This is a genomic window from Pseudomonas sp. BNK-7 (genome assembly GCF_048072025.1).
GTDB classification, from domain to species: Bacteria; Pseudomonadota; Gammaproteobacteria; order Pseudomonadales; family Pseudomonadaceae; genus Aquipseudomonas; species Aquipseudomonas danubii.
This window is the reverse complement of the sequence record NZ_CP182252.1, coordinates 1591495-1706837: the sequence shown is the minus strand read 5'-3', so window position 1 is coordinate 1706837 and position 115343 is coordinate 1591495. Positions and strand designations below refer to the sequence as shown.

Here is a 115343-nt window from a genome sequence, read left to right as displayed (position 1 = left end):
GGTCGTGGAAGTTCGAGTCTTCTTCTGGGCACCAATTCAAGAGCTTGAGATTAGATCAATTTCAAGACTCAAACAAAAACCCGCGAAAGCGGGTTTTTGCATTCTAAGTGTTTGATTTAATAAAACCAAAACAGGGGTTTACAGATCAAAACACGGTCCGTATAGTGCGCTCCATCGACACGGCGACGACGTCGATACTGCCCAGATGGTGAAATTGGTAGACACGCCAGCTTCAGGTGCTGGTGACCGCAAGGTCGTGGAAGTTCGAGTCTTCTTCTGGGCACCAATTCAAACTTGAGAGCATCGCTTTCAAGTATCCCAAAAACCCGCGAAAGCGGGTTTTTGCGTTTATGCCTCCAGGCATTCCCTCGCCTCATCGCCCCGCCGTCGTACCCGTAAAGCGCACATGAGAAACGATATCGTTTATGATTGTTACAAGTTTTTGCGGCACTACAGTGAGGAAACCTGCGAATGATGTTCAGAAATACCCTCCTTCCAACATCCCTTCTGCGTGGCTTGACCATCACTTTGCTGGGATTGACCCTGGCATCTCCACTCACCCAAGCAGCCGATCCAGTTTCCCTGACCCTGTATAACGGCCAGCACAAGGAAGTCGGCGATGCCGTTGCCAAGGCCTTCGAAGCCAAGACCGGCATCCACGTCAACGTGCGCAAGGGCAGCAGCAATCAGTTGGCCAGCCAGGTCGTCGAAGAAGGCGATCGCTCCCCCGCTGATGTGATCTACACCGAAGAGTCGCCGCCCCTGAACAAACTGGGCGAACAAGGCCTGCTTGCCCAGACCGATGCCGCGACCCTGGCCGTCCTGCCCAAGGAATACGTAGCCAGCAACGGCACCTGGATCGGCATCACCGCTCGAGTGCGAGTGGTGGCTTTCAACCCGAAACTGATCAATGAGAAAGACCTGCCCAAGTCGGTGATGGAGTTCTCCCAGCCACAATGGCAAGGCAAGGTCGGTTTCGTACCGACCAGCGGCGCCTTCCAGGAACAAGCCGTGGCCATCATCAAATTGCACGGCATGGATGCAGCAGAAGAGTGGCTGACCGGCCTGCGGGCATTCGGCAAGGTCTATAGCAATAACATGGTAGCCCTCAAGGCCGTGGAAAACGGTGAAGTGGCCACCGTCCTGGTGAACAACTACTACTGGTTCGCACTGCAACGGGAAAAAGGTCAACTGGACTCGAAGCTGCACTATTTCACCGGCGGCGATGTTGGCGGCCTGATCACGGTCTCCAGCGCCGCAGTGCTCAAGTCCAGCAAACACCCGAATGAAGCTCAACAGCTCCTTGCCTATATGGCCAGCGAAGAGGGTCAGCGGGTGATCACCCAGACCACCGCCGAGTACCCACTGCATAAAGGCATGGAGTCGGATCGCGGCCTCAAGCCATTCAGTGAACTGCAGGCTCCGAAAGTAACCCCGGCCGACCTCGGAAATGCCGAGGAAGCACTGGACCTGGAACGCGACGTCGGCCTGAACTGATGAGTCCACCACTCTGCGCCCCCGTCTCGCGCACGCCTTACGTGCCGAGGCGCAAGCGACCATCGATCTGGCTGCTGCTGCCGGTATTGCTACTGGTTTGCCTGAGCCTGCTGCCTCTGCTGTATGTCGGGCTCAAGGCCTGGCAAGCCGGCTGGGCCGAAGCGCTGCACCTGCTGTGGCGCCCTTATGTATTCCGCCTGCTAAGCAACACCTTGCTACTGATGCTGGGAGTCACCATCGCCTGCGCAATGATCGGCCTATCCCTGGCTTGGCTGCTGGAGCGCAGCGATCTGCCAGGACGACGGATCTGGGGCGTAGTGCTGTGCCTGCCCTTCGCCGTACCGGCCTTCATCAGCAGCTTCACCTGGGTGTCCCTGAGCGCCGGATTCGAAGGACTGGGCGGTGCGATCCTGGTGATGACCCTGTCCAAATACCCCCTAGTGTTCCTGCCAGTGGCAGCCACCCTACGCAATCTTGACCCCTCCCTCGAGGAGTCCGCACGCACCCTTGGGCAAAATCGCTGGGGCGTGTTCTTCAAGATCACCCTGCCCCTGCTCTGGCCATCGTTACTGGCAGGAGCCCTGTTGATTGCCCTGCACATGCTGGTGGAATTCGGCGCCCTGTCGATCATCGGCCTGCAAACCTTCACCACGGCGATCTATCAGCAATTCGAGCTGGAGTTCAGCAACGCCAACGCAGCCATGCTCTCGGCGGTACTGCTGGTGCTGTGCCTGATACTGCTGGGTCTAGAGCTGCGGGTTCGTGGCAAGGGGCGTCACGTACGCACCGGCCAAGGTGCAGCGCGACATGCAGAACAGGTACGCCTGGGACGCTGGTCCGCAGGCGGACAAATCTACTGTCTGCTACTGGCCTTGATTGGCAGCGGCGTTCCCCTGGGCATGCTTGCCTACTGGCTGGCCGTGGGTTCATCGGCCGCTTTCCCGGTGGCAGCCATCGGCGAAGCACTGCTTTCCTCCCTGGCGCTGTCCCTGGGCGGTGCCGCCCTGTGCCTGGCGCTGGCGGTTCCTGTGGGATTGCTAGTGGTGCGTCACAAGGGACGACTGGCCATCTGGGCCGAGCGTCTGCCCTACCTGTTGCATGCCCTGCCCGGCCTGGTGATCGCCCTGACGCTGGTGTACTTCGCCCTGCACTATGTGCCGGTGCTGTATCAAACCTCGGCGCTGTTACTGATCGCCTATGCCCTGCTGTTCCTGCCCCTGGCACAGGCGCCCATCCGCACCGCCCTGAACAAGGCCGCGCCGCAACTGGAAGAAGCGGCAAGAACCCTGGGAGCATCGCCATTCAGTGCTTTTTGCCGGGTAACGTTGCCGATCATCTTTCCAGCACTGGGCGCGGCCTTCGCCCTGGTGTTTCTGGATGCGATGAAAGAGCTGACTGCAACCTTGCTGCTCAGCCCGACCGGGCTGAATACCCTGGCCACAGAGGTCTGGGCCCATACCGCGAATGTGGAGTTTGCGGCCGCGGCACCTTATGCAGCACTGCTGATTCTGGTGTCTGGGCTGCCGGTGTACCTGCTGACGACGCAGATGTATCTGAGCCGTTGAGAAGTGCTTCGCCGGCACGCCGGCTCCTACAAAGTGACGCAGGAGCCAGCCGGCCAGCGAAAGATCAAGCGCGGAACTGCCCCAGACTGGCCTTGAGCTGCGCCGCCAGGCTGTCCAGTACCTTGCCGCTGGCGGTGGTCTCCACCACAGCCTGAGCCGCTCGCTCGGCCTGGGCATGAATGGTTTCCACCCGCCCCCGCACCGCTTGCGCGCCCTGAGCCTGATGCGCCGCAGCCTGGGTAGCCAAGCCAATCGCGGCATGCACTTGTTCGACCGAAGACTGCACCGTCTGCTGCAGGCGGACACTGTCACGCAGCACCAGCAAACCCTCACTGGCCTGACGGCCGGCCTGGCCAATAGCCGCCACCGCCTCCCGCGCGCCCTGTTGCAACGCGCCGATATGGGCCTGGATATCGCCCGTGGAACTCTGGGTCTTGCTGGCCAGGGCTCGCACCTCATCCGCCACCACGGCAAACCCGCGCCCGGTTTCACCGGCGCGCGCTGCTTCGATCGCCGCATTCAGCGCCAGCAGGTTGGTCTGTTCGGCAATGCCATGAATCACCGTCAGCACCACCTCGATCTGCTCGCTCTGCTGAGCCAGGCGCTCGATCACCTTGGCCCCGGTATCCACCTGCCCGGCCAGGGCTTCGATCAGACTGCCAACCTGCTCCGAAGTGCGGGTGTTCTCGTCAGTGGCCTGACGGATCTCCACCACCTGCTGCAGCGCCGCCTGCATCGCCTGGCTTTCCGCCTGGGCCTCATCAGCCATCTGCGATAGCGCCCGCAAGCTTTCGGCCACTTCGTCACGCTGCGCCTCAGCCGCTGCATCCGCCCCAGCATTGCGCAGGCTCATAGCCCCAATCTCCACACCGGTACGCTGCGCCACATCGCCCGCTTCGCGCACAATGGGCTGCAACTTATCCACAAAGCGATTCACCGCCGAGGCCATATCACCGATCTCATCATTGCTGTTGAGAGGCACGCGCTTGGTCAGATCCCCTTCGCCTGCTGCCAGATCGTTGAGAGCCGTGATCAACAGATGCAGTTTGTTCACCACTCGCCGCCCCAACACTACCGCCAGCAACAGCAGCAGGGCCAAACCCACCAGCGCCAGGCCAACACCGATCTGCCAGCGCAAGGTGGCCGCAGCCTCCTGCACCGTGCTTGCGGTATTGGCCTGCATCTGCGCGGCAGTGGCCTGAGCCGATTGCAAGCGCGAGCGCATGGCCGCCGAACTGTCGGCGGAGGCTCCCTTGAGACTGTCGCCAACCAACTGGTCACTGCTGGCGATCAATGCCCCGAAGCGCTGATCCAGGGCGGCGATATCTGCCTCTACCGAGGCTGTGGACACCCCCATCAGCACCTTGCCGATTTCCACTCCATTAGGATTGATCGACGCCTCAAGGTAGTAGACAGAAGGATCGTTCTTGGCGGCATCCAGAACCTTGTCCAAGGCCCGATCGCCCTTGCCCTTTTCCAGCAGGGCCTTGTTGATCGGATTCTCACGATTCAGATAGCGAGTCAGATGCTCACCTGCAGCATCGTCATAGACCACGAACAGTACGTTGGGGTTACGCTGGGCACGCCGTGCGAACTCGGACAGAGTCGGCACATCACTGTCCCACATGGCACGAGGCGCCACAGAGGCCAGCAACTGGGCCATATCATTGGCGGAGTCCTTAAGATCCTTCTCCAGCGCTGCGCGCAGTTGGACCTGCTCCTCCTTTAGACGCGAAGACAGCCCCGCCGTCAGACGCTGACGCGTACTGCTGGACAGGCTTTCCAGACTGGAAGTGACTTCCTTGCCCGCCTGCTCGAGTTCGCCAGACAACTTCTGACTATCAACACCCAAACGCGCAGCCAGATCGGCCTCCAGGGCAGTTACCGTGCTCCGAGTCAGTGCAACGGCGAGTACTACCTGCACCAAAAGGGCGATACCGAGAGTAACGAACACAGGCCGCAGTAAACGGCTTTGTAACAGTGAGAGAACGGCCGACACAGGAAATCCCTCTACTTTTGGCGCCATTATTCTGATGGCACTCTAGAAGCGAGTTTCACAGCAAGGGTCGTGCCGCACGACAGACAGAAACGACAAAGGGCCCGATCAAGGGCCCTTTGGTTTTTACATCAACAACTTATCAAGCGAACGGATGACGCAGAACGATGGTTTCGTTGCGGTCCGGGCCCGTCGAAATAATGTCGATCGGCGCGCCGACCAACTCTTCGATGCGCTTGATGTAGGCCTGAGCAGCGGCAGGCAGCTCTTCCAGGGTCTTGGCACCCAGGGTCGATTCGCTCCAGCCCGGCATCTGCTCGTACACCGGCTCCAGGCCGATGTAGCTGTCGGCGTCGGTAGGCGCGTCGATGACTGCACCATCCTGGTTCTTGTAGCCAACACAGATATTGATGGTTTCCAGGCCGTCCAGTACGTCCAGCTTGGTCAGGCACAGGCCCGAGATGCTGTTGACGTCGATGGCGCGACGCAGGATCACGGCATCGAACCAGCCGCAACGACGGGCACGACCGGTAGTCGCACCGAACTCGTGGCCACGCTTGGCCAGGAAAGCGCCGACGTCATCGAACAGCTCAGTCGGGAACGGACCCGAACCCACACGAGTGGTGTAGGCCTTGGTGATGCCCAGGATGTAGTCCAGGTACATCGGGCCCACGCCCGAACCGGTGGCGATGCCGCCAGCGGTGGTGTTGGAGCTGGTGACATACGGATAGGTGCCGTGGTCGATGTCCAGCAGCGAACCCTGGGCACCTTCGAACATAATGTCCTTGCCGGCGCGACGCAGCTGGTGCAGCTCGGCGGTGACGTCGAGCATCATCGGCTTGAGCAGCTCGGCGTACTCCATGCACTCGTCCAGCGTCTTCTGGAAGTCGATGGCAGGCTCTTTGTAGTAATTGACCAGCACGAAGTTGTGGTAGTCCAGCAACTCGCCCAGCTTGGCGGCGAAACGCTCGCGGTGGAACAGATCACCGATGCGCAGCCCGCGACGGGCAACCTTGTCTTCGTAAGCCGGGCCGATGCCGCGACCGGTAGTACCGATCTTCTGCTCGCCACGAGCCTTCTCGCGGGCCTGGTCCAGGGCTACGTGATAGGACAGGATCAGCGGGCAGGAAGGGCTGATGCGCAGACGCTCACGCACCGGCACGCCTTTCTCTTCCAGCTTGACGATTTCACGCATCAAGGCATCCGGTGCTACCACCACGCCGTTACCGATCAGGCACTGCACGCCTTCGCGCAGCACGCCGGACGGAATCAGGTGCAGCACGGTCTTCTCACCGTCGATCACCAGGGTGTGGCCAGCGTTGTGGCCACCTTGGTAGCGCACTACGGCGGCGGCATGTTCGGTCAGCAGATCAACGATCTTGCCTTTGCCCTCATCACCCCACTGGGTGCCCAGGACTACGACATTCTTACCCATAACACTTGTCCTCATTCGCGCAAACTTGGTGCCGGCAGCCGCCGGCAGGAAAACTCAAGAAGCCAGCGGCAATACTTGCCAAAGCCCATTCTGCTGAATCAATTGCCGGTCGCAGTCCGCTTCACGGGCGGCGGCCAAAGGTTGCCCAGGCAACGCCTGAACGACACGCTGACCCTCACTGCGCAACTGGCAGACGGTCTGCCAGAGTGCCGCGTCAGTGCTGTCAGGCATCCAGATACCACCAGACGGCAGCTCGACCTCAGCACGCCCCAGGGTCACCAGGGTTTTCAAATCGGTAGAAAAACCGGTGGCTGGACGGGCACGCCCAAAATCCGCGCCGATGTCATCGTAGCGACCGCCCTGAGCGATGGATTGACCCACGCCCGGTACAAACACCGCGAACACCACACCCGTGTGGTAGTGATAGCCCCGCAGCTCGCCCAGATCGAAATACAACGGTAAGTCAGGGAAACGCACCGACAAGCGCTCGGCGATCGTCAGCAATTCATCCAGGGCCAGCAGCACCGAGGTCGGCGCACCCGCCAGGCGACGGCGAGCATCGCCCAATACTTCGCGGCCACCACACAACTCCACCAGGGAGCGCAGCATGTCGGCCAGATCGGCAGGCAGGCCCTGGGTCAGGCTGATGACTTCATCGATCGCCTTGCGCTGCAGGGCATCGAACAATTGTTGCTCCACGGCACCGGACAGGCCGGCAGCCTGGGCCAGGCCGCGGTAGATGCCCACATGCCCCAGATCCATGTGCACATCCGGCACATCGGCCAACTGCAGCATGGCCAACATCAGACTGATGACCTCAACGTCGCTGCTCGGGCTGGCGTCGCCGTACAACTCGGCGCCCAACTGGATCGGACTGCGCGAGGACGACAAGGCCCGCGGCTGAGCATGCAGCACGCTGCCGGCATAGCACAGGCGGCTCGGCCCTTCGCGACGCAGGGTGTGGGCATCGATGCGCGCCACTTGAGGCGTAATGTCGGCACGGAACCCCATCTGCCGACCCGACTGCGGGTCGATGACCTTGAAGGTACGCAGGTCCAGGTCCTGGCCGGCACCTGTCAGCAGGGATTCCAGGTATTCGATATGGGGAGTCACGACAAACTCGTAACCCCAACTCTGAAACAGATCCAACACCTGACGACGCGCCACTTCAATGCGCGCCGCTTCCGGCGGCAATACTTCTTCGATGCCATCTGGCAGCAGCCAGCGGTCTACCGTTGCCATTACGCCATTCCCCTATGGTCCGGGCGGCAAGCCTGGGGCCAGCCTTAGAGTGAAGCAGAAAACAGTCGCATCCGACGCGAGCTCAGCCGGACAGGCAGCCAGAAATCAGCTGTACAGACTATTTTCCTCGAAAAATCTTGCCGAGCTCTTGAACGAGCCACGGCCAATCAAAGATGCAGACGCAAAAAAGCCGGGAATTTCCCGGCTGCCGCATCATACACCCGTTTTCCCAAAGGATCACCCCGCGAGGCATTTTAGCCGCCCGGCGGGGTGCCCAAGGATCAGGGCCTGATCAAGGCTTGGACTTTTCCAGGTAGTGGAAGAAGTCGCTGCTTGGGTCCAGAACCATGACGTCGGATTTGTTTGCAAAGCTTTCACGGTAGGCACGCAGGCTACGGTAGAACGCATAGAACTCCTGGTCCTGGCCGTAGGCCTTGGCGTAGATCGCCGCCGCCTGAGCATCACCATCACCGCGCGCCTCTTCAGACTCGCGATAGGCTTCAGCCAGCAGCACGCGACGCTGACGATCAGCGTCAGCACGAATACCTTCGGCCAACTCGTTACCCTTGGCACGGTGCTCGCGAGCCTCACGCTCACGCTCGGTGCTCATGCGCTCGAACACGCTGCGGTTCACTTCCTTCGGTAGATCGATGGCCTTGACCCGGACATCGACCACTTCGATACCCAGCTCCTTTTCCGCCATCCTGTTCAGCGAAGCCGTGATATCCGCCATCAGCGCATCACGCTCACCGGAAACCACTTCATGCAGGGTGCGCTTACCAAACTGGTCACGCAGGCCCGATTCCAGACGACGGGAAAGACGCTCGTCGGCAATTTGCTTGAGACCGGAAGTCGCGGTGTAGAAGCGCTCGGCATCCTTCACTCGCCACTTGGCGTAGGCATCCACCATGACGGCTTTCTTTTCCAGGGTCAGGAAGCGCTGTGTCGGTGCATCCAGGGTCATCAGGCGCGCATCAAACTTACGCACCTGGTTCACGTAGGGCACTTTCACATGCAGGCCAGGCTGGACATCAGCCTGGACCACACGACCGAACTGCAGCAACACCGCGCGCTCGGTCTGAGCGACGATGTAGAAGCTGTTCCAGGCAACCACCGCCACGACAACGCCCACGATCAGGGCGATCAGCGATTTATTGCTCATCAGCGACTCTCCCTAGAACGCGTCTGCTGCTGTTGCTGCATGTGCTCCGCAGCGGCGCGCGCATTCGCTTCATTGCTGGTCGCAGACGCTGATCCCGTTGCCGGAACACCGCCACTACGACCACTGTCGATCATCTTGTCCAGCGGCAGGTAGAGCAGGTTGTTCTGCCCGCCTTTGCTGCCGGTTACCAGAACTTTGCTGGTATTGCTGAAGACTTCCTGCATGGTGTCCAGGTACAGGCGCTGACGAGTCACTTCAGGAGCCTTGCGGTACTCGGCAACCAGCTTGGTAAAGCGATCAGCCTCACCCTTGGCCCGCGATACCACTTCGTCGCGATAACCATTGGCATCTTCGAGGATGCGCTGAGCCTGACCACGAGCCTCCGGCACAACACCGTTGGCGTAGGTTTCAGCCTGGTTGCGCGAACGCTGTTCGTCTTCACGAGCTCGGATCACGTCATCGAAGGCTTCCTGCACTTCACGCGGTGCAGCTGCGCTCTGTACGTTCACCTGAGTCACGGTGATACCGGTGCGGTAGTTGTCGAGGAAGCGTTGCAACCGCTCCTTGATTTCACTGGCCATCAATTCACGACCTTCAGTCAACACTTGATCCATGGCGGTGGAACCCACCACATGGCGCAGGGCGCTGTCGGTTGCATGCTGCAGACTGATTTCCGGCTGATCAACGTTCAACACGAAGTCCTGCAGATTGCTGATCTTGTACTGCACGGTCAGCGGCACTTCGACGATGTTCTCGTCCTCGGTGAGCATCTGCCCCTGCTTGGTGTAGGCACGCTCACGCGTGACGTTTTCCATGTACTTGCGATCGATCGGCGGGAAGTAGATGTTCAGACCCGGGCCGACGGTTTCGTAGTATTTGCCGAAGCGCAGCACCACGGCCTGCTCCTGCTCATCGACTACATAAACCGCGCTGTACAGCCACACGGCCGCCAGCACGACAAGACCAATACCCAGCAAGCCGAAACCACCGCCCTTGCCGGAGCTACCGCCGTCATCACCACGTTTCTTACCACCACCGAACAACCCATTCAGGCTTTCCTGCAGCTTACGGAAGGCCTCGTCGAGATCTGGTGGCCCCTTGCGATCGCCATTATTGCGGCGCTTACCACCCCAAGGGTCCTGATTATTCGAGTTGCCACCCGGCTCATTCCAAGCCATAGCGCTCTCCATCTGATAAAGCAAAGACGCACCCACGGCGCGCCGACCAATGCTACAGAATGCCTGCTACAGCGGCACAACCGCATGCCCAGGCTTTTATTGCAAAGTGTGTTGCTCGATGAATTCCGACGGTTGCAGACCTTCGCGACTGACCAGCCGGTTCAACTCGGCCCGCGGCAGGCGAACGGCCAGCAAACTGACCCCTTCGTCGTCGTGATCTTCTTTCTGCACAGCGTTCAACTGGAAAAACTGTGCTCGCAGTCGAGCAAAACGCTGAGGCAAGCGCAAGGTGCCTACGAACAAATCTTCACTCAGCAGCTCCGCAATGGCCTGCTTGAGCAGATCAAGTCCCTGGCCATCACGGGCCGACAACCAGACACGCTGCGGCTTGCCATCGGGATCGCGCTGAATCTGCGGCTCCACACCCTCGAGCAAATCGAGTTTGTTATAGACCTCCAGGATCGGCAAGTCTTGAGCCCCGATCTCACCCAGTACCACCATCACCTGCTCGATCTGGGCCATGCGCTCGGGCTCGTGAGCATCGATCACATGAAGCAGCAAGTCGGAGTTGCTGGACTCTTCGAGGGTAGCCCGAAACGCCTCCACCAGCTTGTGCGGCAGGTGGCGAATGAAACCGACGGTATCAGCCAGCACAATCGGCCCCAGATCATCCAGCTCCAAGCGGCGCAAGGTCGGATCGAGGGTAGCGAACAGCTGGTCGGCGGCGAAAACATCGGACGCGGTGACAGCATTGAACAACGTGGACTTGCCAGCGTTGGTGTAGCCCACCAGCGAAACTGAAGGAATGTCGGCACGCTTACGGCCTCGACGAGCCTGCTCGCGCTGGCTGCGAACCTTTTCCAGACGCGCCTTGATCTGCCGCAGACGCACTCGCAGCAGGCGCCGGTCGGTTTCCAACTGAGTCTCACCCGGACCACGCAGACCAATACCGCCTTTCTGCCGTTCAAGGTGAGTCCAGCCACGAACCAATCGCGTGCTCATGTGCTCAAGCTGTGCCAGTTCTACCTGGAGCTTGCCCTCATGAGTGCGTGCGCGCTGAGCGAAGATATCGAGAATCAGACCCGTGCGATCAATCACGCGACACTCGAATACACGTTCGAGGTTACGTTCCTGACTGGGCGTGAGGATGTGATTGAAAATCACCAGGTCTACCTGTTCGGCTTTGACCAGATCGCGCAATTCCTCGACCTTGCCGCTGCCAACCAGGTATTTGGCGGTTGGCCGATGACGCGGCACGCTAACAAACGCGACGGTCTCGGCGCCGGCCGATAATGCCAGCTCCTGAAACTCCTGCGGATCTTCGCGCGCCTCAGGGTCCTGACCATCCAAGTGAACGAGAATGGCCCGTTCACCACCACCGTGGCGCTCAAAGAACAAAGGAGACTCCTATTAGGCGTTACCTGGCTCAGCGTCACCCTGTTCGGATTCGGATGCGCTAGGCAGACGAATTGGGCGAACTGGAACCACTGTAGAGATAGCGTGCTTGTAAACCATTTGGCTGACGGTGTTTTTCAGCAGGATAACGAACTGGTCGAAGGACTCGATCGTGCCTTGCAGTTTGATCCCGTTAACCAGATAGATGGAAACCCCAACTTTCTCTTTACGCAATGTATTCAAGTAAGGGTCTTGTAGCGAATGCCCTTTTGACATGTGCCGCACTCCTTTAAGGATCAATAATAAAAATCGGAAAACAGATAGCTCAAACCGTCACACCCCCAAGGATAGACGGCAATTGCAAGGACTCAGCTCAATATGGAGATCGTCCCTAGGTATTTCAAGGCGCGTGGCAGATTGTCGCAATCCAGGCTGTCCAACCATTGCAGGTCAGCCCAACTGCGTAACCAGGTGAACTGCCGTTTCGCCAATTGGCGCGTGGCAATGATGCCCCGCTCCTGCATTTCGGCTGACGTCAGCTTGCCATCCAGATGATCCCAGACTTGGCGGTAACCCACTGCACGTATAGACGGCAACCCGGCATGCAGGTCACTTCTTGAGCGCAGAGCTACGACCTCGTCAATGAATCCCTGTTCCAACATTTGTGTGAATCTTTGTGCAATACGCTGGTGCAGTACCTGACGATTCGCCGGAGCGATGGCCAGATTGGCGACAGTATAGGGCAATTGACCGCGTCCCGATGCGCCTGCCTCAGCACTTTGCGCCAATTGACGCTGACGATGAGCGGTCATTGTCAGACCGCTGACCCGATAGACTTCCAGCGCTCGGGTCAGGCGTTGAGGATCATTGGGATGAATCCTCGCCGCAGACTCGGGGTCCACAGCCGCCAGTTGATCATGCAGAGCCTGCCAACCAAGGCGTTGAGCCTCGTCTTCGAGTTCGGCGCGGACCTGCGGGTCTGCTGGCGGCATATCCGCCAGGCCTTCAAGCAGCGCCTTGTAATACAGCATGGTGCCCCCCACCAGCAGCGGAATTTTGCCCCGAGCGGTGATATCGGCCATGGCCGCGAGGGCATCGGTGCGAAAATCTGCCGCCGAGTAGCTTTCGGCAGGGTCGAGAATATCGATCAGGCGATGGGGAAACTGCGCCAATAACTCCTTGGAGGGCTTGGCGGTGCCAATATCCATGCCGCGATACACCAGCGCCGAATCGACACTGATCAACTCGCAAGGCAGCACCTTGGTCAGCTCGATGGCCAGGTCGGTCTTGCCCGCAGCGGTCGGGCCCATCAGGAAAATCGCTGGAGGAAGCTGAGTCATCAACGGCCGCGCAAAAAGAGTTTGTCCAGATCGTCCAGACCCAATTGGGTCCAGGTCGGTCGACCGTGGTTGCACTGGCCGCTGCGCTCGGTGTTTTCCATATCCCGCAACAGGCCATTCATTTCCGCCAGGGCCAGGCGCCGGTTGGCGCGAATCGCGCCGTGGCAGGCCATGGTGCCGAGCAGCTCATTGAGATGAGCCTGAATTCGGTCGCTGGTGCCGTATTCCATCAAATCAGCAAGCACATCATGCACCAGTCGATTGGCTTCAGCCTGCTTCAACAGCGCCGGAATCTGCCGAATCGCCAGAGACTCAGGTCCCAGGCGCTGCAACTCGAAGCCCAGACGCTGGAACCAGGCGACATGCTCTTCCGCGCAATCGGCTTCACGCTGGCTGACGGCAATCGATTCCGGCACCAGCAACGGCTGGCCACTCAAGCCTTCGCTGGCCATGGCCACCTTCAAACGCTCGTACATGATCCGCTCATGAGCAGCGTGCATATCCACCAGCACCAGGCCCAGAGCGTTTTCCGCAAGGATATAGATGCCCTTGAGCTGTGCCAGGGCATAGCCCAAAGGCGGAATATCCTCCTGCCCCTCCGGCAGGGCTGTGGCCGCAGCCCCAGGCAAGGGAGCAAAGAACTCGCGATAGACTCCCTGGGACTCCGCAGCCGGCAGCACTGGCTGGGGCCGTGGTGTGTACTGATACTGATAGCCACTACCAGCACCGGTGCCCGGCGCATTGAAGCTCGGCTGGGACTGCGGCTGCTCCAGGGCCAGGTTCGCGGCCAGACGCATTTCACCCTGGGGTCCGAACTCACCGGCTTCGATACCGCTTGGCCGCACAATCCCTGCTACCGCCGCCGGCGCCGCCAACTGGTCCTCGGGGCGCACGTCGCCCAAAGCCCTGTGCAAGGTGCCATAAAGGAAGTCATGCACCATGCGCCCATCACGGAAGCGCACTTCATGCTTGGTCGGGTGCACATTGACGTCGACCACCGAGGGATCGACCTCGAAAAACAGCACAAAAGTCGGATGCCGGCCGTTGAACAGCACATCGCGATAGGCCTGACGCACCGCGTGAGCCACCAGCTTGTCCCGTACCGCACGACCGTTGACATAGAAATACTGCAAGTCCGCCTGGCTGCGGGAGAAGGTTGGCAAGCCCACCCAGCCCCAAAGATGGAGACCGTTGCGCTCGACCTCAATGGGCAGCGCCTGCTCCAAAAAGCCCGAGCCACAGACCGCCGCCACGCGCCGGGCGCGAGCTGCATCATCCTTGGCTTCATGCAGACTGAGGATGCTCTTGCCGTTGTGGCGCAAATGGAAGGCCACGTCGAAACGCGCCAGAGCCAAACGCTTGATCACCTCCTGCAGGTGATCGAATTCGGTTTTCTCCGCCTTGAGAAACTTGCGTCGGGCTGGAGTATTGAAGAACAAGTCACGCACTTCCACCGAGGTGCCTACCGGGTGGGCCGCCGGCTGCACTCGCGGCGCCATGTCGCGACCTTCGGTTTCGACCTGCCAGGCCTGATCGGCATCACGGGTACGGGAGGTCAGGGTCAAGCGCGCCACGGAACTGATGGAGGCCAGGGCTTCACCGCGAAACCCCAGGCTCATCACCCGCTCGAGGTCTTCCAGGTCGCGGATCTTGCTGGTGGCGTGCCGCGCCAGCGCCAGAGGCAGATCGTCGGAGGAAATGCCACTGCCATCATCACGGACCCGCAGCAGCTTGACTCCAGCCTGCTCGACATCCACATCAATGCGCTTGGCGCCAGAGTCCAGGCTGTTTTCCAGCAGCTCCTTGATCACCGAAGCCGGGCGCTCAACCACCTCACCCGCGGCAATCTGGTTAGCCAGGCGCGGACTGAGCAGCTCGATGCGCGCGCCACTGATTACCGAGTCACTCATTCCTTGGCCGCCAATTCAGTGCCGGGGATGGTCAGAACCTGCCCCACTTTCAATTCATCGCTTTTCAGATTGTTGGCACTGCGCAGGGCAGGCGCCGATACCTGGTAGCGCACCGCGATCATCGCCAGGGTTTCCCCCGGGTTGACCCGGTGATCGCGAGGCCCCTGGGCAATCTTCCCGGAATCTCGCAGCCAGGCGATATAGGTGCCCGGTGGCGGGTTCTGCTGGAAGAACTGCCGCACGCCGCTGCTGATGGAGCGAGCCAAGGCCTGCTGATGGCTGACAGTAGCCAGCTTCGAGGCTTCGTTGGAGTTGGAGATAAAGCCTGTTTCCACCAGGATGGATGGAATATCAGGGGACTTGAGCACCATGAACCCAGCCTGTTCCACACGCTGCTTGTGCAGCGGTGTGACCCGGCCGATGTTGTTCAGGACTTTCTGCCCGACATTGAGGCTGGAGGTCAGGGATGCGGTCATCGACAGATCCAGCAGCACCCCGGCCAGCATCCGGTCCTTGTCATCCAGGCTGACGTTGCCGGCACCACCGATCAGGTCAGAGCGGTTTTCACTGTCCGCCAGCCAGCGGGCAGTTTCCGATGTGGCGCCGCGCTCGGACAGGGCGAATACCGAGGCGCCAAAGGCTGCGGTCGAAGGCGCGGCATCGGCGTGGATCGAAACGAACAGGTCAGCGCCCTTCTTCCGAGCGATCTCGGTACGACCGCGCAACGGAATGAAGTAGTCGCCAGTACGGGTCAACTCGGCGCGGAACCCCTTGATGCCATTAATCTGGCGCTGCAGTTCACGGGCGATGGCCAGCACCACATCTTTCTCATGCTGGCCACGGGAGCCGGAGGCACCCGGGTCTTCACCGCCGTGACCGGCGTCGATCACCACGATGATGTCGCGCTTGCCCGCCGGGGCCGGCGGCAGCTTGATCGCGGGCTCCGCAGGCGTGACTGGCACGGCGGGAACGGTGGCCACAGCAGGCGGCGGAGCAGCAGGCGGTGCGGCATCAGCAGGGTTGTCGAACAGGTCGACTACCAGGCGATTGCCGTACTGGGCGTTGGGCGCCAGGGTAAAACTCTTGGGGGTGACGGCCTTTTTCAGGTCGATGACCACTCGCAGGTCACTGGGGGTACGCTGCGCCGAGCGCATGGCGGTGATCGGCGTATTGGCCGTGGCGACATTCAGTGGACCGCCGAGGGTTGCGCCATTGATATCGATCACCAGACGATCCGGGGCCGTCAGGGTAAAGACGCTGTGCTGAACCGGACCGGACAGGTCGAAGACCAGTCGCGTGTTATCCGGTGCCCGCCACAGGCGGACGCTGCGAACCTGTGTAGCGGCCACAGCATCAACGGCCAATGCCGTAAGCAACAGTCCTACGACAGCAACCAACGCGCGAATGCGCATACCTAACCCCATCAATTATTTGAATTCCAACGCCAAAGCGGCACACCAGGACTCGCCTCGCGAGCCTTGAGACAATAGATGCACAGAACGCCCATTGTTATGCGGGGTAATGGTAATGGTCAGGTCGGGCTTTGGCAAAAAGCCTGCACCACGCTGGGGCCACTCCAACAGACACAGTGCATCACCTTCGAAGTAGTCGCGAATCCCCAGAAACTCCAGCTCCTCCGGGTCCACAAGACGATACAAGTCGAAGTGAAAAGCCCGCACCGAACCTATCTCGTAGGGCTCCACCAGGGTAAAGGTCGGACTTTTTACCGCTCCGTCATGCCCGAGGCCACGGATGATCCCCCGGGACAGGGTGGTTTTGCCCGCCCCCAGATCGCCCTCAAGAAAAATCACCCCCACGCCCTGAGTGACGCGAGCAATGCGTGCACCAAATTCCACCATGGCCTGCTCGTCGGCCAGATAAAGGGTTAACTCAGACACGGTGATTGCTCCTCCAACAACTGACGAATGGCTGGAATCAGATCACTGGCCGCCAGCCCTCGGCCCAATTTGCCTTGCTGCTCGCCAGCGCGGGCGTGTACCCAGACCGCCAGGCAAGCCGCATCGAATGTCGACAGTCCCTGCGCCAGCAACGCACCGATCAATCCTGCGAGCACGTCCCCCAGCCCCGCCGTGGCCATCGCCGGATGCCCACCATCACAGCGGGCCACTTGCCCCTCGGGGCTGGCGATCAGGCTGCCAGCCCCCTTGAGCACGGCAACTGCCGAGTATTTTGCGCTCAAGGCTCGGGCCGCCGCCGGACGATCACCCTGAACCTCGGCGATGGAGATCCCCAGCAGACGAGCCGCCTCCCCGGGATGGGGGGTGATCACGCTGGCCGCCGGCAGTTGTAGACCGCCCAAGGCCAGGAGATTCAAGGCATCGGCATCCCATACCTGAGGCAAAGGCGCGTTGGCCGCTGCCGACAACAGGCTGCGCCCCCAGGCGCCCTGCCCCAGTCCGGGACCAACCACCAGTACCGTGGCCCGCGCCAACAGCCCCATCAGTTGATTGGCCGAATGGGTGCCCTGGGTCATGACTTCCGGCAGCCGCGCAGCGGCCGCCGCGACGTGCTCATTGCGAGTTGCCAGGGACACCAGCCCCGCACCACTGCGCAAGGCACTTTCCGCACTCAATAACGCGGCGCCAGCAAAGCCGCGGTCGCCACCGATCAGCAACAAATGACCGAATTGCCCCTTATGAGCGTCCAGAGGACGAGCTTCCAATCGCGGCAAATGAGCGTCAGTCAGCAGCTGAACGTCGAGTAAAGGGTGTTTTGTCTGCGGCATGCGTCTTCGGGCTCCGATGTCTGGCAGAATTATACGCACCTCAGCTCCGGTTTCTCTCGCCTCATGCCCGCTATTACCCAGGATCTCCCCGCTCTCGCCCAATCGATCAAGGACTGGGGCCGCGAACTGGGCTTTCAACAAGTCGGTATCAGCGGCCTGGACCTGGCCGAGCATGAGCAGCATCTGGAGCGCTGGCTCGCCGCCGGCTACCACGGCGAAATGGAATACATGGGCGCCCATGGCAGCAAACGCTCCCATCCCGATCAGTTGGTGCCCGGCACGCTACGGGTGGTATCGCTGCGCATGGACTACCTGCCCGGCGACACCCAGATGGCCCAGCGCCTGGCCGAACCGTCCAAGGCTTATGTCTCGCGCTACGCCTTGGGCCGCGACTATCACAAGCTCATCCGCAAACGTGTGCAGCAGTTGGCCGAACGCATCCAGCAAGCCATTGGCCCCTTTGGCTACCGCGCGTTCGTCGACAGCGCACCGGTACTTGAAAAAGCCATCGCCGAGCAGGCCGGGCTCGGCTGGATCGGCAAGAACACCCTGGTGCTCAACCGCAAGGCCGGCAGCTACTTCTTCCTCAGCGAGCTGTTCGTCGACCTGCCGCTGCCCGTGGACGAACCCCACGCCACCGAACATTGCGGACGCTGCACCGCCTGCCTGGACATCTGCCCGACCAATGCCTTCGTCGGCCCCTATGTACTGGATGCCCGGCGCTGTATTTCCTACCTGACCATCGAGCTGAAAAACGCCATTCCCGAAGACCTGCGCCCACTGATCGGCAATCGGGTATTCGGCTGCGATGACTGCCAGATCGTCTGCCCCTGGAACCGCTTCGCCCGCCCCTCGGCAGAAGGCGACTTCAACCCCCGGCACAACCTGGACAATGCCGAACTGGCGGAACTGTTCATGTGGGACGAGGACAAGTTCCTCAGCAGCACCGAAGGCTCGCCCCTGCGCCGTGCCGGCTATGAGCGCTGGCTGCGCAACCTGGCGGTGGGCCTGGGCAACGCGCCCTCAAGCATTCCGGTGCTGGAAGCGCTCAAGGCCCGCCAGGACTATCCCTCGGAACTGGTCCGCGAACACGTGGAATGGGCCCTGGCGCAGCACGCCAACCGTCAATGCTCGTCGTTGTAGACGAACTTGGGCATTTCCCAGTGAAAACGGATCGCCAGCAGGCGCAATAGAAAGCCACCGAACAGGGTGACCAGGATCGATTGCTCGCTGGGCAACTGCAAATAGATGCACAGCATGTAGCACCAGGCCGCGGCGAAGGACACGCTGGCGTACAGCTCACGGCGGAAGATCAGGGGAATGTCGTTGCAGAAAATATCCCGGAGGATGCCGCCAAAGACCCCGGTGATCACCCCGCTGACCGACGCCACCAGCATGCCGTGGCCCATTTCCAGGGCGGTCATGCAGCCGATCAGGGTAAAGGCCACCAGACCCACGGCGTCGAGCACCAGAAACAGCGAACGCAGGTGACGCATCAGGGGCGCGATAAAGATCGTCACCAACGCCGCCACCGAGGTCAGTACCAGGTATTCCGGGTGCTTGACCCAGGTCAGCGGGTAATGCCCCAACAGCACATCACGCACCGAACCACCGCCAAGCGCAGTGACACAGGCGATCAGCACCACGCCAAACCAGTCCATGCCACGCCGTCCGGCAGACAGGGCGCCGGTCATGGCTTCGGCGGTAATGGCGATCAGATAAAGCATCAACAGCATGATGGCGGTCCTTACAGGAAGGCGCGCAGTCTACTCAGTTGAGGCGAGCACCAAAAGAGGGCGGGTACGGGCGCCACTTGCAGCGCGCGCCCGTTCGCCGGCAAGCCGGCTCCTGCAGGTCAGAATTTGATGAAGTGCTTGCGATAGTGCTGCAGCTCGGCGATGGACTCGCGGATGTCGTCCAGGGCCAGATGGGTGCTGCCTTTCTTGAAGCTGTCGCGCACGTCAGGAGCCCAGCGGGCGGCCAGCTCCTTGAGGGTCGAAACGTCCAGGTTGCGGTAATGGAAGTAGCTTTCCAGAGCCTTCATGTGGCGATAGAGGAAGCGCCGATCCTGGCAGATGCTGTTGCCACAGATGGGCGACTTGCCCTTGGGTACCCACTGCTCCAGAAAGGCAATGGTCTGGGCTTCGGCTTCGGCCATGCTGATGCGGCTTTCGCGAACCCGCTGGGTCAGGCCGGAACCACCGTGCTGGCGAGTGTTCCACTCGTCCATGCCGGCAAGGATCTCGTCGCTCTGGTGGATAGCGATGACCGGCCCTTCAGCCAAGGTGTTCAGATTGCTGTCAGTGACAATGGTCGCCATCTCGATGATGACGTCGGTGTCGGGGTTCAGACCGGTCATTTCCAGATCGATCCAAATCAGGTTCTGTGGGTTTTGCATGGGGGGCTCCTCGGCGTAGTTGCGCAGTTTAGCCTAGAGGGCCTGCCCGGCGTGCTAAACTCGCCGCCGTTTTACCTATCCGCCGTAATTATCAACACGGAACACCAATGGCCAAACGCCAGCTCAATCGTCGCCAAAACTGGCGCATCGAAAAGATTCAGGGTGAGCGCGCTGCCCGCGCCGCCAAACGCGAGTCCTCCGCCGTAGAGGCGCTGGAGGGTGGCGACCTTGGCCCGGAACAGACCGGCCTGGTCATTGCTCACTTCGGCGTGCAGGTCGAGGTCGAAGCCCGGGAAGGTGAGCTGGCCGGCCAGGTGTTCCGCTGCTACCTGCGAGCCAACCTGCCAGCGCTGGTGACCGGCGATCAGGTGGTCTGGCGCGCCGGCAATCAGGGCATCGGGGTGATCGTCGCGCAATTGCCGCGCAGCACCGAGCTGTGCCGACCGGACAGCCGTGGCCAGCTCAAGCCGGTGGCCGCCAACGTCGACATGATCGTGATCGTGTTTGCCCCCATGCCCGAACCCCACGCCAATCTTATCGACCGCTACCTGGTTGCCGCCGAGCACGCCGGGATTCGGCCGCTGCTGCTGCTGAACAAGGCCGACCTGATCGACGAGCAGAACGCTCCGGCACTCAATGCCTTGCTGGCGGTCTATCGCCAACTGGGCTATCCGCTGCTGGAAGTCTCGGCCCACCACGGCGACGGCATGGAGCAACTGCAAGGCTTGCTGGACGGACGCATCAGCGTATTCGTGGGGCAATCGGGGGTGGGCAAGTCATCCTTGGTGAACAGCCTGCTGCCAGAAGTCGAAACCCGAGTCGGCCCGCTGTCGGAGTACTCCGGACAGGGCACCCACACCACCACGACAGCGCGACTGTTCCACTTCCCGGGCGGCGGTGAACTGATCGACTCCCCCGGCATCCGCGAATTCGGCCTGGGGCATGTCAGCCGCGCCGATGTCGAAGCTGGCTTCATCGAGTTCAACGACTTGCTGGGTACCTGCCGCTTCCGTGACTGCAAGCATGATCGCGAGCCGGGCTGTGCATTGCTCAAGGCTTTGGAAGACGGGCGCATCCAGCAGCAACGGATGAACAGCTACCGCTCGATCCTCGCCAGCCTGCCAGACAGCGGCTACTGAGCCGAGCACCGTAGAAACAACAAGGCCGCGATCTTCGCGGCCTTGTTGTTTGTCACCTGACGGTTCCCGACTTGGGAGCCGGCGCCTGGCCGGCCGATCCCTGCTCATCCATCTTCAATACGCCATCCTCGAAGATGTTCATGCGCTGGCGCACTTCATGAGCGGGCAACGGCTCACTACCCGGCGGCAAGGCATTCGGGTCCGCCGCCGCACCCGGCACTTCACCTGGTGCCCCAGTGCCCTGGTTGGGCGCAGGAGCGTTTGGATCGGTCTGCTCGCCTTCGATTGCGCGCTGGGCCTTCTTGGTCAGCACCACAATATCGATCCGCCGGTTGACCGGGTTGAGCGGATTCTTGCGGTCGAACAGCGCAGAGGAGGCAAAGCCCACCACCCGCGCCACTTGCGGATCGGGATAACCGCCAGCCACCAGAGCCCGACGCGCAGCGTTGGCACGGTTGGCGGACAGTTCCCAGTTGCCGAACTCACCACTGCCGGCATATGGCGTGGCATCGGTATGACCGCTGATGCTGATCTTGTTCGGCACCGCCTTGATGGTGTCGGCCATGGCCAGCAGGATGTCTTCGAAATACGGCTTCAGACGTGCGCTGCCAGAGTCGAACATCGGCCGGTTCTCGGCATCCATGATCTGGATCCGCAAGCCGTCCGGAGTGATTTCGAAGAGGATCTGGTCCTTGAACTTCTGCAGTTGGGGATTCTCTTCAACCTTGTTCTGCAACTCTTGTAGCAGCAGTTCGAGACGCTCGCGCTCCACCTGCTCGGCCATGCCCTCCACCTGATCGGCATCCACCGTGACCTTGTCCGGTTGCGGCTGGGACTTGATCTCGGGGTTTAGGGTGTTATCCGGCGCCAGTTCGGGAGAGCCACCCAGATCAATGATGTAGGGTGTGCCGCTTTCCGAGAAGCCGATCGGGTCCTTGAAGTAACCGGCGATGGCGATCTTCTGTTCCGGGGTTGCGGTGGACAAGAGCCACAGCACCAGGAAGAACGCCATCATCGCCGTGGCGAAGTCGGCGAAGGCGATTTTCCAAGCGCCCCCGTGATGCCCGCCAGCGAAGCGCTTGACGCGCTTGATGATAATCGGCTGATTATTTTCCATGACTTAGCGACCGCGAACCGCTTGTTCCAGCTCGGCGAAGCTAGGACGGTGCGCTGGATACAGAACCTTGCGCCCGAACTCCACCGCCAGCGAAGGCGGCATGCCGGAAGCCGAAGCGACCAGGGACGCCTTGATGGCTTCGTAGACGTTCAGCTCTTCCTTCGCATCGTGCGCCAGGGAAGTGGCCAACGGACCAAAGAAACCATAGGCCGCGAGGATACCGAAGAAGGTCCCGACCAAGGCCGCACCTACGTGCAAGCCAATGGACGCCTGGTCGCCATCCCCCAGGGACGCCATGGTCACCACGATCCCCAATACCGCCGCCACGATACCGAAACCGGGCATGCCATCGGCGATCCCGGTAACTGCATGGGAGGGATGCTCAAGGTCTTCCTTGAGACTGAACAGTTCCATGTCGAACAACCCTTCCAGCTCGTGAGGAGCCATGTTGCCGGAGGACATGATGCGCAGGTAGTCACAGACAAATGCGGTCATGCGCTCATCTTTGAGCACTGCAGGATACTTGGCGAAAATCGGACTGGCCGCAGCGTCCTCGATGTCACCCTCGATGGCCATCATGCCTTCGCGACGACTTTTGTTGAGGATCTCGTAGATCAGCCCCAGCACTTCCAGATAGAAGGTGTGAGTGAAGCGCGAACCGAACATACCCAGCGACTTTTTGATGACATGCATCGTCATATAGCCTGGGTTGGCCTGGAGGAATGCGCCAAAGGCAGCACCACCAATGATCAAAACCTCGAAAGGCTGGATCAGTGCCGCGATTTTGCCGTGTGAAAGCACGTATCCGCCGAGCACGCTCGCGAATACGACGATGATGCCGATAATTTTAGCCATAGGTAGGAGAGTACTTACTGAGTCGGGTTCAAGGTCATATTCGGAAGTTCTTAAAACTCTTCTTCTACTTATCGGCAAAACTGCGCCAGACTATAGCCAGTTAAGGCGAAAAGCCAGTTTGGCCCGCTCTGGGCGTGTTCACAGCAGACGATGATTGCGCCCGACCATGTCTAATGAAACCAACGTCCCACATTCCCCGCCCGCCTCTCTCGACGCTTGGGTAAAGCTCCTCAATGGCGTGCGCTTGCCCGTGCCGCAAGCCAGCCATGATCGAGTGTGCAAAGCCATCGCCAACAATCGCAGTTCGCTGCGGGACATTGCCGAACTGATGCAAAACAGCCCGGCGCTGGCCCTGAGCGTGATCCGCGAAGCCAACCGGCACTCCCACGGCAGCATGAGCGAACCGGCAGAAAACCTGGAGGTCGCGGTCAACCGCCTGGGACTCAAGCGCACCGAAGAACTGCTCGAACAACTGCCCACCCTGCCAGAGGAACAGATTCCGCAGGCTCTGCGTCAGTTGCAACTGATCAGCCAGCACGCCACCCAGCAAGCCAACGGGTTTTTCGCCGGGCGCCTGGCCCGACTGTGGCAGGACATTCACTGGGGCAGCCTGCTGTTCCTCTCGCCACTGTGGGCCATGGCCCTGGTCTACCCCAAGCTCGTGGAAGAATGGGAACTGCGAGTCATCTATAAGCACGAGTCGGCTCGTCAGGTAGAAATGCAACTGTTCGGCGTTCGGCTGATGGAATTGTGCCAGGCCCTGGTCCATGCCTGGCACCTGCCAATCTGGGTGCGGCAGGGTTATCGCCTGCTGACCCAGGAGCAGCGTCAACTGGCCAAGGTCATGCTGATCGCCCGCGACAGCGAACATCCGCTGCGCCAGCAACAGCGCCTGGATGCCGATCCGGACCTGCAGCGCTGGCTGAACCAGCCAGCCAACTGCGTCCTGCTGGCCAACGGCCTGGCCTTGGCGGCGCAGCACTCCTGGAACAACGCTCATGGCCGACGCTGGCAAAACCTTACCGGCCTGTATCTACAAATGCCGGTCGCCCAGGTCCAGCAACAGCTACACCAGCAGGCCGTAACCAGCGCTCGCAATGACAGCCAACCCGATCTCTGGCACCCGGCCCAGGCCCTGATCTGGCCCTGGGATGTCCGGCGCCTGCACAACGGTGAACAGCCGGTACCGGCTCCGACAGCCGAGGAGTTGGCCAAATGGCGCAAGCTCTGCAGCGAACTTCTACTGGAACCCAGCCCCTTCACCAATGCCGTGCACCTCACCAGCTTTGCCCGAGATGCCCTGGTGGCCTGCGGCATGCGTCGAGTGCTGTTACTGATGGTGGACCGCAGCCAGAGCCACCTGCGGGTACAGCAACTCTATGGTCTGCCCAAGGAAACAGCAGGGCTGACACTGCAGGCCAAACAGAGCACGGTCCTGCAACGCCTGCTGGAAAAATCTGCCCAGGTGCGCCTGACGCCGGCCAACAATGGGCAGTTCTCCGCCCACCTGCCAATCTCCTTGCGCCAGTTGTTTCGGGGCGAGCACCTGCTGATGCGTTCCCTGTCGTGCAACGGCCGGGTACTGATGCTGGCCGTGGCCGATCAGGGCGGCGTTCCGTTCTCGGAAATCAGCGTCCAGGCGTTCGGCAAGACCGCTCAGTGCATCGAAAAAGCCTTGCATAGCTTTACCAACCGCAGCCAATGACGCTTGCGCTACAATCCTTCCCTTTGCGCCCTGGGGACCTGACATGTCTGACTTCTCTGGCTTGCCGCTGGTCATCGAACCGAGCGACTTGCTCGCCCGCCTCGACGCCCGCGAACTGATCCTGGTCGACCTGACCAGCGCTGCCCGCTATGCAACCGGGCATATTCCCGGGGCGCGCTTCGTCGACCCCAAGCGCACCCAGCTCGGCCAGCCCCCCGCTCCCGGACTGCTACCGCCACAGAACGCACTTGAAGCGCTCTTCGGCGAGCTCGGGCACAACCCGGACGCGGTCTACGTGGTCTATGACGACGAAGGCGGAGGCTGGGCCGGCCGCTTCATCTGGCTGTTGGACGTGATCGGCCACAGTCGCTACCACTATCTGGACGGCGGCCTCACGGCCTGGCTGGCACAAAGCCTGCCAGTGACCACCGAAGTCCCGGCCCCGGCAGGCGGCCCAGTGCCCCTGATCCTGCATGACGAACCCACCGCCACCCGCGAATACCTGCAAAGCCGTCTCGGTGCAGCTGACCTGGCCATCTGGGACGCTCGCGGCCCGCTGGAATATTCCGGGGAGAAAGTCCTGGCCGCCAAGGGCGGACACATTCCCGGTGCGGTGAACTTCGAGTGGACCGCCGGCATGGACCAGGCGCGCCATCTGCGCATCCGCCGCGACATGCCGCAGATCCTCGCGGACCTGGGCATCAGCAAAGACAAAGAAGTGATCACCCACTGCCAGACCCACCACCGCTCGGGCTTCACCTATCTGGTGGCCAAGGCGCTGGGCTACCCACGGGTCAAGGGCTACGCCGGCTCCTGGGGCGAATGGGGCAATCATCCCGATACGCCCGTAGAGATTTAAGGTTTTTAAGGACACCCAATGAAAAAGCGTTTGTTCATCCTCAGTCAGTACCTGCTACCTCATCACCTGCTGTCACGCCTGGCCGGCTGCATTGCCGAGTGCCGTGTGCGCTGGTTCAAGAATGCATTCACCAGCTGGTTCGCCAAGCAGTACCAAGTGAACATGTCCGAAGCCCAAGTGGAGGATGTGACGGCCTACGAACATTTCAATGCCTTCTTCACCCGCGCCCTGAAAGAGGGCGCACGCCCGCTGGACCCAACCCCAGGCGCAATCCTCAGCCCCGCCGACGGTGCCATCAGTCAACTGGGGCCGATCGAACACGGCCGGGTATTCCAGGCCAAGGGCCACAGCTACAGCGTGCTGGAACTGCTGGGTGGCGATCCGGCCCTGGCCGCGCCTTTCATGGGCGGCGACTTCGCCACCGTCTACCTGTCGCCCAAGGACTATCACCGAGTGCACATGCCCCTGGCCGGCACCCTACGGGAAATGGTCTACGTGCCCGGGCGGATCTTCTCGGTCAACCAGACCACCGCCGAGAATGTCCCGGAATTGTTCGCCCGCAACGAACGCGTGGTGTGCATTTTCGACACCGAGCGCGGCCCGATGGCGCTGGTACTGGTCGGCGCAATGATCGTCGCTTCGATTGAAACCGTCTGGGCCGGTCTGGTAACGCCACCCAAACGCGAGCTCAAGACCGTGCGCTACGACGAAGCAGCCCGCGCGCCCATCCATCTGGAAAAAGGCGCAGAGATGGGGCGCTTCAAACTGGGCTCCACGGCCATCGTGCTGTTTGGCCCGGATCAGGTGCAGTGGGCTGAAGAACTGGCCGCCGGCTCGCCAGTACGGATGGGCCAGGGTATGGGTCTGCCCAAGGCTTGAGACCTGAATGCCGGACACAAAAAACGCCGCTGATCAGCGGCGTTTTTTATGGGCGGGGATTTTTCCCGGGACTCAGAGCTGCCCGTCGCGGTCGCGGAAACCCAGCAGATACAGCACGCCGTCCAGACCCAGGGTCGAGATCGCCTGCTTGGCCGATTGCTTGACCAGCGGCTTGGCACGGAACGCCACGCCCAAGCCGGCAATTCCCAGCATCGGCAAATCGTTGGCGCCATCACCCACAGCGATGGTCTGCTCCAGGCGCAGGCCTTCCTTGTGGGCCAGCTCGCGCAGCAGATCGGCCTTGCGCTGAGCGTCGACAATCGGCTCGATGGCGACGCCGGTGACCTTGCCGTCCACCACCTCCAGCTCGTTGGCGAACACGTAATCGATACCCAGCTTGGCCTGCAACTGCTTGGCAAAGTAGGTGAAGCCGCCGGAGAGAATCGCGGTCTTGTAGCCCAGGCGCTTGAGCTCGGCAAACAGGGTTTCGGCGCCCTCGGTCAGGCGCAGGGACGCGCCGATGGAATCCAGCACGCTGACGTCCAGCCCCTTGAGCAACGCCAGGCGCTCCTTGAAACTGGCACGAAAATCCAGCTCGCCGGCCATGGCCCGCTCGGTGATTTCTGCCACCCGCTCACCCACGCCTGCCGCCTTGGCCAGCTCGTCGATGACCTCGGCCTCGATCAGCGTCGAGTCCATGTCAAACACCGCCAGGCGGCGGTTGCGGCGGAACAGCGAATCTTCCTGGAAGGCGATGTCGACGTTCAGCTCCTGGGCCACGCTGAGGAATTCGGCTCGCAGGGCTTGCGGATCGGCGGCTTCGCCACGCACCGAAAACTCGATGCAGCCTTTGCCCTGATCGGCTGGCATATCCAGGGGCATGCGCCCGGACAGGCGATCGATGTGATCGATGTTCAGACCATACTTGGCAGTGATCGAACTCACACGCTGCAACTGCTCGGCGGTGACCTTGCGCGTCAGCAGGGTGACGATGTGGCGTTGCTTGCCCTGCCCGTCGACCCACTGCTGGTAGTCCTCCTCGGACACCGGTGTGAAACGCACCTGCTGATCGAGCTTGTAGGCGGTGAACAGAATGTCCTTGAGCACCGACGAACTCTGCTCGTTGCTGGGAATTTCAACCAGGATGCCGAACGACAAGGTGTCGTGGATCACCGCCTGACCGATGTCGAGAATGTTCACACCACCCTGGGCCAGAACACCCGTAATGGCCGCAGTCAGACCGGGACGATCTTCGCCGGTGATGTTTATCAGGACAATTTCGCGCAAGGCGCACCCCCGAGGTGGAAAAAAAGCGCATTCTACCCACTTTCGGTGACCATCGGGCACAGCCAGCGCTTTGCCGGTCTAGGGCCTGTCGCTATACTGCGCGTCAACTTCACGGACAAAAGAGCCGAGCTCAGTGAACCGGCCCACGCCAGTTAAAACCGATAACTTCTTCCTGCTGATCTTCCGTGCACTGCGCCACCGCCGTGTGCCGATTGCATTGCGCATTGCCAGCCATAACGTGATCCTGGTCGCCCTGGCCCTGGTGATCTATGCCGGTGTGATGGGCCTGCAGTTCAAGCAAGCCATGCACGAACAAGCCGACGCCCTGGGTCAGAGCCTGACCACCCAGACCGCCACTTCGGCCACCGAGCTGCTGGTGTCCAATGACATCCTCAGCCTCAACGTCCTGCTCAACAACCTGACCAAGAACCCGCTGGTGGCCCATGCGGCGATCTACAGCGTCGACAACCGCATCCTCGCCGAAGCCGGGCAACGCCCCAAGAGCAGCCTGCTGGGTGAAACCGAGGGCGTCTACCAGACCAAGATCACCTTCCAGGACGTGACCGCCGGCAACCTGCGGATCAGCCTGGACATGGCGCAGTTCCAGCAGCCGATGACCATCAGCCTGCAGAGCATGGGCATTCTCAGCGCCATCCTGCTGGCCCTGGCTCTGGCCCTGAGCCTGCGCCTGGGTCGCCACATCTCCACCCCGCTGCTGCAACTGCGGGTCTGGCTGCGGGACCTGGATGAGCACACCCCGGCGACCCAGCGCCAGGACGAAATTGGTGATCTGGCGCGCCAACTGCACGCTCGCCTGGTACCGGAAAAGCCCGAGCCAGAGCCGCAGCCAGAGCTCGAAGAGCAGGATGACGAGGAACACGAAGCCGCATTCGAAGTGCGTAACCTGCGTGACCCAAGCTTTGATGAAAGCACCCCGCTCGCCGGTCTGAAGCCTGCGCCACGGCATCTGGTCAGCGCCGAGGAGGACGAACTGGACGAAGAAGATCCGTTCGCCGACCTGCGTGATCACTCGTCGACTCCCGCCCCCAAACCTGCGCTGCAACCCCAGGTCCCGGCACAGCCTCAGCACAGCGCAGTACTCGCAGTGCAGTTGGGAGCCCAGGAGCAACTGCGCCGCCTGCCCCGCGCGCGGCTGATGGAACTGCTGGAGCGCTATCGCGATTGCCTCGACCAGGCGGCCTCGCTGTACCAGAGCGAACTGCACACCCTGAACGATGGCAGCACGCTGATGCTGTTCCATAGCGAAGACAGCGGCGACGACTACCTCACCAACGCCATTTGCTGCGGCGAGCTGTTGCGTGCTCTGGGCCATGCCCTGCAGATCGAAGTGGCGGACAGCGGCATCACCCTGCAACTGCAATTGGGCCTGACGCTGGGCGAAGGACTGTTCGGCCTGAGCCAGATCGACCTGCTGCTGACCGAAACCGCCCAGGACGCCCTGGCGCTATCCCAGCACAGCCGCAATCTGCTGCTGGTGGAGCGCCAGATCAATGACGACGCGCTGATCCGTCAGCGCGCGCGTATCCGCCCTATCGCCAGCCCGGAAGGAGCTTGCTGTGTCGAACGGCTGATGGAGCCCTATCCGTCAATGCTGGAACGGCAATTGGCGCGCATGCATGAGACACGGGCCAAGCTGTAAGGCTGGCACCGTGCAAGAAACAGCCCGCCAAGTGCGGGCTTTTTTGTGGCCTTCGTGTAGCCACTGACGCAGCTTGCGACAAGCCCCGAAGGAGCTTCAGCGCGAGGCATGACTGCGGCCTGCTCGCAGACCACAAGGATGGTGCCGGCCATATGAAACACCTGCCACAGCCAGTAACGAAAAGGCCCGCGGATTAGGCGGGCCTTGTCTTGCAGCGGCTCAACTCAGAATCTGAACACTTCCATATCCGTACGGATTGGCGTGGCCATTGGGATCTTCGGCTGCTTCTCATGCTCGGCAGGCTTGGGCGCAGGTGCCGGCGGCGCCTTGCGTGGCACTTCTGCCACCGCTGGCTGATTGGCCAGGGGTTTGAGGGCGACCGACAATTGCTCGGCCAGACGCTGCAACAACACGCCCTGGGCCTGGACCTGAGACGCCGTGGTACCCGCATGCTGCTCCTGCAGGTGAACAATGCGGTTGTCCCGCACCTGACCACGACGATCGATCAGGCGCCACTGAGCATCCAGTACCGCCGGTTGCGACTTGCCGGAATCCAGGCGAGTGATCGACAGCAGTACCTGGACATCCGGAGTGAAGCCGCTGGTGGCCGGCGCCAGAACCACGCGCTGGCTATCCAGGTTGCCGGCCACCTGGCGCAGCAGCAACTGGTCGATGTCCGAAGACAAGCTACCGGCCCAACGGCCATCGGTGGAGGCTTGCAGGCTGCCATCGTCCTGGCGTTGCAGGAGGGTTTCCCGTTGCAGGTAGTCAGCGATCAACACCGGCCCCAACAATACCGACATGCCGGCACTGGCCGGCTGGGCTGGACTTCCGCTGTCCAGCTGATACAGCGACACCGGCTGGTGTACGCTGCAACCCGCCAGGCCAAAAACGCCCGCGAGCAAGAAAACAAGAGGAAGGCGCAGAGCAGTCATCATCCCATCCAAGTGGCGGCCACAAGGCTGGCCACAGTGTAAATACTCAAAAAAATTGAATAACGCCCGGCCACGCCAGCGTTTGAAACGCGCATATCATCCGTGAATATGCGCCATGACTCCAGTGTTCTAGCGTTGATCTGGCGCTTAAGTCCAAGATCGAACGCTCTAGCCCGCCCTTAACTGAGCGGCTCTACCAACAACGCATCGACCCGCTGGAAACCGCGAGGCAGTTTGTTGCCACGACGCCCGCGCTCGCCCTTGTAGTGTTCAAGGTCATCGGCCTTCAACGACAAGGTGCGCTTGCCCGCCTGCAACACCAGGGTCGCGCCATCGGGCAGTACCGCGATGTCGGTGACGTACTCTTCGCGGCTGGCCACGCGCTCACCGGGAATGCCGATGATCTTGTTGCCCTTGCCTTTGCCCAACTGCGGCAGGTCGCTGATCTTGAACACCAGCAGACGCCCCTCGGTGGTCACCGAGGCCAGCCAGTTCTGCTCGCGGTCGGCCACCGGCCGCGGCGCCAGGACCTTGGCGTTGTTCGGCAGGCTCAACAGCGCCTTGCCCGCCTTGTTCTTGGCCTGCAGATCTTCGCCCTTGACCACGAAGCCATAGCCCGCGTCGGAAGCGATCACATACAAGGCATCGTCATCGGGCAACAGTACGCACTCGAACGTCGCACCCGGTGGCGGCGTCAGACGACCGGTCAACGGCTCGCCCTGACCACGGGCCGATGGCAGCGTGTGGGCCGCCACCGAGTAACTGCGGCCGGTGGAGTCGATGAACACCGCGAACTGGTTGGAACGCCCCGCAGCAGCAGTCTTGTAACCGTCACCGGCCTTGTAGGACAAACCAGTGGCGTCAATATCATGCCCCTTGGCACAGCGAACCCAGCCTTTTTCCGACAGAACGATGGTCACCGGCTCGGTGGGCATCAGCTCGTTTTCCGACAGTGCCTTGGCTTCCGCACGGGCGACGATCGGGGAACGCCGGTCGTCGCCGTAGGTTTGTGCGTCTTGCAGCAATTCGGTACGTACCAGCTTCTTCAGCTTGCTCTCGCTGTTGAGCAGGGCTTGCAGCTTGGCCTGTTCCTTGAGCAACTCATCCTGCTCGGCCCGCAGCTTCATCTCTTCCAGACGCGCCAACTGCCGCAGGCGGGTATCGAGGATATAGTCGGCCTGGATTTCACTGAGGGCGAAACGCTCGATCAGCTTGGCCCGCGGATGCTCCTCGGTACGGATGATGTGAATCACCTCATCCAGGTTGAGGTAAGCGATCAGCAAACCGTCCAACAGATGCAGGCGACGCTCGACCTTGTCCAGGCGGAACTGCAGGCGCCGGCGCACGGTGGCCACCCGGAACTCCAGCCATTCCACCAGCAACGCCCGCAGGTTCTTCAACTGCGGCTTGCCGTCCAGACCGATGATGTTGATGTTGACCCGGTAGGTCGATTCCAGCTCGGTGGTGGCGAACAGGTGCTGCATCAGCTCATCGGGATCGACCCGGTTGGAGCGCGGGATGATCACGATGCGGCAGGGGTTCTCATGGTCCGACTCGTCCCGCAGATCGGCCACCATCGGCAATTTCTTGGCCTGCATCTGCGCGGCAATCTGCTCCAGCACCTTGGCCCCGGAGACCTGGTGCGGCAGCGCGGTGACAATAATGTCGCCATCCTCGATCCGATACACGGCGCGCATGCGCACCGAGCCACGGCCGGTTTCATAGATCTTCAGCAGGTCGGCGCGCGGGGTGATGATTTCCGCTTCGGTGGGGTAATCCGGCCCCTGGATATGCTCGCAGAGCTGCTCCACCGTGGCCTTGGGTTCGTCCAGCAGACGCACGCAGGCCGAAGCCACTTCCCGCAGGTTGTGCGGCGGCACGTCGGTGGCCATGCCCACGGCGATACCGGTGGTGCCGTTGAGCAGGATATTCGGCAGACGCGCCGGCAATACCAGAGGTTCCTGCAAGGTGCCGTCGAAGTTCGGCCCCCAGTCCGCAGTGCCCTGGCCCAGCTCGCTGAGCAGCACTTCGGAATAGCGCGACAGACGCGCCTCGGTGTAACGCATGGCCGCAAAGGACTTGGGATCGTCCGGCGCACCCCAGTTGCCCTGGCCGTCCACCAGCGTGTAGCGATAGCTGAAGGGCTGTGCCATCAGCACCATGGCTTCGTAGCAGGCGGAATCCCCGTGAGGGTGGAACTTACCGAGCACATCACCCACGGTACGCGCGGATTTCTTGTGCTTGGAATCGGCATCCAGCCCCAGCTCACTCATGGCGTAGACGATACGCCGCTGTACCGGTTTCAGGCCGTCGCCGATATGCGGCAAAGCACGGTCCATGATCACGTACATGGAGTAGTTGAGGTAGGCACTTTCGGTGAAGTCAGCCAGTGACCGGCGTTCTACGCCATCCAGGCTGAGATCAAGGGAGTCGCTCATGCGGGCCTCATTGGTTCGTTGTCTGGCGCAGCAGCATAGTGCCGCCGCGCTGAGTAAATTCAAGTTTCTTCAAAGCGCTCATGCCCAGCAAAATCTGGTCGCCGTCGAGCCCCGGGGCCACCAGGGCCCTGACGTCCTGGAGAACGATATCCCCCAGTTGCAAACGCTCTATACGGGTCCGATAACCCTCGCTGCGCCCGTTGGCCGTGCTCAGGGTGACCGGCACCCCGCGCTCCAGGCCCAGGCGCTCGGCCAGCCCGGAAGGAATCGACACCTCAGTGGCGCCGGTATCGAGCATGAATTGCACCGGCTGCCCGTTGATATGGCCGCTGGCGACGAAATGCCCCTGGCCGTTGCCGACCAGTTTCACTTCGATATAACCCTCATGTTGTTGCGAACTGACGACCGTGTTCGGGTTCTCCTGACGGGCCTCCCAATCAGCGAAGAACCGCGTGGCCAGAAACAGCGCAGCAGCCCAGGCCATGATCAGCATCACGCGCCCGGCACTCTTGCCCGGTTGCTGGCTCATGACTTGCTACTCCAGCCACCTTCAGGCGCCGCAAAACGCCAGACGATGGGACGGGCCTCGCCATCGGCGCGGGCTCCATTGTTGTTGTCCACACCGATCCAGGCCCCCTTGGCATCCACCACCAAGGCTTCCGCCAGCCCATAGGGCTGTGGATAACGTCGATGCTCCACCAGCGCCTCGGCGGCATAGGACCAGCACTGCTCGACCTTCGCGGTCTGCGCATCCCGGCGACAGATCTGATAGGCGTTACGCTCCAGGGTGAACAACTTGCCGTCGAACAGCGACACGTCGGCAAAATCCCGGGACACCGCCTTGGCATTGGGCACCTGCTCCGGCTGCATTTCCGAGCCTGCCTCACTGAGCAGCACGCAACCACCATCACAGTCCCAAGTGGTCTGCCCGCGCTTGACAAGCAACAGCCCGCGCCGCTCACGCTCCGCCGCCAACCAGATCCGGTCGCCGGCAGGGTTCACCGCCAGGCCTTCGAACAAGGCGTTGAAATGCAGGAGCATGCCACTGGCCCGCGCTTCACGGACCATGATCGGGGAGATCTTCAACCAGGCCGGCTCGCCTTGCGCCGGCACTTGTAGCACCGCGGCATGAGCCTCGCTGATCACATACTTGTTGCCGGCGGCGTCGCAGGAGATGCCTTCGAAATCCAGGTCGCCACCACGCACGAAGGACGCCGCCCAGGTCCGTGACTTCAAGCCCCAGGGCAAGCCGGTATCGGGTACTGCAGGCACCTCCAGCTTGACGGCATCGGCCTGCCAGGCACTGTCGCGGGTATCGAGCTTGTAGATCTGATCGTCATCGCGGTCGGAAACCGTCCACAAATCCTGGCCACAGAGTGCCAGCCCGGACAGATTGCCGCCGCGCATGCCTTCCACAGGATGCTCGGACAACAAGGTCAGTTCGGGCACTGGCGCGGCCACCACCGAGGTTGCCAATAGCGCTAGGGCCAGGGCAAAACCTCTGTGCATCAGGCCAGCACCTCGGCCAGGTTGCCCTTGGACTCCAGCCAGGACTTGCGATCACCGGCGCGCTTCTTCGCCAGCAGCATGTCCATGATTTCTGCGGTGGCCTCGACGTCGTCCAGGGTCAACTGCACCAGGCGCCGAGTGTTCGGGTCCATGGTGGTTTCACGCAGTTGCGGCGGGTTCATCTCACCCAGCCCCTTGAATCGGGTGACCTGGGGCTTGCCACGCTTCTTCTCGGCCACCAGGCGATCGAGAATGCCGTCGCGCTCGGCATCATCGAGGGCGTAGAAGATGTCCTTGCCCAGGTCGATGCGGTACAGCGGCGGCATGGCCACATAGACGTGACCGGCATTCACCAACGGGCGGAAATGCTGGACGAACAAGGCACAGAGCAAGGTGGCGATGTGCAAACCATCGGAGTCGGCGTCGGCGAGGATGCAGATCTTGCCGTAGCGCAGTTGGCTCATGTCCTCGGCGCCGGGATCGACGCCGATGGCCACGGCAATGTTGTGCACTTCCTGGCTGGCCAGGACTTCGCTGCCGTCCACTTCCCAGGTGTTGAGGATCTTGCCGCGCAACGGCAGGATCGCCTGGAATTCCTTGTCCCGTGCCTGCTTGGCCGAACCACCCGCGGAATCACCCTCCACCAGGAACAGCTCGGAACGCATCGGGTCCTGGCCAGCGCAGTCCGCCAGCTTGCCGGGCAGCGCCGGGCCCTGGGTAATGCGCTTGCGTTCGACCTTCTTGCTGGCCTTCAAGCGGCGACCGGCGTTGCTGATGGCCAACTCCGCCAGTTGCATGCCCAGCTCGGGATTGGCATTGAGCCACAGGCTGAAGGCGTCCTTGACCACACCGGAAACGAAAGCCGCCGCCTCACGGGACGACAAACGCTCTTTGGTCTGGCCGGAGAACTGGGCGTCTTGCATCTTCATCGACAGGACGAAGGCGATCCGTTCCCAGACGTCTTCCGGAGCCAGCTTCAGGCCACGGGGCAGCAGGTTGCGGAATTCGCAGAACTCGCGCATGGCATCCAGCAGGCCCTGGCGCAGGCCGTTGACGTGGGTACCGCCCTGGGCCGTGGGGATCAGGTTGACGTAGCTTTCCTGAACACTGTCGCCACCTTCCGGTAGCCACAGCAGGGCCCAGTCCACCGCTTCCTTGTTACCGGCCAGGCTGCCGCAGAACGGCTCGCTGGGCAGGCGTTCGAATTCGCTGACCGCATCCACCAGATAGGAGCGCAAGCCGTCTTCGTAATGCCACTCCACCTTCTCACCGCTGGACTTGTCCTCGAAGCTCACCAGCAGCCCCGGGCACAGTACCGCCTTGGCCTTGAGCACATGCTTGAGGCGGCTGACGGAGAATTTCGGCGAATCGAAGTATTTCGGGTCCGGGGCAAAGTACACACTGGTACCAGTGTTGCGCTTGCCCACGGTGCCGACCACTTCCAGCTCGGTGGCCTTGTAGCCGTCGGCGAAGGTCATCTGGTATTCGTTGCCGTCGCGCTTGACCCGCACCCGCACCTGGTGCGACAGGGCGTTGACCACGGAAATACCCACCCCGTGCAGACCGCCGGAGAACTGGTAGTTCTTGTTGGAAAACTTGCCGCCGGCATGGAGCTTGGTGAGGATCAGCTCGATCCCGGACACGCCCTCTTCCGGGTGGATGTCCACGGGCATGCCGCGGCCGTCGTCGCAGACTTCCAGGGAATGGTCGGCGTGCAGGATGACCTGTATCGACTTCGCATGGCCGGCCAGGGCTTCGTCGACACTGTTGTCGATGACTTCCTGGGCCAAATGGTTGGGCCGCGTGGTGTCGGTGTACATGCCCGGGCGTTTGCGCACCGGGTCGAGTCCCGAGAGGACTTCGATGGCGTCTGCGTTATAAGAGCTAGCGCTGGGAGTGGCCATGGGTTCTCGTCGTTAGTCGTTCAATGAATATGGGGCGAGGCCTTCACAGTGCCGTGAAGTCGATCGCCTGGTACTGATCGGCAGTGATGCCGGCAAAATTCAACATCGCCGGCAATTGTCCGGCAAAACCTTGGAAACCATGATCGCCGCCGGCCTGAATGCGCAAGGCGCAGGCACGGTAATAGCGCTCGGCGCTGCGATAGTCCAGCGTCTCGTCCCCAGTCTGCAACCACACCTGATAACGCTGTGGGTCCTGAGGCGGCGCGACTTCCAGCGCTGCCAGGGCCGCCACATGGTCATGGGTCAGCTCCCAGGTTTCATCGGTATACAGGTTTTTCTGCGTGCCCAGATAACCGTCGAACATCCGGTGCGGGCTGACAGCAGGGTTGATCAGCAGGGCTTTGAGCCCGTAGCGCTCGGCAAGGTGAGTCGCATAGTAGCCGCCGAGCGAGCTGCCGACCAGCAATGGTCGACCGAGCTCGGCAATCGCCTGCTCCAGCTGGCCAATGGCCTGTCGCGGATGATGATGCAGGGCCGGTACCCGCAATTGTTCAGCCAGCCCCAGCTGCTCCATGACACGCCGCAACTGAGAGGCCTTGGTCGACGCGGGAGCACTGTTGAAGCCGTGGATATAAAGGATCGAACCGGACATGCGAACTCCCTGTGCACCTGGGCAAAAGCCACAGTTTACAGGGATGACGACAGGTTACGAAGCCGCTTCAGTAGCCGTTGCTACCGTAGTCGATGGTGAATTCGTAGCCCAGGACCCGTTCCACACCGGTTTCCAACCGTCCATCGGGCCACAACCGCAGCCAGCGATAGCCAGGCACCTGCTCCTCGACCTTGAAGTCGTCGCTGCCGGGCTCGAACTGGATGCAGGTCGAGGGTGAGGCCAATAGCCGCATGGCGCCGCGCTGGCGATCGATTTCCTGATGCACATGCCCCCAGAGCAAGGCACGGACCTGAGGGAAAGCATCGAGCACGGCGAACAGCGCCTCGGCGTTGCGCAGGCCAATGGGCTCCATCCAGGTACAGTCAATGGATACCGGGTGATGGTGCAGGCAGATCAGGTGATGGCGCTCAGGCGCCTCGCTCAGGGAGTGAGCCAGCAATTGCAGTTGGTCGTCCTGCAGGTAACCCGGCACCGAGCCGGGCACCGCCGAGTCCAGCAAGGTGATGCGCCAGTTGCCGATATCCATTACCGGCTCCAGCAAGTCACTGTCCTGCGTCGCCAGTTGCATGACCTGCGGCTCGTCATGGTTGCCCGGCAGCCAGCGGCCCGGTGCCGGAATCTGTCGGGTCAACTGACGAAAGCGCTGATAGGACTCCAGGGAACCGTCCTGGGACAGATCACCGGTGGCCAGCATCAGGTCGATCCGCGGCTGCTGCGCCAGCACCTGCTCGATGACTCGCTGCAGACTGTCGGCGGTGTTCATGCCCAGCAAGGTGCCATCAGCGTCGGCAAACAGGTGGCTGTCAGTTAGTTGCACCAGCAGTACGGAATCGTCGGCAGTCAGTGCGGATACGCTTGGCACGGCGTTCTCCCGGAGCAAGGGCACAAAGCATGATGAAGGCGGCAATTATGCTGGGGGAAATGCAAAAGAGGAAACCTGGGAAACGGACCCAGTTCACATCTATCGCACGGCTTCGAACTCGTGGCCACAGGCCAGGCAATGACTCAGCCACTCCCCAAGAAAGACATTCAACTGAGCCTTTTCATCCGGCTGATGCATGAAGGCATTGGGATAGGGATAGATGCTACGAAAACGCCGGGCATGCTCGGCACTGATGACCTCCGCCATCCGCGCATCGTGATAGACCTGCACTTCCAGTTGCGGCACGGGCAGCCACGGCAAGCTATGCTCCTGACGCACCTGCAAGGTGGTGGTGTAGGGGCAGGCCAGCACCACTTCCAGGGCCAGTACGCCGAGCATCTGGTCGCCCTGGGTCACGGCAATGCGCCGTGCCACAGGCTGATTGCGCATGTCAGGCAACAGGCGCATCAGCCGAGCGTAGTTGGCCTCGCAGGACGCTTGCAGCCCCGCGAGATCAACCCGATAGCGGTCGCGTACCTTGTTTACGACCATAACCCCCTCACTTCAGCGCGATTGAGCGCCAGCCACTGCAAGGCAATGATGCTGGCGGCATTGCAGATCCGCCCGTCACGCATGGCCTGCAACGCATCCTCATAAGCCATCACCGAAACCCGGATGTCTTCCGCCTCTTCTTCCAGCCCATGCAGCCCGCCGGCAGCGCTGCTGTCGCAACGGCCCAGGAACAGGTGGACGAACTCGGTGCTGCCCCCCGGCGACGGAAAATACTGGGTCATCGGCCACAGCGCAGAGATGTCCAGGCCAGCTTCCTCCTGTGCCTCACGCCGAGCAACCTGTTCCGGTTGCTCGTCCTTGTCGATCAGCCCGGCCACCAGTTCCACCAGCCAGGGCGTAGCGGTCTTGCCCATGGCGCCAACGCGGAACTGTTCGATCAGCACCACTTCATCGCGTTGCGGATCGTACGGCAGTACGCAGACCGCATCGTGACGGACAAAGACTTCACGATTGATTTCCCGCCCCATGCCACCGGCGAACAACTCGTGGCGCAATTGCAAGCGATCGAGCCGGTAGAACCCCTGGAAGCAGTTTTCACGCCGGATGATCTCAACGGCACTTGGCGTGGAGTTGGCAAAGTCAGTCATAACAATCCTCGTGTACAGCGTATTCGACCCGAGGATCCCCCTCGACTTCGCGCCATCCTAACGCGCCCGCGGCTGCCGATGCAGCCCCTTTACCCTCAGCGGGATAGACGGCGAGGGGCTAAACCTACTCTAATTGCTTCTATTGAGCTTAGTGGCGAACCGACTGCCTCGCAGACAGTCGAAGCCGGTAACTTTTGCCTCCCCCCTGGTTTATGAAGGACGCCCATGTCGCTTGTCAAAATCGCCTCCGTGGCCTGTATCGCCCTGACCCTGGGCGCCTGCCAAAGCCTGTTTCAGCCAAGCTACAACACCCCACTGGAAACCAAGCGCGAGAAATCCGAACAACTCAAGCCCGGCTGCAGTGGCGCCGACTGCCCACTGGTCAACCTTGACACCGTGCACTTTCCCGCCGAGCCGCAACTGGACGCCATCGTCGAAAAGCGCTTGCTGCAAATGACCCGCACCAGCCCCGACGCCCCACTGCCGGCCAGCCTCAGCGCCTACCGCGAACAGTTCCTGCGCAGCGCAGCAGACCGCCACGGCATGTACCTGCAATCCAAGGTACGCGAGCAGCATGACGGACTGGTGATCATCGAACTGGCCAGCTACCTGGACACCGGCGCCGCCAATGGCACCCCGGGACGGGGCTTCGTCAATTACTCGCGCCAGCAACACAAGGCCCTGAACCTGGCAGACATGCTCCTGCCCGGCCAGGAGGACATGTTCTGGAAGGCTGCGCGGGTTGCCCACAACAACTGGCTGATCAGCACCCACCTGGATCGCGAAGCCGAATTCGTCAAGACCTGGCCGTTCCAGAAAACCCCGAACGTGGCCCTGACCCAGAAAGCCGTGACCCTCAAGTACGACGTCACCACCATCGCGCCCTCGGTTCTGGGTCATATCGAATTGCAGATTCCCTACGACCGCCTCAAGGGCGTGCTCAAGCCCGAGCTGTTTCCCGAGAACTGAACGCCCGCCCCAACAGCCACTGCAACAGCCCTGCCAGTACCAGTGACGGCAGGGTTGCACCGACATCCGGATACAAATTGGCCAGCAGGTGACAGGTGCTCACCCCACCCAACCAGGCCGGCAGCGCCGTCCAGCGCAGGGCTGAGTGCGGGATCTGCCCGCTGCGGCGACGCAGGATGAAGTGATCCACCAGCACAACGCCAAACAACAGCGCAAATGCCGAGCCGATCAACAGCAGGAAGTTCTGGTACCGGGCCAATGGCGCCAAACACGCGCTGGTCGGCCGGCTCCGGGAGATCGGGATAGCAGGTACTTGCCCTGCTCAAGGGATCTATCTCAGAAAGAACAGGAGCAAGCTGCAAGCCTCAAGCATCAAGAAAAAGCACTTCGGCCTTTGCTTTCCGCTTTCCGCTTGCAGCCTGCAGCTCGTGGCTTAGACCTTCTTGTACAGCTGGCTGCCTTCCTGCTTGAAGCGCGCGGCCTGCTCGGCCAGTCCCTTGGCGACATCCACATCCACCGCTTCGATGCGCTGGTTGGCCGCGTATTCGCGCACTTCCTGGGTGATCTTCATCGAGCAGAACTTCGGCCCGCACATGGAACAGAAATGTGCCACCTTGGCCGAATCCTTAGGCAGGGTTTCGTCGTGGTAGGAACGTGCGGTGTCCGGGTCCAGGCCCAGATTGAACTGGTCTTCCCAACGGAACTCGAAACGCGCCTTGGACAGGGCGTTGTCGCGGATCTGCGCGCCAGGGTGACCTTTGGCCAGGTCGGCAGCATGGGCCGCGATCTTGTAGGTGATGATCCCGGTCTTCACGTCATCCTTGTTCGGCAGGCCCAGGTGCTCCTTGGGCGTGACGTAGCAGAGCATGGCGCAGCCGAACCAGCCGATCATCGCCGCGCCGATACCAGAAGTGATGTGGTCGTAGCCCGGAGCGATGTCGGTGGTCAGCGGGCCCAGGGTGTAGAACGGTGCCTCATCGCAGCACTCCAGCTGCTTGTCCATGTTCTCCTTGATCAACTGCATCGGCACGTGGCCCGGGCCTTCGATCATGCACTGCACGTCGTGCTTCCAGGCGATCTTGGTCAGCTCGCCGAGGGTTTCCAGCTCACCGAACTGGGCTTCGTCGTTGGCGTCGGCAATCGACCCCGGACGCAGACCATCTCCCAGGGAGAAGCTGACGTCGTAGGCCTTCATGATTTCGCAGATTTCGTCGAAATGGGTGTAGAGGAAGTTCTCTTTATGGTGCGCCAGGCACCACTTGGCCATGATCGAACCGCCCCGGGAGACGATGCCGGTGACGCGCTTGGCGGTCAGCGGTACATAGCGCAGCAACACGCCGGCGTGGATGGTGAAGTAGTCCACGCCCTGCTCGGCCTGCTCGATCAGGGTGTCGCGGAACAGCTCCCAGGTCAGGTCCTCGGCCACGCCGTTGACCTTTTCCAGGGCCTGGTAGATCGGCACGGTACCGATCGGCACCGGCGAGTTGCGGATGATCCACTCGCGGGTTTCATGGATGTGCTTGCCGGTGGACAGGTCCATCACCGTGTCCGAACCCCAGCGGATGCCCCAGGTCAGTTTCGCCACTTCTTCCTCGATGGAAGAACCCAGGGCGCTGTTGCCGATATTGCCGTTGATCTTCACCAGGAAGTTGCGGCCGATGATCATCGGCTCCAGCTCAACGTGGTTGATGTTGGCCGGGATGATGGCGCGGCCGCGGGCGATTTCCTCGCGGACGAACTCTGGGGTGATTTCTTTCGGAATGCTGGCGCCGAAGCTGTGGCCGGCGTGTTGCTGCTTCAGCAGGCCGGCGGCGCGGGCCTCCTGCAGCTTCATGTTTTCGCGGATGGCGACGTATTCCATCTCGGCGGTGATGATGCCTTTGCGCGCGTAGTGCATCTGGCTGACGTTGGCCCCGGCCTTGGCTCGGCGCGGGTTATTGACGTGGGCAAAACGCAGCTTGGTCAATTCCGGGTCCGCCAGACGCTGCTGACCGAAGTTGGAGCTCAGGCCCGCCAGGCGCTCGGTGTCGCCACGGTCTTCGATCCACGCCGAACGTACATCGCCCAGGCCCTTGCGCACATCGATCACCACGTTCGGATCGGTGTAAGGACCGGAGGTGTCGTACACAGTGACCGGCGCGTTGATCTCGCCGCCGAAATCGGTGGGGGTCACGTCCAGGGTAATTTCGCGCATGGGCACGCGGATGTCCGGGCGGGAACCCTGGACATAGACTTTTTGCGAGCGGGTAAAGGGCTGCACCGATTGTTGGTCGACTTGGGCCGACTCACTGAGGTTGCTAGCGTTTTTTAGTTTTGTCGTCATCACGGGCTCTCCAGACAGCATCCAGGCAGTGGGATTTTGTCGGAGCGAACCTGTAGCGGACGGACGCACCCTGTCTAAGCAACTAGTGAGTGCAGTGCTTGGTACTCGAGGGGTGTTCGATTGTCGAACAACATCCCGGACGAAGCACAAGAGGACTCGCCGGGTGACGAGAAATCTTGTTCCCTACGCAGGCGCTAACCTGATCAGGTTCAACGGGATCCGGATTATCCGATCTCAGCCTCATAGCAAGGCACCCCGACAAGAACCGGGCCAGTCTAGACAAAGCCGGGACAGAACGCCAACCCCCGTGCAATAAGCAGGATGAATGGCGTAATTAGCGGATTGTTGCGACCTGCCAGCGGCTCTACACTCCTTGCCCTGTGTCGAACCTTGACGCTCTATGGGTCGCGCCTTAGCCTTGGCGCCTGGATTATCTCCGTAATATCAACTCTAGGGATCGCCGAATGCTGCGCAAACTCTCACTGGCTGTTGCCGTGTCTTGTGCGTCCAATGGAATGGCCTGGGCAGCAGAAGCGCCTTTGACCACCAAGACCGACCTGGTCAGCGTCTACCAGGAAGCGGTGGACAACAATGCCGATCTGGCCGCTGCACGCGCCCAGTACGGCGCCCAGAAGGAAGTGGTGCCCCAGGCTCGCGCCGGGCTTTTGCCCAACCTCTCTGCCGGCGCGGACATGAGCAATACCCGCACCAGGTTCGATGAGCCTTCCATGACCTCGACCCGCAGCGGCAACGTCTACCAGGCGACCCTGGCCCAGCCGCTGTTCCGCGCCGATCGCTGGTTCCAGTTGCAAGCCGCCAAGGACATCAACGAACAGGCCTCGCTGCAACTTTCGGCCACCGAACAGAACCTGATCCTGCAAAGCGCGGAGAACTACTTCGCGGTGCTGCGCGCCCAGGACAACCTGGCCTCGACCAAGGCCGAGGAAGCCGCCTTCAAACGCCAGCTGGATCAGTCCAACGAACGCTTCGATGTGGGCCTGTCGGACAAGACCGACGTACTGCAATCCCAGGCCAGTTACGACACCGCCCGGGCCAACCGCATCCTTGCCCAGCGCCAGGTGGACGACGCCTTCGAGGCCCTGATCACCCTGACCAACCGCGAGTACAACGCGATCCAGGGCATCGTCCATACCCTGCCGGTGCTGGCGCCGACCCCCAACGATGCCAAGGCTTGGGTCGACACCGCCGCCAAGCAGAACCTCAACCTGCTGGCCAGCAACTACGCGGTCAGCGCCGCCGAGGAAACCCTCAAGCAGCGCAAGGCCGGGCACGCCCCGACCCTGGACGCCGTGGCGCAGTACAAGAAAGGCGACAACGACGCCCTGGGCTTCAGCAACCCCAATCCGTTGACGCGCTACGGCAGCGATGTCGAACAGCGTTCCATCGGCCTGCAGTTGAACATCCCGATCTACAGCGGCGGGCTGACCAGCTCCCAGGTTCGCGAGTCCTATTCGCGCCTGAGCCAGACCGAACAGCAGCGTGAATCCCTGCGCCGCCAGGTGGTGGAGAACACCCGCAACCTGCACCGCGCTGTGAATACCGATGTCGAGCAGGTCCAGGCCCGACGCCAGTCGATCATCTCCAACCAGAGCGCGGTGGAAGCCACGGAAATCGGCTATCAGGTGGGGACGCGCAATATCGTCGACGTGCTCGATGCCCAGCGCCAGCTGTACACCTCGGTGCGCAACTACAACAACAGCCGCTACGACTACATCCTCGACAACCTGCGCCTGAAGCAGGCCGCCGGCACCCTCAACCCCGGTGATCTGCAAGACCTGTCGCGCTACCTCAAGGCCGACTACAACCCGGACCGTGACTTCCTGCCGCCCGACCTGGCCAAGGCCGCACAAGAGCAACTCAAGGCTCGTCCCTGAAGCTTGAAGCCATGAAAAAGGCCACCTTGGCGGGTGGCCTTTTTTTGCGGCCGCTACGCAGCCGAACGCAGCCTGCGGCAGCGGCTACAGACGGACGATCAGTGCCTGTTCAATAGACGATCAAGGCCATCCAATAACCGCTGCAAGGCCCCCTGGTTGGCCTTGAGCACCTTGAGCCCGGCCTCGGCCATCTTCTGTGCATCCCGGGGCAACTCGAACAGGCGCTGCACCGCCACCGCCAGTCCCTCAGCGTCATCCACCTCCTGCAAGGCACCGGCCTCGCGCAGCATCGCGGCGATTTCCAGGAAGTTGAACAGGTGCGGCCCGCTGATCACCGGTTTGGCCAGGGCCGCCGGCTCCAGCAGGTTGTGCCCGCCATTGGCGACCAGACTGCCGCCGACAAAAGCGCTGTCGGCCAGGGCGTAGAGGAACAGCAACTCGCCCATGGTGTCCCCCAGCAACACCGAGGTGGTGGCGCCCACCGGTTCCCCAGCGGAGCGGCGAACCGTCGCGAATCCCTGTTGCTGGCACAACTCGAACACCGAGTTGAAGCGCTCCGGGTGCCGTGGCACCAGGATCAGCAGGGCATTCGGGTAACTGGCCAGCAGTTGCCGATGGGCGTCGAGCACCACGGCATCTTCACCTTCGTGGGTACTGGCGGCGATCCACACCGGGCGCTCCATGGCCTGCCATTGCTGGCGCAGATCCCGGGCACGCTCCAGCAGTTGCGGGTCAATGCTCAGGTCGAACTTGATCGAGCCTGTGACTTCCACCGTCTCGGGACGTGCACCCAATTGACGGAAACGCTCGGCTTCGGCTTCGGTCTGCACCGCGAACAGGCTCATTTGCCCCAGCATGGGCGCGGTCAGGCGGGCAAAACGCCCATAGCCCTTGGCCGAGCGCTCGGACAACCGGGCATTGGCCAGGGCCACCGGAATCCCGCGCCGGGCGCACTGGTCAATGTGATTGGGCCACAGCTCGGTCTCCATGATCACCGCCAGCTTGGGCTGCACCCGATCCAGAAACCGCGCCGCGGCGCAGGGCAGATCGTAAGGCAGGTAGCAATGCTGGATTCGTGGCTCATTGGCGAACAACGCCTGGATACGCTCGGAGCCGGTGGGCGTCATGCAGGTCACGGTGATCGGCAACTGGGGATAACGGGCCAACAGGGCACGAATCATCGGCGCGGCGGCGATGCTCTCGCCCACAGACACCGCATGCACCCAAATGCCGCCAGTCTGCATGGCCGGCAAGCCAAGGGAGAAACGCTCGCCAATGCGTTTGGCATAAGCCGGAGCCTTGCGCGAACGCAGCCACAGGCGAATCGCTACCAATGGCAGCCCCAGGTAAAACAGTGCGGTATAGAGAGTTCTATTCATGGCGGCGGAGTTTATCGGTTTTTTAGCCGATCGCCTTCAGGTGCACGGCAAAACGTTCCGCCAGCCAACGCGCCGCCGGCCCCAGAGGTTCGTCGCGGCGCCAGGCCAACTCCACCACCAGCGCCGGCGGGGTCCATTCGCTGACCAATTCGACCATCTGGTGCTGGTAAGCCGGGTACTGCACCACATGCCGCGGCAGCCAGGCCCAGCCCAGGCCGCGCATCAGCCATTCAGCCATGACGTAAAAGCTGTCAGCCCGCCAGACCTGGGGGCTGACCTGCTCGCCACCAGGATAACCGCTGAGTTGAGGAGCGATCAGCAACTGCCGGTGCCGGGCCAGAAGCTGACGATTGACCCGTTTCTCATGGGCCAGCGGATGCCCCACGGCGCAGACAGTGACCATCTCGACGCTGCCCAGGGCTTGGCGCTCCAGGGTTTCCGGCATCTGCTCATGGTGAAACAGCAGCCCCAAGTCAGCCCGACGCTCCACCAGTTTTCGCGCCACGTCCCCCTGAGCACCGCTGGCCAGTTGCACTTCCAGGCTGGGAAAGCGCTCGGCCAGTGCCTCCAGGCTGTCGAGCACCGGCTGATAGGGCATCGCCTCATCCTGGGCCAGGCGCAACCGCGCCTCCTGGCCCCGCATCAAAGCCAGCGCCCGGCCATTGAGGCGATCACACTGGCGGAGGATTTCCCGGGCCTCCTGCAACAAGGCACTGCCGGCTTCGGTGAGCTTTGGCTGACGGCCGCTGCTGCGCTCGAACAGGCTCACTCCCAGATCCTCTTCCAGCAGGGCAATGGCACTGCTGATGGCGGACTGAGCCTTGCGTTGCTGGCGGGCTACTGCAGAAAACGAGCGCAGCTCGGCAACACTGACAAACAGCCGCAACTGCTCCAGGTTCCATTGCATGTTCATAGAGCAACCTATCTCCATAACAGATAGGTAATGACTTTACCCCATCTGAACACTCTCTAGAATGCCGACCTCAGAAAAGCAGTCCCAGACACGAGGAACCCTCCCATGAACGCTTACTACTACCTGGCCATCGCCATCTGCGCGGAAGTAATTGCCACTGTTTCAATGAAAGCGGTCAAGGGCTTGAGTACACCACTGCCCCTGGCGCTGATCATCGTCGGCTACGGCGTGGCGTTCTGGATGCTGACCCTGGTAGTGCGCACCGTCCCGGTAGGCGTGGCCTATGCAGTGTGGGCAGGCATGGGCATCGTCATGGTCAGCATCGCCGCCCTGTTTCTCTACGGCCAGAAGTTGGATATCCCGGCCATGCTGGGCATGGCGCTGATCGTCCTCGGCGTGGTGGTGATCCAGCTGTTCTCTAAAACCGCCGGGCACTGACCCTCTGCCCATGCAGGAGCCGGCTTGCCGGCGAGCAGCCCACCCCGTGACAACCTGTCACGGGGTTCGCCTGGCCGCTCCTACAGATTCACGAGCCTGTATACTGCGCCTCTCGTTTTGAACACTGAGGTCGCTGCATGCCATCCGCTATTTCTACCGATGTGCTGATTGTCGGCGCAGGCGTCGCCGGTCTCTGGCTCAACGCCCGTCTGCGGCGCCAGGGCTATTCCACTGTACTGGTGGAAAGCGCCAGCCTCGGTGGCGGACAGAGCGTGAAATCCCAGGGGATCATCCACGGCGGCGCCAAATACGCCCTGCACGGCGCCCTCACCGGTGCCTCGGAAGCCATCGCCGACATGCCGCGGCGCTGGCGCGAAGTCCTGGCCGGCACCGGCGAGCTGGACCTGTCCGGCGTGCGCCTGCTGTCCGACGCCCATTACCTCTGGTCTCCCGGCACCCTGGCCGGCAACCTCACCAGCTTCTTTGCCAGTAAGGCCGTGCGCGGCCGGGTCGATCAGGTCAAGGGCGAACAATTGCCCCCGGCCCTGCAAGACAAACGCTTCAAAGGCAAGGTCTATCGCCTGGCCGAGCTGGTGGTGGATGTGCCTAGCGTCATCCAGCGTCTGGCAGACCTCGGCGGCGATAGCCTGCTGGCCGGACAGAAGATCGAACCCCTACTGGAGAATGATCATCTGGTGGGCCTGCGGATCGATGGACGCGAGATCCGCGCGCAACGCATCGTCCTCAGCGCCGGTGCCGGCAATGCCGACCTGCTCAAGGCCATCGGCCTGAGCCAGCCGGCCATGCAGCAACGTCCGCTGCACATGGTGCTGGTCAAGGGGCCAACCCTTAAACCCCTGTACGCCCATTGCCTGGGCGGCGGCCCCAAACCCCGGATCACCGTCACCACTCACCCGGCTGCCGACGGCCAATGGGTCTGGTACCTGGGAGGCGATCTCGCCGAAGCCGAAGGCGTGGCCCGGGAACCGGCGGCGCAGATCGCCGCTGCCCAGAAGGAACTGGGGCAACTGCTGCCTTGGGTCGACCTGAGCCAGGCGCAGTGGGCCACCTTGCGAGTGGATCGGGCCGAGCCGGCGCAATCGGGCCTGACCCGGCCGGATAACGCCTTCCTCGCCGAGCAGGATCGCCTGCTGGTGGGTTGGCCGACCAAACTGGCCCTGGCGCCGGACTTCGCCGACCGCGTTCTCGCGGCTCTGGAGCGCGACGGCATTCGTCCAGGCCACAGTGATCCACTTCCCGCCCTGCCCAAGCCGCCCCTGGCACAACCGGCCTGGGAGCAACTGCTGCCATGAGCCAGCCGACCCTGCATAACCTGCATCGCCCCATCGGCAGCACCGGCCTGATGGTTTCGCCTCTGGGCCTGGGCACGGTCAAGCTGGGCCGTGATCAAGGGGTGAAGTACCCCAGTGGCTTCCAGATCCCAGATGACCAGGAAGCCCGCATGCTGCTCAAGCTGACCCGCGACCTGGGCATCAACCTGATTGACACCGCCCCCGCCTACGGCCGCAGCGAAGAGCGCCTGGGCCCCCTATTGCGCGGCCAGCGCCAGGAATGGGTGATCGTCAGCAAGGTCGGCGAAGAGTTTGCCGACGGCGTGTCCCGCCACGACTTCAGTGCCGCTCACACCCGACTGTCCGTGGAGCGCAGCCTGCAACGCCTGGAAACCGACTTCATCGACCTGGTGCTGGTGCATTCCGACGGCAACGATCTGGCGATCCTTGAGCAGTACGAGGTCTACCAGACCCTCGCGCAGCTCAAGCAGGAGGGCAAGATCCGTGGCTTCGGCTTCTCCGGCAAGACCGTCGACGGCGGTCTGAAGGCTCTGGAGCAAGGCGATTGCGCCATGGTTACCTACAATCTGAACGAACAGGCCGAGCGGGCGGTCATTGACTATGCCGCCGACCACCACAAGGGCATCCTGGTGAAAAAGGCCCTGGCCAGCGGCCATGTCTGCCTGAGTCCGGGCATCGACCCGGTGCGGGCCAGCTTCGAACTGCTGTTTGAGCGGCCCGGCGTTGCCAGTGCTATCGTCGGGACCATCAACCCGTTGCACCTGGCCCATAACGTGGCGACCGTGGCACAGGTTCTAGGGTCTGTTCCCGCTTGGTGACAGGCCGCGACGGCGGCTCACTGGGCACAGGGCAAGGCGCGAGGAGCGCTGTTTGGTTGTTCCAAATAAGCTCCGAGCAACGCCGCCCTGTGCCCAGTGAGCCCCGTCCCTTCGGGTTGCATGCCAAACGGGAACAGACCCTAGCTACCAACTGATGCCGCCGACGCGGCCGACCCCGACGCAAGAAGGAGCCGAGATGTCGCGACCGCTCATTAGAAAGAACCCCAGCAACTTCAAGACCCTGCCGCTGTTCGTCGAGGCGACTCCCGAAGGCCTCTGCTACCAGAGCGTCGGGAGGCCGCTGAACTTCGCTCAGACCCTGCAGCGCCGACGCGCGGTGACGGTGGCAGACCACGAAAGGTTTGCCTTGGAACTGGCCAACCTCGGGGTTTCTGTACGCCTGACCCTGCACTGGCAGAACCGTGACTACTGGGTGCTGGTGCGCCAGCGACGCCAGGACCGCGGCGACGTGGTGCTCAAGCTGATCTCCGGCTACGTACCCGCCCATGAACTGAACCTGCCGCTGCACACGGCCATCCAGGAAATCGCCGAGGAATGCCTGCTGGAAACCCCGGAAGGCTGGCTCGGCGGACGCTTCAACGACACTTGGCTACCTGCCCCTTACGCCGGGGCCCTGCATTATCGCGAGGCCCTGCCCTTTCGCCTGACTCCACTGTCCGGAGCCGCGCGACCGGTACGCTGCGCCAACCTGCAATTGCTGGAGCGACCCCGAGCCTACGTGCACCTGCCCACCGCCTCGTTGCAACTGATCTATGACCTGCGCCTGGACGTCCCCAAGGAAGCCAAGTCGCTGAGCCTGTTCCACGTCGACGAGCGCCTGGAAGGCGACCAGTTGGTGGCGCGCCTGGACCGCAAGCGGCCGGATCTGTACCTGATGCCCCTGGACAATGGCCAGCCCTGTGCCGAGCTGTACACCTTGAAGAAGGATCAACTGCACCCGGCCAGCACCCGCGGCCTGTACCTGGCCGAAAGCTTCGCCCAGCAGGAAGGCTGGGTGGTGCGTGAGGAGCGGATTCGCTGGAAGGACTGGCTCAGGCAACGAGGCCTGAGCGAACCGGAAAAGGACTCGAAGCTTTCGCGCCTGACCGGCAAGGCCCGGCAGATCCTGCGCAAGATGGTTCCCGCCAAGGCCAGGCGCCAAGGCTGAGGCAAAAAAAAGGCGCCTGGAGCAGGCGCCGTTTTTTCAGACTGCAACCGTTACTGGGCCTTGTCGGTCTTGCGGATCTTCTCGACGATGGCGGTGGTCGAGCTGTTCTCCACCAATCCCAGCACCTTCACCGTGCCGCCATACGCCGTGACGATATCGGCGCCCACCACCTGATCGATGCCGTAGTCGCCACCCTTGACCAGCACGTCCGGGCGGACCTGGGACAGCAGGTTTTCCGGAGTGCCTTCAGAAAAGCTGATCACCCAGTCCACGGCCCCCAGCCCCGCCAGCACCGCCATGCGCCGGTCGACACTGTTGATCGGACGTCCAGGCCCCTTGAGGCGGCTGACCGAAGCATCGTCGTTGATCGCCACGATCAATCGGTCCCCTTGAGCCCGGGCCTGTTCAAGGTAGGTCACATGCCCAGCGTGAAGGATGTCGAAGCAGCCATTGGTGAACACGATCTTCTCGTTGTGCGCCCGGGCATCATCGATGGCCAGCAACAGCTGATCGAGGCTCAGAACACCGCGCTCGGAACCTTCCTCGCGCTGGATCGCCCGACGCAGCTCCGGTGCACTGATGGCCGCCGTCCCCAGCTTGCCGACCACAATGCCCGCGGCCAGATTGGCCAGGCCCACCGCGTGGGGCAGCTCTTCACCGGCGGCAATCGCTGCCGCCAGGGTCGAAATCACGGTATCACCGGCCCCAGTGACGTCGAACACTTCACGGGCACGGGCCGGCAGATGCAGGGCCGGATGATCCGGACGCAACAGGGTCATGCCGTGCTCGCCACGGGTCACCAGCAGCGCCCCCAGCTCCAGATCGTGCATGAGCTTGGCGCCCTTGCTCACCAGTTCGTGCTCGTCGGCGCAGCCGCCGACTATGGTTTCGAACTCGCTGAGGTTCGGCGTGATCAGGCTGGCACCACGGTAGATGGAGAAATCCTTGCCCTTGGGGTCCGCCAGCACCGGAATGCCACGGGCCCGCGCGGCCGCGATCAGCACCTGATGGTTGCGCAGAGCACCTTTGCCATAGTCGGACAGCACCAGCACCTTGATGCCGTCGAGCAAAGCGTCGACCTCGGCCGCCAGGGCCAGGGCGTCGGTGGCAAAGGGTTCTTCAAAGTCGATGCGCAGCAGCTGTTGGTGACGGCTCATGACCCGCAGCTTGACGATGGTCGGCTGGTGGGCAATGCGCTGGAACAGTGCACGTACGCCCGCACCTTGCAGGCTGTTGGCCAGGCTGTCGGCAGCCTCATCGTCACCGGTCACCCCGACCAGGGAGGCGGGCGCACCGAGGGCGGCGATGTTCAGGGCAACGTTGGCGGCACCACCCGGGCGGTCCTCGATCTGCTCGACCTTGACCACCGGCACCGGCGCCTCAGGGGAAATCCGTGAGGTACCACCATGCCAGTAACGGTCGAGCATGACATCGCCGACCACCAAGACAGGGGCTTGATCGAATCGCGGCATGGACAACTTCATGGAGCATCCCACATACAAAATGAACAGGGGCGCGATATTAACACAGGGTTGGCGCCGCCTAGTTCTATGCCTTGAGTGAGGCCGGCGAAGATTTTCTACGATTCATTTGCACGCCAGCAGTTGCAGCAGCCGGCGGATCGCCTCCGGCAACTCCACGCAGGACGTATCGATCTCGCAATCGGCTTGCAAAGGCGCTTCATACGGACTGTCGAGCCCGGTGAAATCCTTGATACGGCCCTCCAGGGCCGCCTGATACAGGCCCTTGGGGTCACGCTGGGCACAGGCCTGGAACGGCGTGCTGATGTACACCTCGATAAACTGTCCAGCCCCGAACAGCGCCCGGGCAGCATCACGATCGGCGCGAAACGGTGAAATCGCCGACACGATCACCAACAGCCCAGCCTCCACCATCAGCCGCGCCACCTCGGCCATGCGGCGGATATTTTCCTTGCGTGCCTCGGCCCCCATTCCCAGGTCACGGCACAGCCCACTGCGCACATTGTCGCCATCAAGGACGAAGGTATGCATGCCCAACTCGTTGAGGCGCAGTTCCAGCAGGTTGGCCAGGGTCGACTTACCGGCCCCCGACAGGCCCGTCAGCCATAGACAACAGGGCTTCTGCCGCTTGAGGGCGGCCCGGGCCTCGATGGACAGCGACAGGCTGTAGGGGCGGATCTGCAGTTGCTCCAAAGGCGCACAAGCGAGCTTATTCATAACCCAGCATCTCGTAGTCGCGTTGATAGACACGGCGCACCAGGCGACGGGTGCGTACCGAGCAGAATTCCCTGACAGGGGTAGTGCGGCGTTGAGCAGTGCCGTTGACATGGGGCAGTTGGGCATCGACCCCCAACTGCTGGCACAGCAGCTGGAAGTCACGTTGCAGGTATTCCTGATAGCCGATGAAGTCCAGGGCCAGGCGCCCCAGGGAGTCGGTGAGGAAGTCGCTCTGGGGCGCGAAATGCATCTGCCTGTGGATATTCTCCGAGTGCAGCCAGCGGCCGACAAAGTCGTCGAAGTCCCGGTAGTGCGTCACCAGGCTCTGGGCCGCCTGATCCCGTCGCCCCAGGCGGTTGCCCCGCAAAAAGGCATAGGCCGAATAGGCGCGTTCCAGGGGATCGCGGACGAAGGCGAACTTGAAGCTGCTGGAAAACGCCCGGGGAAACTGTTGCTCATACCAGTACAACGGCAGGTGCCCCGGCATCCACCCGTCGAACAGGGCCGAACAGACGCTGCTGCCGGCACACTTGGGAACATGGATAAACAGACAGGAATGACGGGCAAAAGCATCGGGGAACCGCACATTGGCGGACATGGACTTGTTCACCACCTGACGATCCACCACCGACAGGCGACCCAACAGGAAATGACGCTGGGTCTTGGGTAATAACTTCCACACAAAACGTTGCAGCATTGCGGTACCCACGCGAGAAGGATGGCCCTCTCGATCCATTCGAAGATTCAGGCGGGAACCATAACAAGCGTGAAACGCAGAATTATTTAGCCTTGGTCAAGACTGTAAGACGGGCCATACAAATGATGCCAAGGTGCCTTGCACACCCTGGAGGCTCCGGGGAACGAGCGGGCTCGCTCCCCGGAAAGACTCAGGCGATCCCGGTGGGTGCGGGCTCTTCCAGCCCCATGGCATGCAACCGCGAGTAGTAGCCATTCTGGGCCAGCAACTGGGCATGAGTGCCGCGCTCGACAATCCGTCCCTGATCCATGACCAGGATCATGTCCGCCTTCTCGATAGTGGACAGACGGTGCGCAATCACCAGGGTGGTACGTCCCTTCATGACCTTGTCCAGGGCAGCCTGGATATGCCGCTCGGACTCGGTGTCCAGGGCCGAGGTGGCCTCGTCGAGAATCAGCAGCGGAGCGTTCTTCAGCAAGGCCCTGGCAATCGCCAGGCGCTGACGCTGGCCACCCGAAAGCAGCACGCCGTTCTCCCCCACCTGAGTGTCGAGGCCTTCTGGCAACTGGGCGATGAAGTCCATGGCGTAGGCGTCGGCCGCGGCCTTTTCGATGTCAGCCCGCGGTGCCCCGGCCAGGTCGCCATAGGCAATGTTGTTGGCCACGGTGTCGCTGAACAGGGTGACGTGCTGGGTAACCTGGGCGATATGCCGACGCAGGTTCAGCAGGCGGTAATCTTCAACCTCGGTGCCGTCCAGAAGGATCTGGCCCTTGTCATGGTGATAGAAGCGCGGGATCAGGTTGGCCAGGGTCGACTTGCCGCTGCCGGAACGCCCCACCAGGGCGACCATTTTTCCGGGCTCGACGCTGAAGCTGATGTCGTCCAGCACCTGACGCTCGGTACCTGGATAGGTGAAGCTCAGGTTACGCACTTCCAGGTGTCCGCTGATGCTGGCGTGTTCCACCGTGCCATGATCGACCTCGGGCTCGACGTCCAACTGTTCGAAGATGCTTTCCGCGCCGGCCACGCCTTTCTGGATGGTGGAGCTGACTTCCGACAGCTGACGAATGGGCTTGGGCAGCAACCCGGCCATGGTGATGTAGGCCACCATTTCCCCCGCCGACGCATCGCCACGCAGGTACAGGACCAGGAACATCAGCACCGCCATGGCGCTGTAGATCACCAGTTGCAGCAGCGGCGTGTAGATCGCGCCGGTGCGGGTCATGCGCAGTTGCTTGTCGGTGTTGCCCTGGCTGGCCGCTAGAAAGCGCTGCTGCTCATAGGTCTCGCCGCCAAAGCTGCGCACCACGCGATAGCCCTGGATGGTTTCCGAGGCAACGTGAGTCACGTCGCCCATGGCCACCTGGATCTTCTTGCTTTGCTTGCGGAATTTCTTGCTGGCGGTACGCACCATGATCGCAATCAGCGGCAGGATGGCAATCATCACCAGGGTCAGGCGCCAGTTCATCCACAACAACGAGGCAAACAGGAAGATCACCGTCATGCCTTCGCGGATCACCACCTTGATCGCATCGGTCGCGGCCCCCGTCACCATGGTCACGTTGAACGTGATGCGCGAGATCAGGTGTCCCGAGTTGTGCTTGTCGAAGTAGCGGTTGGGCAAGGTCAACAGGTTGTTGAACAACTGCACCCGCAGGTCATGCACCAAGCCCAGGGAAACCTTGGCCAGGAAGTAGTTGCCCAGGTAGGAACCCAGGCCCTGCCAGGCAGCGATCAGCACGATCAACAGTGGCACCGCCTGCAGCAGCCGCATGTCTCGCAGGTAGGGCACAGTGGGAAACAGCGCAGCCTCGGGATTGGACAGGCCATCGACGAAATACTTGAGGATGTAGCCGAGCATGGGCTGGGTCGAAGCGAAGATCAGGAACCCGACGATGCTGATGAGAAACAGACCAATATAGGGCCGCACATAGCCAAGCAGACGGAAGTAGATTTTCAAGCTCGAAGGGCTTGCGCTGGGACTGGAGTCGGTCATATCACGGGAATGTCGTCAAAAAGGAGGCTGACTTTAGCACAGCTTGTTCGAGGTACCGGCACTCCCAAGGGACCGAGATTGTTCAGCTGACCAACGACACCACTCGGTATTAATCGCTATGATTGCCGGCTTAACTTCCGGGATGAACGTCTAAGCATGCAACCCAACGCTCTTCGCAACACGTCGAATCGAGTATTCGATTTCATTTGCCTGTGGATTCTGCCGCTAGGGTATCTATTGCTGCTATGCGCGCTGTTTTTCCTCCCCGGCCGCAGTCAGTTGCACAAGCTGTACTACGGCCTGTTCAGCATCCCGACGCTGATTGCCCTGTGTGCACGCCCCAGCGAACTGAAAGGACTGCTGCGCGAACCTATCTTCATCGCCATGCTGCTGTTCTGTACCTGGGCCATCGTCAGTCTGGCCTGGAGCCCGGCTGTCGACAGCGTGATGGGAGAGATCAAGACCCCTTTGCATACGCTGATGCTGTTCGCCGGCTGTACCCTGCTGGTGCGCTATCGCAATGACATAGTGCAGCCACTGATCTTCTGCGCGGCGATCGTTGCCCTGCTCGCCTCGATCTTCAATCTGTACGTCTTCGTTCGCTACCACACCCCCGATCTGCGCATGGTGGGTGCCGGAGCCTTTGACAATCCGCTGCTGAGCTCCCACGTCTTCGGTTTCTTCTGCGTCTACTGGCTGAGCCTGAGCATGACCTGTCGCCGCTACCAGATGCTCTGGCTGAGCATTCCGGCAATGGCCATCATGTTTGCCGCACTGATTGCCACCGGCTCCAGGACGCCCTTGGTGGCGCTGACCCTGGCCGCTCTCTGGCTGAGCCTCATCAGCTGGAACCGCCGCTCGTTGATGTTGCTTGCGGGCATGGCAGTAGGCGGCGCGGCGGTCCTGCTCCTGTTCTCGCAGATGCTTCTGGAGCGTGGCAGCTCTTCACGCTTCGACCTCTGGCGCCTGGCGCTGGAGCAGATCGTCAATCATCCCTGGATCGGTCATGGCTATAACGCCAGCCTGTCCCTGGACCCGGGTATCGGCTTCCTCCTGGAAGAGCCACACAACTTCGCCCTGGGGGTTCTCTACTATGTGGGCATCTTCGGCCTGCTGCCGTGGCTGTTCATGCAGGTCTGGGCCCTGCTCAAGAGCTGGCAGCTTCGCACCACACCCTTGCTGATCCTGGCTTCCAGCTGGTTGGTCTTTGGCATTGGCGCCGGCCTGACAGAAGGCGGCGGGATTCTTTCGCGTCCAAAGGAGCACTGGTTCCTGCTGTGGATCCCCCTGGCCATGATCGCCGCCCTGTGCATTCACCAGCGCGCCAGACGTTCGCCGCCCCTGCAGGTAGCCTCGCTGACCCCGGCCGCAGCCGAACAACTGCTCGCCAATGCCCAGGTCATCGAAGCCGATGGCCTGGGGCCCAAGGTCCTGCGTCTGGAGGATGGCAGTTTCTTCAAGCTGTTCCGCCCTCGTCGCTGGTACACCTCGGGAGGGTTCAACCCCTACTCCGAGCGCTTTGCCGCAAACAGCGAGCAACTGCGTGATCTGGGCATTACCACCCCGGTCATCCTGGGCCTGTACCGACTTGCCGACGGCAGCAACGCCGTGCGCTACCAGCCACTGCCTGGGCAGACCCTACGCCAGCGCCTGCAATTGGCAGGCTCGGCAGAAGAGCGTGCCCAACTGATCAAGGACTTCGGTACGTTCATGGCTCGACTGCATGAACAGGGGGTGTACTTTCGCTCGCTTCACCTGGCCAATGTGCTGGTCCTGGAGAACGGCGAATTCGGCCTGATCGATCTTGCCGATCTGCGGGTCTACCCCTCCTCGCTGAGAACTTCACTGCGCCAGCGCAATCTGCGGCACATGCAGCGCTATAGCGAAGACAGTAACTGGCTGTTCCAGGAGCACCTGAATGCACTACAGGCGGGGTATGCGCTGCCTACCTCGATGTCCCGTGCAACCGGCCTGCTGAAGCAACTGCCTGCGAGCGACGAGCGCCAAGGCGCTCACTGAAACCCTGCACCCACATCTGCACCCTGACAGTCGCACAAGGCTGTCAGGGAATCAGGTCACAGGGAATTGAGCCGCTGAACGTCAGGCCTGACGCTGCCGGGCATAAGCCAGGAAGCCTTCGATATCATCACTGCACAGCTTGTCGGCAAGCCCGTGCAACTCGGCTTCCGGCCAGTCCCACCAGGCACTCTGCAACAACTGCTGGCGCTGTTCTTCGGGGAAGCGCCACCGCAGGAAACGCGCCGGATTGCCACCGACCACCGCATAGGGCTCCACATCCTTGGTGACCAGAGCCCCCGCCGCGACAATCGCGCCATGGCCGATGGTCACACCGGACAACAGTGTGCTGTTGGAGCACAGCCATACATCACTGCCCACCCGCACATCGCCATTGGTGCCGGCGTAACCGCTGATATGCGCGGCCTGGGGCAGCATTGCGGGAAAGGGGTAGGTGCTGACCCAATCCGCACGGTGGTGACCACCAAGAAAAATCTGCACGCCTTCGGCGATCGAGCAGTAAGCACCGATGCTCAGGGTCGAACCTTCCTGCCAGTCATGCACCTCAGGCAAGCCATAACTGCCGCGGCCAATGCTGTACCCCGGATAACGCTGTTGGAAGCGCACCACGCCGCGTTCGATTTTCGGCAGTTTGCGGATCGCACGCTTGGCGCGCTTTTCAAGAAAGCGTTGAATCCAGCCCATGCTCCGGCGCCCCTTTCAGTCTTTTTCCAGCGGCGAAAAATACAAGCGGCCCAGCCCACGCCAGGTTTTCTTGTTCCAGGCCTTGAACGGAATCTGTGCCAACAATTCGCGAGCCAGTTTCCGATCGCGATTGGACACCTTGAGGAACATCGAACTGAGGAACTTGTAGCGAACCTCCTCGTACAGCGGATGCTCACTGAACAGAGCGTAGGTGCGCAGGATGTTGTCGATCATGAAGCGGTTGTTCTTGTAGGAGTTGGTGGCGTGCTTGCGATAACGCGCCATCACTACGTTCAAGCCGTCGATAAAGTAGCCCGCATGGGTGATCTTCAGCTCGATCAGCAAGTCCTCAAGGCGGATATTCGGGTCGAAACCACCGACCTTCTCCAGTGCCTCGCGGCGAATCATCAACGTCGGCGCAGGCGGGTAAGGCTTGCGCTCAAGGAACATGTCATCGAAATCCAGACGCCGGAACGGTACATCACGGCGCTGGCGATTTTCGGGAAACGGGTTGCCATCGCTGTCGATCAACTCGATATTGCCGGCGCAGATCCCGACCTCCGGCTTGCCGTCCAGGTAGGCCACCTGAGTCGCGATACGTTCGGGCAGCATAATGTCGTCGGAACCGAAGGGCACGATCAGGCTGCCCTTGGCCCGAGCGATGGCGCCATTGAGGGTATTGGTCAGCCCCTGATTCTGCTGGACGCGGAAGTCGAAACCATGCAAAGCCTGCAAACGCCGGATGCGCTCGACGCTGTCATCGCTGGAACCGTCATCCACCACCAGCAGTTCGATGTTCGAATAGGTCTGGTTGAGCACGCTGAGAATGCTCTGCTCGATATAGGGTGCGTGGTTGTAGGAGGCGATGATTACCGTCACCACAGGTTGCTGGTCTGTCATTGCTGCCTCTTGCCCGCCTGACTCAATCCCGAGTCGATCAATTGCCGGTATTCCTCGCGGAACACCTCGATATCATGTTCTTTTTGTAGATAGCGATACGCTTGCTGGCCCTTGTCGGCCAACGCCTCATCGGAGAGCCCCAGGTAATTGTCCAGTGCCGCCGTCAGCGCCGGCACATTGGCCGGCTCAACCGCCAGGCCACCGGCCCCTTCAATCAGCGGCAGCATGGCCGGTACATTGGAAGCGATCACCGGCAACTGCCCGCTCATGCCTTCCAGCAACGCCAGGCCCAAGCCTTCGGCCAATGACGGCATGGTCCAGATATCGAAGGCACGCACATACTGCAGTGCGTTCTCCTTGAAGCCCAGCAGGTGGGCCCGGCCCTGCAGGCCCAGACGCTCGATCTCGGCGCGCAGATTGGCCTCTTCGCGCCCGGCGCCAATGATCGCCAACTGAGTCTGTGGGTACTTGTCCTTGAGCTGAGCAAATGCCTGCAGCAGGTAAGTGTGGCCCTTGACCGGCACCAGGCGCCCCAGAGCACCGATCAGGCGCACGGAAGGGTCCAGCCCCAACAACTCACGAGAGCGCTCGCGGGAGTGCTGCAAGGCTTCGGCCTGTTCGATATCGATGGCGTTGGTGATCGCCCAGGTGTTCTGGTCGGTGAAACCACACCGGCAATCCAGCAGGTACTGCTTGACCGCGGGCGATACACCGACAAAACGCCAGTGCCGGTCGATCAGGCGCTGGGTCTGGCGCCGCCGGTAAAGCCGGTCGTACTCACCGAAACCATGGGAGATGCCAATGCACAGGGGGACCTTCAACCAACGGTTGAGGGTCAGCATCATGTTCACCGGCTTGAAGCGATTGCAGATCACCACATCGAACTTTTCCTTGCGGCAGAATTGATACAACCGCCACATGGCCCGCAGACGCATGCCTTTCAGGGCCTTGTCGGAAAACTCGAAATACACCGAATGATCGGCCCGGCTGACCGGATCAGCCGGCCCGGGTCGCCCACGCAGGAAGGCCGCCGTCATCTCGTACCGGTCAGCCGGCAAGGCCTTGACGATCTGCTCCGCCAGGTCGGCGAAGTCGTGGGATTTGACGTTGTAGTCCGGCTGCAATTGCAGGACCTTGAAGCGCTGACTCATAACTCTCCCCGGTGGAAGCCTGTGGCATCGATGACCCAGGAAGACTCGCTGGCCAGGGCCTGGACCACCTTGGCATCCTGCTCAGGCAAATCCGACCACTCATTGCGCTTCCAACACACAAAGTGGAAATACGGAAAACTGCGGTCGCCGTCGCGGTCATTGGTCAGATGCCCCTCCTTCCAGTACCAGCGCGTTGGAAAATCACGACTGCCGTCATGCCAGTCGATCACTCCGCCCGGCGTGCTGAACGCCTCAGTGAACTCGCTGCGACGACGCCATGGATTGAACTTGCCCACCAGCTTGAACAGCGGCTTCGGAAAATTCTTGCGCCAGAGAAAAATTCGACTGAACGCCCCTTCATCCAGTGCATGATGCTGCTGGTCGGTAAAGCGCGTCTGCCAATCCTTGATCTGCCTGAACAATTCAAGCTGGCGGGCGCTGTTGCGTATCAGGCACAAGTGCCCAGCGACGCGACGCTCGTGGGTGGAGAACAGGTCATACTTCGCCAGACGATCTGCGGTGAAGTAGGCCCGCAGGTCACCGTAGACCAGATCGATATCGCCGAAAGCCCAAAAGTCGTAGCCCTGCAGCCGATCAATATGGATATAACCCATTGCAGGCCTGATATCACAGAGCTTGTAAGCTGCATTGGGCGCAAAATCGATGTTCAGGCGCTGCGACACCAAGGCGCAATAATCAGCAAAGCTGATGCTTTCAAACTGGACGTTCGGCGGCAGATTCTCCGGAATCCCACAATCGCTGAAAAACAACCAGTCGATGTCCGGATTGCGTCGGCAGCTTTCGAGAAAAAACGGCAGCCAGAATGGCCAGCGCCCGAAATAGGGCATGAGAAACAGGATTCGCGGGCGTGGATTGATCACAAAAGACTCGCTGTCAGGTTAGGGGCACAACAGATTCCTGTGTTTATGCCGGTTTTATCGCTGCCGCAACAGCCAGAACAGTTCGTGCCGCCGCACTGCCTTGCGAAAGAACTCATTCTCTCCCAGGGTCGAAGGCACTCTACTAGCCAGAAGCCATTGTATCGACCTGCGCAGACGCCGCTTGAACGGCATTCTCGGCTGCAGGTCATGCATCATGCCCAAGGCCATGGCCTTGTCATATTGCTCTACCTGGGACAGTGGCAAACACCAGGGACGCAACTCTGTCGTCGAATCGAACACCGGCGGCAAAGCAATGCCCGCCCCCGAATCACCCATTGGCCAGCGGTCGTTGTCATGCAGGTGATTGGCATAGCCAAGCACGGTGGTCGGCTGCCAGTCCAACCCCTCCAGCGCCTGCATCACCGCCGCCTGGGCACAGATATGGTCAGGATGAGGGTCCAGTGACGGATGGGGCAGCACCAGCACTTCGGGCCGCGCCTTGAGCAGCAGCTCGCGCAGATCAGCCAACAGGTTGTCCCAGGTCGGCAGCCCATCCCGATCGGCTGGTAGCGGGAACGGATTGAACTGGCGGAACAGGCGGATATCGCTCAACTGCGCCTCACGCGAGGCCACCGGCTGTTGCGGCGCGGCCTGCATGGCAGGCAGTTGCAGACAGAAGTACCCCAGCTGTACGCAGTGCGCTTCAGGCACTCCCGCCCAACGCGGCACAGCGATACTGTCCCAGGCTCGCAAACGGCCCTTGATTCGTGCTGCCTCGGCAGCGTTCATACCCATGGCCTGATAATGCTCAGCCTCGATTTCCCCCGCTGTCAGGGTCACGATCCAGGCTTCGTCGGCCTGGCTGTACAAGCCAAAGGCTGCCAGTTCAGCATCGTCGGCATGGGGCGCAATCACCATCACTCGCTGGCGTCGGTAGTCGGGGTCGCGCCAGGCCATCAACTGCGGCTGGACCTGAATCCGACAGAATCGCCCACGCAGTTGCAGCTCGCCGCCGAGCAGCGGGCCAGTCAGGCCGCTAAGGTTGAGATAACGCAGGCCATCGACGCCCCGCTCGAACGCCTGGCGGTCGAGCGTCGGGCCGCCCAGCACCTCAATGGCCGGATCGAGAAAACGTCCGATCCAGGAACTCTTGACCTGCACCCCAAGAATCAGTGTCTCGTCCGCCGCCAGTTCCGGCACCGAGTCCAGCAGCAGGCGCCCCGCCTCCAGGCGCACTGCGAGCTGCCGAACATCGCTGCCAAAGTCATAGCAGTAGTCGTCCTTGGGCGAGTAGAACAGGTGATCGGCAAACCAGGCTTCATGGGCCAGCCAGCCAAGAACGGCCAACAGCAGCGGCAACCACCAGGCCACCAGCACGCCAATCAGCAGCAACAGCACCAGCCCCACCAACAGGGCGATTCGTTTATTGCGCCGGTGGCGCTTGAGCAGTTGCTGTTTGCGACTCATGGACGGCCTCACACCTGAAAAACCGGCACCGGATTGCACCAACGGTCCTTGTACTCACGGTCGGCGCGGCCAAAGGAAAAACGCAGCGGTTTGTCCAGGGCCCGAGCCTGTTCCCAGGCACTCTGGGTGTTGAGGAAGCTCAGCACGCTCCCCGGACTGAACTCACGCGTCTGTGGGTCAACACCACCGTTTACATACTCCACGCTGATCCACTGCGGCGCTTCGACCCGGTAGATCAACTGCACGGCAATCGGCGCATCGTTGAGGAAAATCACCGAGCCGATCAGCAGCTCGCGCAAGCGTTCCAACACCTCGGCCATGCGCTCGGCGCCAGTGGCCGCAAAGCCCCAGCGGCGCTGGAACAGGTCACAGTAGATGGCCGCCAGTTCAGCGCTGGTGAAATCACTGACCGCACGCACCACCCCGCCCGCCTCCTCCAGCAGACGCAGTTCACGGCGCTGGTTGTAGCGAAACTTCTTCGACAACTCTTCGGGGGTACGGGCCATGGCCAATTGTTCGGCCTGAGGCTTGAGGGTGCTGAAGCGCCCTTCGTTAAGCGCAGACAGGTAGCGCCCACGATGACGCAGTGGCACCTGAGCATCGGCCGCTGCCGGAAGGATCAACTCGGCATTGCCGATATCAAACAGGCCCTTCTTGCCGGCTCGCTTGAGCACGTCCTTGGACAGCGCCAGGTCCCGCCCCCAGGTGGCAATGGCCGCCTGCAGATGGCCGTCCTGTTCCCAGGCCAGATAACGCACGGGAATCTGCGCCAGGTCCGCCAGTTGCTCCACCACCAACGGATGGGTCGCCACACTGCCACCAAAGCGCTGCCAGGCATCGGCATAGGTCGACGCGTCAATGACTGACCAGCCACGTTCGCGCCAGCCTTGAAATCGATTGAGCATCAGCCCCTCGCGGTCAGATCGGTGACTTGCGGCAAACGCCAGAATACGTCCCGTACAGCACGGTCGGAGAAACGCTCGCGCAAGCGATCGAGCATCAACTCGGCACAGACCCGGCGCTGATGGTCATCCATCGCGGCCAGGTGCTGCAGGCCTTGAGCCATGTGCTCGGCGTCTCCCAGGGGGAACAGAATGCCCACACCCTCTACCACTTCCTTTGCACCGCCGCAGGCGGTGGCCAGCAAGGGCACACCGGCCGCCATGGCTTCCAGCAGGACCATGCCAAAGGGTTCGTGATCGGAGCTCAAGGCAAATACGTCGAACGCACGGAAATAGCGCCGAGCGTCCGGCACCTGACCGAGGAACAGCACGCGATCAGCCACGCCCAGTTCACGGGCCAGGGATTTCAGATCCTTCTCCAGGCGCCCGGTCCCCAGGATCGCCAGTTGACTCTGCTGCGGCAATTGCGGCACGGCGGCGGCAAAGCCCCGCAGCAAAGTGGCCTGATCCTTGTCCGGGTGCAGGCGTCCGACGTTGCCGACAATCCAGGCATCCGCGGACAGGCCCAGCTCGCTGCGGGCCTGGGCTGCGTCCAGCTGGCTGGCCTGCAAGGCTTCCAGGTCGATGCGGTTGTACAGGGTCTGGATACGCGCCGCAGGCCATTTGGGCAGGCAGGCACGCATGTCGTCGCGCACCGCATCAGAGACCCCCAACAGGCTCAGGCGCTTGCGAAACAGTCCAGCGAAGATCTGCCGGCTACGACGCTTGTAGTCGGAAAAGGCGTGATGGACACCCACTACCGGCAAGCGGGTGCCCAACAAAGCGATGTAGATCGGCTTGAAGCGGTGAGCGATGCAAAAGCTGAAATTGCGCGAGGCGGCAATCTTGCGCAGGTCACGAATGGCACCCAGCTTGAGGCCACGAATGGCCTTGGAGCTGTATTCCATGAACAGCACTTCATCGGACGCACAACCGGCAGCCACTTCGGCATCGGCGGCCCCGGTGAGAAACACCGTGGTCACCCGATAGCCGCTGCCCGCGAACAAGTTGGCGTATTGCCGGGCGCAGTCCAGGAACGGCCCGTCATAGCCGTGGCAAAACTGCAGCACATGGCGTTCAGCCGAGCGTGTCATAAGGGTCCACGCCGTCTTTGACCACCAGAATGTCTTCCATGATCAGGTACTGCAGATCGGAACCGTAGAACATGTTCAGGGCGTCGGTCGGCGAGCAGATCATCGGCTCGCCCCGGCGGTTCAACGAGGTGTTCAGCGACACGCCGTTACCGGTCAGGACTTCCAGGGCCTTCATCATGTCGTAGTAGCGCGGGTTGTATTCGCGCTTGAGCACCTGGGCCCGGGATGTACCGTCTTCGTGAACCACTTCCGGCACCCGGGTCTTCCACTCTTCAGCCACTTCGAAGGTGAAGGTCATGAACGGCGCCGGGTGGTCGACCTTGATCATCTGCGGACCGACGGTGTCGAGCATCGACGGGCAGAAAGGCCTCCAGCGCTCGCGAAACTTGATCTGCTCGTTGATCCGGTCGGCAACGCCCACGGCGCTCGGGCAACCGATGATCGAACGACCGCCCAAGGCCCGTGGACCGAACTCCATGCGGCCTTGGAACCAGGCCACCGGGTTGCCATCGACCATGATCTTGGCGATGCGTTCCGGGGTGTTGTCGATCTGCCGCCAGGCCGGTTTGTTCGGGTGACGGGCACAGGCGGCGATCACGTCTTCGTTGCTGTAGGACGGGCCGAGATAGACGTGCTCCATCTTCTCTACCGGCACCCCACGGGCATGGGAAACGTACGCAGCAGCGCCCACGGCGGTGCCGGCGTCGCCGGAAGCCGGCTGCACGAACAGCTCTTTGACTTCAGGACGGGCAATGATCTTCTGGTTCAGCTTGACGTTCAGCGCGCAGCCGCCGGCGAAAGCCAGCTTGCCGGTTTCCTTGAGGACGTCGCCCAGGTAGTGGTCGATCATCTGCAGGGCCAGTTTCTCGAACAGCGCCTGCATGCTCGCGGCGTAGTGGATGTAAGGCTCGTCGGCGATGTCGCCTTCGCGCTTGGGACCCAGCCACTCGATGAGTTTTGGCGAGAAGTAGAAACCCTTGCCCTTCTCTTTGTAGCGACGCAGGCCAATGACGTTGGCGTAGTCGGTGTTGATCACCAGTTCGCCGTTTTCAAAGCTGGCCAGGCGCGAGAAATCGTACTTGCTGGCGTCGCCATAAGGCGCCATGCCCATGACCTTGAACTCGCCGTCGAGCATTTCGAAGCCGAGAAACTCGGTGATCGCGCCATAGAGGCCGCCCAGGGAGTCCGGATCGAAGAACTCCTTGATCTTGTGGATCTTGCCGTTTTCGCCGTAGCCGAAGAAGGTAGTGGCGTATTCGCCCTTGCCGTCGATCCCGAGAATCGCGGTCTTCTCCTTGAAGCCCGAGCAGTGGTAGGCACTGGAGGCGTGGGCCAGGTGGTGCTCCACCGGCTCGATCTTGACCTTTTTCGGGTCAAAACCCAGTTGCTCCAGGCACCAGACGATCTTCTTGCGATAGCGCTTGTAGCGACGGTTGCCCATCAGGATCGCGTCCAGAGCGCGGTCCGGGGCATACCAGTAGCGCTTGGCGTAATGCCAGCGAGCCTTGCCGAACAGGCTGATCGGGGCAAACGGAATCGCTACCACGTCAACGTCGGAAGGCTTGATCCCGGCCTGTTCCAGGCAGAACTTCGCCGACTCGTAGGGCATGCGGTTCTTTGCATGCTTGTCGCGCACGAAACGCTCTTCTTCAGCGGCGGCAATCAGTTTGCCGTCGATATACAGGGCTGCTGAAGGATCATGGCTAAGGGCGCCGGACAGGCCAAGAATCGTCAATGCCACAGGGGTCTAGCCTCGTTTAGTCTGCATGCGGGCGCAGTGCGCCTTGAAAATAAAGTGTGCTCGCAAAGGGGCGAGAAACAACGAAAGGGCGGGATTATAACGTAAAAGCAGGAGCAAGCCTCTAGCGGCAAGCGCCAAGCCCGGGCGCCGCATACGCCACGGCCCGCAGCCGCTGCCAGCTGCAGCGGCCATAGGTCGCAGGTCAGGCCTCGGCGCTCTGGACGGTCTTGGGCAGCCGCCGATCAATCACTTGATACAAATTGCTGCTTTCGGGCCAGTTGCGCATGAAACGTGCGCGATCCCGGGCAAATGCCGGAGCAAAGCTGCTCTGACTGGAGTGCTGACACATGGAATCCAGATCGATCAGGGCCCAGCGATCTTCCTGCCAGAACAGATTGTGGCCCTTGAAGTCGCCATGACTGATGCGCTCCCTGATCAACTGGGCAAACAGCCGATCCAGCGCCAGCAACTCCGACTCAGGCGCCTCGCCACTGTCCACGAACGGCGCAAAACGCTCAATGATGTCAGGCCCAGGCAAGTACTCGGTCACCAGGTAGGCGCGATGGCGCAACCAGAGAAAACGCTGCTCCAGTACCGCCAGGGGCCTGGGCGTGGCAATCCCCAGGAACTCCAGGCGATTGCCTTCACGCCAGGAGTGCCAGGCCCGGCTCGGGCGCCAGAAACGCTTGAGCCAATGAGCCAAGCCCTTGATGTTGTAGCGCTTGACCACCAGGGTCCGCCCCGCGGCCTCAACCCGGCCGACACTGGCGGCGCCACCGGTCTTGTACAGATGCCCCTTATCCAACAGGGCATCGGCCTGCGCCAACACTGGCAGCATCGCGGCCTCTTCCTCACGGCGAATCGCACGCAAGGCGAAAGGTCCACGCTGCACGCTGAACAGCGTGCACTCACGGCCAACCTTGTTGAGAAAGTCCCGCAGGCGCCAGCCACGCACCTTGTTCACCTGCTTCTCCAGGGCCTCCAGAGGCAAGGCGTGCTCGGCATTGCTCAGCAGGTAATGCACCAGCAACTCTTCAGTGAAGGGTTCCAGGCTCTTGGGTAGCTGGGCGAAGAACACTCCCAGGTTTTCCAGGACCTTTTGCCGGGACAGGGGCTTGCCAGCCTCTTCGACACAGATCCCCGCGCCATCGATCAGGTGCAGCTTGCCGTCATGGCGCAGCAGGTTGTCCAGGTGCAGGTCTTCCTGCCACAGGCCCTTGGCGTGCAACTGGGCAATAGCCCCGAGGGCCTCAGCCAACACCGCGGTCTGCTCATCGGCCAGCACCGGCAGCTTTTCCACCTGCTTCCAGGCGTCGCCGAGGCTTTGCGCCCCTTCCAGGAACTCGAAGAGCAACCAGCCGCCCTCGCCTTCCTGCAAGCCGTCCGCCAGCAGCAACGGCGTGGTCAGCCCCTGCTCCGCCAGCAGGCGCACACCCTGCAATTCCCGCTGAAAATGCCGCGCTGCCTTGGGCCCCACCAGCAACTTGGCCAGCACCGGACGCCCACGCCAGACACCGGCACCGACATAGCGCTGCCCCGGCAGCACGCGCAACAGGGTCAGCAACTGCAACTGCGCCGGGCCGGCAGCGTCCGCCAGCTCCAGGCTCAGGGGCAGGGTCGGGCTGCGCCCGCTGTTTTTCAGCTCGGACAAACGCATCAGCGAGATTCCTTATGACTGCTGCGAGCACTGAGACGAGCGGCCCAGGCGCCCACCAGGGAACTGTCCAGGGGCTGGTCCAGATAGGCCGCCAACAGGCCACGCACTTCGTCGGCATTCCACACCGAAGCCCGGCGCAGTAAAGGTTCCAGATCCTTGACCCGGTCGCGCTGACCGAACAGCAAGGGCCGAGTTTTCTCCAGGTCGATCAACTGCGCCCGGTAACCCTCGCCATGGCCTTGCAGGAAAATATGCTTGGGATAGAAGCAGCCATGGACCTGACGCAAGCGGTGCAGTTGCCGGGCCAATTGCCCACAGGCCTTGAGTACCGCCTGGCGCTGAAGCTCACTGAGCTCATCCCAACGCGACAGCAGCGCATCCAGATCGTCCCAACCATCCAGGGCCCGGGTCAGGAGTATGGCTCGAGACTCGCCATTGACCTTGCGCATGCCAAAGAACACCGCCTGCAGCGCGGGAATGCCCAACTGCTGATAACGCCGGATGTTGCGAAACTCCCGGGCGAAACTCGGTTCGCCGAAAGGCCGATGCAGGGTCCGGGTCTGGTAGTTGGTCTGCCGCTTAAGATAGAACCCCTGCCCTTCCACATCCAGGCGAAAGACGCTGCTGCTGCCGCCGCGACTGGTATTGGGCTCATCCACCGCATCCAATTGCGTAGCCCACAACTGGTCAAAAGTGCCGAGACCGTTACGCTCCAGTAGCGCACGCTCCTCGGACGCCAGGAAATCAGTCATTCACGCCCCTCGAAAAATCTCACCACGTGGCGAATACGCGCCTTGTCGGCGACACTCAAGCGATCGCGCTGGCGATACTGCAGATAGAAACGAAGGCGCTGAGTGGCCGACAGATGATATTTGGCCACCTTGTCCAGGCAGGCCAGATCCTTGGTGATCCGGTACTTGAGCCAGAACCCACGCCAGAAATCGCCGTTCGGACAGTCGATCAGGTACAACCGGTCCTGATCGTCGATCAGCAGGTTGCGCCACTTCAAATCATTGTGGGTAAAGCGATGGTCATGCATGACCCGGGTATAAGCGGCCAACTGACGACTCACCCCATCGACCCAGCGCCGATCCTTGAGCCGCGGATCGTTGCGCTCGGCCAGCACCGACAGGTCCTCGGTCCGCGGCAGCTCGCGAGTGATCATCGCGCCCCGGGAGTAGGCCAGGCAGCGACGCTCCAGGCCCCAGGCCACCACATCGGCAGTGGGAATGCCCCACTTGGCGAAGCGCTTGAGGTTCTGCCATTCGAACTTGACCCGGGGCTTGCCCAGGTAGCGCCGCAGGTTCTTGCCGGCGCCGGTATAGCGCTTGACGTAGTAATTGACGCCGCCGCGCTCGACCCGAATAACCTCCGACAGAGGGTCCCGGGTCAGATGCTCGCCCTGCAGGGCAAATACCGCGTCCAGACTGCCAAAATCTTGCGTCAACTCCTGATAAGCGGGGTCCAGGTTCCAACTCGCCATCAGAGTGCATCTCCGTACCGCTGCTTACGTGCGTAGAGTTTTTCCGCCTTGCCTTCGAGCCAGGACAGCAGCGCCGCTTCTTCGGCCAGGATCTGCCGCAACGGCTGCTGGAAATAGCCCTTGAGGAAGCGCAACTTGTCGCGGCGCGTCAGGCCGATATCCAGGGCGGAGAAATACAGGGCGGCCAGGTCCTTGTTGCGCCAGCGCAGGGTGATCTTCGGCCGGGTCTGGGCACGATGCAGGTCGATCACCGAGAGTTTCAGCTCCGCAGGCGTGATGGGACGATCGGTGTGCAACAGGAAATGGCAGATGTAGCAGTCGCGGTGGTTGACCCCGGCGCGGTGCATCATGCCGGTCATGCGCGCCACTTCGGCGATCAGCGCGCGCTTGAGGGCCGGCGCAGGCGGCTGCTTGACCCAGTCGATGCTGAAGTCTTCAAGGCTGACGGTGGGCGCCAGCTCCTCGGTGACGATGAACGAGTGCTGGTCCGCCGGGTTGCTGCCGCGCTCGCCGTAGGCCACGGCGGTCATGGTCGGCACGCCCACCTGATGCAGACGCTCCAGCGCCCGCCATTCCTGACCGGCGCCAAGCACCGGCAGCTTGGCGGTGATCAGGTTCTTGACGATCTCGCCCCAGCCAATGCCGCGATGGATCTTCACGAAATAACCGCGACCGTCGACTTCCGTACGCAAGGTACGGCGCGCTTCCAGCTCACGGTAGACCTGGCCCTTCAGGCCCTCGACAGCGTCGAACGCATCGCGTCCGGCCCAGAGGCTCTTGAAGGGTTCGGCAAGCATCAACTTCATCGGTGTTGCTCCGCCAGAATCACATCCGCAGCGTGCTGCGGCATGCTGTAAAGGTCGGCCGTCTCGGCGAACGCCAGGCCATTACGGCTCCAGGTCGCGCGTGCAGCGTCGTCGGTCAACAAGGTGGTGAGGTATTGATTGAGCTGCGCCTGCTCGAACGGCTCATCCAGCACCAGGCCGCATTCGGCCTCGGCGATGTAATGGGCGTAGCCGCAGACCGCGCTCACCAGCACCGGCAGCCCAGCCACCAGGGCTTCGAGCAGCACGGTGCCGGTATTTTCGTTGTAGGCCGGATGAATCAGCAGGTCGGCTCCCAGCAGGAAACGCGGAATATCACTGCGCCCCTTCATGAACTGCACCTGGTCGCTGAGCCCCAATGCGGCACTTTGTACCTGGAATACCTTGGGGTCGTCCTGGCCGATTACAAACAGTCGGGTGCGTTTTTTCAGCGCCGAAGGCAGGGCCGCCAGCGCCTTGAGGCTGCGGTCCACGCCCTTGGTCTTGAACCCGGAGCCAATCTGCACCAGCAGCAGCTCGTCGTCCTTCAAGGCGAACTCACGACGAAAATCGGCGCGGATCTCGGCCGCGTTGGACGGTGCGCGGCGATCCTGGGCAATGCCCGGCGGCAGCAGGTGAAAGCGCTCCAGCGGGGTGTCGTAATGCTTGATGAACAGCGGCTGCTGAACCTCGGAGATCATCAGGATCTCGGTCTTGGCATCCTTGGCGAACACCGCCCGCTCGTACTCGGCGAAATGCCGGTAGCGGCCCCAGCGACGGTACAGGGAGTGCCGCAGATTCTGCGCCTTGTCCTCGAAGCAGCCGTCGGCGGCGTAGTACACGTCCAGCCCCGGCATCTTGTTGAAACCGATCAGCCGATCCACCGGACGCTTGGCCAGGTCGGCCGCCATCCAGGCGCTGAGCTTTTCGTTGCGACGATGATTGAACAGCGCCTTGACCGGCGCCACCAGCACTTCAAAGCCAGGAGGCACGTCACCTTCCCAGATCAGGGTGTAGACGCGGATCTGGTGCCCGCGGCGCTGACACTCCAGGGCAATGCGCATGAAGTCGCGCTGCAGGCCGCCAAAGGGAAAATACTTATAAAGGACAAAAGCCAATTGCATCAGCGCGGCTCCTCAGCCAGTAACAAGGTGCTCAGTCGGCTGGCGACACGCTCGGGGTTAAGGCGCGTGAAGCACAATGGCCACTCGCGCTTGATGTCATAGCGTTGCTGATCCACAGCAGTGGGCTGGTAGGTGCATTTCTTCTGCAGGCACGGCGCACAGGGGAAGTTGCTCCCCAGGTGAATCTGCACCTTGCCATAGGCACCGGTCAGGCCCGGATTGGTCGGGCCAAACAAGGATATGGTCGGCACATCCAGGGCCGCGGCCAGGTGGCCCAACCCGGTGTCCACGGCCACACAGGCCTGTGCATCGGCCAGCACCTTGGCGACCCCGGCCAGGTTCAGCTTGGGCAGAACCGTGGCGTTTTTCAGGCCACTGGCAATACGCTCCGCCCGGGCCTTCTCGACAGCATTGCCCCAGGGCAGCTTGACCTCGACCCCGAGCATGCCCATGCGCTCGGTCAGCTCGCGCCAATAGGCCTCAGGCCAGTGCTTGGTGTCCCAGGTGGTGCCGTGCAGGAACAGCACGAAGGGATTCTTGCGCGGCAGCTCCACCAACTTTTCGACATTCAGGCCGTAGTCGCCCAGGCCCTGTGGCAGGTCGTAGCCCAGGGCCACGGCGAACAGCTGGCGCACCCGCTCCACGGCGTGCTGCCCGCGGGCCACCGCCAGGCGTCGCGAGTAGAAACGCGAAGCCAGGGGCTCACGGGCCGAGTGCTTGTCCAGCCCCGCCACCGGGGCGCGCACGTAACGGGTCAGCCAGGCGCTTTTCAGCAGGCCCTGGGCATCGATCACCAGGTCGTACTTGGTCGAACGCACGCTCTGCTTGAAGCGGCGCCACTCGCCGCTCTTGATGGTCTGCCAGATATTCTTGCGCCAGCGGCGGATCGCCACTGGAATTACCTTGCCTACCGCCGGATGCCAGGAAGGAATCTCGGCGAAGCCTTCTTCCACCACCCAGTCGAACGTGATCCCCGGGATCGCTCGCGCGGCATCGGTCAGCGCCGGCAATGCATGAATCACATCACCCAGGGATGAGGTCTTGATCAACAGTACCCGCAACTTACTGGACCTCTACCACAGTGCCCTGCAACCGCTGCAGGGCTTCGTTCACCGGCTGCGGCAGGAGTTGGCGCAGGCAGTTGTAATGACCGAAGCGACAAGTGCGATCGAAACACGGACTGCACTCGATCCCCAGGCGCACCACTTCGACCTGATCCGCCAGGGGCGGGGTGAAACCCGGGGAGGTGGAGCCGTACACCGCCACCAGCGGACGATTCAGCGCGGCCGCCACGTGCATCAGCCCGGAGTCGTTGGACACCACCGAATCGGCGCAGGACAGCAGGTCGATGGCCTCGGCCAGGGAGGTTTCGCCGCTGAGATTGGTCGACTCCTCGCGCAAGCCGGGAATCAGTCGCCCGCGAATCTCTTCACCCACGGCATGATCGTTCTTCGAACCGAACAGCCAGACCTGCCAGCCCTCGCGGATCTTCGCCTCAGCCACTTGTGCGTAATGCTCGGACGGCCAGCGCTTGGCCTCGCCGAACTCCGCTCCCGGGCACAGCGCCAGCACCGGGCGATCCAGGCTCAGGCCAAACTTGGCCAGGGCCGCCTCGCGGCTTTGCGGATCGATCTGCAGGCTCGGGCGCGGATACGGCTGGGGTAATTCGGCGCCCGGCTCATAGGCCAGAGCCATGAAGCGCTCGATCATCAGCGGGTAACGCTCTTTGTCGAGCTTGCGCACGTCATTGAGCAAGCCGTAGCGGAACTCGCCGCGCCAGCCGGTGCGCTTGGGGATGCCTGCGAAGAACGGCACCAGGGCCGACTTCAGCGAATTGGGCAGCAGGATCGCCTGATCGTACTGGCCGGCCAGGGACTTGCCGATCCGCCGGCGGGTCGCCAGCTCCAGGACACCGTGGCCAAGAGGAAAGCTCAAGGCCCGACGCACCTGGGGCATGCGCTCCAGGATCGGCCGGCTCCACTCGGGGGCCAGCACGTCGATCTCGCATTGTGGATGACGCTGTTTCAGGCACTCCAAGAGTGTCTGCGCCATCACCATGTCACCGACCCAACTGGGCCCAACGATCAGAATATTCATGTGGTTTCCATAAACGAGCCGGGGAGGCATACGCCTCCCCGCCTCGAGAATCCAGCACCGCGGCCTTCACCGTCGGTTCAGTTGGGGCGAGCCTCGCAGCTCGCCGAATACAATTGCGGCTGCATTATGCCGACTAGCTTAGCCCCAGCTCGCGCCAAATTCGTAACACTTCCCGTCGTTCGGTCACGAATTGATCACCGTTAATGATTCCGGCCTCATTCTGCAACGCCTGCCGGTGAGCCGCGGAACGGTAGGCCTTGTAGACCTCGCGCAGCAGGCTGGCATCGCTCGCCGGCATCAGCCCAACCTGCTCCAGCCCTTCCAGAATGCGGATGTTATCGGTGTAGCGCAGCAATGACGGGTGCTCTTCGGACCACGCCAGGGCCGCGTATTGCACCATAAATTCGATATCGACGATACCTCCGGCGTCCTGCTTGAGGTCGAACGGCGCCGTGGCTTCAAAGGCGTTGGCCGCGGTTCCGGCGGCGGTCAGGCGGCTGCCCAGGTTGTCACGCATCTTGGCCCGCATTTCACTGACTTCCTGGCGCAACTTGGGCAGGTCGCGGGTTTTACCCAGCACGGCGGCCCGGACCTTTTCAAAGGCCTGGCCCACATCCTGGCTGCCCACCAGCACCCGGGCCCGGACCAGCGCCTGATGCTCCCAGGTCCAGGCTTCGTTTTCCTGATAGCGGGCAAAAGCCCCCAGGGAACTCACCAGCAGCCCCGAAGCACCGGACGGCCGCAGGCGCATATCAACCTCATACAACTGGCCGGAGTTGGTCTGGGTGGTCAGCAGATGGATGATGCGCTGCCCCAGCCGGGTGAAGAACTGTGCACCGTCTATGGGTTTGGGCCCATCGGTTTCCGCTTGCGGATCGCCATCATGGATAAAGACCAGATCCAGGTCGGAACCGTGGCCCAGCTCGATGCCGCCGACCTTGCCGTAGCCGACGATAATGAAACCCGGGTCACACAAGGTGCCGTCAGTGCGCTGTGGCGCCCCGTACTTGGCCACGGTCTGGCGCCAGGCCAGGGCCAGCACCTGCTCCAGAATCGCCTCGGCGAGCCAGGTCAGGTAATCGCTGACCTTCATTAAAGGCAGGCTGCCAGCGATCTCCGAGGCGGCCACCCGCAAACGGTGGGCCAGTTTGAAGTGGCGCAGGGCCTCCATCTGCTGTTCCAGGTCGTCCTCAGGAATCCGCGTCAGGCGCTCGCGCAGCTCGGCCGCCAGCTCCGGCGCCAGGGGCGGCTTGAACAGGCGTCCTTCGTTGAGCAATTCGTCCAGCAACAGAGGGAAGCGGGTGATTTGTTCGGCAATCCACGGACTGGCCGCGCACAGGGTCAGCAAGCGGCGCAAGGCGCCCGGATTTTCGGTGAGCAACACCAGATAGGCCGAACGCCGCGCCACCGCCTCGACCAGCGGCAAGACCCGCTCCAGGACCAGATCCGGATTGGCGTGTTCGACGGCCTGAGCCAGCAGGCGTGGAATAAAGGCATCCAGACGCTCACGCCCCAGGCGCTGCATGGCACGCAATTGCGGACTACCGCGCAGGCTGGCGAGTGCCCGCAGGGCCTTGGGCGCATCGACGAAACCACCCTCCTGCAACTGCCGGCAGGCGGCCTCCTCGTCCTGGGCTTCCTCCCATAACGGCAGCCACTCGCCCCCCACCACCACTTCGCTTTCGGCGCCTTCATCTTCATCAGGATCGGCAATCACCTGGCGGAAGTGCCACTCCACCCGCCCACGCCAGTACATCAGTTGCTCATGGAAGGCGCTCCAGTCGGCAAAGCCGAGCATGAAGGCGATTCGCGCCTGATCCTGGGGGTTGTCCGGCAGCATCTGCGTCTGCCGATCGGCAATGGCCTGGATCGCGTGCTCGGTATAACGCAGGAACTCGTAGCCCTCACGCAGTTCGCTGATCACTGCAGCCGGCAAATAACCCTGCCCCTCCAGCGTACCCAGCACCTTTAATAAAGGACGCTGCTGCAGGCTCAGGTCGCGCCCGCCGTGAATCAGCTGGAAGGCCTGGGCGATGAACTCCACCTCGCGAATGCCCCCCGAACCCAGCTTGATATTGTCGGCCATGCCCTTGCGCCGCACCTCCTGCTGGATCAGTTGCTTCATGGTGCGCAGCGCCTCGATGGCGGAGAAGTCCAGGTACCGGCGATAAACGAAGGGCCGCAACATCTCCAGCAATTGCGCCCCGGCCACCTGATCCCCGGCCACCACCCGGGCCTTGATCATGGCGTAGCGTTCCCAGTCGCGCCCCTGGTCCTGGTAGTACTGCTCCAGGGCATTGAAACTCAGCACCAGGGCACCCGCTGAGCCGTAAGGCCGCAGGCGCATGTCGACCCGGAACACGAAACCGTCGACGGTCATGGGGTCCAGGGCCTTGATCAGACGCTGCCCCAGACGGATGAAGAACTCCTGGTTATCCAGGGCACGCTTGACCCCCACCGTCTCGCCGCCTTCGGGGTACGCGAAGATCAGGTCGATGTCCGACGACAGGTTGAGCTCCACCGCTCCCAGCTTGCCCATGCCGAGGATGACCATCTGCTGCGGCTCGCCGCTGCGGCCGCCGGTAGGCACGCCAAATTGCTGGGTATGTCGCAGATACAGCCATTGATAGGCCTGGTCGATGCAGGCGTCGGCCAGGTCGGAAAGGTCACGGCAGGTTTGCACCAGATTCGCCTGGCGGGTCAGGTCGCGCCAGATGATCCGCACCTGCTGGCGGGTGCGCTGGCGGCGCAGTACGCGGCCCAGTTGATCATCGGTCTCGGCCGCTTGCACCGCCGCCGCAATCTGCGCGCACAACTCACCCGGCGCAAAAGCCCGGTCCAACTCACCGGAGCGCACCAGCTCCAGCAACATCAAAGGGTCACGCAGACTCTGTTCAATGACGAAGTCACTGGCGGCACTGACCCGGGCAAACTCGGCCCAGCGCTCGGCGCTCCAATCCGCAACATCGGGACCGCCTTCAAGGGTCGCCACCGCAGCGCGGAACGACTGCTCTGCACGGCTGACCAATGGCAGGAGAATCGCGGGGACTGGGGCAAGCGCGGGCAGACTCATGGGCTATCCTTGATCGGCGTGGAAAAGGCAGGCGGAGAGGAATATCGAGGGCAAGCAGCCTGATGGACTGTCGAACAAAAGTTAGAAATAGCTGAAAATAGGTTTTTTTTAGCAGCCGGCATTAATTTATTACCTATTCCCGTTAGTCAGCGACCAACAGTAACGATTATTCTCACAACGCAGCAGGAGGCCATAAGCCGCTCTTCTGTAGTTTTACTACTCGTATATACATTCGAAAGGCTGAAATGGCCGACGATTTGTAGTAAAACTACACGCCGCCGGATCAACCTCCGGCAATCCAAGAATTTATAATCGTCTGCCCACAAGGCCAGTCGCAAACTCAGGCAACCGATTCTGGAAGCCTTTCCGCCCTGGAGCAAGCCATGCAAGACCTCGATCCCGTCGAAACCCAGGAATGGCTGGACGCCCTGGAATCGGTTCTCGACAAAGAAGGCGAAGACCGTGCTCACTATCTGATGACCCGTATGGGCGAACTCGCGACCCGCAGCGGCTCGCAACTGCCCTACGCCATCACCACGCCATACCGCAACACGATTCCCGTCACCCACGAAGCACGCATGCCTGGCGACCTGTTCATGGAACGCCGCATTCGCTCGCTGGTACGTTGGAACGCGTTGGCCATGGTCATGCGTACGAACCTGAAAGATTCTGACCTGGGCGGTCACATCTCCAGCTTCGCCTCCAGCGCCACCCTGTATGACATCGGCTTCAACTACTTCTTCCAGGCCCCGACCGACGAACACGGCGGCGACCTGATCTACTTCCAGGGTCACGCATCGCCAGGCGTCTACGCCCGTGCGTTCATGGAAGGCCGCATCACCGAAGAGCAAATGAACAACTTCCGCCAGGAAGTGGATGGCAACGGCCTGTCGTCCTATCCACACCCTTGGCTGATGCCTGATTTCTGGCAGTTCCCCACCGTTTCCATGGGTCTGGGTCCGATCCAGGCGATCTACCAGGCACGCTTCATGAAGTACCTGGAAGCCCGCGGCTTCATCCCGGCCGGCAAGCAGAAAGTCTGGTGCTTCATGGGCGACGGCGAGTGCGACGAGCCGGAATCCCTGGGCGCGATCTCCCTGGCCGGCCGCGAGAAGCTGGACAACCTGATCTTCGTCATCAACTGCAACCTGCAGCGCCTCGACGGCCCGGTTCGCGGCAACGGCAAGATCATCCAGGAACTCGAAGGCGTGTTCCGTGGTGCCCAATGGAACGTCAACAAGGTGGTCTGGGGCCGTTTCTGGGACCCACTGCTGGCCAAGGACGTCGACGGCATCCTGCAACGTCGCATGGACGAAGTCATCGACGGCGAGTACCAGAACTACAAGGCCAAGGACGGCGCGTTCGTCCGTGAGCACTTCTTCAATACCCCTGAACTCAAGGCGATGGTTGCCGATCTGTCCGACGACGAGATCTGGAAACTCAACCGTGGCGGCCACGACCCGTACAAGGTCTATGCGGCCTACCACGAGGCGGTCAACCACAAAGAGCAGCCGACCGTCATCCTGGCCAAGACCATCAAGGGTTATGGCACCGGCGCCGGCGAAGCGAAGAACACCGCGCACAACACCAAGAAAGTCGACGTCGACAGCCTGAAGCTGTTCCGCGACCGTTTCGACATTCCGGTGAAAGACGACGACATCGAAAACCTGCCGTTCTTCAAGCCTGAAGAAGGCAGCGCCGAAGCCCGCTACCTGAGCGAGCGTCGTGCTGCGCTGGGCGGTTTCGTGCCTCAGCGTCGCGCCAAGAGCTTCAGCATCCCGACTCCGCCACTGGATACCCTCAAGGCCATCCTCGACGGTTCCGGCGATCGCGAAATCTCCACCACCATGGCCTTCGTGCGGATCCTCGCGCAGTTGGTCAAGGACAAGGAAATCGGCCAGCGCATCGTGCCGATCATCCCGGACGAAGCCCGTACCTTCGGTATGGAAGGCATGTTCCGCCAGTTGGGCATCTACTCCTCCGTCGGCCAGCTCTACGAGCCAGTCGATAAAGACCAGGTGATGTTCTACCGCGAAGACAAGAAGGGCCAGATCCTCGAAGAAGGCATCAACGAAGCGGGCGCCATGAGCTCCTTCATCGCGGCCGGTACTTCGTACTCCAGCCACAACCAGCCGATGCTGCCGTTCTACATCTTCTATTCGATGTTCGGCTTCCAGCGTATTGGCGACCTGGCCTGGGCTGCCGGCGACAGCCGCACCCGCGGCTTCCTGATCGGCGGTACCGCCGGCCGTACCACCCTCAACGGTGAAGGCCTGCAGCACGAAGACGGTCACAGCCACATGCTGGCCGGGACCATCCCGAACTGCCGCACCTTTGATCCAACCTACGGCTACGAGCTTGCGGTGATCATCCAGGACGGCATGAAGAAGATGACCGAAGAGCAACAGGACGTCTTCTACTACATCACCGTGATGAACGAGTCCTACCAGCAGCCAGCCATGCCTGAAGGTGTCGAGGAAGGCATCATCAAGGGCATGTACCTGCTGGAAGAAGACACCCGCGAAGCCGCGCACCACGTGCAACTGATGGGCTCCGGCACCATCCTGCGCGAAGTCCGCGAAGCGGCGAAGATCCTGCGTGACGAGTTCAACGTCGCCGCCGACGTGTGGAGCGTGACCAGCTTCAACGAACTGCGTCGCGATGGCCTGGCCGTAGAGCGCAGCAACCGTCTGCACCCTGGCCAGAAGCCGAAGCTGAGCTACGTGGAAGAGTGCCTGAGCGGCCGTAAGGGTCCGGTCATCGCCTCTACCGACTACATGAAGCTGTTTGCCGAACAGATCCGCCAGTGGGTGCCGTCCAAGGAATTCAAAGTCCTGGGCACCGACGGTTTCGGCCGCAGCGACAGCCGCAAGAAACTGCGTCACTTCTTCGAAGTAGACCGTCACTTCGTGGTGTTGGCAGCCCTGGAAGCCTTGGCTGACCGTGGCGACATCGAACCCAAGGTCGTGGCTGAAGCCATCACCAAGTTCGGTATCGACCCGGAAAAACGCAACCCACTGGACTGCTGAGGAGACTTTCTGTGAGCGAACTCATTCGCGTACCTGACATCGGCAGCGGTGAAGGTGAAGTAATCGAACTGATGGTCAAGGTCGGCGATCGCATCGAAGCCGACCAGAGCATCCTGACCCTCGAGTCGGACAAGGCCAGCATGGAAATCCCTGCGCCGAAGGCCGGTGTGGTCAAAAGCCTGAAAGTGAAGCTGGGCGACCGCCTGAAAGAAGGCGACGAACTGCTGGAACTGGAAGTCGAGGGCGCCGCTGCTGCGGCCCCTGCGCCTGCAGCCGCTGCACCTGCACCTGCACAGCCGGCCGCAGCGCCAGCTGCTGCCGCTCCAACTGCCGCTCCTGCCGCTGCCTCGGTACAGCAGGTGCACGTGCCGGATATCGGCTCGTCGGGCAAGGCCCAGATCATCGAGATCCAGGTCAAGGTCGGCGACAGCGTCGAGGCCGATCAGTCGCTGATCACCCTCGAATCGGACAAGGCCAGCATGGAAATCCCGTCGCCGGCCGCCGGCGTGGTCGAGAGCATCAGCGTCAAGCTCAACGATGAAGTGGGCACTGGCGACCTGATCCTGGCCCTGAAAGTGGCCGGTGCTGCGGCTCCTGCCACTGCCGCACCAGCCCACGCCGCCGCTCCGGCTGCCGCCGCGCCTGCACCAGCCGCTGCTGCAGCTGCGCCAGTGGCCGACAGCGTCCAGGACATTCACGTTCCGGACATCGGCTCGGCCGGCAAGGCCAAGATCATCGAAGTGCTGGTCAAGGCCGGCGACAGCGTGGTTGCCGACCAGTCGCTGATCACCCTCGAATCGGACAAGGCCAGCATGGAAATCCCATCGCCAGCCGCCGGCATCGTGGAAAGCGTGTCGATCAAGCTGGACGACGAAGTCGGTACCGGTGACCTGATCCTCAAGCTCAAGGTCAAGGGCGCAGCCCCGGCAGCCGCTCCGGCCCCTGCCACGGCGAAAGCTGAAGCTGCTCCTGCCGCCGCCGCGCCTGCCGCTGCCGCTCCAGTTGCCGCACCGGCCAAACCAGGCGCGAAAGTTCACGCTGGCCCGGCTGTGCGCCAACTGGCCCGGGAATTCGGTGTCGAGCTGAGCGCCGTGAGCGCCAGCGGTCCGCACGGCCGCATCCTCAAGGAAGACGTGCAGGTCTACGTCAAGGCGATGATGCAGAAGGCCAAGGAAGCACCGGCTGCCGGCGCAACCGGTGGCGCGGGCATCCCGCCAATCCCGGTCGTGGACTTCAGCCGCTTCGGTGAAATCGAAGAAGTGCCGATGACCCGCCTGATGCAGGCCGGCGCCGCCAACCTGCACCGCAGCTGGCTGAACGTGCCGCACGTGACGCAGTTCGACTCGGCCGATATCACCGAGCTGGAAGCGTTCCGCGTTGCACAGAAAGCCGTGGCCGAGAAGGCCGGCGTCAAGCTGACCATCCTGCCGCTGCTGCTCAAGTCCTGTGCGCACCTGCTCAAGGAACTGCCGGACTTCAACAGTTCCCTGGCACCAAGCGGCAAGGCGATCATCCGCAAGAAGTACGTGAACATCGGCTTCGCCGTGGACACCCCGGATGGCCTGCTGGTACCGGTGATCAAGAACGTCGACCAGAAGAGCCTGCTGCAACTGGCGGCCGAGGCGGCTTCCCTGGCGGAAAAAGCCCGGACCAAGAAGCTCTCTGCAGACGAGATGCAAGGCGCCTGCTTCACCATCTCCAGCCTCGGGCACATTGGCGGCACCGGCTTCACGCCGATCGTCAACGCGCCGGAAGTGGCGATCCTCGGTGTTTCCAAGGCCACCATCCAGCCCGTCTGGGACGGCAAGGCCTTCCAGCCGAAGCTGATGCTGCCACTGTCCCTGTCCTACGATCACCGTGTGATCAACGGCGCGGCCGCCGCACGCTTCACCAAGCGTCTGAGCGACCTGCTGGCCGACATCCGCACCATCCTGCTGTAACTCGCGAACCGGCCTTCCCGTCATGGGTGGGCCGGTACCGCACGTTTTCCGAGCGCCACGCTCGTACCTCAACCCCGTCAATTTGGCGGGGCTTTTTTTGCCGGAAAAACGTCGCCAATTGCCCGTCATTGCTCGAGCCCAAACAGCAAAAAAGTTACTTTGCAGAAATCCTTCTGCCTGCCGATACAGGTTTATAGCACTTAGCCTTCATCTTACTTGTCAGTCGATGCCGCATGATGCAACCTTGCCGCAGGCAACAGTAAAGAGGGCGCGAGCCCGGCGCGATCAGCAATTTCGAAGCGAGTTTCCCCATGAAAAGCCAACCCGATGCCGCCAGCCGTATGGCGGCCGAGGTAGTGACGCAGTTGCCTGTGCCCTCGCGGCTCGGCATGTTGCGTTTCGAACGGCTGAATGAAGCGAGCTGGGCGCTGCTGTTTCTCGATCCCAACTGCGAACGTCAGTTCGGCCTGCCCGCCGTCGAACTCTGCGCTCTGGTCGGTTCCCCCTATGCCAGCCTGATGGAGCCTGAGGCGCGTTATCAGTTGCACGACGCCATCCAGCAGCAACTGAGTAACAGCCCCCATTACCTGATCCGCTACACCTTGCACACCGGCCAAGGCCCCTTGAGCATCCTGGAGCTGGGGGAAGCCTACAAACAACACAACCGGCACTTGCTGCGCGGCTACCTGCTGGTGGTCGAAGGCCTGTTCAGCGATGCCTCGCCAATGCCCACCGTGGATCTGGAAACCCAGAACACCCGCCTGCAGATCGCCCTGGAACTCAACCAGCGGGCCCAGCAGGAACAGCTGCAGCATCTGGAACGGGTACGTGCGCAGCAGGACCTGATCCTGCTCCTGACCCGCCAGCGCTACAGCACCAGCAACTCCCTGAAGGAAGCTGCCGAGCTGATCACCCGCAGTGCCTGCGACATCTACCAGATCGACTGCGCCAGCATCTGGAACCTGGAAGACCAGCGACTGGTGCCGATTGCCGCCTACCACCGCGGCCCCCAGGAATACCGCATGCCGGAGTCCATCGACGCCAGCAGCTTTCCCGATTACCTGGAAGCCCTGCACAGCTGCCGCGCCATCGACGCCCAGAACGCCATGCGCGACCCGCGCACCCGAGAGATGGCCGAAAGCCTGCGGCCACGGGATGTGAATGCCATGCTCGACGCCAGTATCCGCATCGACGGCCAGGTAGTCGGCGTGCTGTGCCTGGAACAGACCGGCATGACCCGAGCCTGGCAGTCCGACGAGATCGCCTTTGCTGGCGAGCTGGCAGACCAGTTCGCCCAAGTCATCAACAATCACAACCGACGCGCCGCCACCAGCGCCCTGCACCTGTTCCAGCGCGCCGTGGAACAGAGCGCCAACGCTTTCCTGCTGGTCAACTGCGACGGCGTGGTGGAGTACGTCAACCCAAGCTTTACCGCGATCACCCAATACAGCACCGAAGAGGTGCACGGCCACCGCCTGTCCGAACTGCCGGCCCTGGAAAACCTCAGCGAACTGTTGTTCGACGCCCCTTCCAGCCTGGCCAAGAGCAACAGCTGGCAAGGCGAGTTCAAGAGCCGACGCAAGAACCTCGAGCCCTACTGGGGCCAGCTGTCGATCTCCAAGGTCTACGGCGACAATCGTGAGCTGACCCACTACATCGGCATCTACGAAGACATCACCCAGACCAAGCTCGCCCAGCAACGCATCGAGCGCCTGGCCTACACCGACAACCTGACCAACCTGGGCAACCGCCCCGCGTTCATCCGCAACCTGGATGAACGCTTCGCCCGAGACAGCGATACCCCGATCAGCCTGCTGCTGGTAGACATCGACAACTTCAAGCGGATCAACGACAGCCTCGGCCACCAGACCGGCGACAAGCTGCTGATCAGCCTGGCCCGACGCCTGCGCAACAGCCTGAGCCCAAGCGGCAGCCTGGCGCGCTTTGCCAGTAACGAATTCGCCGTACTGCTGGACAACACCGACCTGGAAACCGGCCAACAGATCGCCAGCCAACTGCTGATGACCCTGGACAAGCCGATGTTCGTCGACAACCAGCTGATCAGCGTCACCGGCTCCGTGGGGCTGGCCAGCGCGCCACTGCATGGCCGCGACCCGCAGACCCTGATGCGCAACGCCGGCCTGGCGCTGCACAAGGCCAAGGCCAACGGCAAGCACCAGGTGCAGGTCTTCACCGAAGCCCTCAACGCCGAAGCCAGCTACAAGCTGTTCGTCGAAAACAACCTGCGCCGGGCCCTGACCCAGAACGAGCTGGACGTGTTCTATCAGCCCAAGCTGTGCCTGCGCAGCGGCCGCCTGCTGGGCATGGAAGCGCTGCTGCGCTGGAACCACCCGGAAAAGGGCATGATCCGCCCGGACCAGTTCATCAGCGTGGCGGAAGAAACCGGCCTGATCATCCCCATCGGCAAGTGGATCGCCCGCCAGGCCTGCCGCATGAGCAAGCAACTGACCGCCGCCGGCCTGGGCAACCTGCACGTAGCCATCAACCTGTCGCCCAAGCAGTTCTCCGACCCGGACCTGGTTGCGTCCATCGCCAGCATCCTCAAGGAAGAGCAATTGCCCTCCTCGCTGCTGGAGCTTGAGTTGACAGAGGGCTTGCTGCTGGAAGCCACCGACGACACTCACCAACAGCTAGAACAGCTGAAAAAACTTGGCCTGACCCTGGCCATGGACGACTTCGGCACCGGCTATTCGTCCCTGAGCTACCTGAAGAAATTCCCCATCGATATCATCAAGATCGATCGCAGCTTCATCCACGAGATCCCCGACAACCAGGACGACATGGAAATCACCTCGGCGGTGATCGCCATGGCTCACAACCTGAAGATCAAGGTGGTCGCCGAAGGCATCGAAACCGCCGAGCAACTGGCGTTCCTGCGCCGTCATCGCTGCGACGTCGGCCAGGGCTACTTGTTCGACCGACCGATCCCCGGCACCGAACTGATCGCCAAGCTCAAGCGCTATCCCCGCGGTCCAATTGCCTGACAGCGCTGTAACACTCGGGCAAACTGCGTGTCTGATTAATTACTCGATCCCACCCTGACTGAGAGGACTGATCATGGTTCTGCGCTCGGAAATTCTGGTGAAAAAAAACGTGCTACCTACCAAAGAACAAGCTCTGCCTGGCCGCGAAACCCCAATGACACTGCCTGAAAAGCACTTTGTCTTCGAAGACACCCCGCTGCTGGGTCCGTTCTTCCAGGACGTCGACTTCGCGATCTTCGGCCTGGGCTGTTTCTGGGGCGCCGAACGTCGCTTCTGGCAGCGCGAGGGCGTGGTCAGCACCGTGGTCGGTTACGCCGGCGGCTTCACACCGAACCCGACATATGAAGAAGTCTGCTCGGGCTTAACCGGCCACACCGAAGTGGTACTGGTGGTGTATGACAAGGCCAAGGTCAGCTACAAAGAACTGCTGGCGATGTTCTGGGAACTGCACAACCCGACCCAGGGCATGCGCCAGGGCAATGACATCGGCACCCAGTACCGCTCGGTGATCTACACCACCAATCCGGCCCAGCTGGAGCAGGCGCTGCACAGCAGGGATGTGTTCCAGGCGGAACTGACCAAGGCCGGCCTGGGCACCATCACCACGGAAATCGAAGAAGCGCCGACCGTGTACTTCGCCGAGGCTTACCACCAGCAGTACCTGGCGAAGAACCCTGAAGGCTACTGCGGGATCGGCGGCACCGGAGTGACTTGCCCAATCTGAAGCAGCTACAAGCTGCAAGCCTCAAGCTCCAGACGCTGTGTTTTCAGCTTGAGGCTTGAGGCTTGAAATTTAGCGCTGTTACTCGGCGATCAACCAGTCCATCTGCCAGCCGCCCTGGGTCTGGCCAAGCTTCTTCGACAGCCACGGCAGCAGCTCGCGCAACTCCTCCTCCAGCCCCCAAGGCGGATTGGCAATCGCCAGGCCTGAACCGTTGAGGCTGTTGGGCGTATCCAGCGGATGCACCAGCAACTCCACCCGCAGCAACTTCGGCGCACCGGTGCCGGCCAGGTCCTGGTAGAAGCGCCGCAGGGCCCGCTGGTCCTTGACCGGGTACCAGATGGCCGCCACGGTCTGACGCATGCGGCCAATGGCCTCCTTCAACGACGCAGCACAGCGCTGCATCTCGTCGAGCTGCTCGAAAGGCGGGTCGATCAGCATCACCGCACGTTTTTCAGCCACCGGCAGCAACGCCCGGGCCACATGCCAGCCTTCCCCCAGGTGCACCGCCACCCGACGATCACCCTTCATGTTGTCCTTGAGCAGCAGGCCGTCTTCCGGGTGCTTTTCGTTGAGCAGCACCCGGTCCTGGGAACGGGTCAGGCGTCGCGCCAATTCCGGTGACCCCGGGTAGTAACGCAACTCGCCATCGGGGTTCATCTTGTGCAGCACCTGCATGTAGTCGGCGGTCAGCGCCGGAAGATCCTGTTCGCCCCACAAGCGGGCGATGCCTTCCAAATACTCGCCGGTACGGTTTGCCTGGTCGCCCTTGAGGTCATACAGACCGATGCCGGCGTGGCTGTCGAGGTAGGCGAACGGCTGCTCCTTGCGCGACATCAGGGCGATGAGGCGGGTCAAGGTCAGGTGTTTGAAGACGTCGGCGTGATTGCCGGCGTGGAAGGCGTGACGATAGTTCATGGTTGCTCCTGCGCAGGCGGGCAAGTTTACCTTGTGCGCAGGCTGTCGTCAGTTCGAACGGCGGCCGTACCCGGCGCAGGCGACAATGGGTACGGCCCGGGACTCAGGCAAATTCGTGGCGGACCTCGGACCACAGGCTGACCCGCCGCCCGGACGATTCGAAGACCTCGATCTCGCGCTTGATCCCGCCGCTGTCCTTCCAGCCCGGCAGGTCGAGCACGATCAACTCTTCCATCATCGCCATGTACAACGCATCCACCGGTGCCCAGAGCCTGCCGATGGCAGCGTTGTCCTTGCCGGCCAGGCACAGGTTGATCGGATGGGACATGCTCACCTGGCTGAACACTGCGTGCCCGGCCTCGAGTATCTGCGCCGCAACGCGATTGCACTGAAGAAAACGCTCATTGATGACCTCAGCGTCGGAGTGGCTGTAGGGACAGGCCAGGAAAATCTTGCGCATCGTTACCTCGACTTCAGGGATAGGTGGAGCGGACCCTCAGGTCCGCGCAGGTTGCAGGGCAAAGGCCGCGGCCTGTTCATGCTCTTGCAGCTCATAACGCTGGGCGGCCGGCACCGAGATACGGATGGCAATCGCCACCGCCAGCAAGCCGCCGAACAGTTTGCCGATGAGCACAGGCAGGATCAGGCTCGGCTGGAAGTTGGCGGTGAACGCCAGGTGATCGCCGATCAGCGCCTGGGCACAGACCCCCAGGGCCACGCACAGCACTTTGTCGCGAGCGGTCATGTGCTTGAACAAGTGGTAGGTGGCGATGATGTTGGCGAACACCATGACAAAGCCCGCAGCACCGGTGCTGGACAGGTTCAACTGGCGTCCCAGCAGTTCCATGGGCTTTTTGCAGTAGCGCTGGAACAGGTAGCAGATGGGGAAAGTGCCGGCGAGCATGATGCCGATGTAACCGGCGATCTCGATGGCCCGGAACAGCTCCTTTTCATCGGCGAACATCGGGTCGAAGCCCCAGCCGCCGAAGTTGATGCTGAAGAACTTGGTGAAGTGCTCGACGATGCTCAGGGCCAGGATCAGCTTGATCGCCGCGTCCATGATCTTGCCGAACACCAGGAAGCCGCCAACCATCATGCGCGGCCGGTAACGCAGTCCCGCCGCCAGCAGGAAGCAGAACACGAACAGCGGCGCCAGCAGCTTGAGCATGTCGACAAACCCCAGGGACAGGTAGTACAGCGCCTCGGAGTTGGTGGAGACGATATCGCGCACCGGCAACTGGGTAGCGGTGATGATCAGCAACGACATCAGCACGGCGAAGGGAATGCTGATCAGCCCGGCCATGGCGCCCAGGGCCAGGTACTTGTGGTCCTTGCGCTCAAGCATGGTCAGGCCCACCGGGATCAGGTAGACGATGGTCGCCCCCGAGGTGTAGCCCACCAGCATCGCGGTGATCCACAGGTCGCGATTGGCGGTCAGGGCATTGGCCAGCTGATAGCCGCCCATGTCCACGGCGATGATCGACAACGCCGCGATCGACACATCCGAACCCAGGGCATTGAAAAACGGCCCCAGCGCATGGGAGATGCCCTGGGACAGGTAGGGAATCGCCACCATGATCCCGGCCTGGGCCAGAAAGACCGGACCAATGGAGTGGATACCGTTGACGAACTCCTTACCCAGGCCACTGTCGGGCTTGATGATGGATGACAGGGCGCCGACCACGGCGCCGAGCATGATCAGGTAAATGACGTAGTTTCCAAATTCAGCCATGTGGGTTCATCTCTCTGCGCGTCATTTATAGGTTTCCCCCACCGGGGAGGTTTTTGTTGAGGCCAGCGCTGGTCATCTCTTCGCCAAGGCGGGCGATGACCCGGTGTGCAAACACAGGGCATTTCCTATGCCACAATGTGTATTAGTTGTGGCTTTTACCTACAAACACTCAATTATCGGTCACAATATCTGTCACCAGAGTCTTCATGAGCTGATCTGGCCTAGCTAAGCGGGTGACCGGTCACGATTGTGAAACCTGCAGTTAAATGCTTAACTTCGCCATCGAACCTGACCGAATATGCATGCAAATGTGCAAAATGTGTGCGTAAGTAACAGAAACTGCCCATTTGTGTGGCGAAGTACCACTAACGGAAAGCCCCATGCGCCCCAACGAACGACGACAGCAGATTCTCGAACTCCTGCGCCAGCGGGAGCGAATTTCCGTGGAGGAACTGGCCCGCATTACCGCCACTTCCCAGGAAACCATTCGCCGCGACCTCAGCGAACTGGCGGAAAACGGCCTGGTTACCAAGTTCCACGGCGGCGCGGCCCTGCCGCCTACCGGTGAACACGAAAACACCTTCCAGACCCGCATGAACGAACACGCCCAGGAGAAGCGCGCCATTGCCCGCTACGCCGCCGGCCTGTTCTGCGCCGGGGACAGCATCTTTATCGATACCGGGACCACCACCCTGTTCTTCGCCCGGGAACTGGCCCAGCTCACGCGCCTGACGGTCATCACCAACTCCCTGCCAATCGCCGGCTGCCTGGGCGAATCCGGCAACCGGGTGTTCATGATCGGCGGCGAATACCGCCCCGACTCGACGCAGAACGTCGGCACCCTGGCCCTGGAGCAGATCACCCGCTTCAACGCCGAACACGCGGTGATCACCATCGGTGCACTGAATGAAGACGGCGCCATGGACTTCTCCATCGAAGAGGCCGAAGTCGCTCGCGCCATGATTGCCCAGGCCCGCCAGCTGACCGTAATCGCCGACTCCTCGAAGCTGGAACGCCGTGGCCTGTTCAAGGTATTTCCACTGGAGCGCATCGACCGCCTGGTGATTGATCGCCAGCCCGGACCAGCACTACAGGCAGCGCTGGAAAAAGCCGGTGTGGAGGTGCATCTGGTGGCGCAGGCTTGAGCCCGCCCGGTGTGGCAGGCGGTCGCCCAGCGCCTTAAACCCACACATAACTGACCGATATATGACCGAATAAGAAATAAAAACAACAATCATGGCCCACAATATGCTTTGATTCCTGCACACGACCTTGGTGTTACCGCAGGAAACAGGCATTCATATGACCGAACTTTATCCGAACAGTGTGACTTTCGATGTGGCCATCGTCGGTGGCGGGGTCGTCGGTTGCGCCATGGCCAGGCGCTTTGCCCTGGAGGGTGCACGGGTGGTGCTGCTGGAAAAGGGCAGCGACATTCTTTCCGGCGCCAGCAAGGCCAACAGCGCCATCCTGCACACCGGCTTCGATGCCCCCAGCGGCAGCCTGGAGCTGCAGTGCATGCAGGCCGGGTACCAGGAATACCTGGAGATTCACTCGGCCATGAACTTGCCGCTGCTCAAGAGTGGCGCCCTGGTGGTGGCCTGGAACGCCGAGGACCAGGCCCGCCTGCCAGGGATTCTCGACCAGGCCCAGGCCAATGGGGTCAATAACGTGCGCCTGCTGGAACGCAGCGAGATCCTCGCCCTGGAACCCCATCTGGCCAATCACGCGGTGGGCGCGGTGCTGGTGCCCGACGAACACCTGATCGACCCCTGGTCAGCGCCCCTGGGTTACCTGCAGCAGGCCATGGCCCATGGCGCCCGGGTGCAGTTGCGGTGCGAGGTGCAGCAAGGCCAATTCGATGGTGATGCCTGGACCCTGCATACCAACCTGGGCACCTTGCGCAGCGCCCAGGTGATCAACTGCGCGGGGCTGTTCGGTGACACCCTGGAGCACAACCTGCTGGGCCACAGCGAATTTCGCATCATGCCGCGCAAGGGCCAGTTCGTGGTCTTCGACAAGGCCGCGGCCAAACTGCTGGAGCGCATCGTCCTGCCGGTGCCCAACGAACGCACCAAAGGCATCGTCCTGACCCGCACCGTCTACGGCAACCTGCTGGTGGGCCCCACCGCCGAAGAACAGGAGGACCGGGTGCATGCCGGGCTCGACGGCCCGACCCTGCAAAGCCTGATCGACGCTGCCGTGGAGCGGATTCCCGGCCTCGCCGGAATGCCGGTCACCGCGACCTACGCGGGGCTGCGCCCGGCCAGCGACAAGAAGGAGTACCGGATCCAGGCCGATCACTCCCGGCACTGGATCACCGTCGGCGGCATCCGCTCCACCGGGCTCACTGCCGCCCTGGGCATTGCCCGGCACGTCTACAGCCTGTACAGCCAGCGTCGCCAGCATCACCCGGTGCGCGAGCCGGTCTGGCCGCAGATGCCCAACCTCGCGGAGCACTTGCCCCGGGACTGGCAACGCCCCGGCTATGGCGAAATCGTCTGCCATTGCGAACTGGTGACCCGTCGCGAAATCGAGACCGCCCTGCACAGCCCCCTGCCCCCCGGCGATCTGGGTGGGCTCAAGCGTCGCACCCGTGCCTGCATGGGGCGCTGCCAGGGTTTCTATTGCTCGGCCCAAGTCGCCGAACTCAGTGCCAGTCAACTGGCCGTCCCACTTGCCACAGGTCGTTGCCATGAACAGCACTGAACTCCTTCAGGCCGAAGCAGCCATTATCGGCAGCGGCCCGGCGGGCCTCGCGGCCGCCCTTGAACTGCGGCGCCAGGGCATCGGCCCGGTGATTGTCATCGAGCGAGAAAGCGAAGCTGGCGGCATTCCCCGGCACTGCGCTCACCCGCCCTTCGGCATGCGCGAGTATCAGCGCATTCTCAGCGGCCCGGCCTATGCCCGGCGCAACGTCGAAGCCGCGCTGAAAGCCGGCGTGATCCTGCTGCTGCGCCACACGGTAGTCAGCCTGGAACCCGGCGGCCTGCTACGCCTGGCGAGCACCGACGGGCCGCGGCAGATCCAGGCAAAAAAGGTCCTGATCGCCACCGGCGCCCGGGAAACCCCACGCTCGGCACGCCTGCTGTCCGGCGACCGCCCGGTGGGCGTGATCAACACCGGAGCCTTGCAGAACTTCCTCTATATGCAGCACCTCAAGCCCTTTGAGCGGCCGCTGATCGTCGGCACCGAGCTGGTCAGCCTGTCCGCCGTGCTCAGTTGCCGACGCGCAGGAATCCGCCCGGTGGCGGTGCTCGAAGCCAACAACCGGGCAACCGCACGCTGGCCGCTGTCGCTGTTTCCACGCTTGCTGGGCATTCCCATGCATTTCGGCGCGCAATTGCTGGCGATCAACGGCACCGGTCGGGTGGAATCGGCCCAGGTGCGCCTGGGCGACGGTCAGGTGCGCGAGATTGCCTGCGACGGCGTGCTGCTCACGGGCCAGTTCACCCCGGAGTCGAGCCTGGTGCGCCAGAGCCACCTGCAGCTGGACAGCGGTAGCAACGGGCCGAAGATCGACCAGTACGGGCGCTGCTCGGACCCGGCCTACTTCGCCGCCGGCAACCTGCTGCGACCGATCGAGACCGCCGGCTGGTCCTACCGTGAAGGGCGGCGTATCGGCAGCCTGATGGCACTGGCCCTGTGCAACCAGCTACCCGCTCCCCATGACGCGCTGACCCTGAAGTACGCAGCCCCGATCAAGCTCGGCGTACCGGGCCGGCTGGTGCGCGGCGAGCTGGCGGGCCTGCAGCACATCCAACTGCGGGTCAGCCGAGCGGTCAGCGGCACCTTGCGGGTCCGCGCCCAGGGCCTGGACCTCTGGAGCCGCCCGGTCTCGGCACTGCCGGAACGGCGCCTGCTGATTCCCCTCAAGGAGCTGCAACTGCCGGAACACCTTGACCAACTGGACATCTGCATCGACTAGGCCCGTCCCACAACAAGAGAAAAGACCATGCGAATAGCCGCACTTGACCAGGGCACCACCAGCACCCGCGTACTGGTTGTGGACATGCAAGGCCGTGCCGACATCCAACTGGCGCTGCGCCACCAGCAGCATCACCCTCGTCCGGGCTGGGTCGAGCACGACCCGCTGGAACTGCTGGCCAACCTGCAACGCTGCCTGGAAGCCACCGGCCGGGTCGACGCCATCGGCTTGGCCAATCAGGGCGAAAGCTGCCTGGCCTGGGACGCCATCAGTGGCGCACCGCTGTCTCCGGTAATCGTCTGGCAGGACAACCGCAGCGCCGCACGCATCGAGGAACTGCGAGCCAACGGAGCCGAAGCCCTGACCCTGGAGCGGGCCGGATTGCCTCTGGACGCCTATTTTTCCGCCAGCAAGCTGGCCTGGATCGTGGAGAACCTGCCGGCGGCACAAGCAGCCCTGAGTGCCGGCCGCCTGCGTCTGGGCACCACCGATGCCTACTTCCTCGACCGCCTGGCCGGGGTCTATGCCACCGACATCACCACCGCGTCGCGCACCTCGCTGATGAACCTCGCCACCGGCCAGTGGGACCCGCAGTTGTGTGCACTGTTCGGCGTCCCGCTAGAGGCCCTGCCACCGATCCGCGCCACGGTCGGCGACTTCGGGCGTATCGGCCAGACGCCCATCAGCGCCTCAGTGGTGGACCAGCAAGCCTCGCTCTACGGCCACGGCTGCCGGCAGCCGGGGGACGCCAAGATCACCTTCGGCACCGGCGCCTTCGCCCTGACCGTCACCGGCGATCAGATCATCCGCGCACCGGAGAAAGGCCTGCTGGCCACCATTGCCTGGCAGGTCGATGGCAAGCCGGTGTATGCCATGGACGGTGGCGTGTACGACGCCAGCGCCGCGGTGGAGTGGGCCGGGCGGCTGGGCCTGTTCAGCGACTTCTCGGAGCTGGCGGCCTTCGATCAGCCACCGGCCATTTCCCGCGAACTGGCCTTTGTCCCGGCGTTGTCGGGGCTGGCCTGCCCACACTGGGACCGCAGCGCCGGAGCGGTGTGGATCGGCATGAACGCCGCCACCAGCCGCCAGGACCTGTGCCAGGCGGTGCTGGAAGGCGTGGCCCTGCGCAGCGCCGAAGTGATCACCGCGATGGACGATCACCTGCGTGTCACCGACCAGCTGTCGATCGACGGCGGGCTGGCCCGCAGCCCGTATTTCGCCCAGTTCCTTGCCGATATCCTGCAACGCACCATCGTCACCCAGCGTTTCGACGAACTCACCGCCCTGGGCTGCGCCGCCCTGGCTGCCCGTGGCCTGGGCCTGGAGCTGCCGGAGTTGGACAACACCCGCACCCACTATCAGCCCCGTGTCGACCGGACCACGGCCGACGCCTGGCGCCGCACCTTCAGCGCCGCCGTCAGCCGCTCCCAGGGCTGGTCCCAGCCGCGCTGAAACCGCCATTGGCCAAGGACGGCCGCCCCGTTCCCGGCAAGCCAGCGCCCCCTTGCCCATCCGCCGCGCCTATTGGACACTGACGCGCCCGCTCGCGGCCAAGCGGCGGGCACCTCAAGCGGTTGCTGGCGACTCAGACACACGGGACCACTGACTGCTGCGCGGGCACACGACCTGCCTGGCTGTGCTCATAAAACGGATTGCTACTGAGTCGAGGATTTATGAAAGACGCAACGATTGCGCTGCACCATGGATTCAAGTCGGACCCGACCACCAAGGCCGTGGCCGTGCCCATCTACCAGAACGTCGCCTTCGAGTTCGACAACGCCCAGCACGGGGCGGACCTGTTCAACCTGGATGTGCCCGGCAACATTTACACCCGCATCATGAACCCCACCAACGATGTGCTGGAACAGCGCATGGCCGCCCTGGAAGGCGGGATCGCCGGGCTGGCGGTGGCGGCTGGCAGCGCGGCGATCCACTACGCGATCCAGACCCTGACCCAGGCCGGGGACAATATTGTCTCCACACCCCAGCTGTACGGCGGTACCTACACCCTGTTCGCCCACCTGCTGCCCAGCTTCGGGGTCGAAGTGCGCTTCGCCCGGGACGATTCGCCAGAGGCCATCGCCGAGCTGATCGACGACAAGACCAAGCTGGTGTACTGCGAAAGCATCGGCAACCCGGCGGGCAACATCGTCGACATCGAGGGCCTGGCCCAGGCCGCCCACGCCCGCAACGTACCGCTGATGGTGGACAACACCGTGGCCACGCCAATCCTGTGCAAGCCGATCCAGTTCGGCGCCGACATCGTGGTGCACTCGGTGACCAAGTACGTCGGCGGCCACGGCAACTCCCTGGGCGGGGTGATCGTCGACAGCGGCAACTTCCCCTGGGCCGAGCATCCGCAGAAGTTCGCCAGCCTCAACACCCCGGAGCCGGCCTACCACGGCGTGGTCTACACCGAAAAGTTCGGCCCGGCTGCCTTTATCGCCCGGGCCCGCACCGTACCACTGCGCAACACCGGCGCGGCGCTGGCGCCGATGAACGCCTTCCTCCTGCTGCAAGGCCTGGAAACCCTGGCCCTGCGCATGGAGCGCCACACCGACAACGCGATCCGGGTCGCGCAGTTCCTCAAGGACCACCCGCTGGTGGCCTGGGTCAGCTACGCCGGCCTGGCCGATCACCCGCACCATGAACTGGCGCGCAAGTACATGCAGGGCAAGCCGTCGGCGATCCTGTCCTTCGGCCTAAAAGGCGGCTATGCCGCAGGCGTGCGCTTCTACGACGCCCTGCAGATCTTCAAGCGCCTGGTAAACATCGGCGACGCCAAGTCCCTGGCCTGCCACCCGGCGTCCACCACCCACCGGCAGATGAACGAACAAGAGCAGGCCAAGGCCGGCGTCAAGCCGGAGATGATCCGCCTTTCGGTCGGCATCGAGGCCATCGAGGACCTGCTCGAGGACCTTGACCAGGCGCTGAAACAAGCCTGATTCATCGGCCCTGGCAGCAGACGCCAGGGCCATCCCCCCCAAATCCCCCCAGCGCGTTGGCACCGACGCATCCACCCCCAACCAGCCCCCAGGATCATTACTCACCCTCAAAGGAACCCAACATGATTGTGCGTTACGTAAAAATCACCATGACCCTGGCAGTGGCGGCGTTCGCCTTGCTGGTGGCTTACAACAACATCAGCGACTACGACTCCAACTTCGCCTTTGTCCAGCACGTACTGAGCATGGACAGCGTCTTCCCCGGCAACACCGCCACCGACCGCGCCCTGACCCTGCCTCTGCTGTGGAATGTCGGCTACTGGCTGATCATTACCGGCGAGGCCCTGACCGGGGTATTGCTGGCCGTTGGCGCCTTGCGCCTGTGGCTGGCGCGACACGGTGTCGCCAGCTACTTCAACCGGCGCAAAGGCTGGGCCATTGCCGGCTTCTGCCTGGGCTTCTGCGTCTGGTTCTTCGGCTTCATGGTGGTGGGTGGCGAGTGGTTCATGATGTGGCAATCCCAGACCTGGAATGGCCAGGACGCGGCCTTCAAGTTCTACATGGCGATCCTTGGCGTGTTGATCTTCCTCAACCAGCCGGACGCAGAACTGCACTGACCCTACCGCTGCCGAGCCTGCAAGGCCTTGCTTGGCGATCCCCCGTCGGAGCTCATCGGCCTTGAGAGCGCCGCGGCCCTAGGCAGCGGCTACACCACCCCCGGCTCGGCATTGGTCTGTAGCCGCTGCCGAGCCATGGCGAGGCTGCGCAAAGGCCTGCAAGGCCTTGCCTGGCGATCCCCCATCGGAGCTCATCGGCCTTGAGAGCGCCGCGGCCCTACGGGCCGTTCGCAGCCTGCGGCAGCGGCTACACCACTCCCGGCTCGGCATTGGTCTGTAGCCGCTGCCGAGCCATGGCGAGGCTGCGCAAAGGCCTGCAAGGCCTTGCCTGACGATCCCCCGTCGGAGCTCATCGGCCTTGAGAGAGCCGCGGCCCTACGGGCCGTTCGCAGCCTGCGGCAGCGGCTACACCACTCTCGGATCGGCATTGGTCTGTAGCCGCTGCCGAGCCATGGCGAGGCTGAGCAAAGGCCTGCAAGGCCTTGCCTGGCGATTGCCAGACGAGCCCCTGGCGTTCTTCAGAGCGCCGCCAACGCTGCGCCGGAATGCTGCCCATCTGGTTCGCAGCCTGCGGCAGCAGCTACCCGAACCGCAAAAAAAACGGCCCGCTGCGGTGACGCAGCGGGCCGTTTTCATTGCCCCGAACGATCAGGGCAGGATTTGCGCACTCAGTGGTTGAGCTTGAAATCCTTCTCGGCCGCTTCAAAACGCTGAACCATGCCAGCGCTTGGAGCACCCATCTTGCTCACCAGCACGATTGCCAGGCTGGCGAAGATGAAGCCCGGGATGATTTCGTACAGACCCAGCAGAGCGAAGTGTTTCCACAGGATCACGGTGACGGCACCGACGATGATCCCGGCCAGCGCGCCGTCACGGGTCATGCCCTTCCAGAGCACCGAGATCAGCACCACAGGACCGAACGCCGCACCGAAGCCGGCCCAGGCGTAGCTCACCAGGCCCAGCACGCGGTTTTCCGGGTTGGCGGCCATGGCGATGGCGACCAGCGCCACCACCAGCACCATGGCGCGACCGACCCATACCAGCTCAACTTGAGAGGCGTGCTTGCGCAGGAAGGCTTTATAGAAGTCTTCGGTCAGGGCGCTGGAGCACACCAGCAACTGGCAGCTCAGGGTACTCATCACCGCCGCCAGAATGGCCGACAGCAACACGCCGGCTACCCACGGGTTGAACAGCAGCTTGGCCAGTTCGATGAACACACGCTCAGGGTTCTCGGTCACCGGACCGGCCACTTCAGGATGCGCCGAGAAGTAGGCGATACCGAAGAAGCCCACGGCCACGGTGCCGCCCAGGCACAGGATCATCCAGGTCATGGAGATACGACGGGCATTGGCGATCGACTTCACCGAATCCGCCGCCATGAAACGCGCCAGGATGTGTGGCTGACCAAAGTAGCCCAGGCCCCAGCCCATCAGCGAGATCACGCCGATAAAGGTGGTGTTCTTGAGCATGTCGAAGCTGGTCGGGTCCTTGGCTTCGATCGCCAGGAAGGTGGTATCGACGCCACCGGTGGCCAACAGCACGATGATCGGGGTCAGGATCAACGCGAAGATCATCAACGTGGCCTGCACGGTATCGGTCCAGCTCACCGCCAGGAAGCCACCAACAAAGGTGTAAGCAATGGTCGCCGCCGCGCCAGCCCACAGCGCCGTCTCGTAAGGCATGCCGAAGGTGCTTTCGAACAGACGGGCACCAGCCACGATGCCGGAGGCACAGTAGATGGTGAAGAACACCAGGATCACCACTGCGGAGATGATGCGCAGCAGGCCGCTTTTATCTTCGAAACGGCTGGAGAAGTAGTCCGGCAAGGTCAGAGCATCACCGTTGTGCTCGGTCTGCACCCGCAGACGACCGGCAACGAACAGCCAGTTCAGGTAGGCACCGACGATCAGTCCGATGGCGATCCAGCTCTCCGACAGACCCGACATGTAGATAGCGCCCGGAAGGCCCATCAGCAGCCAGCCACTCATGTCGGAAGCACCAGCGGAAAGCGCGGTCACCACGCTGCCCAGGCTGCGGCCGCCAAGAATGTAGTCGGAAAGGTTGTTGGTGGAGCGATAGGCCATGAAGCCGATCAGCACCATTGCTGCGATGTAGATCACGAACGTGATCAAGGTTGGATTGCTTGCACTCATTTGAGTTACGCCCTGGCTTTGTTTTTATGTAGCGGCGGTCAGCAGTACCGTCACCCAGCTTTTACAGTTTGGAAGACGATCGGCCATCGCGCACGTTTTATGACCAATGTTTCCCCAGGAAAGCCATTGGCCGATGAACCGAGTCGCAAAAGACAGGTTGCACCTTGGGCGCGAATCCTATTCAACAAATTAAACAAGGTGCAACCAGTTTCATCCAATTAAGTTGCACCTTGTCGCATTTACCGACGACGACAACTTTTTTGCTCCTTTTTGGAGCAAGAAATCCACCCGCCAGAATTAAATGCACCAAGGCAATACGGGAGCCAGGAGGCAATATTGATTTCCTGACGAGCTGCTATTTATTCCAGCGAAAAAAGGGTTGCACCCGGTTGCACCTATTTCGGCGCACGGATAATCTTGCCGCCAGCTGATGCCACACGTGCGTGGCAAACATGAGGATAAAAATATGGCTACCACCACCCTCGGGGTCAAACTCGACGACCCAACCCGCGAGCGCCTCAAGGCCGCTGCGACCTCGATCGATCGTACGCCGCACTGGCTGATCAAGCAGGCGATTTTCAATTACCTGGAAAAACTCGAGGGTGGTGCAACCCTGACCGAGCTGAGCAGTGTCACCACCAAGGACGGCGACGACGCCGGCGATGTGCTGACCGATCACGCTCACCAATGCTTCCTCGAATTTGCCGAGAGCATCCTGCCGCAATCGGTGCTGCGCGCCTCGATCACCGCTGCCTACCGTCGCCCGGAACCGGAAGTGGTGCCGATGCTGCTGGAGCAGGCGCGCCTGCCGGCCGCCACCGCCGAAGCCGCCAACAAGCTGGCCGCCTCGATCGCCGAGAAGCTGCGTAACCAGAAGAGCGCCGGTGGCCGTGCCGGTATCGTCCAGGGCCTGCTGCAGGAGTTCTCCCTGTCGTCCCAGGAAGGCGTGGCACTGATGTGCCTGGCCGAGGCCCTGCTGCGCATCCCCGACAAGGGCACCCGTGACGCGCTGATCCGCGACAAGATCAGCACCGGCAACTGGCAGCCGCACCTGGGCAACAGCCCGTCGCTGTTCGTCAACGCCGCCACTTGGGGCCTGTTGCTCACCGGCAAGCTGGTGTCGACCCACAACGAGGCCGGCCTGACCTCCTCCCTGAGCCGCATCATCGGCAAGAGCGGCGAGCCGATGATCCGCAAGGGCGTGGACATGGCCATGCGTTTGATGGGCGAGCAGTTCGTCACCGGCGAAACCATCGCCGAAGCCCTGGCCAATGCCAGCAAGTTCGAAGCCAAGGGCTTCCGCTACTCCTACGACATGCTCGGCGAAGCGGCACTGACCGAGCACGACGCGCAGAAATACCTGGCGTCCTACGAGCAGGCCATCCACTCCATCGGCAAGGCCTCCCACGGTCGCGGCATCTATGAAGGCCCGGGCATCTCCATCAAGCTCTCGGCGCTGCACCCGCGTTACAGCCGCGCCCAGTACGAACGCGTGATGGAAGAGCTGTACCCGCGCCTGCTGTCCCTGACCCTGCTGGCCAAGCAATACGACATCGGCCTGAACATCGACGCCGAGGAAGCAGACCGCCTGGAGCTGTCCCTGGACCTGCTGGAGCGCCTGTGCTTCGAGCCGCAGCTGACCGGCTGGAACGGCATCGGCTTCGTGATCCAGGCCTACCAGAAGCGCTGCCCGTACGTCATCGACTACGTCATCGATCTGGCCCGCCGCAGCCGTCACCGCCTGATGATCCGCCTGGTGAAGGGCGCCTACTGGGACAGCGAGATCAAGCGCGCCCAGGTCGAAGGCCTGGAAGGCTATCCGGTCTACACCCGCAAGGTGTACACCGACGTTTCCTACATCGCCTGCGCACGCAAGCTGCTGTCGGTGCCGGAAGTCATCTACCCGCAGTTCGCCACCCACAACGCCCACACCCTGTCGGCGATCTACCACATTGCCGGTCAGAACTATTACCCCGGCCAGTACGAGTTCCAGTGCCTGCACGGCATGGGCGAACCGCTGTACGAGCAAGTGGTGGGCAAGGTTGCCGATGGCAAGCTGAACCGTCCGTGCCGCGTGTACGCACCGGTCGGCACCCACGAAACCCTGCTGGCCTACCTGGTACGCCGCCTGCTGGAAAACGGCGCCAACACCTCCTTCGTCAACCGCATCGCCGACCAGTCGATCTCGATTCAAGAGCTGGTGGCCGACCCGGTGGCGCAGATCGAGCAGATGGCCACCCTGGAAGGCGGCTTCGGCCTGCCGCACCCACGCATTCCGCTGCCGCGTGACCTGTATGGCAGCGAGCGCGCCAACTCCGCCGGCATCGACATGGCCAACGAACACCGCCTGGCGTCGTTGTCCTGCGCCCTGCTGGCCAGCGCTCACAACCACTGGAAAGCCGCGCCAATGCTCGGTTGCGCCGCCAGCAGCGAAACCCCGGCGCCGGTCCTCAACCCGTCGGATCATCGCGATGTGGTCGGTCACGTCCAGGAAGCCACGATCGAAGACGTCGACAACGCCATCCAGTGCGCCCTCAACGCCGCGCCGATCTGGCAGGCCACGCCGCCGGCCGAACGCGCCGCGATCCTGGAACGCGCCGCCGACCTGATGGAAGCCGAGATCCAGCCGCTGATGGGCCTGTTGGCCCGCGAGGCCGGCAAGACCTTCGCCAACGCCATCGCCGAAGTGCGTGAAGCCGTGGACTTCCTGCGTTATTACGCGGTGCAGGCCCGCAATGACTTCAGCAACGACGCCCACCGTCCGCTGGGTCCTGTGGTGTGCATCAGCCCGTGGAACTTCCCGCTGGCGATCTTCAGCGGCCAGGTCGCCGCCGCCCTCGCCGCCGGCAACCCGGTACTGGCCAAGCCGGCCGAACAGACCCCGCTGGTGGCGGCCCAGGCCGTGCGCCTGCTGCTCGAAGCCGGGATTCCTGAAGGCGTGCTGCAACTGCTGCCGGGCCAGGGCGAAAGCGTCGGTGCCCGCCTGGTCGGTGACGAGCGCGTCAAGGGCGTGATGTTCACCGGTTCCACCGAAGTCGCGCGCCTGCTGCAACGCAACATCGCCGGGCGCCTGGACAACCAGGGTCGGCCGATCCCGCTGATCGCCGAAACCGGTGGCCAGAACGCCATGATCGTCGACTCATCGGCCCTGACCGAACAAGTGGTCATCGATGTGGTGTCCTCGGCCTTCGACAGTGCCGGCCAGCGTTGCTCGGCTCTGCGCGTGCTGTGCCTGCAGGAAGATTCCGCCGACCGCGTGATCGAAATGCTCAAGGGCGCCATGGCCGAAAACCGCCTGGGCAACCCGGAGCGCCTGTCGGTGGACATCGGCCCGGTAATCGACGCCGAAGCCAAGGCCGGCATCGAGAAGCACATCCAAGCCATGCGCGACAAAGGTCGCAGCGTGTACCAGATGGCCATCGCCGACAGCGAAGAATGCAAGCGTGGCACCTTTGTCATGCCGACCCTGATCGAACTGGAAAGCTTCGATGAACTGCAGCGCGAGATCTTCGGTCCGGTGTTGCACGTGGTGCGCTACAAGCGCAAAGACATCGACCAACTGATCGCCCAGATCAACGCTTCCGGCTACGGCCTGACCCTGGGTGTGCACACCCGGATCGACGAAACCATTGCCAAGGTGGTGGACAACGTCAACGCCGGTAACGTCTACGTCAACCGCAACATCGTCGGTGCCGTGGTCGGCGTGCAGCCGTTCGGCGGCGAAGGCCTGTCGGGCACCGGCCCGAAAGCCGGCGGTCCGTTGTACCTGTACCGCCTGCTGTCGACCCGTCCGGTGGATGCCATCGAGCAATCCTTCGTCCGTGCCGATGCGGCCAACGCTCCGGACCTGCGCCTGCGCGAAGCCCTCGGCAAGCCGCTCAACGCCCTGCAAGCCTGGGCCGAGAGCAGCAAACTGGTGGAACTGGCGACCCTGTGCAAACAGTTCGCCAGCCAGTCGCAAAGCGGTATCACCCGCCAGCTGAACGGCCCGACCGGCGAGCGCAACAGCTACGCCATCCTGCCCCGCGAGCACGTCCTGTGCCTGGCGGAGGTCGAGGGCGACCTGCTGACCCAACTGGCGGCCGTACTGGCCGTCGGCGGTTCGGCAGTCTGGCCGGAAAGCGACCTCAGCAAGGCGCTGTTCGCCCGTCTGCCCAAGGACGTGCAAGCACGCATCCAGCGGGTGGCGGATTGGACCAAGGACGACGTGGTATTCGACGCGGTCCTGCATCACGGCGACTCTGACCAACTGCGCGGCGTTTGCCAGCAAGTGGCCCAGCGTGCCGGCGCCATCGTCGGCGTCCAGGGCCTGTCCCAGGGCGAGACGGCGATTGCCCTGGAACGCCTGGTGATCGAGCGCGCCCTGAGCGTCAACACCGCAGCGGCCGGCGGCAACGCCAGCCTGATGACCATCGGCTGAAGCCGATAGTCAGCACCATGAAAAAGAGCGCCCTCAGCGGCGCTCTTTTTTTTGCCCGATGCAATGTCCTGTAGCCGCTGCCGCAGGCTGCGATCGGCCGCAACGGCCGTAGCGACTTCATTGCAGCCAAAGTCCCGGCGGGACTTATCGCAGCCTTCGGCAGCGGCGACAGGGGCTGCGCCTGTTTGGCATCTTTATCACCCAGATCAATCTTGCTATTCAGCCTTTATTCACGCGCCTAGACTCGGCCCATTCCCTAGCCAACAGGTATGCCGCCATGTCCGAGACGCTGCTCAGTTCCCGCAATCTGGCTTTCGAACTGTATGAGGTGCTCGACGCCGAAGGTCTGACCCAGCGCGAGCGGTTTGCCGAGCACAATCGCGAAACCTTCGATGCCGCCCTGGGCACCGCGCGCAACATCGCCGAGAAGTACTTCGCCCCGCACAACCGCAAGGGCGATGAACACGAGCCGCGCTACGAGGATGGCCAGGCGGTGCTGATCCCTGAAGTGAAACCGGCGGTGGACGCCTTCCTCGAAGCCGGCTTCCTCAACGCCGCGCGCAGTTTCGACGCGGGCGGCATGCAGCTGCCGACCCTGTTGTCCCAGGCCTGCTTCGCCCACTTCCAGGCGGCCAACGCGGCCACGACTTCCTACCCGTTCCTGACCATGGGCGCGGCCAACCTGATCGAGAGCTTCGGCACCGACGAACAGAAACACCGCTTCCTGCAGCCCATGATCGATGGCCGCTTCTTCGGCACCATGGCCCTGACCGAGCCCCATGCCGGTTCGTCGCTGTCTGATATCCGCACCCGCGCCGAACCGGCTGCCGACGGCAGCTACCGGCTCAAGGGCAACAAGATCTTCATCTCCGGCGGCGACCACCCGCTGTCGGAAAACATCGTGCACATGGTCCTGGCCAAGCTGCCGGACGCGCCGCCCGGGGTGAAGGGCATTTCCCTGTTTATCGTGCCCAAGTTCCTGGTCAACGATGACGGCAGCCTGGGGCCGCGCAACGACGTGCTGCTGGCCGGGCTGTTCCACAAGATGGGCTGGCGCGGCACCACTTCCACCGCGCTGAACTTCGGCGATAACGGTAACTGCGTGGGCTATCTGGTGGGCAAGCCCCATCACGGCCTGAGCTACATGTTCCAGATGATGAACGAAGCACGGATCGGCGTCGGCATGGGCGCGGTGATGCTGGGTTATGCCGGCTATCTGTATTCATTGGAATACGCTCGCGAGCGTCCGCAAGGTCGCCTGCCGGACAGCAAGGACCCGACCACCGCACCGGTTGCCATCATCCAGCACGCCGATGTGCGCCGCATGCTGCTGACCCAGAAGGCCTATGTTGAAGGCGCCTTCGACCTGGGGCTGTATGCGGCGCGGCTGTTCGATGACACCACCACCCTGGCCAGCGAGGCCGAGCGCCAGCAGGCCCATGAACTGCTGGACCTGCTGACGCCCATCGTCAAGTCCTGGCCTTCGGAGTTCTGCCTCAAGGCCAACGAGCTGGCGATCCAGATCCTCGGTGGCCACGGCTACACCCGGGAATACCCCGTGGAGCAGTACTACCGCGACAATCGCCTGAATCCGATCCATGAAGGCACCCACGGCATCCAGTCCCTGGACCTGCTGGGGCGCAAGCTGGCGCAGAACGGCGGCGCCGGGCTCAAGCGCCTGATCCGCCTGATCGCCGAGACGGGCGAGCGGGCCCGCGCCCATGCGTCGCTGGATGCCCTGCGCCTGCCTCTGGAGCAACTGGTGACGCGCCTGCAGAGCGTGACCCTGGGTCTGCTGGGCGACCTGGCCAGCGGCAAGGTCACGGCGACCCTGGCCAACTCGGCGCTGTATCTGAAGGCCTTCGGCCACGCGGTGATCGGCTGGCGCTGGCTGGAACAGGCCATCAAGGCCGAGGAAGGACTGGCGCGAGGCCATGCCGGGGACCGGGATTTCTATCACGGCAAACTGCAGGCCGCGCGCTACTTCCTGACCTGGGAAGTGCCGGGCTGCCAGCATGAACTGACCCTGCTGGAAGCACGGGACGCCACCTGCCTGGAGATGCAGGACGCCTGGTTCTGAGGCCGAGGCGGCCTGTCACACCGCAGCGCTATTCGCTGGCAAGCCAGCTCCTAGCAGAAGACTCATTCCACACCTGTAGGAGCCGGCTTGCCGGCGCAAGCCTCAGGCCTGGCACAGCGCACAGGCGGTTCGCTGCCAGGCCCGCGCCCCTTCGCTCAGTGCAGCTTGAAACCACCCACCTGGCGCGCCAGGTCTTCGGCCAGGCGCTGCAGGGTCTGGCAATCCTCACGACAGGTGTGCACTTCAGCCGCGGTGGCCCGGGCCAGTTCGGAAATGCCCTGAACATTGCGGTTGATCTCCTCGGTCACCGCCGACTGTTCTTCCGTGGCAGTGGCGACCTGCTGATTCATGTCGCTGATACGCTCCACCTGCCCGGTGATCGCCGTCAGTGAGGCCCCGGTCTGCTGGCTGGACTGAACCCCGGTGCCGGTGGCCGATTGTCCCGCATGCATCGAGGACACGGCGTTCTCCGCCCCCTGCTTGAGGCCCTGGATCATCTGCTGGATCTCATCGGTGGAGGTCTGGGTACGCTGGGCCAGGGTCCGGACTTCATCGGCCACCACCGCAAAGCCACGGCCCATTTCCCCGGCCCGAGCCGCCTCGATGGCAGCGTTGAGGGCCAGCAGGTTGGTCTGTTCGGAAACCCCGCGGATCACCGCCAGCACCTGATCGATGGAGGCCACCTGTTCCGCCAGTTCGCCCACGGCACCGGCGGCCAGAGCGATTTCACCGGACATGTTCTCGATATGCCGAATCGAACCGCCTACCACGTCCTGGGCCTGCTGGGCTTCATCCCGGGCCGCCTGGGAAGCGTCCGCCGCCTGCCCGGCATTGCGCGCAATGTCCTGCACGGTAAGCCCCATCTCATGTACCGCAGTGGCCACCATGTCGGTCATCTCCTGCTGCCGGCCGGAGCGCTCGGCGGTGTTCTCCACCACCGCCGCCACCTGGCTCACTGAGGAACGCAGGCGTTCGGTGGTGGCCAACACCTCACCGATCATGCCGCGCTGGCTGTCGAGAAAACGGTTGAAACCCCGGGCCAGATCCCCCAGCTCGTCGGCACGGCTGGCATCCAGGCGCAGGGTCAGGTCGCCACCGCCGCTGCCGATGGCCACCAGCCCTTCGGTCACCTGTCGCACCGGACGTACCAGGCCACGGGCCAGCAGTACAACCAGCAGTAGGCAGACGCCGGCGATGCCCAGGCCGATCAGACTGGTGAGCCAGATCGCCCGGTGCGCCTCGGCGTAAATCTGTGCCTGCGGTACCTCGGCCACCAGGCTCCAGCCAAAGCCGCGCAGCGGCAGGCTCAAGGCCAGGTAGTCTTCGCCGTCACGCTCGAAATGACTGCTGGTCAGCCCCTCGTGTCCCATCAGCGCCTCGGCGGCGCTCGCGCCGATCTGCTCGGACAACTGTCGCTTGCCACTGAATTCAGCGTCCGGATGCACCTGGATCAAACCATCGTTGCGCACCAGGAACACCCGGCCACGCTCGCCAAAGCTGTAGTCGTGAATCAGTTGCGACAGCTCGGTCATGCGCAAGCCCAGGCCGGTGACCCCCACCAGCTCACCGTCTTTCTCGACCCGGTAGTTGATGAACAGCGCCAGCTCGCCACTGGCAACATCGACATCGATGTTCAGCACCCGCGGCTTGCCGCTGTCGATAAAGCGATAGAACCAGGCATCCTTCGGATTATCCCGACTCAGGGTCCGGTCCAGGCCTTTCTGGTTGTAATAGTGATGGCTGAGCGGGCTGGCCATCATGGTGGTGAAGGCCTGGTTCTCGGCGCGGATGTCTTCCAGGTAGCTGATGAAGCTCTGCGCCCGGGCCGGGTCTTCGCCTGCCGCCAGCCAGTCGCGCAGCATGCCGTTGCCGGCCAGGTCACGGGCGGCGGTCAGAGGCTGGGTCAGAATGCGCTCGATATCGTTGCGCATGGCTTCGATGCTCGAAGGTAGCGCCCTGTCCACCAGGTAGCTCTGGGTCAGGTGATTGATCAGCACCGTGTAGATCGCTACGACCACCAGCAGACTGACCAGCAGGGCCGAACCCATGCTGAGGATCAGTTGCCATTGAATACTGCGTCGCCAGAATTGCATGGAACACCTCTTTCTTATGGTTATAAGAGGCTGAGATACCGCGCCAGCCGCGGGAAGTTGTATACAAACAATGCCTCTGCTTGTCCAACCCATTACCCGTCAGCTGTGTGCACTTCCATCAATTCTGTTGAATGGTCTTGGCGATCACCTCGACGGTGGCGCTCACCTGCTCCTGATAACGCTCAAGCGCCTGGGCGTGCTGCTTTTTCATTTCGATCTGCTGCGAACACAGGTTCATCGCTGCCAGCACCAGCAGGCGTTCGCCAATCAGCGTCGGGTATTTTTTCTTGGTGTCGGCCAGGGCCGCCTTGAGCATCAGCGCGGCGTCCATGAGGGTCTGTTCCTCACCGGCCGGCGCCTTGATCGAGTAATCCTCGCCCAGGATCGAGACCACCTTCACCCCATCGATGTGATGTCTCATGGGTTGGCCGGGCTCGCACTGACGCGCTCAACCAGAGCCTGGATGCGGGCGGCGGTAGCGCCCTGTTTTTCTTCCTGTTCCATGAGGCTCAACTGCAGGCTTTCGTTTTCATCCTTGGCCTGGGCCAGTTGCTCCTTGAGGGTTTCGTTCGTGCCGAGCAGCTCCTGGTTCTGTACCACCAGGTCACTGACCAACTGTTCCAATTGGCTGAGGGATGCTTCCAACATTTTGATCTTCCGGGCTGTTTGCAAAGGGCGCGTACGATAAAGAAAAGTCACCTTGGATACCAGGGATATCCAGGCGCAAGGCCTTGATTTTACTGGCGATGACCCTCACGCGAGAGCTGTTAGAGACTGTCATTCGCGCCTCGGGTTCCTGACGCTCGGTCGGATGCTTCGGACTTTTACGAATTATCCCAACAGGTGATCAGACTTTTCTGAAATCACTCCCGGCGATTCAAGAAGCATTTTTTCAACGCGATAGCACAGGTACTTCCCAGACCCAATCGCGCAAGCCGCGCACATCCGAGGTAGGTTCAATGTCCCTGCGCACCCTGAATATCGCTCCGAGAGCATTCCTCGGCTTTGCCGTGATCGGTTGCTTGATGCTGTTTCTCGGGATCTTCGCTCTGAGTCAAATGAGCAAGATCCGCGCAGCCACCGAACGCATCACCCAGGACACCATTCCCAGCATCAAGAGCGTCGACGATTTCACCCAACTGAGCCTGCGCCTGCGGGTCCAGGCCTACCGGCTGCTGCTCAACCGCGACCCCGAGGAACAGCAAAAGACCCTGGACTCCATCAGCCAGCGCAACCAGAAAATCGATGAAACCCGGGCCCGCTACCAGAAGCTCATCAGCAGCCCGGAGGAGCAGGCCGCTTACGATCAGTACATGGAACTGCTGACCCACCACCGCCAACTGGAAGGCCAGTTGATCGAGCTGTCGCACAACAACCAGCTCGAAAGCATGCAGCAGCTGCTGAACACCGAGCTGATGGCCAGCGCCGAAAAGATCAACGCCCTTCTCAATCAACTGGTGGACATCAACACCCACTACTCCAGCGCCGCCGATCAAGAGGCGGCCGAGCAATACGCCACCGCCTTCAATCTGGTGGTGACGCTGCTGGTAATGGCCACCGCCCTGACCCTGGTGTTTGCCTGGCGGCTGATTCGCAGCATTACCCTGCCGATCGACAACGCCCTGCATGCGGCCGAAGCGATCGCCGAAGGCAACCTGACCCAGCCGATCACCGTGGATGGCCGCGACGAAGCCGGCCGCCTGCTGCAGGCCATGTTGACCATGCAGGAAAAACTGCGGGACACCCTGCAGCGCATTTCCGGTTCCGCCGGCCAACTGGCCTCGGCCGCCGAGGAGCTCAACAGCGTCACCGACGAAAGTGCTCGTGGCCTGACTCGACAGGACAATGAAATCGAGCAGGCGGCTACCGCGGTCAATGAAATGACCAGCGCCGTGGAAGAAGTCGCGCGCAATGCAGTGAGCACTTCCGAAGCTTCGCAAAACGCCACCCAATCCGCCGGGGACGGACGGGACAAGGTGCAAGAAACCGTCTCGGCCATCGAACGCATGACCGGTGACGTGCAAGACACTGCCAGCCTGATCGGCGAGCTGGCCAACGAGTCCCGGGACATCGGCAAGGTACTGGACGTGATTCGCGGCCTGGCCGACCAGACCAACCTGCTGGCCCTCAACGCCGCCATCGAAGCCGCCCGTGCCGGCGAGGCCGGCCGCGGCTTTGCCGTGGTCGCCGACGAAGTCCGTGCCCTGGCGCACCGCACCCAACAGTCCACCAGTGAAATCGAACGCATGATCGGCAGCATCCAGAGCGGCACCGAGCAGGCGGTGGAGTCGATGCGCAACAGCACCGAACGTGCCGACTCGACCCTGAACATCGCCCGCAGCGCCGGCCAGTCCCTGGACACCATCAACAGCGCCATCAACGAAATCAACCAGCGCAACCTGGTCATTGCCAGCGCCGCCGAAGAACAGGCCCAGGTGGCTCGGGAAGTGGATCGCAATCTGGTGAACATCCGCGACCTGTCGGTGCAGTCCACCACGGGTGCCAACCAGACCCGCTCCGCCAGCAGTGAACTGTCGATCCTGGCCGCTGACCTGAACAATCTGGTGACCCGCTTCCAGCTGTAAACGCCCTTCTCCCGGCTCCAGGGCTCTATTACGGGCCTGGGGCCGATGCAGTCAGCCATTGACACTCCCGGCCCGATGCATAGCCAAAAGGCTAAATCCACGGCGCGACTCAAGACTTTAGTCGTACGACCGATAAGTCACGGTAGATCAGTCTCAAGCCCCCGCACGGATGCGCCCTTTTTGGTACTCACCATGTCCCTACGCAATATGAATATCGCTCCGCGGGCCTTCCTCGGCTTTGCCATGATCGGCGGCTTGATGCTGATCCTGGGGGTGTTCGCCCTGAACCAGATGAGCAAGATCCGCGGCGCCGCCGAGGACATCACCCAGAACAGCGTGCCGAGCATCAAGAGCCTCGACGAGTTCACCCAGCTGACCCTGCGTCTGCGGGTGCTGTCCTATCGTTTGCTGGTCAACCGTGAACCCGATGTCCAGCAAAAGACCATCGAACTGCTGGACATGCGCAACCAGCAGATCCGCGCCGCCCAGGTCACCTACGAGAAGTTCATCACGAGCCCCGAGGAAAAGACCGCCTACGAGCAGTACGTCCAGTTGCTGACACAGTACCGGCAGATCGAAGAGCGGATGAGGTCCCTGTCCCGCGGCAATCAGGTGGAAGAGCTGCGCAACCTGCTCAACACCGACCTGCTGAACAACTCGGAAGCCATGAACACCGTGCTCAACCGCCTGATGGAGATCAACACCCAGCAGACCGTCGACACCAACCAGCAGGCCGCCGAACAGTACTCCTCGGCCTTCAACCTGGTGGTGGCCCTGCTGGTGCTGGCCACCGGCCTGACCCTGCTGTTCGCCTGGTTGCTGACCCGCAGCATCACCGTACCGATCGCCAACGCCTTGAGCGCCGCCGAAGAAATCGCCGAAGGCAACCTGACCCGGCCGATCAAGGTCGACGGCAATGACGAAGCCGGACGCCTGCTGCGCGCCATGGCCAAGATGCAGGAAAAACTGCGGGACACCCTGCAGCGCATTTCCGGCTCCGCCACCCAACTGGCATCGGCAGCCGAAGAGCTCAATTGCGTCACCGAGGAAAGTGCCCGTGGCCTGACCCAGCAGAACAACGAAATCGAGCAAGCCGCCACCGCAGTCAATGAAATGACCAGCGCCGTGGAAGAAGTGGCACGCAACGCCGTGAGCACCTCGGAAGCCTCGAAGAACGCCACCTCCTCCGCCGGCGACGGTCGCGATCTGGTGCAGGAAACCGTGTCCGCCATCGAGCGCATGAGTTCCGATGTGCAAGGCACCGCCAGCCTGATCGGCGACCTGGCCAACGAGTCGCGGGACATCGGCAAGGTACTGGACGTGATTCGCGGCCTGGCCGACCAGACCAACCTGCTGGCCCTCAACGCCGCCATCGAAGCCGCCCGTGCCGGTGAGGCCGGTCGTGGCTTTGCCGTGGTCGCCGACGAAGTGCGTGCCCTGGCGCACCGTACCCAGCAGTCCACCAGCGAAATCGAACGCATGATCGGCAGCATCCAGAGCGGCACCGAGCACGCCGTGGACTCCATGCGCAACAGCACCGAGCGCGCCGAGTCGACCCTGAACATCGCCCGCGGCGCCGGCCTGTCGCTGGACACCATCAACAGCGCCATCATCGAGATCAACGAACGCAACCTGGTGATCGCCAGCGCCGCCGAAGAACAGGCCCAGGTGGCCCGGGAAGTGGACCGCAACCTGGTGAACATCCGCGACTTGTCGGTGCAGTCGGCCACCGGCGCCAACCAGACCAGTGCAGCCAGCAACGAGCTGTCGCGACTGGCCGTGGACCTCAACAGCATGGTCGCGCGCTTCAGCCTCTGAAGCCGCTCGCCAGCCCCGCAACACGCCGGTAAATCGGCGCCGGAATTCACACCAGAAAAATCCGCCACTGTCATCAAAAGCTTTTTGACAGTGGCGCATTTCAACAGGTTAGAATCGCTGGCACGCAGACTGCATGGTCAGTTTGCGCCCGCCTTTTTCGCTCTGGAGTACTGCCTTTGAATGCGACGACCATCAACAGCCTGTTCTTGATCGGCGCGTTGCTGGTAGGTGCGAGCATTCTGGTGAGCTCACTTTCATCCCGTCTCGGCATCCCGATCCTGGTGATCATCCTCGCCGTGGGCATGAGCGCCGGAGTCGACGGCGGCGGCATCATCTTCAACAACTACCCGACCGCCTACCTGGTGGGCAACCTGGCCCTGGCCGTGATCCTGCTGGACGGCGGCCTGCGCACCCGGGTCGCGAGTTTCCGCGTGGCCCTGTGGCCGGCGCTGTCCCTGGCCACGGTGGGGGTGTTGATTACCACTGGGCTGACCGGCATGGCTGCCGCCTGGCTGTTCGACCTGAACCTGATCCAAGGGCTGCTGATCGGTGCCATCGTCGGCTCCACCGACGCCGCGGCGGTGTTCTCCCTGCTGGGGGGCAAGGGCCTCAACGAGCGGGTCACCGCCACCCTGGAGATTGAGTCCGGCAGTAACGACCCGATGGCGGTGTTTCTCACCGTGACCCTGATCGACATGCTCGCCAAGGGCCACACCGGCTTGCACTGGAGCCTGCTGGGGGAACTGATCCGCGAATTCGGTATCGGCGCGTTAATCGGCCTGGGGGGCGGCTGGCTGATGCTGCAACTGGTCAATCGCATTCATCTGGCCAACGGCCTGTACCCGATCCTGGTGGTGGCCGGCGGTCTGGTGGTGTTCGCCCTGACCAACGCCCTGCACGGTAGCGGTTTCCTCGCCGTGTACCTGTGCGGCCTGGTGATCGGCAACCGCCCGGTGCGCAGCCGCCACGGCATCCTGCACATGCTCGACGGCATGGCCTGGCTGGCACAGATCGGCATGTTCCTGGTGCTGGGGCTGCTGGTCACCCCACACGATCTGCTGCCCATCGCCCTGCCGGCCCTGGGCCTGGCGCTGTGGATGATCCTGTTCGCCCGGCCGCTGTCGGTGCTGGTGGGCCTGGCGCCGTTCAAGGCCTTCCACGGCCGGGAAAAGGCCTTTATCTCCTGGGTCGGCCTGCGTGGCGCGGTGCCGATCATTCTCGCGGTGTTCCCGTTGATGGCCGGGCTGCCCAACGCCCAGCTGTACTTCAACCTGGCGTTCTTTATCGTGCTGATCTCGCTGCTGGTCCAGGGCACCAGCCTGCCGTGGGTGGCCAAGTGGCTCAAGGTCACGGTGCCGCCGGAGCCAGCACCGATTTCCCGGGCGGCCCTGGAGGTTCACGTCACCAGCGAGTGGGAACTGTTCGTCTACCGCCTGGGGGCGGAAAAATGGTGCATCGGCGCCGCCCTGCGGGAGCTGAAAATGCCCGAAGGCACACGGATCGCGGCCCTGTTTCGCGGCCAGCAACTGCTCCATCCGTCGGGTAGTACCGTGCTTGAGGCCGATGACCTGCTGTGCGTGATCGGCCATGAACACAACCTTCCAGCCCTGGGCAAACTCTTCAGCCAGGCGCCGGAGCGCGGGCTGGACCTGCGCTTCTTCGGCGACTTCGTTCTTGAAGGCGACGCCCAGCTGGGCGCGGTGTCGGCGCTCTACGGGCTCAAGCTCGACGGCCAGGACGCGGACATGCCCCTGGGCGCGTTCATCGCCCAGAAGGTCGGCGGTGCACCGGTGGTCGGCGACCAGGTGGAGTGGAACAACACCATCTGGACCGTGGCGGTGATGGACGGGAACAAGATCGGCAAAGTGGGCGTCAGATTCCCCGAAGGAAGTCGCCCCGGCCCCGGCCTCTTCCTCTAAACTGCGGAGCGCGTCAGACCTGGTCGCGACGCGTCCCCCCCATTTCTAGTTGCTTGACCGACTTCATATGCCTAACTTGCGTAAATTTTTCGCTGTTGCCCTGCTGGGCCTGAGTCTCTCTGTCGGCGCCGCACAGGGCGGCGATCCGCCCAGTGCCGAGTCGGTCCAGCAAAGCCTGGACAAGATCGCCGAACGCAAATTGCCGGAAGCCGATCAGAAGGCCCTGCAGACCCTGCTGCAAAACACCCTGAATCACCTGAACAACAAGCAGGACTACGAGCGACGCCTCAACGACCTGCGCCAGCAATTGAGCAACGCGCCGCGCCAGACCACGGAAAACCAGCGCGAGCTGGCACGCCTGAAGGCCAGTAAAGTCGTACCGGTGGCCCAGCGCTATGGCTCGCTGGCGGTGTCGCAACTGGAGCAACTGCTGAGCGAACGCACCACCTTGCAAGGCGAGCTGCAAAAGGCCCTGGCCGACGCCAACACCCTGACCATCACCGCCCAGACCCGTCCCGAACGGGCCCAGGCGGAAATCAGCAGCAGCCAGACCCGCATCCTGCAGATCAACGCCGCACTCAAGTCCGGCAAGGACGGCGGCAAGCTGCTCGGCGCCGATCAACGCAATCTGCTGAATGCCGAACTGGCGGCGATCAACGCCCTGATTCCCCTGCGCCGCCAGGAACTGGCGGGCAACAGCCAGTTGCAGGACCTGGGCAGCAGCCAGCATGACCTGCTGATGGAAAAGACCGCGCGCCTGGAGCAGGAAATCCAGGATCTGCAAACCCTGATCAACCAGAAGCGCCTGGCCCAGTCCCAGGAAACCGTGACCCAGCAGTCCATCGAGGCGCAGAAGGCCGGCAGCAGCAGCCTGCTGACCACCGAAAGCGCCACCAACCTCAAGCTCTCCGACTACCTGCTCAAGAGCACCGACCGCCTCAACGAACTGACCCAGCAGAACCTGCAGACCCGACAGCAACTGGACAGCGTGACCCAAAGCGACGCGGCCCTGGACGAGCAGATCAACGTGCTCAAGGGCAGCCTGCTGCTGTCGAAGATTCTCTACAAGCAGAAACAGGCCTTGCCACGCCTGAAGCTGGATCGCGACCTGGCGGACGAAATCGCCGATATCCGCCTTTATCAATTCGAGGTCAACCAGCAGCGCGAATTGCTGGGCAGCCCCAGCACCTATGTCGATAACCTGCTCAAGAGCCAGCCGCCGGAGCAGGTCACGCCGCAACTGCGCCGGACCCTGATCGAGCTGGCCATGACCCGCGTCGATCTGCTGGAGCGCCTGAACCGCGAGCTCAGCGCCCTGCTCAATGAATCCATCACCCTGCAACTGAACCAGAAACAACTGTTGAGCACGTCCCAGAGCCTGCGGGCGACCCTCGACGAGCAGATGTTCTGGATTCCCAGCAACAAGCCTCTGGACGCCGAGTGGCTGCAGGACGTCCCTCAGCGCCTGGAGAAACAGATCACCACCCTGCCCTGGGCCTCCAGCCTCAGTGAGCTGACCGACGGTCTGGCGCAGCGGCCGCTGCTGTTCCTGCCCCTGGCGCTGCTGATCGGCGCCCTGCTGTGGCGGCGCAAGAACCTCTATGCGCGCCTGAACAAGGTGCACAAGGACATCGGCCACTTCAAACGCGACAGCCAGTGGCACACGCCCCTGGCGATCCTGGTGAACATTCTTCTGGCGATGCCGGTCACCCTGGCCCTGGCGCTGTGCGGCTATGCCCTGCAGATCGATGCCCGGGGGCAGAACGCCAACCTCGGTGCGGCGCTGCTGCAGATCGCCCAGGCCTGGCTGGTGTTCTACACCGCCTATCGGATACTCGCCCCCGGCGGCGTGGCCGAACTGCATTTCCGCTGGGAAAAACCCCAGGTGGAATTCCTCCAGGGCTGGGTCCGGCGCCTGGGGCTGGTGGTCCTGGCGCTGGTGGCCGTGGTGGCGGTGGCCGAGCACCAGCCCGCAGCCCTGGCCGATGACGTGCTCGGCATCGCCGTGGTGCTGACCTGCTACGGGCTGATGGCCTGGCTGCTGAGCCGCCTGTTGCTGAGCAGCCCGGCCCACGAGAATGCCTCGTTGTTCCGCAAGGCGTTGGGCCTGCTATTCACCCTGCTGCCAATCGCCTTGTTCATCGCCGTGTGCTTCGGCTACTACTACACCGCGCTGAAGCTCAGCGACCGCCTGATCAACACCCTGTACCTGCTGATGTTCTGGCTGGTGATCGAGGCTACCTTCGTCCGCGGACTCGGCGTTGCAGCACGGCGCCTGGCCTACCAGCGGGCCCTGAGCAAACGCCAGGCGGCCAAGGAAGCCGGGGAAAGCGGCGACGCGGTGGTCGAAGAGCCGACCATGGACATCGAGAAGGTCAACGAACAATCCCTGCGCCTGATCCGCCTGGCCCTGCTGGGCGGCTTCATCGCCGCGCTGTACTGGGTCTGGTCGGATCTGATCACGGTGTTCTCCTACCTGGACAACATCACCCTCTACGAATACACCAGCGGCACCGGCGCCAACATGAGCATGGTGCCCATCAGCATCGGCGACGTGATCGGTGCGCTGATCATTGTCGGCATCACCCTAGCCCTGGCGCGCAACCTGCCAGGCCTCTTGGAAGTGCTGGTGCTGTCCAAGCTGAATCTGGCCCAGGGCAGCGCCTACGCCACCACCACCCTGCTGTCCTACGCCATTGCCGGAATAGGTTTCGTCTCGACCCTGGCCACCCTCGGCGTCAGTTGGGACAAGCTGCAGTGGCTGGTGGCGGCCTTGTCGGTGGGTTTGGGTTTCGGCATGCAGGCGATCTTCGCCAACTTCATCTCCGGCATCATCATCCTGTTCGAGCGGCCGGTGCGCATCGGCGACACCATCACCATCGGCAACCTGTCGGGCACGGTGAGCAAGATCCGCATCCGCGCCACCACCATCACCGACTTCGACCGCAAGGACATCATCGTCCCCAACCAGACCTTCATCACTGGGCAACTGATCAACTGGTCGCTGACCGACACCGTGACCCGGGTGACCCTCAAGCTCGGCGTCGACTACGGCTCGGACCTGGACCTGGTCAAGGAGCTGCTGCTCAAAGCCGCCCGGGACAACCCGCGGGTGCTCAAGGAACCGGAGCCTCAGGTGTACTTCCTCAACTTCGGTGAAAGCACCCTGGACCACGAACTGCGCATGCACGTGCGCGAGCTGGGGGACCGCAACCCGGTGGTGGACGAGGTCAACCGCTTCATCAACCGCGAGTTCAAGAAGCAGCACATCAACATCTCGTTCCGGCAGATGGAGGTCTACCTGAAAAACCTCCACGGCCAGGAATACAAGATGGTGCCCATCGAGCCGGAGGC

87 protein-coding genes, 2 tRNA genes, 3 pseudogenes and 1 riboswitch (2 of these 93 only partly in view) are annotated in these 115343 nt (G+C 62.3%); of the genes and pseudogenes, 34 read left to right on the top strand and 58 right to left on the bottom strand.

Annotated features, from left to right (window positions below; translation table 11 throughout):
* From ACMGF8_RS07905 to ACMGF8_RS07890, 4 genes are all read left to right on the top strand, one after another.
* Positions 1 to 34: transfer RNA gene (locus ACMGF8_RS07905), tRNA-Leu, on the top strand; it begins 53 nt to the left of the window's first position.
* A 165-nt stretch (positions 35 to 199) separates the two neighbouring features.
* Positions 200 to 286, top strand: a tRNA-Leu gene (locus tag ACMGF8_RS07900).
* 185 nt (positions 287 to 471) lie between these two features.
* The gene (locus ACMGF8_RS07895) at positions 472 to 1497 is read left to right on the top strand and encodes an extracellular solute-binding protein (protein WP_102862916.1); all 1026 of its coding nucleotides are present in this window, start codon (positions 472 to 474) and stop codon (positions 1495 to 1497) included.
* The gene (locus ACMGF8_RS07890; protein WP_416759206.1) at positions 1497 to 3062 is read left to right on the top strand and encodes an ABC transporter permease; all 1566 of its coding nucleotides are present in this window, start codon (positions 1497 to 1499) and stop codon (positions 3060 to 3062) included. Before ACMGF8_RS07895 ends, ACMGF8_RS07890 begins: the two co-directional genes overlap by 1 nt.
* 64 nt (positions 3063 to 3126) lie before the next feature.
* Here ACMGF8_RS07890 and ACMGF8_RS07885 read toward each other — a convergent pair whose 3' ends face one another.
* The 12 genes from ACMGF8_RS07885 to ACMGF8_RS07830 all read right to left on the bottom strand — a co-directional run bounded on the left by ACMGF8_RS07885 (position 3127) and on the right by ACMGF8_RS07830 (position 17466).
* The gene (locus ACMGF8_RS07885) at positions 3127 to 5061 is read right to left on the bottom strand and encodes a methyl-accepting chemotaxis protein (protein WP_102862914.1); all 1935 of its coding nucleotides are present in this window, start codon (positions 5059 to 5061) and stop codon (positions 3127 to 3129) included.
* A 139-nt stretch (positions 5062 to 5200) separates the two neighbouring features.
* Positions 5201 to 6493, bottom strand: coding sequence for an adenylosuccinate synthase (locus ACMGF8_RS07880; protein ID WP_047283686.1), 1293 nt, complete (start codon positions 6491 to 6493; stop codon positions 5201 to 5203).
* A 54-nt stretch (positions 6494 to 6547) separates the two neighbouring features.
* The gene (locus ACMGF8_RS07875) at positions 6548 to 7735 is read right to left on the bottom strand and encodes an ATP phosphoribosyltransferase regulatory subunit (RefSeq protein WP_102862913.1); all 1188 of its coding nucleotides are present in this window, start codon (positions 7733 to 7735) and stop codon (positions 6548 to 6550) included.
* A gap of 292 nt (positions 7736 to 8027) precedes the next feature.
* Positions 8028 to 8897 carry a protease modulator HflC gene (hflC, locus tag ACMGF8_RS07870; protein WP_102862912.1) on the bottom strand — a complete coding sequence of 290 codons (870 nt, stop codon included), beginning with the start codon at positions 8895 to 8897 and terminating at the stop codon, positions 8028 to 8030.
* Positions 8897 to 10075 carry an FtsH protease activity modulator HflK gene (hflK, locus tag ACMGF8_RS07865; RefSeq protein ID WP_102862911.1) on the bottom strand — a complete coding sequence of 393 codons (1179 nt, stop codon included), beginning with the start codon at positions 10073 to 10075 and terminating at the stop codon, positions 8897 to 8899. Before hflK ends, hflC begins: the two co-directional genes overlap by 1 nt.
* 96 nt (positions 10076 to 10171) lie before the next feature.
* A complete protein-coding gene (gene hflX / locus ACMGF8_RS07860; protein WP_416759202.1) occupies positions 10172 to 11473 on the bottom strand; it encodes a ribosome rescue GTPase HflX in 1302 nt (433 codons plus the stop codon).
* Positions 11474 to 11485: 12 nt separating this feature from the next.
* Entirely contained in the window at positions 11486 to 11746 is a 261-nt protein-coding gene (gene hfq / locus ACMGF8_RS07855) for an RNA chaperone Hfq (protein WP_007921378.1), read from the bottom strand.
* A gap of 92 nt (positions 11747 to 11838) precedes the next feature.
* Entirely contained in the window at positions 11839 to 12810 is a 972-nt protein-coding gene (gene miaA / locus ACMGF8_RS07850) for a tRNA (adenosine(37)-N6)-dimethylallyltransferase MiaA (RefSeq protein ID WP_102862909.1), read from the bottom strand.
* Positions 12810 to 14720, bottom strand: coding sequence for a DNA mismatch repair endonuclease MutL (gene mutL, locus ACMGF8_RS07845; protein WP_102862908.1), 1911 nt, complete (start codon positions 14718 to 14720; stop codon positions 12810 to 12812). Before mutL ends, miaA begins: the two co-directional genes overlap by 1 nt.
* Complete coding sequence (locus ACMGF8_RS07840) at positions 14717 to 16144, bottom strand: N-acetylmuramoyl-L-alanine amidase (RefSeq protein WP_205413457.1); 1428 nt, start codon at positions 16142 to 16144, stop codon at positions 14717 to 14719. The genes mutL and ACMGF8_RS07840 overlap by 4 nt, the downstream gene beginning before the upstream one ends.
* 3 nt (positions 16145 to 16147) lie before the next feature.
* Positions 16148 to 16618 carry a tRNA (adenosine(37)-N6)-threonylcarbamoyltransferase complex ATPase subunit type 1 TsaE gene (gene tsaE / locus ACMGF8_RS07835; protein ID WP_207166986.1) on the bottom strand — a complete coding sequence of 157 codons (471 nt, stop codon included), beginning with the start codon at positions 16616 to 16618 and terminating at the stop codon, positions 16148 to 16150.
* The gene (locus ACMGF8_RS07830) at positions 16606 to 17466 is read right to left on the bottom strand and encodes an NAD(P)H-hydrate dehydratase (protein ID WP_306408165.1); all 861 of its coding nucleotides are present in this window, start codon (positions 17464 to 17466) and stop codon (positions 16606 to 16608) included. The genes tsaE and ACMGF8_RS07830 overlap by 13 nt, the downstream gene beginning before the upstream one ends.
* A gap of 63 nt (positions 17467 to 17529) precedes the next feature.
* On the opposite strand from ACMGF8_RS07830, the gene queG reads away from it, so the two are divergent.
* Positions 17530 to 18609, top strand: coding sequence for a tRNA epoxyqueuosine(34) reductase QueG (gene queG / locus ACMGF8_RS07825; RefSeq protein ID WP_416759198.1), 1080 nt, complete (start codon positions 17530 to 17532; stop codon positions 18607 to 18609).
* Here the strand turns inward: queG and ACMGF8_RS07820 are convergent.
* Complete coding sequence (locus ACMGF8_RS07820) at positions 18591 to 19205, bottom strand: trimeric intracellular cation channel family protein (RefSeq protein WP_169893104.1); 615 nt, start codon at positions 19203 to 19205, stop codon at positions 18591 to 18593. The two genes, queG and ACMGF8_RS07820, sit on opposite strands and share 19 nt — an antisense overlap.
* 116 nt (positions 19206 to 19321) lie before the next feature.
* Positions 19322 to 19864 carry an oligoribonuclease gene (gene orn / locus ACMGF8_RS07815; RefSeq protein WP_011058931.1) on the bottom strand — a complete coding sequence of 181 codons (543 nt, stop codon included), beginning with the start codon at positions 19862 to 19864 and terminating at the stop codon, positions 19322 to 19324.
* A gap of 107 nt (positions 19865 to 19971) precedes the next feature.
* On the opposite strand from orn, the gene rsgA reads away from it, so the two are divergent.
* Positions 19972 to 21003 carry a small ribosomal subunit biogenesis GTPase RsgA gene (gene rsgA, locus ACMGF8_RS07810; protein WP_110595440.1) on the top strand — a complete coding sequence of 344 codons (1032 nt, stop codon included), beginning with the start codon at positions 19972 to 19974 and terminating at the stop codon, positions 21001 to 21003.
* Between the two features lie 52 nt (positions 21004 to 21055).
* On the opposite strand, the gene motB is transcribed toward rsgA, so the two are convergent.
* Together motB and motA are read right to left on the bottom strand one after the other, a co-directional pair.
* Positions 21056 to 22120, bottom strand: coding sequence for a flagellar motor protein MotB (gene motB / locus ACMGF8_RS07805; RefSeq protein WP_207166984.1), 1065 nt, complete (start codon positions 22118 to 22120; stop codon positions 21056 to 21058).
* A 3-nt stretch (positions 22121 to 22123) separates the two neighbouring features.
* Positions 22124 to 22975 (bottom strand): flagellar motor stator protein MotA, encoded by an 852-nt coding sequence (motA, locus tag ACMGF8_RS07800; protein WP_102862901.1) that lies wholly within the window; start codon positions 22973 to 22975, stop codon positions 22124 to 22126.
* A gap of 166 nt (positions 22976 to 23141) precedes the next feature.
* Between motA and ACMGF8_RS07795 the strand changes: the two genes are divergently transcribed.
* From ACMGF8_RS07795 to asd, 3 genes are read left to right on the top strand one after another with little or no spacing between them, the layout of a single operon-like run.
* Positions 23142 to 24680, top strand: coding sequence for an HDOD domain-containing protein (locus ACMGF8_RS07795; protein ID WP_416759195.1), 1539 nt, complete (start codon positions 23142 to 23144; stop codon positions 24678 to 24680).
* Positions 24681 to 24723: 43 nt separating this feature from the next.
* Entirely contained in the window at positions 24724 to 25539 is an 816-nt protein-coding gene (gene rhdA, locus ACMGF8_RS07790) for a thiosulfate sulfurtransferase (RefSeq protein WP_115581476.1), read from the top strand.
* Between the two features lie 18 nt (positions 25540 to 25557).
* Positions 25558 to 26418, top strand: coding sequence for an archaetidylserine decarboxylase (gene asd / locus ACMGF8_RS07785; RefSeq protein ID WP_102862898.1), 861 nt, complete (start codon positions 25558 to 25560; stop codon positions 26416 to 26418).
* A gap of 72 nt (positions 26419 to 26490) precedes the next feature.
* Here the strand turns inward: asd and serB are convergent, their stop codons facing one another.
* On the bottom strand, positions 26491 to 27705 hold the full coding sequence (serB, locus tag ACMGF8_RS07780) for a phosphoserine phosphatase SerB (protein ID WP_102862897.1): 1215 nt from the start codon (positions 27703 to 27705) through the stop codon (positions 26491 to 26493).
* Between the two features lie 133 nt (positions 27706 to 27838).
* Between serB and ACMGF8_RS07775 the strand changes: the two genes are divergently transcribed.
* Entirely contained in the window at positions 27839 to 29365 is a 1527-nt protein-coding gene (locus tag ACMGF8_RS07775) for an AhpA/YtjB family protein (RefSeq protein ID WP_102862896.1), read from the top strand.
* A 224-nt stretch (positions 29366 to 29589) separates the two neighbouring features.
* Here ACMGF8_RS07775 and ACMGF8_RS07770 read toward each other — a convergent pair whose 3' ends face one another.
* The 9 genes from ACMGF8_RS07770 to ACMGF8_RS07730 all read right to left on the bottom strand — a co-directional run bounded on the left by ACMGF8_RS07770 (position 29590) and on the right by ACMGF8_RS07730 (position 38846).
* A complete protein-coding gene (locus ACMGF8_RS07770) occupies positions 29590 to 30300 on the bottom strand; it encodes a PqiC family protein (RefSeq protein ID WP_102862895.1) in 711 nt (236 codons plus the stop codon).
* Positions 30301 to 30479: 179 nt separating this feature from the next.
* Entirely contained in the window at positions 30480 to 32738 is a 2259-nt protein-coding gene (gene parC, locus ACMGF8_RS07765; protein WP_102862894.1) for a DNA topoisomerase IV subunit A, read from the bottom strand.
* A gap of 7 nt (positions 32739 to 32745) precedes the next feature.
* Positions 32746 to 33267 (bottom strand): retropepsin-like aspartic protease family protein, encoded by a 522-nt coding sequence (locus tag ACMGF8_RS07760; RefSeq protein ID WP_102862893.1) that lies wholly within the window; start codon positions 33265 to 33267, stop codon positions 32746 to 32748.
* A complete protein-coding gene (locus tag ACMGF8_RS07755; protein ID WP_102862892.1) occupies positions 33264 to 34247 on the bottom strand; it encodes an esterase-like activity of phytase family protein in 984 nt (327 codons plus the stop codon). Before ACMGF8_RS07755 ends, ACMGF8_RS07760 begins: the two co-directional genes overlap by 4 nt.
* Complete coding sequence (gene parE, locus ACMGF8_RS07750) at positions 34247 to 36151, bottom strand: DNA topoisomerase IV subunit B (RefSeq protein ID WP_102862891.1); 1905 nt, start codon at positions 36149 to 36151, stop codon at positions 34247 to 34249. The genes ACMGF8_RS07755 and parE overlap by 1 nt, the downstream gene beginning before the upstream one ends.
* Positions 36152 to 36194: 43 nt before the next feature.
* Complete coding sequence (locus ACMGF8_RS07745; RefSeq protein ID WP_416759190.1) at positions 36195 to 36803, bottom strand: YqiA/YcfP family alpha/beta fold hydrolase; 609 nt, start codon at positions 36801 to 36803, stop codon at positions 36195 to 36197.
* A 67-nt stretch (positions 36804 to 36870) separates the two neighbouring features.
* Positions 36871 to 37686 (bottom strand): 3',5'-cyclic-AMP phosphodiesterase, encoded by an 816-nt coding sequence (gene cpdA / locus ACMGF8_RS07740; protein ID WP_102862889.1) that lies wholly within the window; start codon positions 37684 to 37686, stop codon positions 36871 to 36873.
* A gap of 99 nt (positions 37687 to 37785) precedes the next feature.
* Positions 37786 to 38238, bottom strand: coding sequence for a DUF1249 domain-containing protein (locus ACMGF8_RS07735; RefSeq protein WP_011058915.1), 453 nt, complete (start codon positions 38236 to 38238; stop codon positions 37786 to 37788).
* Positions 38229 to 38846 (bottom strand): NUDIX domain-containing protein, encoded by a 618-nt coding sequence (locus ACMGF8_RS07730; protein WP_102862888.1) that lies wholly within the window; start codon positions 38844 to 38846, stop codon positions 38229 to 38231. The genes ACMGF8_RS07735 and ACMGF8_RS07730 overlap by 10 nt, the downstream gene beginning before the upstream one ends.
* 225 nt (positions 38847 to 39071) lie before the next feature.
* On the opposite strand from ACMGF8_RS07730, the gene ACMGF8_RS07725 reads away from it, so the two are divergent.
* A complete protein-coding gene (locus tag ACMGF8_RS07725; RefSeq protein WP_102862887.1) occupies positions 39072 to 39815 on the top strand; it encodes an RsiV family protein in 744 nt (247 codons plus the stop codon).
* On the opposite strand, the pseudogene ACMGF8_RS07720 reads toward ACMGF8_RS07725, so the two are convergent.
* Together ACMGF8_RS07720 and thiC are read right to left on the bottom strand one after the other, a co-directional pair.
* Positions 39787 to 40089 (bottom strand): annotated as a pseudogene (locus tag ACMGF8_RS07720) (putative hydroxymethylpyrimidine transporter CytX); the annotation flags it as partial. The gene ACMGF8_RS07725 and the pseudogene ACMGF8_RS07720 sit on opposite strands and share 29 nt — an antisense overlap.
* Before the next feature lie 159 nt (positions 40090 to 40248).
* Entirely contained in the window at positions 40249 to 42138 is a 1890-nt protein-coding gene (gene thiC, locus ACMGF8_RS07715; RefSeq protein ID WP_102862886.1) for a phosphomethylpyrimidine synthase ThiC, read from the bottom strand.
* Between the two features lie 163 nt (positions 42139 to 42301).
* A riboswitch (TPP riboswitch) is annotated at positions 42302 to 42406 on the bottom strand.
* A gap of 196 nt (positions 42407 to 42602) precedes the next feature.
* Between thiC and ACMGF8_RS07710 the strand changes: the two genes are divergently transcribed.
* Positions 42603 to 44033, top strand: coding sequence for a TolC family outer membrane protein (locus tag ACMGF8_RS07710; protein ID WP_102862885.1), 1431 nt, complete (start codon positions 42603 to 42605; stop codon positions 44031 to 44033).
* 98 nt (positions 44034 to 44131) lie between these two features.
* Here ACMGF8_RS07710 and waaA read toward each other — a convergent pair whose 3' ends face one another.
* Both waaA and ACMGF8_RS07700 read right to left on the bottom strand, forming a co-directional pair.
* Positions 44132 to 45412: a lipid IV(A) 3-deoxy-D-manno-octulosonic acid transferase gene (waaA, locus tag ACMGF8_RS07705; RefSeq protein ID WP_102862884.1), complete on the bottom strand. Its 1281-nt coding sequence runs from the start codon at positions 45410 to 45412 to the stop codon at positions 44132 to 44134.
* A gap of 22 nt (positions 45413 to 45434) precedes the next feature.
* Entirely contained in the window at positions 45435 to 46319 is an 885-nt protein-coding gene (locus ACMGF8_RS07700; protein ID WP_162884166.1) for a LysR family transcriptional regulator, read from the bottom strand.
* Positions 46320 to 46430: 111 nt separating this feature from the next.
* Here ACMGF8_RS07700 and ACMGF8_RS07695 point away from each other — a divergent pair, with 111 nt between their 5' ends.
* From ACMGF8_RS07695 to ACMGF8_RS07680, 4 genes are all read left to right on the top strand, one after another.
* The gene (locus ACMGF8_RS07695; protein WP_011058907.1) at positions 46431 to 46763 is read left to right on the top strand and encodes a DMT family transporter; all 333 of its coding nucleotides are present in this window, start codon (positions 46431 to 46433) and stop codon (positions 46761 to 46763) included.
* Positions 46764 to 46900: 137 nt separating this feature from the next.
* Positions 46901 to 48076 (top strand): NAD(P)/FAD-dependent oxidoreductase, encoded by a 1176-nt coding sequence (locus tag ACMGF8_RS07690; protein ID WP_416759186.1) that lies wholly within the window; start codon positions 46901 to 46903, stop codon positions 48074 to 48076.
* Complete coding sequence (locus ACMGF8_RS07685; RefSeq protein ID WP_102862881.1) at positions 48073 to 48894, top strand: aldo/keto reductase; 822 nt, start codon at positions 48073 to 48075, stop codon at positions 48892 to 48894. Before ACMGF8_RS07690 ends, ACMGF8_RS07685 begins: the two co-directional genes overlap by 4 nt.
* A gap of 196 nt (positions 48895 to 49090) precedes the next feature.
* Entirely contained in the window at positions 49091 to 50062 is a 972-nt protein-coding gene (locus tag ACMGF8_RS07680) for a metal ABC transporter ATPase (RefSeq protein ID WP_102862880.1), read from the top strand.
* Between the two features lie 50 nt (positions 50063 to 50112).
* Here ACMGF8_RS07680 and hldE read toward each other — a convergent pair whose 3' ends face one another.
* From hldE to msbA, 4 genes are all read right to left on the bottom strand, one after another.
* Positions 50113 to 51546, bottom strand: coding sequence for a bifunctional D-glycero-beta-D-manno-heptose-7-phosphate kinase/D-glycero-beta-D-manno-heptose 1-phosphate adenylyltransferase HldE (hldE, locus tag ACMGF8_RS07675; protein WP_102863061.1), 1434 nt, complete (start codon positions 51544 to 51546; stop codon positions 50113 to 50115).
* 102 nt (positions 51547 to 51648) lie between these two features.
* Positions 51649 to 52260 carry an adenylyl-sulfate kinase gene (cysC, locus tag ACMGF8_RS07670; protein ID WP_102862879.1) on the bottom strand — a complete coding sequence of 204 codons (612 nt, stop codon included), beginning with the start codon at positions 52258 to 52260 and terminating at the stop codon, positions 51649 to 51651.
* Positions 52253 to 52957 (bottom strand): sulfotransferase family 2 domain-containing protein, encoded by a 705-nt coding sequence (locus tag ACMGF8_RS07665; RefSeq protein WP_102862878.1) that lies wholly within the window; start codon positions 52955 to 52957, stop codon positions 52253 to 52255. The genes cysC and ACMGF8_RS07665 overlap by 8 nt, the downstream gene beginning before the upstream one ends.
* A gap of 190 nt (positions 52958 to 53147) precedes the next feature.
* A complete protein-coding gene (msbA, locus tag ACMGF8_RS07660; protein WP_102862877.1) occupies positions 53148 to 54953 on the bottom strand; it encodes a lipid A export permease/ATP-binding protein MsbA in 1806 nt (601 codons plus the stop codon).
* Between the two features lie 156 nt (positions 54954 to 55109).
* Here msbA and ACMGF8_RS07655 point away from each other — a divergent pair, with 156 nt between their 5' ends.
* The gene (locus tag ACMGF8_RS07655) at positions 55110 to 56972 is read left to right on the top strand and encodes an O-antigen ligase family protein (protein ID WP_102862876.1); all 1863 of its coding nucleotides are present in this window, start codon (positions 55110 to 55112) and stop codon (positions 56970 to 56972) included.
* Between the two features lie 81 nt (positions 56973 to 57053).
* On the opposite strand, the gene ACMGF8_RS07650 is transcribed toward ACMGF8_RS07655, so the two are convergent.
* The 16 genes from ACMGF8_RS07650 to glnE form a co-directional block, all read right to left on the bottom strand.
* Positions 57054 to 57674, bottom strand: a complete 621-nt coding sequence (locus tag ACMGF8_RS07650) for a CatB-related O-acetyltransferase (protein ID WP_102862875.1) — start codon at positions 57672 to 57674, stop codon at positions 57054 to 57056.
* Positions 57675 to 57689: 15 nt separating this feature from the next.
* Positions 57690 to 58574: a glycosyltransferase gene (locus ACMGF8_RS07645; protein ID WP_102862874.1), complete on the bottom strand. Its 885-nt coding sequence runs from the start codon at positions 58572 to 58574 to the stop codon at positions 57690 to 57692.
* A complete protein-coding gene (locus ACMGF8_RS07640) occupies positions 58571 to 59725 on the bottom strand; it encodes a glycosyltransferase (RefSeq protein WP_102862873.1) in 1155 nt (384 codons plus the stop codon). Before ACMGF8_RS07640 ends, ACMGF8_RS07645 begins: the two co-directional genes overlap by 4 nt.
* Complete coding sequence (locus tag ACMGF8_RS07635) at positions 59722 to 60606, bottom strand: DUF6625 family protein (RefSeq protein ID WP_102862872.1); 885 nt, start codon at positions 60604 to 60606, stop codon at positions 59722 to 59724. Before ACMGF8_RS07635 ends, ACMGF8_RS07640 begins: the two co-directional genes overlap by 4 nt.
* A gap of 54 nt (positions 60607 to 60660) precedes the next feature.
* On the bottom strand, positions 60661 to 62073 hold the full coding sequence (locus ACMGF8_RS07630) for a PIG-L deacetylase family protein (protein WP_102862871.1): 1413 nt from the start codon (positions 62071 to 62073) through the stop codon (positions 60661 to 60663).
* Positions 62074 to 62081: 8 nt separating this feature from the next.
* Positions 62082 to 62978 carry an antimicrobial resistance protein Mig-14 gene (locus ACMGF8_RS07625; RefSeq protein WP_102862870.1) on the bottom strand — a complete coding sequence of 299 codons (897 nt, stop codon included), beginning with the start codon at positions 62976 to 62978 and terminating at the stop codon, positions 62082 to 62084.
* Positions 62978 to 64108, bottom strand: a complete 1131-nt coding sequence (locus ACMGF8_RS07620; protein ID WP_102862869.1) for a glycosyltransferase — start codon at positions 64106 to 64108, stop codon at positions 62978 to 62980. The genes ACMGF8_RS07625 and ACMGF8_RS07620 overlap by 1 nt, the downstream gene beginning before the upstream one ends.
* Positions 64092 to 65849, bottom strand: coding sequence for a carbamoyltransferase (locus ACMGF8_RS07615; protein WP_102862868.1), 1758 nt, complete (start codon positions 65847 to 65849; stop codon positions 64092 to 64094). Before ACMGF8_RS07615 ends, ACMGF8_RS07620 begins: the two co-directional genes overlap by 17 nt.
* A gap of 202 nt (positions 65850 to 66051) precedes the next feature.
* A complete protein-coding gene (locus ACMGF8_RS07610) occupies positions 66052 to 67506 on the bottom strand; it encodes a lipopolysaccharide kinase InaA family protein (RefSeq protein ID WP_102862867.1) in 1455 nt (484 codons plus the stop codon).
* Positions 67506 to 68258 carry a lipopolysaccharide kinase InaA family protein gene (locus ACMGF8_RS07605; protein WP_416759178.1) on the bottom strand — a complete coding sequence of 251 codons (753 nt, stop codon included), beginning with the start codon at positions 68256 to 68258 and terminating at the stop codon, positions 67506 to 67508. The genes ACMGF8_RS07610 and ACMGF8_RS07605 overlap by 1 nt, the downstream gene beginning before the upstream one ends.
* Positions 68255 to 68989: a lipopolysaccharide kinase InaA family protein gene (locus ACMGF8_RS07600; RefSeq protein ID WP_416759176.1), complete on the bottom strand. Its 735-nt coding sequence runs from the start codon at positions 68987 to 68989 to the stop codon at positions 68255 to 68257. Before ACMGF8_RS07600 ends, ACMGF8_RS07605 begins: the two co-directional genes overlap by 4 nt.
* The gene (gene rfaP, locus ACMGF8_RS07595) at positions 68989 to 69795 is read right to left on the bottom strand and encodes a lipopolysaccharide core heptose(I) kinase RfaP (protein ID WP_102862864.1); all 807 of its coding nucleotides are present in this window, start codon (positions 69793 to 69795) and stop codon (positions 68989 to 68991) included. The genes ACMGF8_RS07600 and rfaP overlap by 1 nt, the downstream gene beginning before the upstream one ends.
* Complete coding sequence (locus tag ACMGF8_RS07590) at positions 69792 to 70916, bottom strand: glycosyltransferase family 4 protein (RefSeq protein ID WP_102862863.1); 1125 nt, start codon at positions 70914 to 70916, stop codon at positions 69792 to 69794. The genes rfaP and ACMGF8_RS07590 overlap by 4 nt, the downstream gene beginning before the upstream one ends.
* Positions 70916 to 71977 carry a lipopolysaccharide heptosyltransferase I gene (gene waaC / locus ACMGF8_RS07585; RefSeq protein WP_102862862.1) on the bottom strand — a complete coding sequence of 354 codons (1062 nt, stop codon included), beginning with the start codon at positions 71975 to 71977 and terminating at the stop codon, positions 70916 to 70918. The genes ACMGF8_RS07590 and waaC overlap by 1 nt, the downstream gene beginning before the upstream one ends.
* A 1-nt stretch (position 71978) precedes the next feature.
* The gene (gene waaF, locus ACMGF8_RS07580; protein WP_102862861.1) at positions 71979 to 73013 is read right to left on the bottom strand and encodes a lipopolysaccharide heptosyltransferase II; all 1035 of its coding nucleotides are present in this window, start codon (positions 73011 to 73013) and stop codon (positions 71979 to 71981) included.
* Positions 73014 to 73146: 133 nt separating this feature from the next.
* Positions 73147 to 76086, bottom strand: a complete 2940-nt coding sequence (gene glnE / locus ACMGF8_RS07575) for a bifunctional [glutamate--ammonia ligase]-adenylyl-L-tyrosine phosphorylase/[glutamate--ammonia-ligase] adenylyltransferase (RefSeq protein WP_250329932.1) — start codon at positions 76084 to 76086, stop codon at positions 73147 to 73149.
* 383 nt (positions 76087 to 76469) lie between these two features.
* Here glnE and aceE point away from each other — a divergent pair, with 383 nt between their 5' ends.
* From aceE to msrA, 4 genes are all read left to right on the top strand, one after another.
* Positions 76470 to 79115: a pyruvate dehydrogenase (acetyl-transferring), homodimeric type gene (gene aceE, locus ACMGF8_RS07570; RefSeq protein ID WP_102862859.1), complete on the top strand. Its 2646-nt coding sequence runs from the start codon at positions 76470 to 76472 to the stop codon at positions 79113 to 79115.
* Between the two features lie 11 nt (positions 79116 to 79126).
* Positions 79127 to 81055, top strand: coding sequence for a dihydrolipoyllysine-residue acetyltransferase (aceF, locus tag ACMGF8_RS07565; protein WP_305949301.1), 1929 nt, complete (start codon positions 79127 to 79129; stop codon positions 81053 to 81055).
* A 311-nt stretch (positions 81056 to 81366) separates the two neighbouring features.
* Complete coding sequence (locus ACMGF8_RS07560; protein WP_102862857.1) at positions 81367 to 84060, top strand: GGDEF and EAL domain-containing protein; 2694 nt, start codon at positions 81367 to 81369, stop codon at positions 84058 to 84060.
* 73 nt (positions 84061 to 84133) lie between these two features.
* Positions 84134 to 84784, top strand: coding sequence for a peptide-methionine (S)-S-oxide reductase MsrA (msrA, locus tag ACMGF8_RS07555; protein ID WP_060837213.1), 651 nt, complete (start codon positions 84134 to 84136; stop codon positions 84782 to 84784).
* Between the two features lie 78 nt (positions 84785 to 84862).
* Here msrA and ACMGF8_RS07550 read toward each other — a convergent pair whose 3' ends face one another.
* From ACMGF8_RS07550 to eutH, 3 genes are all read right to left on the bottom strand, one after another.
* Positions 84863 to 85699 (bottom strand): 23S rRNA (adenine(2030)-N(6))-methyltransferase RlmJ, encoded by an 837-nt coding sequence (locus ACMGF8_RS07550; RefSeq protein WP_102862856.1) that lies wholly within the window; start codon positions 85697 to 85699, stop codon positions 84863 to 84865.
* A 103-nt stretch (positions 85700 to 85802) separates the two neighbouring features.
* Positions 85803 to 86159, bottom strand: a complete 357-nt coding sequence (locus ACMGF8_RS07545; RefSeq protein WP_102862855.1) for a DUF1937 family protein — start codon at positions 86157 to 86159, stop codon at positions 85803 to 85805.
* A 36-nt stretch (positions 86160 to 86195) separates the two neighbouring features.
* Positions 86196 to 87431 carry an ethanolamine utilization protein EutH gene (gene eutH / locus ACMGF8_RS07540; protein WP_416759170.1) on the bottom strand — a complete coding sequence of 412 codons (1236 nt, stop codon included), beginning with the start codon at positions 87429 to 87431 and terminating at the stop codon, positions 86196 to 86198.
* A 380-nt stretch (positions 87432 to 87811) separates the two neighbouring features.
* Here eutH and ACMGF8_RS07535 point away from each other — a divergent pair, with 380 nt between their 5' ends.
* The 6 genes from ACMGF8_RS07535 (at position 87812) to ACMGF8_RS07510 (ending at position 94921) form a co-directional block, all read left to right on the top strand.
* A complete protein-coding gene (locus ACMGF8_RS07535) occupies positions 87812 to 88576 on the top strand; it encodes a DeoR/GlpR family DNA-binding transcription regulator (protein WP_102862853.1) in 765 nt (254 codons plus the stop codon).
* 157 nt (positions 88577 to 88733) lie between these two features.
* Positions 88734 to 90140: an NAD(P)/FAD-dependent oxidoreductase gene (locus ACMGF8_RS07530; protein WP_416759168.1), complete on the top strand. Its 1407-nt coding sequence runs from the start codon at positions 88734 to 88736 to the stop codon at positions 90138 to 90140.
* Positions 90127 to 91359: an NAD(P)/FAD-dependent oxidoreductase gene (locus tag ACMGF8_RS07525; RefSeq protein ID WP_416759166.1), complete on the top strand. Its 1233-nt coding sequence runs from the start codon at positions 90127 to 90129 to the stop codon at positions 91357 to 91359. Before ACMGF8_RS07530 ends, ACMGF8_RS07525 begins: the two co-directional genes overlap by 14 nt.
* A gap of 27 nt (positions 91360 to 91386) precedes the next feature.
* Complete coding sequence (locus tag ACMGF8_RS07520) at positions 91387 to 92811, top strand: glycerol kinase (RefSeq protein WP_207166972.1); 1425 nt, start codon at positions 91387 to 91389, stop codon at positions 92809 to 92811.
* A 221-nt stretch (positions 92812 to 93032) separates the two neighbouring features.
* Positions 93033 to 94304 (top strand): O-acetylhomoserine aminocarboxypropyltransferase/cysteine synthase family protein, encoded by a 1272-nt coding sequence (locus ACMGF8_RS07515; RefSeq protein ID WP_102862849.1) that lies wholly within the window; start codon positions 93033 to 93035, stop codon positions 94302 to 94304.
* A gap of 122 nt (positions 94305 to 94426) precedes the next feature.
* Complete coding sequence (locus ACMGF8_RS07510; RefSeq protein ID WP_102862848.1) at positions 94427 to 94921, top strand: DUF2165 family protein; 495 nt, start codon at positions 94427 to 94429, stop codon at positions 94919 to 94921.
* Between the two features lie 668 nt (positions 94922 to 95589).
* Here the strand turns inward: ACMGF8_RS07510 and putP are convergent.
* The gene (gene putP / locus ACMGF8_RS07505) at positions 95590 to 97074 is read right to left on the bottom strand and encodes a sodium/proline symporter PutP (protein ID WP_102862847.1); all 1485 of its coding nucleotides are present in this window, start codon (positions 97072 to 97074) and stop codon (positions 95590 to 95592) included.
* 466 nt (positions 97075 to 97540) lie between these two features.
* Between putP and putA the strand changes: the two genes are divergently transcribed.
* A complete protein-coding gene (putA, locus tag ACMGF8_RS07500) occupies positions 97541 to 101494 on the top strand; it encodes a trifunctional transcriptional regulator/proline dehydrogenase/L-glutamate gamma-semialdehyde dehydrogenase (protein ID WP_102882051.1) in 3954 nt (1317 codons plus the stop codon).
* Positions 101495 to 101771: 277 nt separating this feature from the next.
* On the top strand, positions 101772 to 103574 hold the full coding sequence (locus ACMGF8_RS07495; protein WP_102862845.1) for an acyl-CoA dehydrogenase: 1803 nt from the start codon (positions 101772 to 101774) through the stop codon (positions 103572 to 103574).
* 155 nt (positions 103575 to 103729) lie between these two features.
* Here the strand turns inward: ACMGF8_RS07495 and ACMGF8_RS07490 are convergent, their stop codons facing one another.
* The 4 genes and pseudogenes from ACMGF8_RS07490 to ACMGF8_RS07475 all read right to left on the bottom strand — a co-directional run bounded on the left by ACMGF8_RS07490 (position 103730) and on the right by ACMGF8_RS07475 (position 106315).
* Positions 103730 to 104461, bottom strand: coding sequence for a methyl-accepting chemotaxis protein (locus tag ACMGF8_RS07490; protein WP_374704520.1), 732 nt, complete (start codon positions 104459 to 104461; stop codon positions 103730 to 103732).
* Between the two features lie 135 nt (positions 104462 to 104596).
* Positions 104597 to 105622 (bottom strand): annotated as a pseudogene (locus ACMGF8_RS07485) (cache domain-containing protein); the annotation flags it as partial.
* A 163-nt stretch (positions 105623 to 105785) separates the two neighbouring features.
* On the bottom strand, positions 105786 to 106088 hold the full coding sequence (locus ACMGF8_RS07480) for a cell division protein ZapA (protein WP_102862843.1): 303 nt from the start codon (positions 106086 to 106088) through the stop codon (positions 105786 to 105788).
* Complete coding sequence (locus ACMGF8_RS07475; RefSeq protein ID WP_102862842.1) at positions 106085 to 106315, bottom strand: hypothetical protein; 231 nt, start codon at positions 106313 to 106315, stop codon at positions 106085 to 106087. The genes ACMGF8_RS07480 and ACMGF8_RS07475 overlap by 4 nt, the downstream gene beginning before the upstream one ends.
* Positions 106316 to 106626: 311 nt before the next feature.
* Between ACMGF8_RS07475 and ACMGF8_RS07470 the strand changes: the two genes are divergently transcribed.
* The 5 genes and pseudogenes from ACMGF8_RS07470 to mscK form a co-directional block, all read left to right on the top strand.
* Entirely contained in the window at positions 106627 to 108252 is a 1626-nt protein-coding gene (locus ACMGF8_RS07470; protein WP_207816490.1) for a methyl-accepting chemotaxis protein, read from the top strand.
* 45 nt (positions 108253 to 108297) lie between these two features.
* Positions 108298 to 109167: pseudogene (locus ACMGF8_RS07465) on the top strand (MCP four helix bundle domain-containing protein); the annotation flags it as partial.
* Between the two features lie 30 nt (positions 109168 to 109197).
* Positions 109198 to 110070, top strand: a complete 873-nt coding sequence (locus ACMGF8_RS07460; protein ID WP_371826195.1) for a methyl-accepting chemotaxis protein — start codon at positions 109198 to 109200, stop codon at positions 110068 to 110070.
* 176 nt (positions 110071 to 110246) lie between these two features.
* The gene (locus ACMGF8_RS07455; RefSeq protein WP_416759160.1) at positions 110247 to 111989 is read left to right on the top strand and encodes a potassium/proton antiporter; all 1743 of its coding nucleotides are present in this window, start codon (positions 110247 to 110249) and stop codon (positions 111987 to 111989) included.
* A gap of 67 nt (positions 111990 to 112056) precedes the next feature.
* Positions 112057 to 115343, top strand: the 5' portion of a protein-coding gene (gene mscK / locus ACMGF8_RS07450; protein ID WP_305949298.1) for a mechanosensitive channel MscK. 67 nt of this gene lie beyond the right edge of the window; 3287 of the gene's 3354 nt are visible here — the first part of the coding sequence; the start codon lies at positions 112057 to 112059; its stop codon lies off the right edge, out of view.

Bases quoted from the DNA above. Each gene is read 5' to 3' on its own strand.
- ACMGF8_RS07895 (WP_102862916.1), top strand. From the start codon at position 472: ATGATGTTCAGAAATACCCTCCTTCCAACATCCCTTCTGCGTGGCTTG.
- ACMGF8_RS07890 (WP_416759206.1), top strand. From the start codon at position 1,497: ATGAGTCCACCACTCTGCGCCCCCGTCTCGCGCACGCCTTACGTGCCG.
- ACMGF8_RS07880 (WP_047283686.1), bottom strand. From the start codon at position 6,493: ATGGGTAAGAATGTCGTAGTCCTGGGCACCCAGTGGGGTGATGAGGGC.
- ACMGF8_RS07875 (WP_102862913.1), bottom strand. From the start codon at position 7,735: ATGGCAACGGTAGACCGCTGGCTGCTGCCAGATGGCATCGAAGAAGTA.
- hflC (WP_102862912.1), bottom strand. From the start codon at position 8,897: ATGAGCAATAAATCGCTGATCGCCCTGATCGTGGGCGTTGTCGTGGCG.
- hflK (WP_102862911.1), bottom strand. From the start codon at position 10,075: ATGGCTTGGAATGAGCCGGGTGGCAACTCGAATAATCAGGACCCTTGG.
- hfq (WP_007921378.1), bottom strand. From the start codon at position 11,746: ATGTCAAAAGGGCATTCGCTACAAGACCCTTACTTGAATACATTGCGT.
- miaA (WP_102862909.1), bottom strand. From the start codon at position 12,810: ATGACTCAGCTTCCTCCAGCGATTTTCCTGATGGGCCCGACCGCTGCG.
- mutL (WP_102862908.1), bottom strand. From the start codon at position 14,720: ATGAGTGACTCGGTAATCAGTGGCGCGCGCATCGAGCTGCTCAGTCCG.
- ACMGF8_RS07840 (WP_205413457.1), bottom strand. From the start codon at position 16,144: ATGGGGTTAGGTATGCGCATTCGCGCGTTGGTTGCTGTCGTAGGACTG.
- ACMGF8_RS07830 (WP_306408165.1), bottom strand. From the start codon at position 17,466: ATGCCGCAGACAAAACACCCTTTACTCGACGTTCAGCTGCTGACTGAC.
- queG (WP_416759198.1), top strand. From the start codon at position 17,530: ATGCCCGCTATTACCCAGGATCTCCCCGCTCTCGCCCAATCGATCAAG.
- orn (WP_011058931.1), bottom strand. From the start codon at position 19,864: ATGCAAAACCCACAGAACCTGATTTGGATCGATCTGGAAATGACCGGT.
- rsgA (WP_110595440.1), top strand. From the start codon at position 19,972: ATGGCCAAACGCCAGCTCAATCGTCGCCAAAACTGGCGCATCGAAAAG.
- motB (WP_207166984.1), bottom strand. From the start codon at position 22,120: ATGGAAAATAATCAGCCGATTATCATCAAGCGCGTCAAGCGCTTCGCT.
- motA (WP_102862901.1), bottom strand. From the start codon at position 22,975: ATGGCTAAAATTATCGGCATCATCGTCGTATTCGCGAGCGTGCTCGGC.
- ACMGF8_RS07795 (WP_416759195.1), top strand. From the start codon at position 23,142: ATGTCTAATGAAACCAACGTCCCACATTCCCCGCCCGCCTCTCTCGAC.
- rhdA (WP_115581476.1), top strand. From the start codon at position 24,724: ATGTCTGACTTCTCTGGCTTGCCGCTGGTCATCGAACCGAGCGACTTG.
- asd (WP_102862898.1), top strand. From the start codon at position 25,558: ATGAAAAAGCGTTTGTTCATCCTCAGTCAGTACCTGCTACCTCATCAC.
- ACMGF8_RS07770 (WP_102862895.1), bottom strand. From the start codon at position 30,300: ATGACTGCTCTGCGCCTTCCTCTTGTTTTCTTGCTCGCGGGCGTTTTT.
- parC (WP_102862894.1), bottom strand. From the start codon at position 32,738: ATGAGCGACTCCCTTGATCTCAGCCTGGATGGCGTAGAACGCCGGTCA.
- ACMGF8_RS07760 (WP_102862893.1), bottom strand. From the start codon at position 33,267: ATGAGCCAGCAACCGGGCAAGAGTGCCGGGCGCGTGATGCTGATCATG.
- ACMGF8_RS07755 (WP_102862892.1), bottom strand. From the start codon at position 34,247: ATGCACAGAGGTTTTGCCCTGGCCCTAGCGCTATTGGCAACCTCGGTG.
- parE (WP_102862891.1), bottom strand. From the start codon at position 36,151: ATGGCCACTCCCAGCGCTAGCTCTTATAACGCAGACGCCATCGAAGTC.
- ACMGF8_RS07745 (WP_416759190.1), bottom strand. From the start codon at position 36,803: ATGTCCGGTTCGATCCTTTATATCCACGGCTTCAACAGTGCTCCCGCG.
- ACMGF8_RS07735 (WP_011058915.1), bottom strand. From the start codon at position 38,238: ATGGTCGTAAACAAGGTACGCGACCGCTATCGGGTTGATCTCGCGGGG.
- ACMGF8_RS07730 (WP_102862888.1), bottom strand. From the start codon at position 38,846: ATGACTGACTTTGCCAACTCCACGCCAAGTGCCGTTGAGATCATCCGG.
- ACMGF8_RS07725 (WP_102862887.1), top strand. From the start codon at position 39,072: ATGTCGCTTGTCAAAATCGCCTCCGTGGCCTGTATCGCCCTGACCCTG.
- thiC (WP_102862886.1), bottom strand. From the start codon at position 42,138: ATGACGACAAAACTAAAAAACGCTAGCAACCTCAGTGAGTCGGCCCAA.
- ACMGF8_RS07710 (WP_102862885.1), top strand. From the start codon at position 42,603: ATGCTGCGCAAACTCTCACTGGCTGTTGCCGTGTCTTGTGCGTCCAAT.
- waaA (WP_102862884.1), bottom strand. From the start codon at position 45,412: ATGAATAGAACTCTCTATACCGCACTGTTTTACCTGGGGCTGCCATTG.
- ACMGF8_RS07700 (WP_162884166.1), bottom strand. From the start codon at position 46,319: ATGCAATGGAACCTGGAGCAGTTGCGGCTGTTTGTCAGTGTTGCCGAG.
- ACMGF8_RS07695 (WP_011058907.1), top strand. From the start codon at position 46,431: ATGAACGCTTACTACTACCTGGCCATCGCCATCTGCGCGGAAGTAATT.
- ACMGF8_RS07690 (WP_416759186.1), top strand. From the start codon at position 46,901: ATGCCATCCGCTATTTCTACCGATGTGCTGATTGTCGGCGCAGGCGTC.
- ACMGF8_RS07685 (WP_102862881.1), top strand. From the start codon at position 48,073: ATGAGCCAGCCGACCCTGCATAACCTGCATCGCCCCATCGGCAGCACC.
- ACMGF8_RS07680 (WP_102862880.1), top strand. From the start codon at position 49,091: ATGTCGCGACCGCTCATTAGAAAGAACCCCAGCAACTTCAAGACCCTG.
- hldE (WP_102863061.1), bottom strand. From the start codon at position 51,546: ATGAAGTTGTCCATGCCGCGATTCGATCAAGCCCCTGTCTTGGTGGTC.
- cysC (WP_102862879.1), bottom strand. From the start codon at position 52,260: ATGAATAAGCTCGCTTGTGCGCCTTTGGAGCAACTGCAGATCCGCCCC.
- ACMGF8_RS07665 (WP_102862878.1), bottom strand. From the start codon at position 52,957: ATGCTGCAACGTTTTGTGTGGAAGTTATTACCCAAGACCCAGCGTCAT.
- msbA (WP_102862877.1), bottom strand. From the start codon at position 54,953: ATGACCGACTCCAGTCCCAGCGCAAGCCCTTCGAGCTTGAAAATCTAC.
- ACMGF8_RS07655 (WP_102862876.1), top strand. From the start codon at position 55,110: ATGCAACCCAACGCTCTTCGCAACACGTCGAATCGAGTATTCGATTTC.
- ACMGF8_RS07650 (WP_102862875.1), bottom strand. From the start codon at position 57,674: ATGGGCTGGATTCAACGCTTTCTTGAAAAGCGCGCCAAGCGTGCGATC.
- ACMGF8_RS07645 (WP_102862874.1), bottom strand. From the start codon at position 58,574: ATGACAGACCAGCAACCTGTGGTGACGGTAATCATCGCCTCCTACAAC.
- ACMGF8_RS07640 (WP_102862873.1), bottom strand. From the start codon at position 59,725: ATGAGTCAGCGCTTCAAGGTCCTGCAATTGCAGCCGGACTACAACGTC.
- ACMGF8_RS07630 (WP_102862871.1), bottom strand. From the start codon at position 62,073: ATGAGTCGCAAACAGCAACTGCTCAAGCGCCACCGGCGCAATAAACGA.
- ACMGF8_RS07625 (WP_102862870.1), bottom strand. From the start codon at position 62,978: ATGCTCAATCGATTTCAAGGCTGGCGCGAACGTGGCTGGTCAGTCATT.
- ACMGF8_RS07620 (WP_102862869.1), bottom strand. From the start codon at position 64,108: ATGACACGCTCGGCTGAACGCCATGTGCTGCAGTTTTGCCACGGCTAT.
- ACMGF8_RS07610 (WP_102862867.1), bottom strand. From the start codon at position 67,506: ATGCGTTTGTCCGAGCTGAAAAACAGCGGGCGCAGCCCGACCCTGCCC.
- ACMGF8_RS07605 (WP_416759178.1), bottom strand. From the start codon at position 68,258: ATGACTGATTTCCTGGCGTCCGAGGAGCGTGCGCTACTGGAGCGTAAC.
- ACMGF8_RS07600 (WP_416759176.1), bottom strand. From the start codon at position 68,989: ATGGCGAGTTGGAACCTGGACCCCGCTTATCAGGAGTTGACGCAAGAT.
- rfaP (WP_102862864.1), bottom strand. From the start codon at position 69,795: ATGAAGTTGATGCTTGCCGAACCCTTCAAGAGCCTCTGGGCCGGACGC.
- ACMGF8_RS07590 (WP_102862863.1), bottom strand. From the start codon at position 70,916: ATGCAATTGGCTTTTGTCCTTTATAAGTATTTTCCCTTTGGCGGCCTG.
- waaF (WP_102862861.1), bottom strand. From the start codon at position 73,013: ATGAATATTCTGATCGTTGGGCCCAGTTGGGTCGGTGACATGGTGATG.
- glnE (WP_250329932.1), bottom strand. From the start codon at position 76,086: ATGAGTCTGCCCGCGCTTGCCCCAGTCCCCGCGATTCTCCTGCCATTG.
- aceE (WP_102862859.1), top strand. From the start codon at position 76,470: ATGCAAGACCTCGATCCCGTCGAAACCCAGGAATGGCTGGACGCCCTG.
- ACMGF8_RS07560 (WP_102862857.1), top strand. From the start codon at position 81,367: ATGAAAAGCCAACCCGATGCCGCCAGCCGTATGGCGGCCGAGGTAGTG.
- msrA (WP_060837213.1), top strand. From the start codon at position 84,134: ATGGTTCTGCGCTCGGAAATTCTGGTGAAAAAAAACGTGCTACCTACC.
- ACMGF8_RS07550 (WP_102862856.1), bottom strand. From the start codon at position 85,699: ATGAACTATCGTCACGCCTTCCACGCCGGCAATCACGCCGACGTCTTC.
- ACMGF8_RS07545 (WP_102862855.1), bottom strand. From the start codon at position 86,159: ATGCGCAAGATTTTCCTGGCCTGTCCCTACAGCCACTCCGACGCTGAG.
- eutH (WP_416759170.1), bottom strand. From the start codon at position 87,431: ATGGCTGAATTTGGAAACTACGTCATTTACCTGATCATGCTCGGCGCC.
- ACMGF8_RS07535 (WP_102862853.1), top strand. From the start codon at position 87,812: ATGCGCCCCAACGAACGACGACAGCAGATTCTCGAACTCCTGCGCCAG.
- ACMGF8_RS07530 (WP_416759168.1), top strand. From the start codon at position 88,734: ATGACCGAACTTTATCCGAACAGTGTGACTTTCGATGTGGCCATCGTC.
- ACMGF8_RS07525 (WP_416759166.1), top strand. From the start codon at position 90,127: ATGAACAGCACTGAACTCCTTCAGGCCGAAGCAGCCATTATCGGCAGC.
- ACMGF8_RS07520 (WP_207166972.1), top strand. From the start codon at position 91,387: ATGCGAATAGCCGCACTTGACCAGGGCACCACCAGCACCCGCGTACTG.
- ACMGF8_RS07515 (WP_102862849.1), top strand. From the start codon at position 93,033: ATGAAAGACGCAACGATTGCGCTGCACCATGGATTCAAGTCGGACCCG.
- ACMGF8_RS07510 (WP_102862848.1), top strand. From the start codon at position 94,427: ATGATTGTGCGTTACGTAAAAATCACCATGACCCTGGCAGTGGCGGCG.
- putP (WP_102862847.1), bottom strand. From the start codon at position 97,074: ATGAGTGCAAGCAATCCAACCTTGATCACGTTCGTGATCTACATCGCA.
- putA (WP_102882051.1), top strand. From the start codon at position 97,541: ATGGCTACCACCACCCTCGGGGTCAAACTCGACGACCCAACCCGCGAG.
- ACMGF8_RS07495 (WP_102862845.1), top strand. From the start codon at position 101,772: ATGTCCGAGACGCTGCTCAGTTCCCGCAATCTGGCTTTCGAACTGTAT.
- ACMGF8_RS07490 (WP_374704520.1), bottom strand. From the start codon at position 104,461: ATGGTGGCCACTGCGGTACATGAGATGGGGCTTACCGTGCAGGACATT.
- ACMGF8_RS07480 (WP_102862843.1), bottom strand. From the start codon at position 106,088: ATGAGACATCACATCGATGGGGTGAAGGTGGTCTCGATCCTGGGCGAG.
- ACMGF8_RS07475 (WP_102862842.1), bottom strand. From the start codon at position 106,315: ATGTTGGAAGCATCCCTCAGCCAATTGGAACAGTTGGTCAGTGACCTG.
- ACMGF8_RS07470 (WP_207816490.1), top strand. From the start codon at position 106,627: ATGTCCCTGCGCACCCTGAATATCGCTCCGAGAGCATTCCTCGGCTTT.
- ACMGF8_RS07460 (WP_371826195.1), top strand. From the start codon at position 109,198: ATGGCCAAGATGCAGGAAAAACTGCGGGACACCCTGCAGCGCATTTCC.